This window comes from Stenotrophomonas sp. YJH_SMC_79 (genome assembly GCF_059367995.1).
On sequence record NZ_JCAFRK010000003.1, the window covers coordinates 342,912 to 454,159 of the forward strand.

Consider the following 111,248-nt stretch of genomic DNA (forward strand, 5'->3'; position numbering starts at 1 on the left):
GCGAGATGGTGTAGCCGCTCAGTTCCGAGGCGGCGATCGAACGCGATTCCACCTGCTCGCGCAGGCGGTTGACGCCTTCGCGGATGCCACGTGCATCGAGCATGTCGGCATTGCGCAGGGCCGGCACGAACAGGCCGTCGTCGGTGTCCACGGCGATGCCGATGTCCACCTGCGCATGCAGGGTACGGGTCAGCGCTTCACCGTCGAACCAGGCGTTCATCGCCGGCACCTTCTGTGCGGCGACCACGATCGAACGCACCAGGCGGGCGGTGACGTCGTTGCCGGGCAGCCAGGCATGGATGTCGGCGTCGTCGTTCAGCGTGGTCGGCACCACCTTGCTGTGCGCATCGGCCATCACGCGGGCCATGTTGCGGCGCACGCCCTTGAGCGGTTCCGGCTGGCCCTTGGCGACCACGCCCGGCGGCTGGGTGCGCATCGGCTTGCCGGCAGCAGACAGCGGGGTGCGGGCTTCGCTCTGCACCGGGGCAGACACCTGCGCCGGGGCTGGCGCGGCATACGCGGCGGCAGCGACCGGCGCCGGAGCAGCGCCGAGCTTGGCGGTGCCGTTGGCGGCGGCCTGCTTGACGTCGGCCATGGTCACCGCGCCATCGGTGCCGGTAGCGGCCACGCGGCTCAGGTCCACGCCCAGCTTGCGCGCCATCGCACGCACGGCCGGCACGGCCTTGACGCCACCGACGGCCAGCGCCTGTTCGGCATGCACGGCATTGGAGCTCTGCATGGCGCCGACCACGGTACCGGCGTCATCACGTTCGGCCGCGGCGGGCTTGGCTTCCTCCGCGGCGACCGGTGCAGCCGGCAGCGGCGGCGGGGTCGGTGCGGCGGCCGGTGCGGCCGGTGCTGCGTGGCCATGGCTGTGGCCGGTGTCCTGGCCATCGGCACGCTGCGGCAGGTTCGGGTCCAGTTCGAAGCTGGCCAGCACCGATCCGGTCGGGATGATGTCGCCGGCGCCGCCGGACAGCTTCAGCACCTTGCCGGAGAACGGCGAGGGCACTTCCACCACGGCCTTGGCGGTCTCCATCGAGACCAGCGGCTCGTCCAGCTTGATCACATCGCCCTCCTTGACGAACCACTCGACGATGGTCGCGTCCGGCAGGCCTTCGCCCAGGTCGGGCAGGTTGAAGTTCTTGGTCTGGCTCATTTGCAGTTCTCTTCCAGCAGTTCCAGTTCGCGGGCCGGCAGCCAACCCGTCGCGCCATTGGCGCGCTCGGACCACCACCACCCGCCGTGTTCGTGATGAAGCTTCACCATCTCGCCGCTTTCCACATCCAGCTCGCGGGCGTCGTAGTCGCACAGGGCTTCGGCGCGACCCTCGTCCAGCAGCTGCAACCAGGCGATGGGCGCCCATCCAGCGCGCCCATCGTTGGTGCGTACCCAGGCAAACGCCGGCCATTCCTCGTCACGGACACCTACTTCGACGATCTGGCCGGTGCGGAACCGGAGCGGGTTGGGATACTGGCTGCGGTAAGCCCCCAGAAGGCGGGCCCGCATGTCAGCCGGCCGCCACCGCGCGCTTGGCCGCAGCCACGATCCGCTCAACGCTCGGCAGGTACTTCATTTCCAGGCGGAACAGCGGAATGTGGGTGTCGTAGCCAGTAACGCGCTCGACCGGGGCCAGCAGGTCGTAGATCGATTCCTCGGCCAGGCGCGCGGCGATCTCGGCGCCGAAGCCCGCGGTCTTCGGGGCCTCCTGCACGATCACGCAGCGGCCGGTCTTGGCCACCGATTCGGCGATGGTGGCGAAGTCCAGCGGGCGCAGCGTGGCCACGTCGATGACTTCGGCACTGATGCCTTCACCGGCCAGCTTGTCGGCCGCTTCCAGCGCTTCCTTCACCTGCGCGCCCCAGGTCACCAGGGTCACGTCGGTGCCGTCGCGCAGCACGAAGCACACGTCCAGCGGCAAGGCTTCGCCGTCGTTGACGACCACTTCCTTGTACTGGCGGTAGATGCGCTTGGGCTCCATGTAGATCACCGGATCCGGTTCGCGGATCGCGGCCAGCAGCAGGCCGTAGGCACGCTGCGGCGACGACGGCAGCACCACGCGCAAGCCCGGCACGTTGGTGAAGATCGCCTCGTTGGCTTCGCTGTGGTGTTCCGGCGCGCGGATGCCACCGCCCCACGGCACGCGCAGCACCATCGGGCAGTGCAGGCGGCCACGGGTGCGGTAACGCAGGCGTGCGGCGTGGCAGACGATATGGTCGACCATCGGGTACATGAAGCCGTCGAACTGGGCTTCGGCCACCGGCTTCATGCCCTGTGCGGCCAGGCCGATGGTCAGGCCGGCGATGGTGGTTTCATCCAGCGGGGTGTCGAGGATGCGGTCCGAGCCGAAGCGCTGCTGCAGACCGGCAGTGGCGCGGAACACGCCGCCGTTGACGCCCACGTCTTCGCCCAGCACCAGCACCGACGGGTCGTGTTCCAGCTCCCAGGCCAGCGCCTGGGTGATGGCTTCGATGAGGGTGATCGGGGTGGTGGTCATGCTGTCATCTCCGCGCGCGACAGCAGCGCTGTCGGCGGCGTTGGTGTGCGCGCCGGGCGCGCCGTTCTTGATCTCATCCATGGCGCTTCTCCAGGGCGATCGCCTGGGCACGCTGGGCCAGCAGGTCCGGCGGCGGATCGGCATACAGGAAGTCGAACATCGCCTCGACCGGCTGCACCGGCGTGTTGAGGTACAGGTTCACTTCCTCGTCCACGCGCTTGCCGCACTCGGCAACCCAGGCGGTCTCTTCGTCTTCGCTCCACACACCGGCGTTGATCAGGTACTTGCGCAGGCGCAGCATCGGCTCGCGTTGCCAGGCATCCTTCACTTCGGCGTCGTCGCGGTAACGGCGCGCGTCATCGGCGGTGGTGTGGTCGGACAGGCGGTAGGTCATCAGTTCCAGCACGGTGCCGCCGTCGCCGGCCAGCGCACGTTCGCGCGCCTGCTCCATTGCCGCCAGCACTGCGATCAGGTCGTTGCCGTCCACCTGCAGGCAGTGCAGGCCGCCGGCCAGGCCTTTCTGCGCCAGCGTTTCGGCACCGGTCTGGGCCGAACGCGGGACCGAGATGGCCCAACCGTTGTTGACGATGCACAGGATCAGCGGGAGCTTGTAGGCGCCGGCCGAATTCAGTGCTGCGTAGAAGTCGGTCTTGGAGCTGCCGCCGTCGCCGCACACGGCCACCGCGATCTGCGCTTCCTTGTTGAGCTTGAACTTCAGCGCCGCGCCGGCGGCGTGCAGGCACTGGGTGGAAATCGGCACACAGAACGGGAAGTCCTTGGCCGCGTTGCCGCCGTAATCGTTGCCGCGTTCGTCGCCGCCCCAGTACATCAGCACGTCGTGCGGGCGCACGCCACGCATGAACATCGCGCCATACTCGCGGTACGAAGGTGCGAACACGTCGTCCTTCTGCATCGCAGCGCCGATACCCACGTGCGCGGCTTCGTGGCCCAGGCAGGCGGCATAGGTGCCGAGCTTGCCGGTGCGCTGCAGCGCGATGGATTTGCTGTCGAACGTACGTACGAACAGCATCTGCTTGAACAGCGGTACCAGGACCTTGGGGTCGCGCAGCGACGCGGGCAGGTCATCGCGGACGAGCGTGCCGTCCGTATCCAGGTACTGCAGGTATTCGATCTTGAATTCAGCGGCAACCGTCATTGCGTACTGCACCTTCGACAGAGAAGTTACAAATGATATGAATCGCCATGTTAAGGAACGCGTACGGAATAGCCTTCCTGCGCCGCAACACGGCGATTCCCCGTTTTACCCCTGCCGGCGGGTGGGGGGCCAATAACAACAACGTATTCAGTCGTTGCTGCAAAGCATCAGAATACGCCTCTGGCTGACCGCCAGTACAACGCCCTGGACGGTTCCACGCGCAGGCCCGGGATCGGCCGATGCTCCACGGCCAACCGCACGCCCGGGTATGGACCCGGCGGCTGCCAGCATGGCGGCAACGCGCTACCCTTGCCGCCCCCGATCTGGTCCCGCCCATGTCCGTCGACAACAACCAACGCGATCTCGAAGCCGGCATCCACACCGACCTGCAGGGACGCCTGACCTACGGCGGCTACCTGCGGCTGGACCAGCTGCTCAGCGCGCAGCAGCCGCTGTCCAACCCGCCGCACCATGACGAGATGCTCTTCATCATCCAGCACCAGACCTCGGAGCTGTGGCTGAAGCTGCTGGGTCATGAGCTGCGTGCCGCAATCGGCTTCCTGCAGCGCGATGAAGTCTGGCAGTGCCGCAAGGTGCTGGCGCGCAGCAAGCAGGTGCTGCGCCAGCTGACCGAGCAGTGGTCGGTGCTGGAAACGCTGACGCCGTCCGAGTACATGGGCTTCCGCGACGTGCTGGGCCCGTCGTCGGGCTTCCAGTCGCTGCAGTACCGCTACATCGAGTTCCTGCTGGGCAACAAGAACGCGCAGATGCTGCAGGTGTTCGAGCACGATGCGGCCGGGCAGGCGCAGCTGCGCACCGTGCTGGAGGCGCCCAGCCTGTACGAGGAATTCCTGAAGTACCTGGCCCGCTTCGGCCATGCGGTCCCGGCGGTCTACGAGGCCCATGACTGGACCCAGCCGCATGTGGCCGACGACGCACTGCAGCCGGTCTTCGAACGCATCTACCAGGACACCGACCGCTACTGGCGCGAGTACTCGCTGTGCGAGGACCTGGTGGACCTGGAGACCGCCTTCCAGCTGTGGCGATTCCGACACATGCGCACCGTGATGCGGGTGATCGGCTTCAAGCGCGGAACTGGCGGCTCGTCCGGCGTGGGCTTCCTGGCCAAGGCGCTGGAACTGACCTTCTTCCCCGAACTGTTCCAGGTGCGCACCAGCCTGCAGGCCGCGCCCCCGGCAGAGCAGGGCTGATCCGTATTCAGCTTGGATCCCGGCCGGCGGCTGGATCGTTTCAGATGCAAGTTCAGGGAGCAGGCTGGCACCTGCCTCAAACGGCGTGTATTTGACGTGAACGCCAGAAGTCGGTGATCCTCGCGCGTTGCTCCAACTGCACATCGGACGTGCTCGTCATCCACCGAACCAGGAAATCCGCATGAGCCTAAACGCCACTGCGAACACCCCAGAGCCGGCGCTGCCGGACTTCAAGACCACGCTGGGCCACCCGCGCCCGTTGTGGATGCTGTTCATGACCGAGTTCTGGGAGCGCTTTGCGTTCTATGGCATCCGTTGGGCCTTGGTGCTGTACATCGTCGCCCAGTTCTACAACGGCAGCGCTGCCGGTGAAGGCGACGCCAGCCGCATCTACGGCGCCTACCTGGCCCTGGTGTATGCCGCAGCGATCTTCGGTGGCTACGTGGCCGACCGGGTACTGGGCTATCAGCGATCGATCCTGACCGGCGCGATCATCATGGCCGCCGGCCTGTTCATGATCTCGCTGCCGCAGGAGCACATCTTCAAGCTCGGCCTGGCCACGATCATCGTCGGCAACGGCCTGTTCAAGCCGAACATCTCGACCATGGTCGGCAAGCTGTACGGCCTGAAGGACGAGCGTCGCGATTCGGGCTTCACCATCTTCTACATGGGCATCAACATCGGCGCGATGATCGCCCCGGTGCTGACCGAGTACCTGGCCCGCAAGGTCTTCGGTACCGACGCGATGCCGTCCTACAAGGTCGTGTTCATCGCTTCGGGCGTGGGCATGCTGATCTCGCTGGTGTGGTTCTACATCGGTCGTGCCGGCCTGAAGGGCATTGGTGCACCGCCGGCCGGCGCTGAAGGTTTCGGCCGCATCATCATGGTGCTGGTCGGTGCCCTGGTCGCCATCCCGGTCGCCTACTTCCTGCTGGCCACCGGCGCCACCGCACTGGCCTGGATCCTGGGTGCGATGTTCACCGCGCTGGCCATCCTGCTGCTGGTCGAGGGCATCCGCGAGGGCAAGGTGCAGCGCGACCGCGTGATCGCCATGCTGATCATCTTCGCCTTCAACGTGATGTTCTGGATGTTCTTCGAACAGGCAGGCAGCTCGTTCACCTTCCTGGCCGAGAACATCGTCAACCGCCAGATGGGTGACTGGACCTTCCCGACCGCGTGGTTCCAGTCGGTCAACTCGGTGGCCATCATCACCCTGGCGCCGATCATCGCCTGGATCTGGGTGGCCCTGGGCCGCGCCAATCCGTCCATTCCGCGCAAGTTCGGCCTGGGCCTGCTGTTCAACGGCGCCGCCTTCGCCCTGCTGATGTACGCGCTGTCGCAGATGGTCGTGGACGGCAAGATCCCGTTCTGGACCCTGTTCATGGTCTACGTCATCCAGTCGGTGGGTGAGCTGTGCCTGTCGCCGATCGGCCTGTCGATGGTGACCAAGCTGGCCCCGGTGCGCCTGGTTGGCTTTGGCATGGGTGGCTGGTTCCTGTCCACCGGCATCGGCAACAACCTGTCGGGCATCTTCGCTGGCGTGGTCAGTGGTGAAGGCGGCATGACGGTCGAGTCGGCCCTGAAGGGGTATACCTTCGGGTTCTGGGCCCTGATCGGCTCCGGCGTGGTGCTGTTCCTGGTCGCCCCGCTGATCAACAAGCTGATGCACGGCGTCAAATGATGATGAGAGGGTAGAAGGCATGCGCAGCAAGCTCGGTGGTGCAATGGTGGTGGTCTGTGCGGCGCTGATCGGCGCCTGTTCCCAACCGCAACCGCCTGCAGCCGCCGAGCCCACGCAGCCTCTGGATACCCGACCCACCGAGCCACCGGTCGCTGACCCCAGCGAACCGGTGGCCTCGGGCAACACCCCGGTGGCGGCGGACATCGCCGCCATCGCCGGGCTCGGCGCACAGTTCGACCCGGCCCGCGACCCCGCCGATGATCTGGCCACCGCCAAGGTGGAAGCCCAGCGCGGCAAGAAGCGCATCCTGCTGGAGGTCGGCAATGCCGCCTGCGACCGATGCCATGCGCTGGACGAGATCGTGGAAGGCAACGGCGACCTGCGCCGCTTCCGCGATGCCCACTACGTGTGGGTGAAGGTCAACGCCAGCGACGAGCAGCCCAACACCGCCTTCTTCGCTCAGTTCCCGGTGATGGAGCGGGACTATCCGCGGCTGCTGGTGCTGGATGCTGATGGAAGCCTGCTGGTCTCGCAGGCCACCGGTGAGCTGCGCCGTGGCGAAGCGTTCCAGCCCGCGCGGGTGAGCGCCTTCCTGAAACAATGGGCACCTGACCGGTAGTGCCGGCCGCTGGCCGGCAGGGTTGGTGGGGGCCGGCCGTTGGTCGGCGCTGAGGTCGGGTCGCATCCACGCATGGCGTGGATCTACTGTGGTTGCGGTCACATTCCCGGAATCGGCATCTCAATATCGCACCGCGTTCGCCGTTACCGGCAAGGACCTCAGTCGACGCCCCGTCGACGCAACCTACCGGAACGCCCATGCACAGCGACCACGCCGAACGATTGCCCGAACCTGCCAGCGACCTGGCCGAGGACGGCGCAGGCGAGGGCGTGACGCTGCCACCGCAGGAGGCGCTGCTGGATGACGCGGGCATCGGCGAGGACGCTGTTGAACTGGCACCGCCGCGCCACCGCCTGCCGCAGATCGCGTTGCCCGACAACGTGGTGCTGAAGGGTGCGGTGCAGAAACTGGTCGAGCAGAAATCACGGCTCGATGCATTGGCCGCCGACGGCCAGCTGGCCGGACTGTTGCCGCCGGAATGGCAGGGCCATGGCGTGCGCGCGATCGAACTGTCCACCTTCATCCAGGGCGTGCTGCCGTTCCTGCAGCCAGGCGAGCGTGGCGAGACCGCGCCCGCGCGCCTGCCGGTGCGCCATGTGCTGGGTGACGACAGCCGCTGGGGCCTGGACGATGTCGCCGAACCGAAATCGCTGGCCTGGTACCTGGCCAGCGACGAACGCGCCACCGCCGGCAGCAAGGACGTGGCCGAGGCGTATCTGGTGGGTGCACTGGGGCTGGCGTGGATGCAGGAAGGGCGCAGCCGACCCGGCTTCCTGCGAGCGATGGGCCAGGACAGCCTGGCGGCGCGGGTGACCATGCTCGGCTATCCGCCGGCCAACGAACTGGCGCTGTACAGCGTCACTGCGCATGGCCAGCCGCAGATCTGGTGCGTGCATGGCCGCCGCCGCATGCGCCCGCTGGTGGCGCCCTGGCTGAGTGTTCCGCTGCTGACCGCCTACGGCGTGCCGGCACCGGTGGCGTGGCCGTCCGGTTTCCCACCGGTGGAGGCCGTGGCCGAACTGCTGGCCACCGCCCGCCTGGGACGCGCGCTGCCGGAAGTGGACCTGGCCAAGGCCGTGGCGAAGATTGCCGAGGACGCCGCCTCGGAAGCCTGGCAACCGGTCAGCCTGCTGCAGCTCAACACCTGGTCGCCGCGTTGGCATTTCTTCCTGGGCACCTTCGTCGGCCTGCCGTCGCTGCTGTTGGTGGCTGCGGCGCTGGCGTTGCCGGGGGCGGTCGAAGCAGCCACCGTCGCCGCCTCGCTCGGCTTCGCCGGCGGTGCCATTGCCGCACTGGCCGTGCCGTGGATCCATGCACGGCGCAAGCATCTGAGCTGAAAAAGGGGACGGAGGGGATTAAGCCGCAATCAGCACAGGTGTGCCTGAAACGACTTAATCCCCTCCGTCCCCTTTTTCTTTCAGACCCCTTCGCCCATCCGCTCCAGGCCGTCGCCGGCCAGGCGCAGGATCAGCTTTTCAAGCACCTGCTCCTCCTCCTCGCTCAGCACCGACATCAGCTTGCGGGTGATCTCGATCACCATCGGTGCGATGGTCTCGTACACCTCGAAGCCAGCTGCCGACAGCGCCAGTACCGAGCGGCGGCGGTCATCGCCGTGGGTCTCGCGCTTGATGAAGCCGCGCTCCAGCAGGCGGGCCACGGCGCGGCTGACCGCCACCTTGTCCATCGCCGTGCGGTCGGAGACCTCGCTGGCCGAGGAGCCCGGGTACAGCGCCAGGATGGTGATGACCCGCCATTCGGGAATCGCCAGACCGTAACGATCGCCGTATAGCTTGGCGATGTTGCCGCTGACCCGGTTGGACAGCACGCTCAGCCGGTACGGCAGGAACTGTTCCAGGTCGAGCAGGACGTGCGAGGCACGCAGGCGGGTCGAGGCAGGATCGGCGGGGCTCATGTTGCGGTGCACCTTGCTGGTGGTTTCAAGTGTAACTATAAGGGGTAGGTCCAGACCCTGCATTCTCGCCGGGTCCCTACCTGCCCGCACCTGGTTTGTACCGATGCGGTACCGATTCGGAGCCACGCCATGAATACCGCAGTCCCGACCGCCTCGCACCCCAACCCCGGCATGCAGGTCACCACCTTCGAGAACCCGATGGGCATCGACGGCTTCGAGTTCGTCGAATTCGCCGCCCCGGCCGGCCGTGGCCAGGAGCTGCACGAGTACTTCCGGAAGATGGGCTTCAGCGCGGTGCTCAAGCACAAGCAGCGTCCGATTACCGTCTATCGCCAGGGCGACGTCAACTTCCTGGTCAATGAAGCCCCCGATTCGTTCGCCGCCGACTTCGCCGAAAAGCACGGTCCGTGCGCCTGTGGCTTCGCCATCCGCTTCAAGAAGCCGGGCCAGGAGGTCTACCAGACCGCGCTGGGCAACGGCGCCGAAGCCATCGCCTTCAAGCCGGACAGCAAGGCGGTCAGCGCGCCGGTCATCAAGGGCATCGGCGACTGCATGCTGTACCTGGTCGACCGCTACGGCAGCGCCGGCAGCATCTTCGACGGCGACTACGAGCCGATCGCCGGTGCCGACCTGCATCCGTTCGGCTTCGGCCTGACCTTCATCGACCACCTGACCCACAACCTGTACTTCGGCAACATGCAGCAGTGGTCGGACTACTACGAGCGCCTGTTCAACTTCCGCGAGATCCGCTACTTCGACATCAAGGGCCTGAAGACCGGTCTGGTGTCCAAGGCGATGACCGCGCCGGACGGCATCGTGCGCATCCCGCTGAACGAATCGTCCGACCCGAAGAGCCAGATCAACGAGTACCTGGACGCGTACAAGGGCGAGGGCATCCAGCACATCGCCTGTTTCACCGAGAACATCTACGAGACCGTCGAAGCGATGCGCGCGCAGGGCGTGGACTTCCTCGACACGCCGGAGACCTACTTCGACGTGATCGACCAGCGCGTGCCGAACCACGGTGAAGACGTGGCGCGCCTGGCGAAGAACAAGATCCTGATCGATGCCGATCCGGAAACCCACCAGCGCAAGCTGCTGCAGATCTTCACCCAGAACTGCATTGGCCCGATCTTCTTCGAGATCATCCAGCGCAAGGGCAACGAAGGCTTCGGCGAAGGCAACTTCACCGCACTGTTCGAGAGCATCGAGCGCGACCAGATCCGCCGCGGCGTGCTGTAAGGTCTGCAGGCAATGTCGGCTTCCCGCCGACATTGCCTGTCCGAATGGTCGTGCCGGCCGCTGGCCGGCAATCTCTGGAGTTCCCATGTCCCCCGCCATCACCGCCCGCGGCTACCAGTCCGGCTTCGGCAACGAGTTCGCCACCGAGGCCGTCGCCGGCGCGCTGCCGGTCGGGCAGAACTCGCCGCAGAAGGTGGCCCACGGCCTGTACGCCGAACAGCTGACCGGCACCGCCTTCACCGCGCCGCGTGGCAGCAACCGCCGCAGCTGGCTGTACCGGATCCGCCCGGCGGTGACCCATGGCGAGTTCACCCCGTTCGCGCAGGCGCAGCTGCAGTGTGATTTCGGCGCGCAGCCGGCCTCGCCGAACCAGCTGCGCTGGAGCCCGCTGCCACTGCCGGAGCTGCCGACCGACTTCGTCGAAGGCCTGTACACGATGGGTGGCAACGGCTCGCCCGATGCGCATGCCGGCGTGGGCATCCACCTTTACGCTGCCAACCGCGACATGGTCGGCCGCTATTTCTACAACGCTGACGGCGAACTGCTGATCGTGCCGCAGCTGGGCGCGCTGCGCCTGCTGACCGAGCTGGGCGTGATCGAGATCGAGCCGCAGCAGATCGCGGTGATCCCGCGCGGCGTGCGTTTCCGCGTCGAACTGCCCGACGGCCCGAGCCGCGGCTACATCTGCGAGAACTACGGTGCGCTGCTGAAGCTGCCCGACCTCGGCCCGATCGGTTCCAACGGCCTGGCCAATCCGCGCGACTTCGAAACCCCGCACGCAGCGTTCGAGGATGTGGATGGCGATTTCGAGCTGATCGCCAAGTTCGAGGGCCGCCTGTGGCGTGCACCGATCGACCATTCGCCGCTGGACGTGGTGGCCTGGCACGGCAACTACGCGCCGTACCGCTACGACCTGCGTCGCTTCAACACCATCGGTTCGATCAGCTACGACCACCCGGATCCGTCGATCTTCCTGGTGCTGCATTCGCCCAGTGACACGCCGGGGACCAGCAACATGGACTTCGCGATTTTCCCGCCGCGCTGGCTGGTGGCGCAGAACACGTTCCGCCCGCCGTGGTTCCATCGCAACATCGCCAGCGAGTTCATGGGCCTGGTGCATGGCGCCTACGACGCCAAGGCCGAAGGCTTCGTGCCGGGTGGCGCGTCGCTGCACAACTGCATGAGCGGCCACGGCCCGGATGCGCCGACCTTCGACAAGGCCTCCAATGCGGACCTGTCCAAGGCGGACGTGATCAAGGACACGATGGCCTTCATGTTCGAGACCCGCGCAGTGATCCGCCCCACCGCGCAGGCGCTGGTCGCCGGCCACCGGCAGGGCGACTACCAGCAGTGCTGGAACGGCCTGCGCAACAACTTCCGCTGACACGGAAAAGGGGACGGAGGGGATTAAGTCGCAAACAGCACACGTGTGCTTGAAACGACTTAATCCCCTCCGTCCCCTTTTTCTTTAGGCGGCCTCGGCGAATGCGTCGCAATGCTCCAGTGGCAGCGCCTCCAGCAGGCGTTGGCGCACGCGCTGGCAATAGCCGTCCGAGGTCAGCCCGGGCAGCAGCTGCATTGCCGACTGCAGCCGCTGCAGCACCTCATTTTCCGCACGCGCCTGCTGCAGGTCGCGGAACAGCGCCGCTGCCTGTGGATGCCGCTGCATCTCCAGGATGCCCAGCACATAGATGCGCGCCGCCACCAGCGAACGGCGTCGTTCGACCGGCGGGGCGGTGACGGTCGTTTGCGCCTTCACCGGCGCCGCATCGGCCGGTTCGGCAACGGCGTGAGGAGGCGCCGCCACCGTTGCCGTGCCGGTCGCCAGATAGCCCGCCTGCACCAGTTGGATCACCATCGCCGGGGCCTCCTGGCCGAGCAGGCCGGTCAGGTCGGCAACGGTGCGCTGGCCGTCGCACAGGATCAGCAGCCGTCGCTGGCGCATGTCCAGCGGCGCGCGATGGGCCTGCAGCGCGGTTCGGGCGAGATCGGTCTTGCGCGGTTGCATGGAAGGGACAGCCAAGTCGGTGCACGCCGAGCCTGAACGAGGGCGATGAAACCGAGATGACAATGCAGCGCCTGCACACAGGATGGGCTAGCGTGCAGCCATCTTCGTGCCAGGGAACCGCACCGATGAAGCACCTTCCGCTTGCTGGTCTGTTGCTCCTTTCGCTCACCGCCTGCAACCGCACTGCCGAGGCACCCGCCGTGGTTGATGCGACTCCCGCACCCGCCGCTGCTGCTCCTGCTGTGCCTGCACCGGCAGCAGAACAGGGCCCGGCACGCCTGGACGGCTTCGCCGGCGCAAAGCTGGGCGCTGGCATCGCCGAGGTCCGCGCCGGCTTCGGCACGCCGTTGCAGGGGCTGGGCACCGATGCCAGTGGCAAGCCCCTGCCGGCCGACGACGGCAATGACGGCTGCTACTTCCTGCGCCCGCAGGATGCCGAGGATCCGCGCCTGATGATCGAGGCGCGCAAGCTGGTGCGTTACGACGTGCGCAGCGCTGCCATCACCGCGCCGGGCGGCGGCAAGGTCGGCATGACCCTGGGCGAGCTGCAGGTGCTGTACCCGGAGCGGGCTGACGTCGGCCCCGACAAGTACGACGAGAAGGCCCAGCACCTGCGCGTTCGCCCGGCGCAGGAGGGTGCTGCGGTGATCGACTTCGCGCTCGGTGCCGATGGCCGGGTCGGCGCTTGGCGGGTCGGTCGCACCCCACAGGTCGATTATGCGGAAGGCTGTGGCTGATTCTTGATCGAGGGCCCAGCCATGTACGCGGGCCAAGCGTAGAATCGCGCCACGACCGCTGGGGGAGTGCTCGATGATCGCCATTGCCATTGCCTGGTTCCTGCTCGGCCTGCTGTTGCTGGCGCTGGGTGGGGACTCCATCGTCAAGGCCGTGTCCGGCCTGGCCCAGCGCTTCGGGGCCAGCCCGTTCACCGCCGGCCTGCTGCTGCTTGGGGTGACCACCTCGTTGCCGGAACTGGCGGTCAACGCGCGCGCGCTGGCTGTCGGCCAGCCAGAGTTGGCACTCGGCAATGCGGTGGGCAGCAGCATCGTCAACCTAGGCCTGACCCTGGCCGTGGCGGCCATGGCTGCGCCCCTGCTGCTGCGCGCGCGCCTGCAGACGGTGTTGTGGTGGTCGCTGCTGGCGGCCGGCGTGTTGCTGATCCTGTTCGGTCTTGATGGCGGCCTGGCACGCTGGGAGGGCGGCGTACTGCTGGCCGGCTTCATCGTGGTGCAGGTGCTGCTGCTGCGCCGTGGTCGTAGCGAGAGCACCGAGGTGCAGGCGGCCATCGCCGAGTCCGCACTGAGCCGCACCAGTCTGCCGTTGAACGTGCTGCGGGTGCTGATCGCGGCGCTGGCCCTGTACTGGGGCGCACGCCTGGTGGTGGGGGCCGCGGCGGACTTCGGCGCAGCCCTGGGTTGGACGCCGCTGCTGGTCGGCCTGCTGCCGGTAGCGATCGGCACCGCGTTGCCGGAGGTGGCCACCGCCATTGCGGCCGCGCGCCGTGGCCATGGCGACATGGTGCTGGGTCACGTACTGGGTTCCAGCGTGGTCAACCTGTTGCTGGTGATCGGTGCGATGGCGGTGCTGCAGCCGCTGGCGCTACCGGCCTCGTTCGTGCGCCTGGAACTGCCGGCGCTGCTGGCCTTCGCGCTGGTGCTGTACCCGATGCTGCGTGGCGACCTGAAGATCAGCCGGGGCGAAGGCGTGATCCTGCTGGTCGCGTTTGTTGGCTGGTTCGTGCTGGAGCTGCTGCTGGTCGGCGCACCGGCGTTGTAGATCCACGCCATGCGTGGATGCGCATGATTTCGTGCCGACCAACGGTCGGCACCCACCACCGATCACCCGGTGGGTGCCAACCTTGGTTGGCACTCGGGGAGACAAAGCGCCGACCAAGGTCGGCACCTACCGGGCATTGCGGTCGGTAGATCCACGCCATGCGTGGATGCGGTTGGTTCCGTGCCGACCAACGGTCGGCACCTACCACCGATCACCCGGTGGGTGCCAACCTTGGTTGGCACTCCGGGAAACAAAGCGCCGACCAAGGTCGGCCTCTACCGGAACTATCGGCTCTGCGAGGTTTCTTCATCCCGCACCGGTTCCGGCGGAGGCATCTGTTCTTCGGCAACCGGCTCGTTGCCGGGCAGGCTGGGGCGCTTCTCCATCAGCAGCGACAGCGCGGCCTTGGCCATCATGTGCGCGCTGATCGGTGCGGTGATGAACAGGAACACGGTGATCAGCAGCTCGCGCGGCTGCGGGTCCTGGCCCAGGAAGATGTGGTAGCACACCGAACACACCAGTACGCAGCCCACGCCCAGTGTGCTGGCCTTGGTCGGTGCGTGCAGGCGCTTGAAGAAGGTGGACAGCTTCACCAGGCCCAGTGCGCCGACCAGGATGAAGAAGCAGCCGAACAGCAGCAGGATCGACAGGCCGATCTGGATCGCGGTGATCATTCGACGATGTCCCGGCGCAGCACGAACTTGCTCAGCACCACGGTGCTGCCGAAGCCGAGCATGGCGATGATCAGCGCCGCCTCGAAGTAGATCGGCGAGTTGAGGTACATGCCGAACAGCATCAGCTCGGCGATCGCGGTCACCGACAGGGTGTCCAGCGCGAGGATGCGGTCGGGCACGGTCGGCCCGCGCAGCAGGCGCCAGGTGGCCAGCAGCATGGCCAGGCCGACCACGTGCATGCACACCACCAGGGTGGTCTGGATGACTTCAAAACCGGTCATGGGAAGATCTCCATCAACGGCGCCTCGTAACGGCGCTTGATCGTATCGATCAGGTCCTGTGGGTCCTCCAGGTGCAGCACATGCACCAGCAGGAACTTGCGGTCGTCGCTGAGCGCGGCCGAGACCGTGCCCGGGGTCAGGGTGATCATGCTGGTCAGCGCGGCGATGCCGTGGATGTTGGCGATGTCCAGCGGCAACCAGATGAAACCGGGGTGGATGTTCTTCTCCGGGCCGAGCACCTGGATGGCGACGCGGATGTTGGACATCAGGATGTCCCACAGGGTCACGCACAGCAGTTTCGGCAACGGACGCAGCGTGCCGATGCGCGCGAACTCGCGGTCCAGGCGCGCGGCAAACAGTGGCACCACCACGCCCAGTACCAGCCCCAGCACGATCTGGCCGAGGGTGAAGCTGTCGGACATCAGCAGCCAGAACGCCACCACCATGATGCTGAGCATCGGCGAGGGAATGACGCGGCGGAACAGGGAACGCTGGGCGGTCATGGCTGGCGGATCTCCGGCGTGGTCGCGCGCAACTGCTGCACGTACTCGCTGGGGTGCAGCAGCTGTGCGGCGGTGGCGTCGGTGTAGCGCATCAGCGGTGCAGCGGCCAAGGTCATGCCGATGCCGTAGGCCAGCAGGATGCAGGCCGCGTACAGCTCGACCCGGCGCAGGCGTGCCTTGCGCGGCTTCGGTGCATCGGCCTCGGCAGGCGGCACGCGCCAGAACAGGCGGATACCGCCGCGGGTCAGGCCCATGATCACCAGCAGGCTGCTGACCAGTACCGCAGTCCAGACCGGGGCGGTGTACTGCGCCGGCATGCCGGCCAGCAGCGCGGCCTTGGCCAGGAAGCCGGAGAGCGGCGGCAGGCCGGCCACCGACACCGCGCCGATCAGGAACAGCACCGCCGGCGTTTCCTTGCCCGGCATCGGCGCCACCACTTCCTTGCGGTCGCTGGCACCACCACGGCGGCGGCGGATCAGGTCGGCAATCAGGAACAGCGCGGCGGCGACGAAGCTGCTGTGTGGCAGGTAGTACAGGCCGGCCGACAGCACCTGTGGCGTGCCCACCGAGAAGGCGATGAACAGCGTGGCTGCCGACACGATCACCAGGTAGGAGATCAGCACGCGCAGGCGGGTTGCGGCCAGTGCGCCGAGGCCGCCCAGCACCAGCGTTGCCACGCCCGTCCACAGCAGCCAGTCTCGACCATAGCCGGCCATCGCACCGGCATCGTCGCCGAACCACAGCATCTGGATGCGCAGCACCGAATACAGGCCGACCTTGGTCATGATCGCGAACAGCGCGGCCACGGCGGCCGGCGCGCGCGAATAGGCTTCCGGCAACCACAGGTACAGCGGCATCAGTGCGGCCTTGGCGCAGAACACCAGCAGCAACAGGCCCATCGTCGCCTTCACCAGCGTCAGCTGTGCCGGCGGCACCTCGGCGATGCGCTGCGACAGCTCGGCCATGTTCAGCGAACCCAGCGAGGCGTACAGCAGGCCCAGTGCGATCAGGAACAGGGTCGAGGCGGTGACGTTGAACACCACGTAGTGCAGGCCGATGCGCATGCGCAGGCCACGGCCACCACTGAGCAGCAGGCCGTAGGAGGCGATCAGCATCACCTCGAAGAACACGAACAGGTTGAAGATGTCGCCGGTCAGGAACGCACCGTTGAGGCCGACCAGCTGGAACTGGAACAGCGCGTGGAAGTGCGGTGCGCGGCGGTCCCAGCCCGAGCAAGCGTGCAGCAGGCAGGGAATGGCCAGCAGCAGGGTGGTCAGCAGCATCCACGCCGACAGCCGGTCGGCCACCAGCGCGATACCCAGCCGCGACGGCCAGTCGCCGAGCAGGTAGACGTTGATCTCACCACTGGCGGTGGTGGCAAACAGCAGGCCCACCGCCAGCGCCAGCGCCGACAGCGCGGTCCAGGCCACCGCGCGCTGCACCTTGGGGCCATAGCGACGGTGTTCGACGAACAGCGACAGTGCAGCACCCAGCAGCGGAATCAGGATCGGCAGGATCACCAGGTGGTTCATGCGCGGTCCTCGCCCTGGCGTGGCGGCACGCGCTCATCCTGCAGGTCGTCATCCGGCTCGTGGGCGTCCACATGGTCGCTGTGGTTGTCGCTGCGGCTGCGCATGGCCAGCACGATGCTCACCGCGGTCATCGCGAAGGCGATCACGATCGCGGTCAGTACCAGCGCCTGCGGCAGCGGGTCGGTGTAGTTGCCGAGGTGGCTGTCCACGCCCTCCTGCAGCACCGGCGCCTTGCCCAGCACCACGCGGCCACCGGCGAAGATCAGCAGGTTGGTGGCGTAGGACAGGAAGGTCATGCCGAGGATCACATCGAAGCTGCGCGCGCGCAGCAGCAGGTAGATGCCGATGGCGGTCAGCACGCCGATCGCGGTAGCCAGGGCCAGTTCCATCAGTGCATCTCCCCGGTGCGGGCCGAACGGCGTTGCAGGTCGATCTCACCCTTGCGGGCAGTGCGGGTACGCGACGGCTTGATCGTGCCCATCATCGACAGCATCAGCATGGCGCCGCCGAACACCACCAGATACACGCCGATGTCAAAACCAATCGCGCTGGCCAGCGGCACGTCGCCGATCAGCGGCAGGTGCAGGTCCAGGTGACCACTGGTCAGGAACGGTACGCCGAACAGCATCGAGGCACTGCCGCTGAGCAGGGCGATCAGCAGGCCCATGCCGATGCAGCGGATGTAGTCGAAGCCGAAGCGCGACTCCACCGAGGCGGTGCCCTGGATCACGTACTGGATCAGCAGCGGCACCGCCAGCACCAGGCCGGCGATGAAGCCACCACCGGGCGCGTTGTGGCCGCGCAGGAACAGGAAGATCGACACGGTCAGCGTCAGCGGGAACATGATCTGCGCCAGGTCAGCCGGTACCGGCAGCTTGATCGGCGGGCCGGGCATGATCTGTTCCGGCGCCATCCGCGTGCGCCGCAGCAGCGCATGCACCACCAGCGCGGCGATGCCGAACACGGTGATCTCGCCGAAGGTATCGAAGCCGCGGAAGTCGACCAGGATCACGTTGACCACGTTCTGGCCGTAGGCCTCGGGCAACGCACGGGCGAGCAGTTCGCCGGCCATGGTGTTCGGCGGCAGCGTCATTGCCGAATAGGCCAGCGCGCCGAGGCCTGCGCCGGCGATGATCGCGATCACCGCGTCGCGCCGCTTGCGCCAGCGCGGCCGCTCCGGCCCGGACTGCGCGGGCAGGTAGTTCATGCCCAGCAGCATCAGCACCAGGGTGACCATCTCTACCAGCAGCTGGGTCAGCGCCAGGTCGGGCGCGGACAGGAACACGAAGGTCAGTGCCACCATCAGGCCGACGCCACCGACCAGCAGCACTGCCAGCAGGCGCTGCTTGTAGACGCGCAGGGTGGCGACCGCACAGGCCATCATCACCAGCCACAGCGCCCAGCCCAGCAGCGGGATCGGCTGCGGCGCGGTCCAGTTCGGCGAGGCCGGGTTGGCCACGAACGGCGCGGCGGCAACTGCGATCGCCACCAGCACCAGGCCCAGCAGCATGCGCTGCAGGCTGCCATTGGCGATGCCATTGGTCAGGCGCATGGCCAGCGCGGAAAGGGCATCCAGCTGCGCATGGAACACGTTGCGGCCGGTGGTGCGGGTTTCCACGCCGTGCAGGTTGATCAGCTTGCGCAGGCCGAAGTACAGCGCCACGCCGCCGACCACGCCGATCGCGCTCATCGCCAGCGGCAGATTGAAGCCGTGCCACACCGCCAGGCTGTACTCGGGCATGGCGTTGCCGAGGATCGAGGCGGCAGCGGCATGCAGCACCGGAGCTACCGTCAGTGCCGGTGCCACGCCCACCGCCACGCAGATCACCACCAGCAGTTCCACCGGCACCTTCATCCAGCGCGGCGGCTCGTGCGGCACGCGGTCCAGGTCGTGCGGGCCGGGGCCGAAGAAGGTGTCGTGCACGAAGCGCAGGCTGTAGGCCACGCCCAGTACGCCGGCCAGCAGCGCGGCGACCGACACCGCGGTGCGCATTGCACCCGGGCCGCCACCGGCTGTCAGCGCCTCGGCGAACAGCATTTCCTTGGACAGGAAGCCGTTGAGCAGTGGAATGCCGGCCATCGCCAGCGAGGCGATGATCGCCAGCGCACTGGTGAACGGCATCAGCCTGCGCAGGCCACCCAGCTTGCGCATGTCACGGGTGCCGGTCTCGTGGTCGATGATGCCGGCCGCCATGAACAGCGAGGCCTTGAAGGTGGCGTGGTTGAGGATGTGGAACACGCCCGCCACCACCGCCATCGGCGTGGACAGGCCGAACAGCAGGGTGATCAGGCCCAGGTGCGAGATCGTCGAGTACGCCAGCAGGCCTTTCAGGTCGTGCTGGAAGATCGCATTCCAGGCACCGATCAGCAGGGTCAGCGCGCCGATGCCGCTGACCGTATAGAAGAACAGGTCGCTGCCGGCCAGCGCCGGGTGCAGCCGCGCCAGCAGGAATACGCCGGCCTTCACCATGGTGGCCGAGTGCAGGTAGGCCGAGACCGGGGTCGGCGCTGCCATCGCGTGCGGCAGCCAGAAGTGGAACGGGAACTGCGCGCTCTTGGTGAAGATGCCGGCCAGCACCAGGAACAGTGCGTAGGGGTACAGCGCGCTGGCGCGGATCTGCTCACCGGCGGCCAGCACCACGTCCAGGTCGAAGCTGCCGACGATGCGGCCGATCAGCAGCACGCCACCGAGCAGGGCCAGGCCGCCGCCGCCGGTGATCACCAGCGCCATGCGTGCGCCTTCGCGGGCGTCCTGGCGGTGCGACCAGAAGCCGATCAGCAGGAACGAGCTGATGCTGGTCATTTCCCAGAAGATCATCAGCAACAGCAGGTTGCCCGACAGCACCATGCCCAGCATGGCGCCCATGAACAGCAGCAGGTAGCAGTAGAAGCGGTGCGCGTTGTCCTGCTGGCTCAGGTAGTAGCGCGCATACAGCACCACCAGCGCGCCGATGCCCAGCACCAGCCCGGCGAACATCCACGCCAGCCCGTCCAGGCGCAGGGTGAAGTCCAGCCCGATCTGCGGCAGCCAGGGCACCAGGGTGCGGACCACCTGGCCATCGAGTACGGACGGGGTCAGCCAGCCGAGGATGGCCAGTCCGCCCAACGGCGCCAGCGCCGCCAGCCAGGCAGCAGTCGAGCGCGAACTACGGGGGAAGGCCGCAACAGCCGCTGCCATCAGGAACGGCAGGGCCAGCAGCAGGGGCAGGCTGGGGAGCATGCAGGGAATCCATGATTCACGAGCAGGTCAGGGAGAATAACAGGCCGCGAAATGTCGCCGAAACCCATCGAACAGCGATCAATTGCATGTAACGTTCGCTGATTCATTTTTTCTGCGGTGCAGCATCGCGTTCCTGCAGTCCCTCCCCGGTTGCCCTCGGGGGACACCCTACGCCCACGCAGGGAGACCGCAGGCCCTGTCGCACAGGGGCTGCCGTCGACGGGCGGGAAGTGGGGAGCGAGTCACCGGCGCAGGCTGGCAGGGCCGTCGTGGAGTGCGGGTGACGGAATCTGCCCGTTCAGGAAACGATGGGCGCCGCCGGGCATGGGCAGGTCAGTAGCGCCAGTCGAGCTTTCGGTAGAACTTGGCCATCACCCAGGCCGGGCCGATCAGCAGGTAGGTCAGGTCGGTCAGGAAGCTGGGCTTGCGGCCCTCGAACTTGTGGCCGATGAACTGTGCGATCCAGGCCACCACGAACACGCCCACCGCCACCCAGCGCAGGGCCTGCAGGCCGATCTCGGCCTCCAGCAGCCTGCACAGGCAGCCGAATACGAAGAACTGGATGAGCATGCCGATGCCCAGCGGGCGCGACAGCTTGTTGTAGAAGCACCAGGCGCTGAACATCGCGAACGCCGACCAGATGCCGTACTGGAACCAGGTGATCAGCGGCGGCAGGCACCACAGCAGGGCCACCACCGACCACAGGATCGCCGGCACCGCCACCACGTGGATGCGCTGGTTGATCACATTGCGGTGGTCGTCGGAGTAGCTGGCGAAATAGCGGTCGATCGGCCGCGCAAGCTCGGTGGATGTCTGCATGCTGCGTCGCTTCCTCGGACAACGGTAGTGCCGGCCGCTGGCCGACGATCCAGAGCATAGCCGAGTTCGCGAGGTTGCCGGCCAGCGGCCGGCACTACCCGGGGCAACCGGCAGTAGAGCCAGGCCATGCCTTGGCATGCAGACATGCCGAGATTGCCGGACAGCGGCCGGCACGACCCTTCCAGAACGCCCCCAGCCTTTCCGGCCGGGGGCGCAGGGGATCAGTCGACGCTGATCCCGGCCAGGCGCTGCAGCGCCTCGGCGTACTTGGCGCGGGTGCGCTCAATGATTTCGGCCGGAATGGTCGGGCCCGGGGCGGTCTTGCCCCAGTCCAGCGTCTCCAGGTAGTCACGCACGAACTGCTTGTCATAGCTCGGCGGGCTGGTGTCCACTTCGTACTCGTCGGCCGGCCAGTAACGCGAGGAATCCGGCGTCAGCATCTCGTCCATGATGTACAGGCGGCCATCGGCGTCGGTACCGAACTCGAACTTGGTATCGGCCAGGATGATGCCGCGCTCGCGCGCGTAATCGGCGGCGAACTTGTAGATGCGCAGGGTGGCGTCGCGCACGCGCTCGGCCAGGTCGGCGCCGACCTGCTTCACCATCGCATCGAAATCGATGTTCTCGTCATGGTCGCCCACGGCGGCCTTGGTCGAGGGGGTGAAGATCGGTTCGGGCAGCTGCTCGGCCTGGCGCAGGCCATCGGGCAGGTCGATGCCGCTGACCTTGCCGGTGCGCTGGTAGTCCTTCCACCCGCTGCCGATCAGGTAGCCGCGGGCGATCGCTTCCACCGGCACCGGCTTCAGCTTGCGGGTGACCACCGCGCGCTTGGCGTACAGGGCCGGGTCCACGCCCTCGGGCAGCACGCTGGCCACGTCGATGCCGGTCAGGTGGTTGGGCATCAGGTGCGCGGTCTTGGCGAACCAGAAGTTGGAGACCTGGCAGAGCATCTCGCCCTTGCCCGGAATCGGGTCGGGCAGGACCACGTCGAACGCCGACAGGCGATCGGTGGCCACCATCAGCAGGTAGTCGCCCGGCGGGGTCCCTGCAGGCAGCCGCTCGCGCGGGATATCGAACACATCACGCACCTTGCCGCGGTGGCGCAAGGGCAGGCCGGGGAGATCGGATTGCAACAGCGTGGTTGGCACGGGCACTCCTGGGGCGTTGTCGATACGGCTGCCCAACGGACCCGGCGGGCCCGCTGACCAGCGGGCGGCCTAGTGTAAAGCCGTCCGGGCCCGCTGTGACGTAAAATGAGCGTCCATTTCGTCGGTCGACCCCGGAGCGCCATGCGCTGGTACGGAAAACTGCTCGGATTCATCGCCGGCGCCCTGCTGTTCCGGCCCAATCCGCTGTTTGGCGCGGTGATCGGCCTGCTGATCGGCCATGCCTTCGATTCGGACTGGTTCCGCCTGAACAAGGAGAACCCGTACCGGGAGCTGGGGCTGACCTCCGAGGCCACCGATGCCGAGGTCGAGCGCGCCTACCGCAAGCTGATCTCGCAGTACCACCCCGACAAGCTGGGCGGCGCCGCCCCCGAGCTGCAGCAGCAGGCCGAACAGAAGTCGCGGCGGATCAACGCCGCCTACGACCGCATCAAGACCCTGCGCAAGCGCTGACCCCACCGTCCCGCCTGCGGGCGGGAAACCCCTTTCCCCGTTCCGAAGGCCCCGGCCATGTCCAACTGCCTCATCGCCCCCTCCATCCTGTCCGCCAACTTTGCCCGCCTCGGCGAGGAAGTCGACAACGTCCTCGCTGCCGGTGCGGACTGGGTCCACTTCGACGTGATGGACAACCATTACGTGCCGAACCTGACCATCGGCCCGATGGTCTGCCAGGCGCTGCGCAAGCACGGCGTGACCGCGCCGATCGACGTGCACCTGATGGTCGAGCCGGTGGACCGCATCATCCCGGACTTCGCCGAGGCCGGTGCCACCTACATCAGCTTCCACCCGGAGGCGAGCCGCCACGTGCACCGCACCATCCAGCTGATCCGCTCGCTGGGCTGCAAGCCGGGCATCGTGCTCAATCCGGCCACCCCGGTGGACATCCTCGACTGGGTGCTGGACGACCTGGACCTGGTGCTGCTGATGTCGGTCAACCCGGGCTTCGGCGGCCAGGCCTTCATTCCCTCGGCGCTGGACAAGCTGCGCGTGGTGCGCAAGATGATCGACGCCAGCGGCAAGGACATCCGCCTGGAGATCGATGGCGGCGTGAAGGCCGACAACATCGGTGAGATCGCTGCTGCCGGCGCCGATACATTCGTCGCCGGTTCGGCCATCTTCAATGCCAAGACCAGCTACCAGGACGTGATCGCGCAGATGCGCGCGAACGTCGCTGCGGCGCGGGGCTGAGCCATGAGCACGGTGGCCGTGTTGAACATCCGCCCGGCCACCGTCGCCGATGCGGGACTGATCCTGCATTTCATCCGCGAACTGGCCATCTACGAGAAGGCCGAGCATTCGGTGCAGACCGACGAGATCGGCATTGCCGAAAGCCTGTTCGGCGCCGATGCGACCGCACGCGCGTTGATCTGCGAAGCCGACGGCGAGGCCATCGGCTACGCCGTGTATTTCTACAACTACTCCACGTGGCTGGGCCGCAAGGGCATCTACCTGGAAGATCTGTACGTCAGCCAGGAAAAGCGTGGGGCAGGCGCCGGCAAGGCGCTGCTGAAGTACATCGCCCGCCAGGCCGTGGCCGAGGGCTGCGGTCGCTTCGAATGGTCGGTGCTGGACTGGAACACCCCGGCCATCGAGTTCTACACCGCTGCTGGCGCCAGGCCGCAGGACGAGTGGACCGTGTACCGGCTGCAGGGCCAGGCATTGCACGATTTCGCCAACGGCTGAGGCGAGGTGCATCCACGCATGGCGTGGATCTGCCAACCGGGAGGGTGCGAACCGCAACCTGGTGGGTGCGAACCTTGGTTCGCACTCCCTGCGAACTCCGAAAAAAAAGCCACGCCAATCACTGGCGTGGCCTCGCTGCATGCGTGGGAGGCTGATCCTGCCTCCATCCGTCGTCCCTGCTATGGACTTCCATTCTCCGGGCCGGCAATGACATCTGCATGACATGGCGGTTGCGGCACCGCGTCGGCTCCCCTGCGCCGTCATCCACGCATGGCGTGGATCTCCTGCTTCCAAGCGTTGGCGTTCACTGGCAGCGAACGCGCGATTGCTAGCCTGTGCCACCCTGTCCTGGAAGTACCGCATGGCTACACCGCGCTGGCGCCTGATCCTCAACGGCAAATCCGCAGGCAATGACGAACTGCGCGATGCGGTCGGCCATTGGCGCGGGCAGGGCGTGCAGCTGGAAGTGCGGGTGACCTGGGAAGACGGCGACGCCGAACGCTATGTGGCCGAGGCGATCGAGCATGGCGTGGAGGTGATCGTCGCCGCAGGCGGCGATGGCACGCTCAGCGCGGTCGCGGAAACGCTGGCGCATCGCGAGGAACCGGCCGATGCGCTGCCCTCGCTGGCGCTGATCCCGATGGGGACCGCCAACGATTTCGCCACGTCGGCAGGCATTCCGACTGGACCGAAGGATGCCTTCGCGTTGATCGGGCAGACCGCGCCGCGTGCCATCGATCTGCTGCGCGTGGACGCCGATGGCACGCCGTGGTGGTGCGCCAATCTCGCCAGCGGTGGCTTCGGCACGCAGGTGACGGTGGAGACCGATGCTGGCCTGAAAAAGATGCTGGGCGGGCTGGCCTATGTGATCACCGGCATTGCCAAGCTCGGCCGCATCGAGCCGATCAACGCGCGCCTGTCCGGCCCGGATTTCGCCTGGGAAGGCGACTTCATCGCGCTCGGCATCGGCAACGGTCGCCAGGCCGGTGGCGGCCAGCAACTGTGTCCGCAGGCACTCATCGATGATGGACTGCTGGATGTGACGGTGCTTCCGGAGCTGGAAGGCGAAGTCACCGCCACCCTTGGCCAGATGCTGAAGTCCGGCACCCAGGCTGCGCTGGAACAACTGGCCACGCGTGCACGGCTGCCGTGGTTGCAGATCGAATCGCAGCGACCGCTGACGCTCAACCTGGACGGTGAACCGGTGCAGGCCCAGCTGTTCCGCATCGAGTGCGTGCCGGGCCGGGTACGCATGCACCTGCCGGCCGGTTGCCCGCTGCTGGGCGGGCAGGGGTAGAGCCATCGGTCCCCGCGGCCAGCCCGGCCGTGCCGTGGTTCAGTTTCCCAGGGTTCCCCTCCCGCCGATCCTGCGATACAGTCAAGGGGTGTCCAGCCTGACGACCCCGCATACCCTTTCTTCCGCACGCCGTTGGTGGCGATGGTGGCCCGTTGCCGTCGTCCGCCCCCATAACGCTGTGTCCCGGAAGGAAAGTCGTCTTGAACTCGCACGCTCAGTTTCAGCAGCAGGCCGCTGAAGGCCACACCCATATTCCCGTCGTCCGCGAAGTGCTGTCCGACCTGGACACGCCGCTTTCGGTCTATCTGAAGCTCGCCGACGGCCCCAATACCTACCTGTTTGAATCCGTCGAAGGCGGCGAGCGCTTTGGTCGTTACTCGATCATCGGCCTGCCGGCGCGCCGCGTGTACGCCTTCCACGGCCACACGCTGACCGTGCGCGAAGACGGCCAGGTGGTGGAAACCCGCGAGGTGGCCGACCCGTTCGCCGAGGTCGAGGCGCTGCGCAGCGCCCACTCGGTGCCGAAGCTGGATGGCCTGCCGGGCTTCACCGGTGGCCTGGTCGGTTGGTTCGGCTTCGAGTGCATCGGCTACATCGAACCGCGCCTGGCCCCGCCGGCCGGACGCGATGAGCTGGGCACGCCGGACATCCTGCTGCTGGACTCCAACGAGCTGGCGGTGTTCGACAACCTCAAGGGCCGGCTGTACCTGATCGTGCACGCCGACCCGCGCGTCGAAGGCGCGTTCGAGCAGGCCCAGGCGCGCCTGGATGCACTGACCGCGAAGCTGCGTGCACCGGGCGCCGGCTATCCGGCGCCGCTCAACAGCGACGTGCTGGATGAATCCGATTTCGTCTCCGGTTTCACCCGCGAAGGCTTCGTCGATGCGGTCCAGCGCAGCAAGGAATACATCCGCGCCGGCGACATCTTCCAGGTGGTCCTCAGCCAGCGCCTGAGCGTGCCGTTCAAGGCGCGTCCGGTGGATGTGTACCGTGCGCTGCGTGCATTGAATCCGTCGCCTTACATGTATTTCCTCGATGTCGGCGACCTGCAGGTGGTCGGCTCGTCGCCGGAAATCCTGGTGCGTCTGCAGGATGGCGAAGTCACGGTGCGCCCGATCGCCGGCACCCGCCCACGCGGCGCCACCGTCGAGCAGGACCTGGCGCTGGAAGCCGAGCTGCTGGCAGACCCGAAGGAACGCGCCGAGCACCTGATGCTGATCGACCTTGGCCGCAACGACGCCGGCCGCGTGTCCAGGGCCGGCACCGTGGAAGTGGGCGAGCAGTTCGTGATCGAGCGCTACAGCCACGTCATGCACATCGTCAGCGAAGTGACCGGGCAGCTGCAGCCGGGCCTGAGCTATGCCGACGTGCTGCGTGCCACGTTCCCGGCCGGCACGGTCAGCGGTGCGCCGAAGATCCGCGCGCTGGAAGTGATCCGCGAGCTGGAACCGATCAAGCGCAATGTCTACGCCGGCAGCATCGGTTACATCGGCTGGCATGGCGATGCCGATACCGCGATCGCGATCCGCACCGCGGTGATCAAGGACGGCCGCCTGTACGTGCAGGCCGGCGCCGGCATCGTCTACGACTCGGACCCGGACAAGGAATGGGACGAGACGATGAACAAGGGCCGCGCGCTGTTCCGCGCCGTCGCCCAGGCCGCCAAGGGCCTGTAAGCCTGCCTCGCCACGGCCGCTGCGCCGTGGTCGTTCCGCTGTTCCCGTTCAAGACAAGGAGTACCGCATGAAGCTGCTGAGCGCATTGCTGTGGTCGTCACTGCTGGCCACGATGGCCCCGTCTGCGTGGGCGCAGGCAAATACCATTCCTTCGCAGCCGCACCTGCTGGTGAAGGGCGAGGCGCGCCGCGTGGTGATGCCGGACCGGTTCGGCCTGCAGTTGAACATCGAAGAGACCGACATGGATGCCGACGCTGCGCGCCGCCGCGTGCAGGACAACGTTGCCCGCGTACTGGCACTGTTCAAGCAGCACAAGGCGGTGGAAGGCAGCGTGCGCGCGGACAACCTGCGGATTGGTCCTGCGACGCGCTATGAGCAGAACCGGCAGGTCTTCATCGGCACCCGCGTGTCACGCCAACTGCGCGCCAGCTTCGCCAGCGTCCAGCAGATGCAGGACGTGCTGGGGGCGCTGAAGGCCAATGAGAACGTGCAGGTCAGCAGCGTGGCTCCGACGTACTCGGGTGAAGTGGCACTGCGCCGCGAGCTCAAGGGCGAGGCGGCAGCCCAGACCCGCGACTCCGCGCAGGGCCTGGCCAAGGCCTACGGCACCCAGCTGCGCGGTCTGTACAGCATTTCCGACGTGGCGCCGAACTTCGCCTATGGCATCCAGGCGGGCAGTTGGCCCAGCAGTGGGGACCTGGTGACGCCGCCCTCGCCGCCCGCGCCCGAGGCACCGATGAACAGCATCGAGACCACGGGCTCCCGCCTGCGCGAGTCGGTGGAAGCCGGCCCCATCACCTACACCGAAAACGTATACGCCATTTTCCTGATAAGCGACGGGACCTGACCATGTTGTGGATGATCGACAACTACGACAGCTTCACCTACAACCTCGTGCAGTACCTGCAGACGCTGGGCGCCGAGGTCAAGGTGGTGCGCAACGATGCGATGAGCGTGGACGAGATAGCCGCGCAGAAGCCCGAGCGCATCGTCATCTCGCCCGGCCCGTGCACGCCCAACGAAGCGGGCGTGTCGCTGGAGCTGATCGAGCGCCTGGGCCCGACCACGCCGATCCTCGGCGTGTGCCTGGGCCACCAGGGCATCGGCCAGGTCTACGGCGGCACCGTGATCCGTGCTGGCAACATCATGCACGGCAAGACCTCGCCCATCCGCCATGAAGGCAAGGGCGTGTTCGCCGGCCTGCCGGACCGTTACCAGGCCACCCGCTACCACTCGCTGGTGGTGGACAAGCACAGCCTGCCCGATGTGCTGGAAGTGACCGCCTGGACCGAGAACGAGGACGGCTCGATCGAAGAGATCATGGGCCTGCGCCATCGCCAGTTCCCGGTGGAAGGCGTGCAGTTCCATCCCGAATCCATCCTCACCGAACACGGCCACGCCCTGCTGCGCAATTTCCTGCAGCGTCCGGCGGCCTGATCCAAGGAGCATTCCCATGAGCTTCTCCCCCCAGGAAGCCCTGCAGCGCACCATCGAACACCGCGAAATCTTCTTCGACGAAATGGTCGACCTGATGCGGCAGATCATGCGTGGCGACGTGTCGCCGATGATGACCGCCGCCATCCTCACCGGCCTGCGTGTGAAGAAGGAAACCATCGACGAGATCGCCGCTGCGGCCACGGTCATGCGTGAATTCGCGCTGGCCGTGCCGGTGGCCGATACCACCCACCTGGTCGACATCGTCGGCACCGGGGGCGATGGCTCGCACACTTTCAACATCTCCACCTGTGCGATGTTCGTCGCCGCTGCGGCCGGTGCGCGCGTGGCCAAGCACGGCAACCGCAGCGTGTCGTCCAAGTCCGGCAGCGCCGATGCGGTGGAAGCGCTGGGCGCGGCCATCGAACTGCAGCCGGCCCAGGTGGCCGCCGCGATCGAACAAACCGGTATCGGCTTCATGTTCGCGCCCATCCACCATCCGTCGATGAAGGTGGTCGCGCCGGTCCGCCGCGAGATGGGCGTACGCACCATCTTCAACATCCTTGGCCCGCTGACCAACCCGGCCAGCGCGCCGTCGGTGCTGATGGGCGTGTTCCACCCCGATTTAGTGGGTATCCAGGCACGCGTGCTGCGCGAGCTGGGCACCGAGCGCGCCATGGTGGTCTGGGGCCGCGACAACATGGACGAGATCTCGCTGGGCGCCGGCACCCTGGTCGGCGAACTGCGCGACGGTAAGGTGCGTGAGTACGAGATCCACCCGGAAGACTTCGGCATCGCCATGTCGGCCAGCCGCAACCTGCGCGTGGACGGACCGGAGCAGTCCATCCAGATGCTGCGTGCCGTGCTGGACAACGAGCCCGGCCCGGCGCTGGACATCGTGGCGCTGAATGCCGGCGCCGCGCTGTACGTGGCCGGGGTGGCCAGCGACATCGGCGACGGCCTGGCCCGTGCCCGTGCCGCCATCGCCAACGGCAGTGCCCGCCAGCGCCTGCAGCAGTATGTTGAGACCACCCGCGCGCTGGTTGCCTGAGCGCGCGGTTCAGCCTGATCCCCTTGATGGCCGATAATGGCCGTCCTCACCGCCCCCGCACCGAACCGAAGACGATGAGCGACATCCTGCAGACGATCCTGGCCCGCAAGGCCGAAGAAGTGGCCCAGCGCCGCGCCCAGCGCCCGCTCGAGGAGCTGCAGGCCGCCCTGGCCAGTGCCCCGCCGGTACGTGGCTTCGTGCGCGCGCTGCAGGCGGCGGTGGCCAACGGCGACCCGGCGGTGATTGCCGAGGTGAAGAAGGCCAGCCCCTCCAAGGGTGTGATCCGCCCGGATTTCCGCCCCGCCGACATCGCCGTCAGCTATGAGTTCGGCGGCGCCAGCTGCCTGTCGGTGCTGACCGACGTGGACTTCTTCCAGGGCGCCGACGCCTACCTGCAGCAGGCCCGCGAGGCCTGCACGCTGCCGGTGCTGCGCAAGGACTTCGTGATCGACGCCTACCAGGTGTACGAGGCGCGCGTGCTGGGCGCCGACTGCATCCTGCTGATCGTCGCTGCACTGGACGACACCCAGCTGGCCACGCTGTCCGAACTGGCGCTGTCGCTGGGCATGGACGTGCTGGTGGAGGTGCATGACATCGACGAACTGGAGCGTGCGCTGCAGGTGCCGGCGCCGATGATCGGCATCAACAACCGCAACCTGCGCACCTTCGAGGTGTCGCTGCAGACCACGCTGGACATGCAGAAGGCGGTGCCGCGTGATCGACTGCTGGTGACCGAGAGCGGCATCCTCGGCCCGCAGGACGTGGCGCTGATGCGCGATGCCGGCATCCATGCGTTCCTGGTCGGCGAGGCCTTCATGCGCGTGGAAGAGCCAGGCGAGGGCCTGCGTCAGCTATTCTTCGCGGCATGACAACGCACTATCCGACGCCGCGCGACGATGCGCCGCTGGTGGTCTTCGATTTCGACCACACCCTCTACGACGGCGATTCGGGCACCCATCTGTTCGCCTCGCTGATCAAGCGCAACCCGTTGCGCATGCTGGCCGCGCTGCTGGTCACGCCGATCGCCGGGCCGATGGTGGCGCTGCTGCCGACCCGTCGTGCCGGTATTTCGGTCTATGTGTGGATCGGCAGCTTCGGCCTGCACCGTGCGCGTGATTTCAACAAGGTCATCGACGCCTATGTGCTGCGCAACGAGGCACAGATGCGCGCCAAGCTGCTGCCGCAGGCGCTGGAGGTGTTCGCCGCGCACCGGGCCAAGGGGGACCGCGTGGTGGTGGCCACCGGCGCGCCGCCGGAGCTGGCACGGGCGATCCTGGCCTTCGTGGCCCACCAGGACGTACCGGTGATCGGCACCGAGGTTGGTCCGCGGCTGGGCGGCGTCGGCCCGACCCGCCACTGCCACAACGAAGAGAAGATGCGCATGCTGCGCGAGCGCGGCTACGGCGACATCGACATCGCCTACTCCGACAGCACCGCCGACCTGCCGCTGCTGCTGGCAGCCAAGGCGCCAGTGGTGGTGAACCCGAAGCGCTCCAAGGTGGATTTCTTCCGCAGCGTGCTGCCGCCCGGCACCCGCATCCTCAACTGGGGCTGCGTGGACCGCGGTGGCGACAAGGCCTGATCCCGCCGCACGGTGATGGATCTGCCGGCCAGCGGCCGGCACTACCCCTTCTCCGTCCCGGTAGTGCCGGCCGCTGGCCGGCAAACGCTCAGCGGTACAGGTGCCCGTACACCGCATGGCCGATCTGGAACAGGCTGATCCCCAGTACCAGCACGCCAACGGCCACCAGCACCCAGCGCTCCTTCACCCGCTTGACCAGAATTGCCGCCACCGGCGCGGCCATCATGCCGCCGATCAGCAGGCCGGCGACGATCTGCAGGTGCTGCACGCCCATCGACAGCAGGAACGTGGCCGAGATGGTCAGGGTGACGATGAACTCGGCCGCGTTGACCGTACCGATGGTGGTGCGTGCCTGGCCGCCGCGGGCGAGCAGGGTGGAGGTGGCCACCGGCCCCCAGCCGCCGCCGCCGCTGGCGTCCAGCAGGCCGGCAAAGAAGCCCAGCACCGGTACCCGGCGGATTTCGCCCTTGGGCATCCAGCGCCCCGCAGCGCGGGCCAGGATGATGATCGCCAGTACCAGCAGGTACAGGTAGATCAGTGGCCGGATGATGTCGCCGGGGATCTGGGTGAGCACGTAGGCGCCCACGGCGCCGCCCACCGCACCGGGCAGGGCCAGGCGCAGGAACAGGCGTTTATCGACATTTCCGGCGGCAAGGTGCGACACGCCCGACGCGCCCGTGGTGAACACTTCAGCGGTGTGGATGCTGGCGCTGACCTGCGCCGGGGGCAGCCCCATGCTCAACATCACCGACGAGGACACCAGGCCGAAGGCCATGCCCAAAGCGCCGTCCACCAGCTGTGCGCCCAGGCCGATGAGGATGAACCACCAGAATTCGCTGCTCAGTTCCATGCAACGAGCCTAGCGCGCGAAGGAGTGCGGACCAAGGTCCGCACCCACCGGGTGCTCAACGGTCAACGGGTGCCGTACAGCACCACGGTCTTGCCACGTGCATGCAGCAGGCCGTCGGTCTGCAGCTTCTTCAGCACGCGGCCAGCCATTTCGCGCGAGCAGCCGACCAGGCGGGCCAGTTCCTGGCGCGACACGCGCAGCTGGCTGCCCTGCGGATGGCTCATCGCTTCCGGTTCCTGTGCCAGATCGTGCAGTGTGCGCACGATTCGATCGGTAACGTCCAGGAATGCCAGGCGACTGGCCTTGCGGCTGGTATCGAGCAGGCGCTTGGAGATCTGCTGGCCCAGCGCATACAGCAGGCGCGGGGCGTCGGCCGACAGCGGGCCGAGGAACAGCTGGTGCAGGCGCTCGTAGCTGATTTCAGCCAGTTCGCAGGCTGTACGTGTCCGCAGGATCACCTCGCGGCGGTCCGATTCGACGAACAGGCCCATTTCGCCAACGAACTCGCCGGCACCGAAGTAGCCCAGCACAAGCTCGCGATCGTCATCTTCCTCGGCCATGATCGAAACCGAGCCGCTGACAACGTAATACAGGGTTCCCGCCGGGTCACCGGGTCGGAAGACGTCGGTACGGGTGGGATATCGCCGCCGGTGGCTGTGCGCCAGGAAACGATCGATGGTGGCGATATCCAAGGCCAGTGGACTGCTAGCTAGGCGCACGGTTGACACGATAGGGGCGCTCCCTCTGCGCATGAACGGATTCACGGGGTCGATAGCGGAGCTTAACCAGCGCAATTGTTAAGGGCAAACAGTGTGCCAGAACTCTTGCGTCTTCACGTTCCCCCCGGGGGCAGTTTGCCCCATAATTCCCCCTTTCCCTTCTTACACAGGAATCGACCGCCGTGGTCAAGCCGTTGCCTCGCCTGAGGCTGCAGGGTTTCAACAACCTCACCAAGGCGCTGAGCTTCAACATCTATGACGTGTGTTACGCGCGCACCGAAGAGGAGCGTCAGCGTTACATTGAATACATCGATGAAGAGTACAACGCCGACAGGCTGACTCAAATCTTGACCGATGTCGCCGAGATCATCGGCGCCAACATCCTGAACGTGGCCCGCCAGGACTACGACCCGCAGGGTGCCTCGGTGACCATCCTGATCTCCGAAGAGCCGGTGATCGACAAGAAGCTGGCCGGCAAGGAGCTGATCTCCGACGCCGTGGTCGCGCACATGGACAAGAGCCACATCACTGTCCACACCTACCCGGAAACCCATCCGCAGGAAGGTATCGCGACGTTCCGCGCGGATATCGACGTGGCCACCTGTGGCGTCATTTCCCCGCTGAAGGCCCTGAACTACCTGATCGAGAGCCTTGAGTCGGACATCGTGATCATGGACTACCGCGTCCGTGGCTTCACCCGCGATGTGAAGGGCAAGAAGCACTTCATCGACCACAAGATCAACTCGATCCAGAACTTCCTGGCCAAGAACATCAAGTCGCGTTACGAGATGTTCGACGTCAACGTCTACCAGGAAAACATCTTCCACACGAAGATGCACCTGAAGGACTTCGACCTGGACCAGTACCTGTTCGAGGAAAAGGCCAAGAACCTGTCGTTCAAGGAACGCATGAAGATCGAAGCGCTGCTCAAGCGCGAGATCGAAGAGCTGTTCCACGGCCGGAACCTGTCCGAGTAAGACCCATGTGCGATGCCCGCAGGCATCGCCACCCAGGCGGGACGACCCGCCCCGTGGAACCAGTGCCTGGCACGCGTTACAGTTCCACGGTGATGTACCGACCCACGGCCCGGTGTGAAAACACCGGGCCGTTTCGTTTTTCTCAAAAAAGGTAAGGAGCCCCCACCCATGCCCTGGATCTACCTGCTGCTGGCCGGCCTGTTCGAGATCGGTTTCGCCCTCGGAATGAAGTACTCCGAAGGTTTCAGCAAACCCCTGCCCACCGCTGCTACGGTGGTATCCGCGCTGATCAGCCTGTACCTGATGAGCCAGGCGATGAAGAGCATCCCGGTCGGTACGGCCTACGCGATCTGGACCGGTATCGGCGCCATGGGCGTTGCGGTGCTGGGCATCTACCTGTTCAACGACAGCGCGTCACCGGCCCGCCTGGCCTGCGTGGGCCTGATCGTGGCCGGCGTGATCGGCCTGAAGCTGGTCTCGCCGAACTAAGGTGGCCCGGCCAACGGTCGGGCCCCACCGTCTGATTCGGTAGTGCCGGCCGCTGGCCGGCAACCTCCTGATCTTCAGCAGTACCTGCGTGGTTGCCGGCCAGCGGCCGGCACTACCTAGCGGTCACAGCCGGTAGGCGATGGTCTTCATGACCTTGGAAGCCAGCGCCATCGCCCCCGGGATCGGGAACGGCAGGCGGCGTGCGCCGGCCTGCTCGGCGTGGTCCGCATGGCGGGCTTCGTCTTCCTTCATCACCGCGATGACCGCGCGGCTGCGCAGGTCGCCGGGCGGCAGGTCGACCAGGTGCTCGTCCAGGTGGGCTTCCACCTGACGCTCGGTTTCCACCACGAAGCCCAGGTTCCAGCCGTCGCCGCGCAGCCCGGCCAGGGTGCCGATGGTGTAGCTGCCGGCGTACCACAGCGGGTTGAACAGGCTCGGACGGCTGTCCAGCTCACCCAGCCGGGTGGCACACCAGGCCAGATGGTCGGTTTCTTCCTGCGCCGCTTCCAGCAGGTGTTCGCGCGTGGCGGGGTCGCGGGCCACGGCGGCCTGGCCGAAATACAGGCCCTGCGCGCAGACCTCGCCGACGTGGTTGATCCGCATCAGGCCTGCGGCATGGCGCCGCTCGGCGCTGTCCATGCCCGGTTCGTCGGTGCCCGTGGCGGGGTAGGGGCGGGCCGCCGGCGGATTGCCGAACACTGTGTCCAGGGCGCGCTGCGCCTCGGTCAGCAGGTGGTCCAGCGGAGTGGTCTGGCGGAGCACGGTCATGGCAGTACGCGGTGGGGCGGAAGACCCCCGATTCTCGCCCGGCCCCGCGCCCCTGCCAACCCGGCGCAGGGCGCGGGTTGCGCATCCCGGGCAAGGTGAGTACAATCCCGCCTCTTACGCTTCACCTTTTCACAACGCGTGGCAGAGTTCCGGCGAGCCTTTCGCCGCAATGAGCCCGACCTAACCTAGAGTTCTTCATGAGCACTTTCACTGCCAAGAACGAGACCGTCCAGCGCGACTGGTACCTCGTCGACGCCGAGGGCAAGACCCTGGGCCGTCTCGCCACCGAGCTGGCCCGCCGTCTGCGCGGCAAGCACAAGCCGGTCTACACCCCGCACGTTGATACCGGCGACTACCTGGTCGTCATCAATGCAGAAAAGATTGCCGTCACCGGCAAGAAGCTGCAGGACAAGATGTATCACCGTTTCACCGGCTACATCGGCAACCTGAAGACCGAGTCCCTGGCCCAGGCGCTGGAGCGCCACCCGGAGCGCGTGATCGAGATCGCCGTGAAGGGCATGCTGCCGAAGGGCCCGCTGGGTCGCCAGATGTACCGCAAGCTCAAGGTCTACGCCGGCACTGAGCATCCGCACGCCGCACAGCAGCCGCAGGTTCTGGATATCTAATCATGGCTATCACTCAAAACTACGGCACTGGCCGCCGCAAGTCCTCCACCGCTCGCGTGTTCCTGCGCAAGGGTTCGGGCAACATCACCGTCAATGGCCGTCCGCTGGACGAGTTCTTCGGTCGTGAGACCGCGCGCATGATCGTGCGCCAGCCGCTCGAGCTGACCAAGAACACCGAAAGCTTCGACATCCTGGTCACCGCCGCTGGCGGCGGCACCACCGGCCAGGCCGGTGCGATCCGTCTGGGCATCGCCCGTGCTCTGGTCGAGTACGACGAAACCCTGAAGTCCGAGCTGCGCAAGGCTGGCTTCATGACCCGTGACGCCCGTGAAGTCGAGCGTAAGAAGGTCGGTCTGCACAAGGCCCGCCGCGCCACCCAGTTCTCCAAGCGCTGATTTACCGCGCCTGGTTGGGCTCCTTCGGGAGCCCGCTGGTTGGAAAAGCAAAAGCCCGGCTTCGGCCGGGCTTTTGTCGTTTCGGGGTCGTGCATGTCCTGGTTGCCGGCCAGCGGCCGGCACTCCCCGTCTTTCTGCATGTCCGACCCCGGGGTTCTCTCTGGAGAGGAGCCCCCTTGATGTTCAAGGGCGCGCGCCGACAGGCGCGGGGATAAGGTGGAATGCGTGACCAAATTAAAAGCAAAAGGCCAGATCTTTCGATCTGGCCTTTTGCTTTTAAATTTGGCTGCCCCGGATGGATTCGAACCACCGAATGCCTGAGTCAGAGTCAGGTGCCTTACCGCTTGGCGACGGGGCAAAACGTGCAACGATTTTCTCACTTTTCACACTGAAAGACAACTTGATTTTCAGTGTGGTGGCTATGGGTGGACTCGAACCACCGACCCCAGCATTATGAGTGCTGTGCTCTAACCGGCTGAGCTACATAGCCTTGGTGAGCCCGCTATTCTGCGGATGTGTATCGCCCCTGTCAACACTTTTGTGTCGTGCTTGTGGGCCGACAGAGGGCATGGGATAGTCCCGGCCAGTAGATTTTCTTAGGAGTCCGCATCGTGATCGATCCGGACGGCTATCGACCGAACGTCGGCATCGTGCTGATGCGGCAGGACGGCCAGGTGTTCTGGGCACGACGTGTGCGCCGGGATGGCTGGCAGTTCCCGCAGGGTGGCATGAACACCGACGAGACGCCTGTCGAGGCCATGTATCGTGAACTGCAGGAAGAGACTGGCCTGCTGCCTGAGCATGTGGAAGTGCTCGGGGCGACGCCCGGCTGGCTGCGCTACAAGCTGCCGGCGCGGGCCATCCGCCGCAACGAGCGGCAGGTCTGCATCGGCCAGAAGCAGGTCTGGTTCCTGCTGCGCCTGACCGGCGACGAATCCCACGTGAAGCTGGACCACACCGACTCGCCCGAGTTCGACCACTGGCGCTGGGTGGACTTCTGGTACCCGGTGGAGCACGTGGTGATGTTCAAGCGTGGCGTCTATGCGCGTGCGTTGCGACATCTGGCGCCGCTGGCGCGCGGGGTGGCCGGGCAGGGGGTTACCGCCATGCCCAAGAGCGCCGCCGAGGCCTGGATGCCGGGCCATACCGCCGGGCACGAGCGCCCGCGCAAGCGCCCGCGGACCCGCGGCTACTGGCCGAAGAAGGCCACCGGCGATGGCCCGGCCAGCTGACGGGCTGAACGGTATCGAGAATGGTTCAGGTCTCTGATTGACAACCATTCTCGTTTCCATTGGAATAGCCAACAGGCCGCCTCTGGCCTGTCAGCCCGGTCCACGCCTGTGTACGTCTGCATCTGCAACGGAGTCACCGACCACCAGATCCGCGAAGCCGCCAGCAATGGCGTCAGCACGGTGGCCGAACTGACCATGCGTACCGGCTGTGGTGCCACCTGCGGTTCCTGCCTGGACATGGCAGGCGACCTGCTGGCCAAGGCGCGTGCCACCCACGATCTGCCGCTGCCGGTATTGGGCCTGGCCCAGGTCGCCTGATCGTCTCTTCGCGGCGTATTGACGCCGCGCTTTCGCATCCTTCACATGTGGCCGCACAGGCCAATGCGCACGATTCGCGTTCCTTCACGACCGCACGCAAGGCGTTAAAGTGCCTGCGTTTTCAGCGTGCAGGAGCATCCCCATGAAGGGCGACACCAAGGTCATCGAATTCCTCAACAAGGTCCTCTACAACGAGCTGACCGCGATCAACCAGTACTTCCTGCACGCCAAGATGCTGAAGAACTGGGGCATCAAGGAACTGGCCGAACACGAGTACAAGGAATCGATCGACGAGATGAAGCATGCCGACATGCTCGCCGACCGTATTCTGTTCCTCGAAGGCCTGCCGAACTTCCAGGCGCTGGGCAAGCTGCGCATCGGTGAGAACCCGACCGAGATCCTGCAGTGCGACCTGTCGCTGGAACGCGATGGCGTGGTTACCCTGCGCGAGGCCGTGGCCTATTCCGATTCGGTCGGCGACTACGTCAGCCGCCAGCTGTTCGTGAAGATCCTCGATTCGGAAGAAGAGCACATCGACTGGCTGGAAACCCAGCTGGACCTGATCGAGCGCATCGGCGAACCGAAGTACCTGCTGAGCAAGCTGGAAGAGTGAGTCAGCCGCCCTGGCCGGCGCGATGCTGTGCCAGGTAGCCCGTCAGTGCCACGCGCGCACGGGCGAATTCCGCAACCAGCAGCGCCACCGCCACTGCGGGGCGCTGCAGGCTGCCGCTGCGGGCTTCATGCTCGATGCGCTGCGCGACTGCCGACAGCGACAGTGCGCCCACGTTCGCGCTGGATGACTTGAGGCTGTGCGCGAGGGCCTGCAGGCGGGGCTCGTCGCCGGCCTGCGCGGCCTGCTGCAGCTGCTGCACCATCGCCGGCGCATCCTCCAGGAACACCGAGATGATCTGGAGGGCGGTGTCGCCGATCACCGCGTGCAGCTCGTCCAGCACGTCGCGGTCCAGCACCGGTTGCGTCACCGCTTGGCTTTTCGTGCCTTGTAGAGCCGAGCCATGCTCGGCTGCCGGTGCTCGATCGGGTGCGAGGGCTTCGCCATCGAGCAAGCTCGACGCTCCGACATCGCGTGATCGTTGCCCCCAGCGCTGCAGCAGCGCATGCAGGGTGGTACGTGCAATCGGCTTGGACAGATAGTCGTCCATGCCGGCCTGCAGGCAGCGCTCACGGTCACCGGCCATGGCATTGGCGGTCATTGCGATGATCGGAAGGCGCGGACGCCCGTTCTCCACTTCCTCGGCGCGCCAGCGGTGGGTGGCGGCATAACCGTCCAGCACCGGCATCTGGCAGTCCATCAGCACCACATCTACATCGCCTTCGCGCAGGGCAAGCAACGCCTGCTCGCCATCGGCGGCGTTGCGCACCTCGCACTGGAACACGCGCAGCAGCTGCTCGGCCACCATGCGGTTGACCGTGTTGTCCTCCACCAGCAGCACGCGCAGGTGCAACGGCGGCAGCGGGGGCGCGGGCTGCCCCTGTCCTGCATTGACCAGCAGCGCGGCGGGGCGCGCATGCGCGACCGGTGCCGCCAGCAGTGCATGCAGCGCCGCGTCGTCGAAATGCGAGGGCAGCTGCCGCTGGCGCGGGCGTGCCGGAAGGGCATCGTCCTGCAGCCACAGCACCTGCAGCGCGTCGTCCTCGCCACGTTCGGCCAACGCCTGTTGCAGCGTTGCTTCACCGATGCGGCGCGCACGTGCATCGACCAGCAGCCAGGCCGGTGCCGGTTGCCCCGGCCTCGGCACTGCGCGCAGGCGCTCGACCACGGCATCGAACTGCGCCATGGCGTGCACCAGCAGCCCATGATGGGCCGCGATGCGCTCGATGCGTGCCTGCAGGATGGCATCGCCACTGAACAGCAGCAGCGAGTCTGGCGTGCGCGCCATGGCAGGCAGGTCGCCGGGCACCTTCAACAACGGGATCTCGAACCAGAACGTGGCGCCCTGGCCGGGCGTGGACTGCACGCCGATGCGCCCGTGCATCAGGTCGATGATGCGCTTGCAGATCGCCAGGCCCAGGCCGGTGCCACCGTAGATGCGGGTCGTTGAGGCATCGGCCTGGCTGAAGGACTGGAACAGGCGCGCCTGCAGCGCCTCGTCGATGCCGATGCCGGTGTCGATGACCTCAAAGCGCAGCTGGTGCTGTGCCGCACCTTCGCCCAGGCGCTGCACGCGCAGCTGCACCTGGCCGCGTGCGGTGAACTTGATCGCGTTGGCCAGCAGGTTGCTCAACACCTGGCGCAGTCGTACCGGGTCGCCACGCACCGGCAGGCGCACCGACGGGTCCAGCAGCAGCCCCAGCGACAGGCCCTTGGCGTCGGCGGCGCGCTGCATCAGCTGCACCACGCCATCAAGCAGGTCGCGCAGGTTGAAACTGGTGATCTCCAGTTCCAGTGCCTGCGCTTCCAGCCGCGAGTAGTCGAGAATGTCATCGACGATGCGCAGCAACTGCTGCGAGCTGGCCGAGGCGGTGGCCAGCATCTGCCGCTGGTCCTCGCCCAGCGGGCCGCGCGCGATCAGCTCCAGCATCGGCAGGATGCCGTTGAGCGGCGTACGGATCTCGTGGCTCATCGTGGCCAGGAACTCGCCCTTGGCCAGCACCGCCGCCTCGGCGGCCTGCTTGGCCTGCAGCAGCTGCTGCTCCAGCTGCCCCTGGCGTTCGGTGGTGCGGCGCAGCTGGTCACGTTCGCTGGCCAACGCGCTGCGCTCACGCTGCAGGAGGGCCAGTGCATGGCTGCGCGCGCGCAGCCGCAGGCCCAACAGCAGCGCCGTGATGGAGGCCGCGGCAAGGGCAACCAGCAGCGCGACCCACATCGGCACGTCAGAGCACCGCGTTGTGGAAGTCGAAGTTCAGATCGCTGCCGGCAGACTGCACCATGTTGCCCTGGATGTAGTCGACACCGCCCACCCACATCGCGGCGGCGGCCTGCGGATCTTCGATCTGCTGGCCGATGATCTGCTGCCCGGCGGCGTGCGCCCGTTCGATTGCCCGGCGCAGCTCTTCGCGCGTGGCCGGATTGGCGTGGCTGCTGGAGAAGCGCGCGGCCATGCGCACGAACGACAACGGCAGCTGGGTCAGCAGTGCATCGGCTTCGCCACCGGGTTCGAACTGGCTCAGGCAGAAACGCACGCCGGCCCCTGCCATGCGTTCGCAGAACTGCTGCAGCGGCACGGCGTGGATCAGCGCGTCCGGCAGGCGCACGTCGATCACCAGTGCGCTGCCGGGCAGGCCGCGTTGCTGCAGTGATTCCAGCAGCCAGTCGGCGAAGGCATCGCGCTGCAGCGTGCGCAGTGACTGCGAGACGAACAGGTTCAGCGGCTGCGTCGCGTGCCGGTACAGGTCGAGAAGGCCCAGTGCATGGTCCATCACCTGCTGGTCGAGATCGGCGATGCGCCCGGCAGCCTCTGCGGCCGGAATCACCTGGCCTGCCGCCAGCAGCGTACCGTCGGCCTGGCGAAGGCGCAGCAGCAGCTGGTACTGCGCGGTATTGCCGCCGGCGACGGCGACGATCGGCTGGTAGGCCAGTTCAAGCTGGCCTTCCAGCAGTGCCAGGTGTTCCTGCTCGCTGATCACGTCGCGGTGCACGTGGCCAGCCACGCCGGCGCTGAGCAGGCGTGCCTGCAGGGTGGTGCGCTCGACCGCTTCGAGCGCGCTGCTGGCATCGTCGAAGCCCGGCGACAGCGGTGCATAGCCGACCACGCCGCGCAGGTGCACGGATTCGTCGTCGCGGATCACGAAGGCCCGCGCCGACAACTGCTCGCGCAGTGCAGCGGCAATGCCTTCCAGGCTGTCCTCGCTGACATTGCGCGCAAGCAGCAGGAAGCTGTTGTCGTTCAGGCGCGCCAGCAGGTGCGGGTGGCCGGCTTCTGCCAGGCGTTGCCCGGCCTGCACCATCAGGCGCTCGAAGGCCGCATAGCCATAGCGCTCGCGCAGGCCCAGTGCACTGGATATCTCGACGAACAGCACGCCGCCCTGGTCGCGGTGGGCAAGCGCGGCGTTGAGCTGCTGCAGTACGTGATGCCGCGTCGGCAGCCCGGTTTCCGGGTTGCTGGTGGCCGGGGTGCCGGATACGCCGGGGAGGGTTGCGGCCTGCGCCCGCGCGCGTCGGATGCGGTTGGCCACGGCGGCGATCAGGTGGCGCGGGCGGATCGGCTTGCTCAGGTAGTCGTCGGCGCCACTGTCGAGTACCTCGAACTGGCGTTCCGGGTCCGGGTCGCCGCTGAGGAACACGATGGGCAGCAGCTGCAGGCCGGGCTGCTGGCGGATCAGCGCGGTCAGGCGCATTCCGTCCAGGCCGGGCAGGTGCAGGTCCATCAGGATCAGGTCGGGGCGATGTTCCTTGATCGCCTGCAGTGCGTCATCGGCATCGCTGTGCACGATCGCCTGCATGCCGGCGCCGTGCAGCACGCTCTGTGCGAACAGCGCCTGGGCGCGATCATCCTCGACGATCAGCACGCGGTAGGGCGAATCGGAGGGCGGCGGCGCCTGATCGTTGTTGCCAGCCTCGGCCAGCATGGCCGGGCCCGGTAACGGCGGCGGTGCGCTGCCGATCGATGCGGGCGCATCGGAGGCGGCCAGCGGCGGAACCGCTGCCGGTGCTGCGGCGACGGCGCCCGCCGGTTCAGCGGTCCAGCGTTGCCAATGATCGGCCGGAGGGGTTTCAGCGCGTCCCGGGCGGGCGCCCGCGGGGGATTCGTTTGCGGCCATCGGTGCTCCTGGTGTTCGCGTCCATTATGCGACAAGCCCGGCGATCAACCGGTACCGGTCTGGCGTGGACTGTCGGGCGCTGCGGTGCGTGCCAGCCAGCGCACGCCCTTCCAGAGGGCGCGCCAGACCAGCCACACCAGCAGTGCGCCGGCCAGGCTGCAGGCCAGCACCACGATCAGCGCGATCCACGGGTGTGCCAGAGCCAGGGCCAGGCCGCCGATCACCACGGTGTCCTCGGCGGCGGAGGCGACCCAGTTGCTGGCCGGCTCCGGCGAAGTGTTGAGCAGGGCACGGGTGCCGGCTTTCAAGCCATGGCTGGCCAGCGCAACACCTGCACCGGCAGCGAGTGCTCCGGTGCCCAGCTGCCCGTCCGGCGACAGTGTGGCCGCGGCGAGGAAGGCACCCGCAGGCACGCGTGCCAGGGTCTGCACCAGATCCCACGCCGAGTCGACGCCGGGAATCTTGTCGGCGAAGAATTCGGTCACCGCCAGCGCCGCCGAGGTGCCCAGTACCCACCACGACTCAGTGGCCTGCAGGGCCGGTGGCAGGTCGACCCAGCCGAGCAGGCCGGCCAGGCCGACGCCGAACACCGTGAGGTAGACGCGGATGCCGGCCAGCCAGGCCAGCAGGATGCCGATCACGAACAGGTGGGCTTCGGTCATGGCGATGCTCCGGCGACGGAACTGTGCAGGGGCCACACTATCGACGATGGCGTGCCTGAACGCCACAGACCGCGGTCGGTCACTGCGCAGGAAACCCACCCGTCCTGTCATACACTAGCCCGTCGTTTGCCACAGGGGCCGTACCGGTGTCGCCCTCGCGATGCCCCGGAAACCACCCATGACCAACCGTCCTCCCATGCGTGTGCAGGTCCGCCTGCCCGGTGCGCCGCAACCGCCGGCCGACCGTCGCCGCCTGCTGGTGATCGGCGGCATCTGGCTGCTCAGCCTGGTGCTGGCCGTGCTGGGTGGCTGCTGGATGGCCACGCCGCGCGATGCACAGGGCCAGCGCCTGCAGGCCGCCGAGAAGCGCGCCGAGACGCTGCAGGTGCAGCTGACCGAACTGCGCCAGAAGCAGGCCACGCTGGAAGCCTCCGACCGCATCAGCCGCGCCGCCAACACCGAGGTGCAGTCCTCGCTGGCCGAGCGCGATGAGGAAATCGCCGGCCTGCGTGCCGACGTTGCCTTCTATGAGCGCCTGGTGGGTTCGACCAGCCAGCGCAAGGGCCTGAACACCCATTCGATCGAGTTCAGCCCGGAAGCGGCCGGCACCTGGCAGTACACCGCCGTGCTGACCCAGAACCTCAACCGCGGCGCCATCAGCCAGGGGCAGATGCGTTTCACCGTGGAAGGCGTGAAGAACGGCAAGCTGGCCACGATCAGCTGGGATGATCTGCACCAGCGCAGCAAGGTACCGGGACAGGATTACTCGTTCCGGTACTTCCAGCAGATCACCGGCAGCGTGATGCTGCCGGCTGACTTCACCCCGCAACGCGTGCGGGTGACATTGGGGAGTGGTACGGGGGGTACCACCCAGGTATTCGACTGGAAACAGGCCGGTGCGCCGGCCAGCAAAGGGGAGTAGGCAGATGTTCGGAAGCAGCAAATCCAACCGTGAAGGCCAGCTGGTGGTGGATGCCCTGATCGGCAACCAGGTGGTGATCCGCGGCGATGTGGAATTCAGTGGTGGCCTGTATGTGGAAGGCCGCATCCACGGCAAGGTGATCGCCGCCGAAGGCGCCAGCGGCGCGACCCTGACGGTCGCCGAGCATGGCGTGATCGAGGGCGAGATCCGCGCCCAGGTGGTGGTCATCAGCGGTCGCCTCGATGGCGACGTGCATGCCACCGAAAAGGTCGAGCTGACCCCGAGCGCGCGGGTCAACGGTAACGTCCATTACCAGGTGGTGGAGATGAATGCGGGTGCCCAGCTGAACGGCCGCCTGATCCATGCCAGCGCGCCGATGGCTGCCCTGCCGGCCCCGGAAGGCGACGACGCCAATGGTGGCAAGGGTGATACTGCTGCACGCCGCAAGCTGGCCGAGGCGATGGCTTGAAAGCCGTCGTCGGCGCCCCCATGCTGACGGCATGAGCACGCTAGTCTCCCTGCCCGGCGCCACCCCGGCCGCCGCGCCCGATTACCAGTCGCTGGAGCGCCCGCTGAACTTCACCGAGTCGGCGGCCGCCAAGGTCAAATCCCTGATCCAGGAAGAGGGCAACCCCGACCTGGCCCTGCGTGTGTACATCGAAGGTGGTGGCTGTTCGGGCTTCCAGTACGGGTTCGAGTTCGACGAGAACCGTGCCGAGGACGACCTGGCGGTACAGACCAGCGGGGTGACCCTGCTGGTCGACCCGCTGAGCCTGCAGTACCTGATGGGCGCCGAGGTGGACTACACCGAGAGCCTGACCGGTGCGCAGTTCGTGATCCGCAACCCGAACGCCAAGACCACCTGCGGCTGCGGCAGCAGCTTCAGCATGTAGGCGGGGCGCGGGGCCTGCGTCCCGCGCGACAAGGTGTGTGGAGCAAGCTCCACACCCACTGACGGCTTCGGCAAAGCCCGCAGCTTGCCACCTGCATCGATTGGCGGCACGCTTGCCGGATGCCCAATACTCCTTCGCCGCTTTCCGGTTTCGCCTTCGTGGGCGAACCGCTGGAGCGCGCCGATGCCCTGCGCGAAGATGCCGATGCACTGGCGCGCCTGTGGCCAGGCGCGCGCATTCTGGTGCTCGACAAGGACGGCAGCGCCTTCACCAGTGATGACGACCAGCCGCTGGCGCTGACCGGCGCCGACATCGGCGGCGGGCCCGGCTCCGCGATCTTCCTCGGCCTGCGCGGGGAACAAGCGTGGTTCTCGGTTGAAGCCGCCAGCGTCACCGTCACCGCACCACGTCGCCTCGATCTGCGTCAGGCCGCCCTGCTGTGGTCGGTGGCTGATGCGACCGCTTTCAGCTACGCACGTGGCATGTCCTACTGGCACTCACGTACCCGTTTCTGCGGTGTATGTGGTGGTGCCGTGGCGTTCGCCCGCGGCGGCTTCGTGGGGCGTTGCGCGCAGTGTTCCACCGAGCACTACCCGCGTGTCGACCCCGCTGTGATCGTGGCGGTTGAAAACCAGGGCCGCCTGTTGCTCGGCCGCCAGTCGAACTGGGCGCCACGTCGCTACTCGGTGCTGGCCGGCTTTGTCGAGCCGGGCGAGACCTTCGAGCAGACCGTGGTGCGCGAAGTCCACGAGGAGAGCAAGGTGCGGGTGACCGCCTGCCAGTACCTCGGTTCGCAGCCCTGGCCATTCCCGGGTGCGCTGATGGTTGGCTTCCGCGCACAGGCGCACGCCGATCTGCCGGCCGTGGATGGTGAACTGGAGGACGCACGCTGGTTCAGTGCCGAGGAGGTCGGTGCCGCGCTGGCACGTGATGACGAAGACGATGGCAAGGGTATCCGCCTGTCACCGCCGATCTCGATTTCGCGAGGGCTGATCGAGCACTGGTACCGGCAGCAGAAGGGCTGAGCCAGGCCGGCGGGGGCGCCTGTATTGCCGCCACCTGAACACGGCACGGGTTACAGTCCGGTTCACCGCTGAGGGCGCCGCTGCGACAGGTAAGGTAGCGACGCCGAGCGATCTGTTTCGTAGGGAGACCCGCCATGTTCACCACTCTGGCCGCCGTGCTGGTCGCATTGGCCCTGGGCCATGTCGCTCCGGCCGCTGCTGCTTCGCTGCGCCGTTTCGACGGCTTCCGGCGCTGGTTGGGCTGGCTGGATGCGCGTGGTGGAAAGGCCTGGCAGGGGCCGGCGGGTGTTGCCCTGGCACTGCTGCCGCCGCTGCTGCTGATGGGCCTTCTGGCCTGGCTGCTGCGCGGGGTACTGTTCGGTCTGCCATCGTTGTTGCTGGGCGTCGCGGTGCTGGCCTGGTGTTGGGGCCCGCGTGACCTGGACCGCGATATCGAGGCCATCATCGATGCCGACGATGCAGCGACGCGGCAGGCCGCAGTGCGCAACCTGCAGTCGGCCGGCGGCAGCCTGCGCGAGGACATCCCGTCGCTGGTCGAGGCGACGGTGCTCAACGCACTGCGACGCTGGTTCGCGGTGTTGTTCTGGTTCCTGTTGCTGGGCCCGGCCGGCGCGCTGGGTTACCGGCTGCTGGCGCTGATGGCGGAGAGCCCGATGCGCGCACGCGTGCCGGTGGAGCCGCTGGCGCTGGCGCAGCGCCTGCTGGGCTGGATCGAGTGGCCGGTGGCACAGTTGATGGCGTTCTCGATGGCGCTGGTCGGCAATTTCGATACGGCGTGGAAGGCCTGGCGCCAGGCGCACGGTGAGCGCCTGGCAGGCAACATCGGGTTCCTGGGCGCGGTGGCGCGGGCCAGCGTCAATGCCGAACTGCGCGAGGATGCACACGACTACACCGAAGCGGGGCTGTTGCCGGTGTGGCAGCGGTTGCCGGACCTGCGGGATGCGATGAGCCTGGTGTGGCGGATGCTGCTGCTGTGGTTGGCGATCCTCGCCCTGCTGGTGATTGCAGGCTGGGTGACGTAGTTGCTTTGCAGGGCTTGCAGCCCTGCACCTGCAGAGGCAACAGCAACAGCAACAGCGGCTCTGGGTTGCTGAGGGTTGGGCGGGGCGGTGTGGGGCTGCAGGACACGCCGTAAACCCCCAGGCCGGCCCAGCCGCTAGCGGCTGGGCGTTCGGGCGCTTACGAAGCAGTGCTTCGCAAGCAAAGCGCCCTCACCCCTGGGGGCTCGATGGCGCCTTGCTCGTGTGCGCTGTCCTGCGCACACGGCAAGGCCGGGGTTGGGCGTCCTGCCCAACCCGCCCGAGGCGTGCCTCGGGCCCATGGCGCCAACGGTCCTGCAGCCCCACACCGCCCCACCCCCGACAGATTCCGGCGGCTGTTGGTAGGTGTCGACCTTGGTCGACACGGTAGATCCACGCCATGCGTGGATGCAGAGCGAAGCGATCCGCTTCCGCTTTTGATCTTCTCTTTCTTTTCCGTGGTGGACGCACACGGAAACTGTCCGTGGCCGGGTGGGTGGGCTGCGCAGGGGCGTGAGCCGCATGGATGCGGCGACCGAGCTTACATGGACGTACTTGCAGCGGCCCCTGCGCAGCCTACCCGCCCGGCCAACCCCATGATCGACGAACGCCGCCCACCACGAGGGGCTGCGCCGTTGGCTGGAAACCTAGATCGGTGCCAGTGCAGTGAACGGTGCCCACGGCAGATTGCGCAGCAGTGCATACCCGGGCAGCACCCAGAGCCAGAACGTGGGATTGGCCAGTACCCGCATCAGCGGGTCGAGCACACGCGGCCGGATGCCGGCGATGTTCAGCAGCATCAGCAGCAGGAACGGCAGGCTGATGACCAGCAACGGGTTCATCGCCATCGCGCCGGGCAGGTCGAAGTGGACCAGGGAATACAGGCAGCGCGTGCTGCCACAGCCCGGGCAGTACAGGCCGGTCAGGGCGTACAGCGGGCAGCTCGGCAGGGGATTGCCGGCGACATACGGATTGACGTTGCGCAGCACCACCGTGGCACCTGCGGCCAGGCCGGCGGAAACCAGCAGCGGCGCCCAGCGGGCGAGTCGGGAACGGATGGGAAGCGCAGACATGCAACAACGGATCCGGCGCAGGCGCCGGATCCGTCCAGGCGTATCAGTAGCCGCTGTTGCTCATCGCGCCCATGCCGCCGAGCACAACGAAGAACAGCACGTACAGCACGACCAGCACGGCCCAGGCGATGGCCGACCAGATGGCCCACTTCTTGGCCTTGGCAGCCGAATCCTGGGCGCCGGCGATGTCGCCAGCGGCCAGCTTGCCGTTGACCTGTGCAGCGTAGACGATCGACACGATGCCGGCCGGCAGGCAGCAGAACAGGGTGGTCAGGATGGCCCAGACCAGATTGTTCGGGACCTGCGGAGTAGCGGTATTCATGGGTTCAAGCTCCTTGATGGGTGGTGGTGGTGAATCATTGGTCGGAAAGAGCGCCCAGTACGGCCAAGCCGCCGAACAGCCCGAGCCACAACAGCAACAGGACCGGCAGGGCCACGGCCGAAGCCACTGCCCACCAGCCCGCCTTGCGCGACGCGCTGTAAGCCCCCGGCAGGTCGCCGGCCGCGCGACGGCCATCGACCTGGGAGGCATAGACGATCGACACCACGCCCAACGGCAGGCAGCAGAACAGCGTCGTCAGGATCGCCCAGACCAGATGGTTGGGGATGTAGACCGGACGGCTGAGCGGTGGTGGTTGATTCAAAGCGAGACTCCATTCCTTGGTGGCCGGCCTTGGTGAATCGGCCGGACCTCCCCCCTGTGGGTGCGTAATCTACCGCAACCGGCGTTGCATGTATGCGTTTACAGTCACGACATGTCGCGTACGCCACTGGACGGTGACGTATGCGGGGGAGGTTGCCGGGCCCGCCTGGCGGGCCGGTTGCGTCAGGCGTGATCGCCGCGCAGGGCCCGCACCTGGGCTTCCAACGCCTGGGCGTTGGCGGTGTGGCCATCCACGGCCGGTGCCGCCACCACTTCGACGGTGGCGCGGAAACGGCGCGGCACGCGCATGCGGCCGAGGCGGCTGTCGCGCCGGCTCCACATGCTCGACCACATGCCGCGCAGGGCCATCGGCACCACCGGCACCGGACGCCGCTCGAGGATCTTCTCGACGCCGGATTTGAACGGTGCCATCGCACCATCCTTGGTCAGTGCACCTTCCGGGAAGATGCAGACCAGCTCGCCCTCGGCCAGTGCTGCGTCGATGTCATCGAACGCGCGCTGCATCAACGCCGGGTCTTCGCGCGCACCGGCGATCGGGATCGCCTTGGCGGTACGGAAGATCCAGCGCATCACCGGGATGTTGAAGATCCTGTAGTACATGACGAAGCGCACCGGGCGCGGAATCGTCGCCGACAGGATCAGTGCGTCCATGTAGCTGACATGGTTGCAGACCAGCAGCGCGGCGCCCTCGTCGGGAACGTTCGCTTCGATGCCGTGCGGACGCAGGCGGTACAGGGTGCGCACCATCAGCCAGCTGAGGAAGCGCATCAGGAATTCGGGGACGATGGTGAAGATGTAGATCGCCACCAGTGCGTTGGCGATGGCCAGCGCCAGGAACTGCTGCGGAATGGTCCAGTGCAGCAGCTTGTGCGCGGCCAGCGACAGCAGGGCCGCGCCCACGATGAAGCCGGAATTCTGGATGTTCAGCGCGGCGAACACGCGCGACATCTGCGCCTTCGGCGTGCGGCTCTGGATCAGCGCGAACAGCGGCACCACGAAGATGCCGGTGAACAGGCCGATCCCGATCAGGTCGATGACGATGCGGATGCTGCCGGGTTGCTGCAGGAACGTGCCGACGGTCAGTCCGTGCGCGGTCGCCTCGCCGCTGCGGGCGAAGTACAGGTCAAGCAGGAAGGCGGTCATGCCGAACGCACCCAGCGGCACCAGGCCGATTTCCACCGTGCGTGCCGACAGCTTCTCGCACAGCAGCGAGCCGACGCCGGTGCCGACCGAGAACAGGGCCAGCGCGAAGATGTACAGGGTCGGCTCGCCCCCCAGGTTGGTGACGGCGTAGGCCGGCAGCTGCGAGGTCAGCACCGTACCGACGAACCAGAACCAGGACACGCCGAGGATCGAGTTGCGCACGGCTTTCTGCTGGCGCGCCATGCGCAGCACCGCCAACGATTCCGGCAGCGGGTTCCAGTTGATCTTCAGGTTGGGATCACCGGCATCGACCTTGGGAATCAGCCGTGCGGCGATGTTGCCGCAGACCGCCAGCGCGATGATCGCGCACGCGGCCACCACCGTGCCATGACTGCCGGCCACGGTGAACACCAGGCCGCCGACGATCATGCCGGACAGGATCGACATCGAGGTGCCCATCTCGACCAGGCCGTTGCCGCCGGTCAGTTCCTCGGGCTTGAGCACCGACGGCAGCACCGAATACTTCACCGGGCCGAACAGGGTCGATTGCATGCCGGTGCAGAACAACGCCACCAGCAACACCGGCAGGCTCTGGGTGAGGAAGCCGGTGGCGGCCAGCGACATGATCACGATCTCCATGGTGGTGGTGATCACGATCAGCCGCGATTTTTCCAGCTTGTCGGCAATCTGCCCGGCCAGTGCCGAGAACAGGAAGTACGGCAGGATGAAGATGGCCGGCGCCAGCGTGGCATACAACCCCAGTTCTTCCTCCGGCACGGCCATGAACAGCAACATGCTGATGATCGCCTGCCGGTACACGTTGTCGTTGAACGCTCCGAGCGCCTGGACGACGAAGAACGGCAGGAAACGGCGCTGGCGCAGCAGGGCGAACTGGTTGTGACCGGACATGGAACCTCCTTGACCGGCGCAGCCTAGCATTCCTGCCCGTGTGTCGGGACTGCGGTGGGGCGCATCCACGCATGGCGTGGATCTGCCCAGACCCCATGGCGGTGGGTGCGGACCGTTGGTCCGCACTCGGCCTGAAGGTCTCAGACGATATCGTCGACCACGCCGCCATCCACGCGCAGTGCCGCACCGGACGTGGCCGAAGCCTGCGGCGAGGCCAGGTACACCACCATGTTGGCCACTTCCTCGACCGTGGCAGTGCGCTGGATCACCGAAGACGGCCGGTGTGCCATCACAAACTCGCGGCCGATCTGCTCCAGCGGCTTGCCACTGCGCTGGCGTTCATCTTCGAACATCGCCGCGAAGCCGTCGGACAGGGTCGGGCCGGGCAGCACCGCGTTGACGGTGACGCCACTGCCGGCCACGCGCTTGGCCAGGCCGCGCGACAGCGACAGCTGCGCGGTCTTGCTGACGCCGTAATGGATCATGTCGGCAGGAATGTTGCGTGCCGATTCGGAGGAAATGAACAGCACGCGGCCCCAACCAGCTGCCACCATCGCCGGCAGCAGCGCACGCGACAGGCGCACGCCGGACATCACGTTGGTCTGCCAGTAACGCTCCCAGGTGGCGTCTTCAGTCTCGAAGAAGTCCTCGGGGCCGAAGATGCCGGCGTTGTTGACCAGGATGTCGACCGTGGGCAGGCCGGCCAGCAGCGTGTCGACGCCGGCCGCATCGGAGAGGTCGGCGGCGACGCCGGTCACCTCGGCACCCGGAACGGAGGCGAGCAGGCGCAGGCGGGCACGTTCGACGCTGTCGGTGCTGCGGCCATTGAGAATGACCCGCGCGCCCGCTGCGGCAAGGCCCTGCGCGATCGCCAGGCCGATGCCGGCGGTGGAAGCGGTGACCAGCGCGGTGCGGCCGGCGAGTTCGATCTTCATGGGGGAGTCCAGGAGCAGGGGATCACCCAGTATCCGCGCGGAAACGTGATCGGGATGCAGCGCCAGGCGCAACGCGCTGTTGCGCACGGCACAGTAGATCCACGCCATGCGTGGATGCAGCACCGGTAGCGCCGGACCATGCCCAGCGGCACGTTGTCAGGTGAGCGTACGCACCGCCTCATTCGCCGCCGCCCGCACCTTCGGCAGCATCCGCAGCACCAGCGCCATCTGCGTGCGGATCAGCTGCAGCTTCGGTGGCATCGCCTCATCGATCTGTTCCAGCTCAGCGGCCACTGCGCGGTCGGCGTCGTTGTCATCTTCCGCGACCTGCTGTCGTGCGGTCAGCGCCGCCGCCAGCTGCTGCAGTGCCTTTCGCACGCGATCACCGGCGGCCAAGGCCAGTGGATCGCCGGCGTAGCTGTCCACCTGGTCGCGGTGCGCACCCAGCGCCGACAAGTGCCCAAGCAGCGTGTTGGAGAGGGCCAGGAAGTGGAAGCCGGCATCCAGGTTGCGGCGCACGTGGCCGGGTTCGCGCAGCATGTTCGACAGTGCGGTGGACAGCGCGGCGTCGGCGTTGTGCATGTCGCGGCGGGCGATGCGATAGGCCAGGTCATCGCGCATGCCGCTGCGGTACTGGCCCAGCACCGAATCGAGGTAGCGCGCGGCGGTATCCAGCACCCGCGCCAGCACCAAGTGCAGCTGTCGGCCCTGCCAATCGGGCAGGATCAGGAACGCAGCAGCGGCGGCGATCGCGCAGCCCAGCAGCGTATCGACCATGCGCGGCACGATCAGCACGAAGCCATCGCCGATCAGGTTGAAGCAGGTCAGGGCCATCACCGTGATCGCCGCCGATGCCACCAGGTAGCGATCGGTACGGGTGAAGAAGAACAGCAGCGCCGACAGCAGCGCGATCAGCAGCTGCACGTGCAGTTGCGGGAACAGCTGCAGCAGCGCCCAGGTGAGCACGAGGCCGGCCACGGTACCGGCGATGCGCTGCGCCAGGCGCTGGCGGGTGGCGCCGAAGTTGGGGCGGCACACGAATACGATGGTCAGCAGCACCCAGGAGCCGTTCTGTGCGTTGAACAGCCGGATGGCCGCGAAACCGGCGATCAGCGCCAGCGCCATGCGCAGGCCATGGCGGAACAGCACCGAACCGGGCGTGAGCTGCTGGCGCAGGCGCACGCCCATCTCGCGCAGGGTGTGCGGATTGCTGTCGCGCAGGCGCGTATCGACATTGTCGAGGCTGGCCTCGGAGCGTTCGGCGTCCAGCAGCCGGCGCTCGATGCTGCGCAGGTTGTGCACCAGCAGGTCCAGCGAACCAAGCAGGCGCTGCCACTGCGGGCGCCGCTGGTCGCGCAGGTAGGCCAGCGCATCGGCCAGGTCGCGCCCGGCCTGCTGGTTGTTTTCGCCATACACGAACGGGCGGCGCAGGCGGATTGCCTCGCCCAGCCGCGCGCACGCCTGGCCCTGCAGATCGAGCAGGCGCTGGCAGCGGTACAGCACGTCGCTGTGGAAGAAGGCATCGACCAGGGCGCCGTACGGGTAGTGCGAGGAACTGGCGCGCTCGTGGAAGTCCTGTGCCATGTAGTACAGGCGCAGGTACAGGCCGGAGTTCACGCCGGGCCGGCCGGAGCGGCCGAAGCGGGCCAGGATCGCCGTCTTGGCCTCGTTCAACGCGCCGACCACGCGCCGGTTCTGCTCGGCCAGATCGAGCTGGCGGCGTTGCAGGTCGGCCTCACGTACCGGCTCGAACAGGGCGGCCTTCAGCTGCAGGTAGCGGCCCAGTTCGATGTAGAGCCGCGCCACGCGTTCGCGCACCGGGCGGTTGGCGAACAGTGCGGTCCACAGGATCGACAGCAGTCCGTACCAGACCGCACCCGCCAGCAGGTGGCTGACGGCGTCCAGCGCGCTGTGCAGATCGCTGGCGCCATGCTGCTCCAGGCCGATCATGGTGTAGATGGCCAGCGTTACCGTGGCCTGGGCGATGGATGCGTAGCGCTCGCCGAGCGCGCCGAGCAGGGTCAGGCAGAAGGTGGACAGTGCCAGCGCGCCGATGAAGATCCACGGCCAGGGGAACAGCCAGATCACCGACGCCGCGGCGATGCAGAAGCACAGCAGTGACAGCGCCACGGCCTTGGTCCGGCCCCACCAGTTGTCGTCGGTCTCGGCGATGGCGCTGGCGATGATGCCGAGGAAAACGCCGGGCAGGGCGCTCAGCGCATCCAGCTGCCAGCACACGGCAAGCGCTGCGGTCAGTGCGATGAACACGCGCAGGCCATAACTGGCCTTCTCATGGGCCCACAGGCGGCTGAGGCGGGATTGGCGGGCGGGCATGCAGGCTCGGTGGAAGGGTCTTCCACCATTATTGCGGGGGTCGGGGTGAAGGGGACAGCCCGCGAAGGAATACCCGGTAGTGCCGGCCGCTGGCCGGCTCCCATGCGGCCGGACGAAGGTGCGGGGAGCCGGCCGGCGGCCGGCACTGCCGGATTGCCGGGCCTTACATGTCGAACCGCACGCTCAGTGCGATCGTGCGCGGCAGGCCGGCGCCGGCGTTGGACCAGTATTTCCGGTTGGCCAGGTTCTCGACGCTGGCACGCAGGGTCACCGGGTGGCCCGAGGCAAGCAGCCGGTAGCCGACGCCGGCATTCACCAGCGTGTAGCCGGGTAGCTTCAGCGTATTGTCGGCGTCGTACCAGACATCGCCGTAGTAGCGCACGGCCGCATACGTTTCCAGGCCGTCCACCCACGGCAGCTGGTAGGTGGCGTGCAGGACCCCGCTCCAGCGCGCAGCACCGGCGGTACGGTTGCCTTCCTGTGCGGCGCTGGCCGGCGACAACCTGTCATAGGTCGGGTCCAGCCAGGTGACGCCACCGCCGACCGTCAGGGCATCGTTGAGGTGCAGGTCGGCACTGGCTTCGATGCCTTCGTACACCGTGATGCCGTCCTGCACCAGGCGCTTGCCGGCGGGCGTGAGCTCATCGATGTTGGCGCCACGCTCCAGCCGGAACGCCGCCAGGTTCGCGTTCCAGCGCGCCGCCTCGACCTTCGCGCCGATCTCGTACTGCTTGCTGATGGTCGGGTCGAGCACGTCGCCCGCGTTGATGTAGCTGTTGCCTACGCGGCTGCCGGCTTCCAGCGATTCGATGTAGCTGGCATACAGCGTGACCGCCTCGCTGGGCTTGAACATCACGGCGTAGGTCGGCGTGACCGGGTAGGTGCGGTAACGCCCCTTGGTTTCGAAGTCGTTGTAGCGCCAGCCCGCCAGCACAGACCAGCCACCGCCGAGGTTCACCGTATCGCTTGCGAACACCGCCTGCTGCACGGTCTCGTCGCCGCGGGTCATCACCCGTGAACCGACGGCATCGTGGCGGATGGCGTGGCGCTGGTACAGGTTGGCGCGGCCGATCAGGCTCCATTCGTAGGGACGGTCCCAGCCCAGCCCGGTCTGATGGCTGATGCCCGCCACCACCTCATGCTGCAGGGGGCCGGTGCGGAAGCTGCCCTGCAGCATCGCCTGCGCCAGCTTCCACTCGCTCTTGCCGCCCAGTTCGTAGACGTTGACGTCGTAATCGCCGTTGGGATCGTCGATGTAGGCGAAGATCTTGTTGACGTCGTTCCACGAGGTGGTGACGCCGTAACTCAGGCTGGCTTTCCAGTCGCTGTTGATCTGCCAGTTCAAGCCGGTCGACAGCAGGCTCGATCGGGTGTCGTAGTAGGTGCCGGGCACGCCATTGTCGACGTCGCCGGCAATCGGGTGCGGCGACGAGGTCAGGCCGCGGAAGTAGTACTGCGGCGCTTCGCCGCTGAGATCGCGCGACTGGAAGACGCCATCCAGGGTCCATGTCAGGCGATCAGTCAGCCGTGCGTCCAAGGCGAGTGCACCGACCTTGCGATCCACGCGGCCCCCGTTGAAGGTCTCGCCCTTTTCCCGGTAGGCGTTGAAACGGTAGCCGAACATCTGTTCGTTGCCGAAGCGGCCGCCGGCATCGATGCCGCCACTGACGATGCCCTGCTCGCGCCAGCCCAGCTGGGCGGAGAAGGTGGGCGTGTCGGTCGGCTTCTTGGTGATGTAGTTGACGATGCCGCCGGGCGCACCGAACCCGTACAGGAATCCGCCCGGGCCTTTCAGCAGATCGACCTGTTCCATCACTTCCAGCGGCCATTCGGTGCCCCAGGAAGAGACCTGCAGGCCATTGACCCGATAGCTGTCGAAATTCAGTTCGATACCGCGATTGCGGATGGGCGAGCTCCAGCCACTGGCATAGGCGCTGACCTGGGTGGTGACCGAAGGGTCGAGCAGGAAGGCTTCGCCCAGTGAGACCACCTGGCGCTGCTCGATCTGCTCGCGGCCCACGGCGGTGATCGCAAACGGGGTATCGCGCAGGGCGCGGTCGCCCAGGGCGCCAGTGTCGGCGTGGGTGCGTTCGGCGGTGACCTTGACCGCATCCAGTTCGGTGGCACTGCGGTTACCGCGGTCCGGTGCGGATTGAGCATGCGCGGCACATGCCACGGACAGGGAAATGGCAAGCAGGGCCGGGCGGCACAGCAGGTGCGATGGCATGGTTCGGTGATCCTCGGCGGGCGGCCACGGGCCATCCGCCCACGGGTGGGGGGAGGGGCAGTGGCTGGGATCACGCAGGCTGGCCGGAGATGGCAGCGGGGCGCCGCGGAGGGGCGCAGGACCATGGCTGGATGAGAATTGTTCTCTTTTCGTTACGGCGCGTCAAATCCGGCGACATGCGGACCAACGGTCCGCATCCACCATCCGCGCCCACGGTCCGTACCCACCATTCGCACCCACGGTAGTGCCGGCCGCTGGCCGGCAGATTCGCCGTACGGAGAAAGCCGGCCAGCGACCGGCACCACCCGTAGATCCACGCCATGCGTGGATGGGCCCTTCTAGGCCCGCTGCGCGCGCTTGAGCAGCTTCGCTTCGCGCTTGCGTGCGCGCCGTGCCCGCCAGCGTTCGGCCAGGCAGGAGAAGATCACGTACAGCGCCGGCGTGCTGAGCAGGGTCAGGCTCTGCGAGAACAGCAGGCCGCCGATCATCGCGATGCCCAGCGGGCGCCGCAGCTCGGACCCTTCGCCCAGGCCGATCGCCAGTGGCACCGCCGCCAGGATCGCCACCATCGTGGTCATCATGATCGGGCGGAAGCGCACGATGCTGGCCTCGCGCGCAGCATCGCGCGGTGCCAGGCCATGCTCGCGCTGCGCGACCAGCGCGAAGTCGATCATCATGATCGCGTTCTTCTTGACGATGCCGATCAGCAGCACCAGCGCGATCATCGAGATCACCGACAGCTCGGTGTTGGTACCGAACAGCGCCAGCAGCGCACCCACGCCTGCCGCCGGCAGCGTGGACAGGATGGTGACCGGATGGATCAGGCTCTCGTAGAGCATGCCCAGCACCAGGTACACGGTCAGGATCGCAGCAAACACCAGGATCAGCATGTCGCTGGGGTCGGAGTTGAAGCCGAAGCCGGCGTCATCGGCCAGGCGGATGTCGCCCGGCATGCGCATGCCGGCCACGGTGGCATCGATGATCGCCTTGGCCTCTCCCATGCTCACGTCCGGCGCCAGGTTGTAGCTCAGGTCCATCGTGGTGTACTGGTTTTCATGGGTGATCTGCGATGGCGCCAGGCCCGGCACCTGGGTCGCCACCGCGGTGATCGGCACCATGTCGCCGTTGCGCGCACGCACGTACACCTCGTCCAGCGCCGCTGGCGTGGCCGTCTGCGAGGGCAGGGCGTTGACCACCACGCTGTACTGGTTGATGTCGGAGTAGATGGTGGAGATCTGGCGCTGGCCGAACGCACCGTACAGCGCGCCATCGATGGCGCCGACGGTGATGCCAAGGCGCGCGGCCTTGGCGCGGTCGATCTCGATGTTCTGGCGCAGGCCGGCGTTGTCCACGTCGGTGCCGACGTCGCGCAGCTTCGGGTTCTTCTTCAATTCCGCCTGCAGCTTTGGCAGCCATTCCTGGAGCGATGCCAGGTCGTTGCCCTGCAGCGAGATGCGGTACTGGGCGCCCTGGCTGGAACCGCCGCCATCGTTGCTGGGAAGATCCTGGATCGCACGCAGGCGCAGCTGCAGGTCGGGGTAGCGGTCGGCCTTGGCACTCAACCGTGCCAGTGCGTGCGCGGTGGTTTCGCGACGGCCGTCGCTGCGCGACTTCAGCTCGATGTTGAACTGTGCGCTGGAGCCCTGGCGGCCACTGCCCAGGCGCACGCCCACGGTCTTCACCGCGGGGTCGGCCATCAGCATGTCGGTGATGCGGCGCTGGCGGGCCACCATGTCCTCGAAGGACACGGTGGCGCTGGAGTTGGCGCGACCCCAGATCAGGCCGGTGTCCTGCGGCGGGAACGCGCCCTTCTTCACCGCGCCGAACAGGAAGACGGTGACGCCGATCAGGATCAGCGGAGTCAGTGACATCAGCAGCGCGTGGCGCAGCGAGAAGTCGAGGAACACCGTGTAGACGCGCAGCATGCGTTCATGGCCGGTATCGAGCCAGCGGCCGAAGCGCGACGGCGGCGCAGCGTGATCGTGGGCACTGAGGAAGCGGCTGCACAGCGCCGGGGTCAGCGTCAGCGAGACGATCATCGACACCACGATCGCCGCCACCAGGGTGACGGTGAACTCGCGGAAGAACGCGCCCATCATGCCGCTGGCGAACAGCAGCGGGATGAACACCGCCACCAGCGAGGCGGTGATCGAGACGATGGTGAAGCCGATCTCGCGCGCGCCGGTCAGTGCCGCCTGCATGCGCGGCATGCCCTCGTCGAGGTGGCGCATGATGTTCTCGATCACCACGATCGCATCGTCGACCACGAAGCCGATCGCGATCACCAGCGCCAGCAGGCTCAGGTTGTTCAGGGTGAAGCCCATCACGTACATCACCAGCGCGGCACCGGCCAGCGACAGCGGAACGGTCACCGCAGCGATCAGCGTCGGTGCCAGCCGGCGCAGGAACAGCGCCATGGTCAGCACCACCATGGCCAGGCTGATCAGCAGGGTGATCTGCACTTCATGCAGCGAGGAACGGATGGTCGGCGTACGGTCGAAGTACGGCGTCATCGTGGTGCCCGGCTGCAGGTAGTCGCGCAGGGTCGGGATCTGTGCCTTGACCCGGTCCACGGTCTCCACGATGTTGGCGCCGGCACGAGTGAACACGTACATCACCACCGCCGGCTTGTGGTCGAACCACGCGGCCTGGTAGGCGTCCTGCTGGCCGTCGTAGACGTTGGCGATGTCCTTCAGGCGGATCACCCGGCCATCGCCCTGGGTCTTGACCACCAGGTCGGCGAAGTCGGCGGCGCGTGCCACCGAATCGTTGGCGATGATCGCGGTGGTGGTGTTGCCATCGCTGAGGAAGCCGGTGGGCGAGGTCACGTTGGCCGCGCGCACTGCGTTGCGCAGGTCATCGGCGGTCAGGCCGAGCGCGTTCATCAGGCGCAGGTTGACGTCCACGCGTACCGCCGGCGTCGAGGCACCGGCGATGTCGACCGAGGCGACGCCGCTGATCTGGCGGATGCGCTGCGCCAGCAGCGAGTCGGCGACGTTGTACAGCTCATCGGCCGACTGCGTCTGCGAGGTGAGCGCGATGGCGATCACCGGGTCGTCGTTCGGGTTCGCCTTCTGGTACATCGGCGAGCCCATGCCCGAAGGCAGGTCGGCCTGCGCCGAATTGATCGCGGTCTGCACGTCCAGCGCGGCCGAATCGATGTTGTGGCCGCTCTGGAAGATCATGAACACCAGCGAGCTGCCTTCCGAACTCGACGAGCGCATGCGGTCGATGCCCGGCAGCTGGCCGAGGTGGCGTTCCAGCGGCGCGGTGACCGTGGACGCCATGGTCGCCGCATCGGCGCCGGACTGGCTGGCATGCACGAAGATCACCGGGATCTCGATGTTCGGCAGCGCCGATACGCCCAGGCGCAGGTAGCAGATCAGGCCGACCATGAACAGGCCGATGGCCAGCAGGGCGGTGCCGATCGGGCGGCGGATGAAGGGGCCGGACAGGTTCATCGTGCGGTCCCCCGCAGCAGCGGGGCGTGGATCATGCCTGCGGCTCCTGCAGCGTGCCGTCGCGCAGGGCGCGCTGCTCGCGGCGGCGTGCCATCCACTCCGAGAAGCGCTCCATGTACAGGTAGATCACCGGCGTGGTGTACAGCGTGACCAGCTGCGAGAGCAGCAGGCCGCCGACGATGGCTATGCCCAGCGGACGGCGCAGTTCCGAGCCGATGCCGGTGCCCAGCGCCAGCGGCAGCGCGCCGAGCATGGCCGCGGCGGTGGTCATCATGATCGGGCGGAAGCGGAGCAGGCAGGCGCGGCGGATCGCTTCGTGCGCGTTGGCGCCGGCGCGGCGGGCCTCGATCGCGAAGTCCACCATCATGATGCCGTTCTTCTTGACGATGCCGATCAGCAGCACGATGCCGACGATGCCATCCACCGACAGGCTCAGGCCGCACAGCATCAGCGCCAGCAGCGCGCCGACACCGGCCGGTGGCAGCGTGGAGATGATCGTGATCGGGTGGATGTAGCTCTCGTAGAGCACGCCCAGCACGATGTAGATCACCACCAGCGAGGCCAGCAGCAACCACACCACATCGGTCTGGCTGCCGGTGAACTCGGCGGCCTTGCCGATGAACTCGGCATGCAGGTGGGTCGGCATGTCCAGGCTGTCCTTGGTCTCCTGGATCGCACGCACGGCTTCGGACAGCGAATAGCCCGGCGCCACGTTGAACGAGACCGTTACCGCCGGCAGCTGCTGTTGGTGACTGACCACCAGCGGCGCGCTGCTGACCTTGCCTTCGGCCAGCGCCGACAGCGGAATGATGTTGCCGGCGCCGACGGTGATGCCGGTGTTCTGCGCGCCGATGCCGGTGGCGGTCGACGAGTTGGACGAGGTGACCTGGCCGAAGCTGGTGGCGTTGGTGCCGGTCAGTGCGCCGGCACCGTTGGAGGCGACCGCGAGCTGTTCCATCAGCGCCGTGCTGGTGCGGAACTCCGGCGCCACTTCCAGCACCACGCGGTACTGGTTGAGCTCGGTGAAGATGGTCGAGATCTGGCGCTGGCCGAACGCATCGTAGAGCGTGTCGTCGATGGTCTGCATCGGCACGCCCAGCACGCTGGCCTTGTCGCGGTCGATGTTCAGTTCAAGCGCGCGGCCCTGGTTGGACAGGTTGTTGTCGACGTCGGCCAGTTCCGGGCGCTTGCGCAGCGCTTCGGTCAGGCGCGTGGCCTGGGTCGCCACCGTCGCCGAATCCACGTCCGACAGCGAGTACTGGTACTCGGTGGCCGCCACGCGGGTGTCCAGGGTCACGTCCTGTACCGGCTTCAGGTACAGCGCCACGCCCGGAATACCGGCCACCGCCTTCTGCAGGCGCGGCAGGATCTCATCCAGGCCATCGCGCTCGCCGCGTTCCTTCAGCACGATCGACAGCTGGCCCTGGTTGAGCGTGGGGTTCATGCTGCCGGCACCGATGAATGCCGACACGCCGGTCACATCCGGATCGTGGCGCAGCGCTTCGGCGACCTGCTTGGTGCGCTGCTCCATCTGCGGAAAGGCGATGTTCTGGTCGGCCTGCACCACGCCGGTGATCAGACCGGTGTCCTGCTCGGGCAGCAGGCCCTTGGGAATCAATACATACAGCAGCACGGTCAGCACCAGTGCCGCGCCGGCCACGGCCAGGGTCAGGCGCTGGTGGCCCAGCACCCAGTCCAGGCTGTGCTCGTACAGGCCCACGGTGCGTGTCCACAGGTTCTGCTTGCCGGCCGCCGCCGCACGCTCATGCGCGTCCTCACCCTCGGGCAGGGCGTCGGGCTTGAGCAGGTAGGCGCACATCATCGGGGTCAGCGTCAGCGAGATCAGCATCGACAGCACGACAGCGATGCTCAGCACCCACGCGAACTCGTGGAACAGGCGGCCGGTGACACCGGGCATCAGCAGCAGCGGCAGGAACACCGCCACCAGCGAGACGGTCAGCGACAGCACGGTAAAGCCGATCTGGCGTGCGCCGATCTCGGCCGCTTCCTTGCCACTCTTGCCCTGCTCGATGTAACGCACGATGTTCTCGATCATCACGATCGCATCGTCGACCACGAAGCCGGTGGCCACCACCAGCGCCATCAGTGACAGGTTGTCCAGCGACATGCCGGCAAAGGCCATCACCGCGAAGGTGCCGGCCAGCGACAGCGGTACTGCCACCGACGGGATGATGGTGGCCCACAGCCGGCGCAGGAACACGAAGATCACCGCCACCACCAGGCCGATGGTGAGGATCAGGGTGAACTGCACTTCATGCACCGAGGCGCGGATGGTCTCGGTGCGATCGTTGAAGATCTCCAGGTGCACGTCGGCCGGCAGCACGCCCTGCAGCTGCGGCAGGATCGCGCGGATGCGCTCGACAGTCTGCACGATGTTGGCACCGGGCTGGCGACGCACTTCCAGCAGCACCGCCGGCTTGCCATCGGCCCAGGCCGCCAGCTGGTCGTTCTCCACGCCATCGACCACCTCGGCCACGTCGGACAACCGCACCGGGCGGCCGTTCTTGTAGCTGATGATGGTGTCGCGGTACTCGGCAGCGCTGGCCAGCTGGTCGTTGGTACCGATGCTGTAGGACTGGGTCTTGCCGTTCAACGAACCCTTCGGCGCATTGACGTTGGCCTGCGTGAGCGCGCTGCGCAGCTGTTCGAGGGTCAGGCCCATGTTCGACAGCTGCGCCGGGTTGACCTGGATGCGCACGGCCGGGCGCACGTTGCCGGCAATCGAGACCAGGCCCACGCCCTGCACCTGCGACAGGCGCTGGGCCAGGATCGAGTCGGCGTAGTTGTTGACGTCGCGTAGCGGCCGCGTGTCAGAGGTCAGCTTCAGGGTGACGATGGCCGCGTCGGCCGGATTCACCCGGTTGTAGACCGGCTGGTAGGGCAGCGACGAGGGCAGGGTGGCCTGGCGGATCGCCGCCTGCACGTCCTGTGCGGCGATGTCGATGTCGCGGTCCATCGAGAACTGCAGGATGATCGTCGACAACCCGGCCGACGAGTCCGACGTCATCAGCTCCAGCCCGGAAATCTGCCCGAACTGGCGCTCCAGTGGCGTGGTGACCAGCGAGGCCATGGTGGTGGCGTTGGCGCCGGGGTACTGGGTGGTGACCACCAGGCTGGGCGCATCGATTTCCGGCAGCGCCGATACCGGCAGCTTGCGGTAACCGAGGATGCCCAGCAGCAACAGGCCCGCCATCAACAGCGAGGTGGCGATCGGGCGGCGGATGAAGATCGTCGAAAAGCCCACGGACTGATCCTTGCTGGCACTTCAATGTCGGCGCCGGCAGGTCCGCCAGCGCGAGGGAGAATCGTGGCCTGCGCTCAGCGCGGGCCACCACCGCGACGGCCACCGCCGCCGTTCTTCTGTTCGGCGGCCTTCAGTTCGGCTTCGGTCGGTGCGGCCGGGGTCTCGCCCGGCTTCAGCGCGGTGACCTTGCTGCCCGGCTTCAGGCGGAACTGGCCTTCGCTGACCACGCGCTCGCCGCCCTTCAGGCCTTCTGCGATCTGCACCTGGCTGTCGCCCACTTCCACGCCGCTGCGCACGGTCTGCATCTTCACCGTGTTGTCGCCCTGCACGACATAGACGTACTCGCCATCCGGCCCGCGCAGCACGGCCTGGGTCGGAATGACCACACCACCGCCGATGGTGCGCAGCTGCATGCGCACGTTGACGAACTGACCCGGCCACAGGCCGTTGTCGGTGTTGTCGAACAGCGCGCGCGCCTTGAACGTGCCGCTGTCGGCACTGATCAGGTTGTCGACCACATCCAGCTTGCCGTCACCGGACAGCACGTGCGAATCGGCGCGGTCCAGCGCGGCCACCGGCACCGCACCGGCGGCCTGCGCCTGGCGCACGTCGCCGAGCTGGCGTTCGGGCAGGTTGAACAGCACGTGGATCGGATGGACCTGGGTCAGCGTGACCAGCGCGGTGCCGGCGTTGACCACGTTGCCGGCATCGACCGCACGGATGCCGGCGATGCCGGTGATGGGTGCGGTGACCTTGGTGTACTGCAGCTGCACCTGCGCCGAGCGCATGCTGGCATCGTTCGCCGCGACTGCGCTTTCGTACTGTGCCACTTGGTTTCGTTGTGTATCCAGATCGGTCTTGGCGACGAACTGGCGATACTCCGGCGCGTTCGAGCGCTGGTAGTTGGAGCGGGCGGTAGCCAGCAGCGCTTCGTTCTGGCGCTTGGCCGCCGCTGCCTGGTCGAAGCTGGCCTGGGCGGTGCGAGGATCGATCACTGCCAGCACGTCGCCCTTCTTCACTTCCTGGCCTTCGCGGAAGTTCAGGCTCATCAGCTGGCCACCGACCTGCGGGCTGACGGTGACGGTGTTCATTGCCGTCACCGTACCCAGTGCGCTGGCATACACCGGTACGTCCTGGCGCGTGGCCTCGACCACGGTCACCGGCACCGGGCCGGCATCCGGGTCTTCACCGCCCTGGCGCGCTCCCGCCGCCGGCTTTCCAGCCTTGTCCTTGCCCCCGCCGATGACGCGCAGGCCGACCACGGCCAGCACCAGAACCGCCACGACCAGCAGCACGATCTTCCAAACACGTGACATTACGAGGACTCCAAGAGGGCTGGACGGGGCGCGGCCCCGGTTGGCAATGCGCAAAGCATACCTGTGCCACATCACGTTTCCTGCATGACGGATGGGACGGGCGCTAAGACCGGATCCCGCGCGGGAGGTTCCCGTGGCGGCGGTGTTGCCCTACATTCAGCTGGAACCCTCTTGCTGTGGAGATTGCGATGCGCCGTTCGCTGCTGCTGTCCGCCCTGCTGCTGGCCCTGCCGGCCCTTGCCCACGCCCAGGACGGGCAGCGCCCGGAAGTGACCGCCGCCGCACAGCGATTGCAGGCCCGGGTGGTCGAATGGCGCCGTGACTTCCACCAGCACCCGGAACTGTCCAACCGCGAGGTGCGTACCTCGGCCGAGGTCGCCAAGCGCCTGCGTGCGATGGGCCTGAAGCCGAAGACCGGTATCGCCCACCACGGCGTGGTGGCGATCATCGAAGGCGGCAAGCCCGGCCCCAAGATCGCGCTGCGCGCGGACATGGACGCGCTGCCGGTGACCGAGCAGACCGGCCTGCCGTTCGCCTCCAAGGCCACCGACCAGTACCGCGGCCAGACCGTGGGCGTGATGCATGCCTGTGGCCATGACGCGCATACCGCCACCCTGCTGGGCGTGGCTGAAGCGCTGGTGTCGATGAAGAAGGACCTGCCGGGCCAGGTGATGCTGATCTTCCAGCCGGCCGAGGAAGGCGCACCGCCGCCGGAAGAGGGTGGCGCCGCGCTGATGCTGAAGGAAGGCCTGTTCGCCGACTTCAAGCCGGAAGCCGTGTTCGGCCTGCATGTGTTCTCCAGTGTGCAGGCCGGGCAGATCGCGGTGCGCGGTGGCCCGTTGATGGCTGCCTCGGACCGCTTCGGGATCAAGGTGATCGGTCGCCAGACGCACGGTTCGGCGCCGTGGAACGGCGTTGACCCGATCGTGGCCACCGCCGATCTGGTCGGCACCGCGCAGACCATCGTCAGCCGCCGCGCCAACCTGTCCAAGCAACCGGCGGTGCTGACCTTCGGCGCGATCAACGGCGGCATCCGTTACAACATCATTCCCGATGAAGTGGAGATGGTCGGCACCATCCGCACCTTCGACGAGGGCATGCGCCAGCAGATCTTCGCCGACCTGCGCAACGTGGCCGAACACACCGCTGCCGCGCACGGTGCGAAGGCGGTGACCGACATCTACGAATCGGAAGGCAACCCCGCCACGGTGAACGACCCGGCGCTGACCGCGAAGATGCTGCCGAGCCTGCAGGCGGTGGTGGGCAAGGACAACGTGTACGAGCCGCCGCTGCAGATGGGCGCGGAGGACTTCTCGCTGTACGCGAAGGAAGTGCCGGGCATGTTCTTCTTCGTCGGTTCGACCAGCGTGGGCATCGACCCGGCGATGGCGCCGGCGAATCATTCGCCGAAGTTCCTGCTGGATGAGAAGGCGCTGGATGTGGGACTGCGCGCGCTGCTGCAGGTGAGCCTGGATTACCTGCACGGTGCCGGCACTCCGGCGGGATGAGGGTTTCCGGCAGGGCTGCGCCCTGCACCCGCTGAGGCCAAAGCCACGTCAACGTCCAAAGCTGGTTTCCTGAGGGATGGCGGGGTGGGTCCGGTGGCAGGGGACGCTGCAAGTACGTCCATGTAAGCTCGGTCGCCGCATCCATGCGGCTCACGCCCCTGCCACCGGACCCACCCCGCCTTCGACGGTTTCCCGCGAGCTGTCGGAACGACATTCTGCTTCTGGTGGGTGTCGACCTTGGTCGACACGGCAGGCGTCAGGAACGTCTGAAGGATCGGTTTTTGATTTTGATTTTTCTGATCTTTCCCGTGGTGGCGGCCGCGTGCAGGGAACTGTCAGGGGCCGGGTGGGTAGGCGGGGCGGGGGTGTCCGCGGCATGGATGCCGCGGCCAAGCCCCCAAGGACGGGTTTACGGCGTCCCCCGACCCGCCTACCCACCCGGCCAAGCCGATAGACCGCCTTTCACGACCAACCAACAAAACCACCACGGAGGGGCTCCGCCGTTGGCCGGCCCGGCCGAAGGCCCGCTTCTGGCGCGATACAATGACGCCCATGAACACCCCACAGGATTCCAGCCTCGGTCGCGAGGTCAGTTACCCGTCGCAGTACGATCCCGGCCTGCTGTTTCCCATTCCGCGCAGCGGCGCCCGCGCCGAGATCGGCCTCGATGACGCCGCGCTGCCGTTCGTCGGCCACGACCGCTGGCATGCCTTCGAGCTGAGCTGGCTCGACCCGCGTGGCAAGCCGCAGGTCGCCGTCGCCACCGTGCAGGTGCCGTGCACCTCGCCGCGGTTGATCGAATCGAAGTCGTTCAAGCTGTACCTCAACTCCCTCAACAGCACCCGCGTCGACAGCGCCGAGGCGCTGCGCGAGCGCCTGGTGGCTGATCTGTCGGCCTGCGCCGGTGCGCCGGTCCAGGTCGAATTCGGCCTGCCGGGCCTGCGTGAGACGCCGCTCGGCGAATCCATCGATGGGCTGGACGTGGCGATCGACTGCTACGGCCCGCCGCAGGCGGACTTCCTCTCGGCCAATGCTGGTGAGGTGGTGGAGGAGACCCTGGTCTCGGCACTGCTGAAGTCCAACTGCCCGGTCACCGGCCAGCCGGACTGGGCGACGGTCAGCCTGCGCTACCGCGGGCCTAAGATGGATCGTGCCGGCCTGCTGCGCTATCTGGTCAGCTACCGCGAACACGCCGAGTTCCACGAGCAGTGCGTTGAGCGGATCTTCAGCGAGGTGTCTGCGCGCTGCCAGCCGCAATGGCTGGAAGTGGAAGCCCGCTACACCCGCCGTGGTGGCCTGGACATCAACCCGTGGCGCGCCAGCCCCGGCATCGCGGCTCCGGCTGCGACCTACCGCGAACTGCGGCAGTAACCGCCGGCCAGCGGCCGGCACTACCAGGCACCTTATCTCCCGATTGTTCAGCCGCCCCCCGGGGCGGCTTCACATCTGCACCATCCCCATTTAACAACCGCCATGGCACCGTGCGAGCCATGTAGTCATGCAGACGGGAGTTGTGGATGAGTACCGAGAAGAAAGCCGATTTCTCCGGCGTCAGTGCCAGCGTCGACAGTACCGCCGAGCAGGTGCCGAAGGCGGACTTCTCCGGCGTCAGCGCTTCGGTGGACAGCACCGCCGAGATCGTCAGCGGCGGCACCTACACCGTGCAGAAGGGTGACTCGCTGTCGAAGATCGCCAAGCAGCATCTGGGCGACGCCAACGCTTGGAAGAAGATCTTCGAAGCCAACCGCGATGTGCTTGACGACCCGGACAAGATTTTCCCGGGCCAGACCCTGAAGCTGCCGCCGAAGTAAGCCGGCGATCGAACGCCGTCCGACAATCCCTGGGAGGAACCCCGAATGATCAAGACCACCCCGCTCCAGACCGCCCTGATCGCCGCCCTGCTGGGCAGCGTCGCCCTGGTCGGTTGCAAGAAGAAAGAGGATTCGACCGACACCAACGCCGCTCCGGCGGCCACGGCTCCGGCCGAGCCGGCAGCGCCGGCGCCGATGACCGGTGCACCGCCGCCGATGGCGGAAGCTGCTGCGGTCAGTGTTTCCACTGTCACCGTGGGCAAGACCGCTGCCGCCGACAAGTCGGTCGCCCCGGCTGCACTGTTCTCGCCGAAGGATGACGTCATCGTCTCGGTCAAGACCGATGGCGCTGCCAACAACGTCAATGTCGGCGCCAAGCTGACCTTCCAGGACGGCCAGGTGGCCGGCGAACAGACCGCGACCCTGAATGCCAGCGGCGCGGAGACCACCAACGTCACATTCAAGAATGCAAAGGGCTGGCCGGCCGGCAAGTACCGCGCCGAGGTCATGGTCGATGGCAAGGCGGCCGGAACGCCGCAGGAGTTCGAGGTCAAGTAAGTCCTGCCGACTCTCTCCCGGCAGGACTCACGATGGACGCAGCCGCGAGGCTGCGTCCTTTTTTATTGGGCGATGGTTGGCTTCATCCACGCACGGCGTGGATCTACTGGCGGCGGCGTTTGCGTGGATCCACGCCATGCGTGGATGGATCACAGCGTTGCCACCGTGCAGTACCGCCGCGTATGGCGCGGCTTTGCCCCGCGCGGCTGAAAACGCGACAATGCAGGGGTTTCCCCGCCGCGCGCCCACCCTGACGGCGACGGGGGAAAGCGACACGGTTGCACGTGGCCCGGCGCTGGCGCCGGCCTTCCCCTGAGCATTGCTACAGAGTCCAAGTCCCCCATGTCCAAGATCCTCTACACGCTGACCGACGAAGCACCGTTCCTGGCGACCCAGTCGCTGCTGCCGATCGTCGACGCCTACACCGCCACTGCCGGCATCGTGGTGGAAACCCGTGACATCTCGCTGTCCGGCCGCATCCTGTCGCAGTTCCCGGAACTGCTCAGCGACGCGCAGAAGGTCAGCGACGACCTGGCCGAGCTGGGCCAGCTGGCGACCACCCCGGACGCCAACATCATCAAGCTGCCGAACATCTCCGCTTCGGTGCCGCAGCTGAAGGCGGCCATCAAGGAACTGCAGGACCAGGGTTACCCGCTGCCGGATTACCCGGAAACCCCGGCTGACGACCAGCAGCGCGACTACAAGGCGCGCTACGACAAGGTCAAGGGCAGTGCGGTGAACCCGGTGCTGCGCGAGGGCAACTCCGACCGCCGCGCACCGCTGTCGGTGAAGAACTACGCGCGCAAGCACCCGCATCGCATGGGTGCCTGGGCGTCGGATTCGAAGTCGCACGTCGCGCACATGGCCGCCGGCGATTTCTACGGCAGCGAGAAGTCGGCCACCCTGGCCAACGCCGGTGCGCTGAAGATCACCTTCCACGGCAAGGACGGCAGCGCCGTCGTGCTGAAGGAAAAGACCGCGGTCAAGGCTGGCGAGATCGTCGATGCCGCCGTCATGAGCCGCAAGGCACTGGCCGCGTTCATCGGTGAGCAGATCGCCGATGCCAAGGCCCAGGGCGTGCTGTTCTCGCTGCACCTGAAGGCGACCATGATGAAGGTCTCCGACCCGATCATGTTCGGCGTGGCGGTCAACGAGTTCTACAAGGACGTGCTGGCCAAGCACGCCGACGTGCTCAAGCAGGCCGGTTTCGATGCCAACAACGGCATCGGTGACCTGGCCGCGCGCCTGCCGTCGCTGCCCGAACCCACCCGCGCGGCGATCGAAGCCGACCTGGCCGCCGAGTACGCGCAGCGTCCGGGCGTGGCCATGGTCAATTCGGACAAGGGCATCACCAACCTGCACGTGCCGAGCGACGTGATCGTCGACGCCTCGATGCCGGCGATGATCCGCGACTCCGGCAAGATGTGGAACGCCGAAGGCAAGCTGCAGGACACCAAGGCGGTCATTCCGGACCGCTGCTACGCCGGCGTGTACCAGGCCGTCATCGACGATTGCAAGACGCACGGCGCCTTCGACCCGGCCACCATGGGCTCGGTGCCGAACGTCGGCCTGATGGCGCAGAAGGCCGAAGAGTACGGCTCGCACGACAAGACCTTCCAGATCGCCGCCGACGGCGTGGTCAAGGTCACCGACGATGCCGGCACCGTGGTGTTCGAGCACGCCGTGGAAGCCGGTGACATCTGGCGCATGTGCCAGACCAAGGACGCGCCGATCCAGGACTGGGTCAAGCTGGCCGTCGAGCGCGCCCGCCTGAGCAGCACCCCGGCGGTGTTCTGGCTGGATGCCGCCCGCGCCCACGACGCGCAGGTCATCGCCAAGGTCGAGACCTACCTGAAGAACCACGACACCACCGGCCTGGACATCCGCATCCTGCCGCCGGTGGAAGCCACCGCGTTCTCGCTGGACCGCATCCGCAAGGGCGAGGACACCATCTCGGTGACCGGCAACGTGCTGCGCGACTACCTCACCGACCTGTTCCCGATCATGGAGCTGGGCACCAGCGCCAAGATGCTGTCGATCGTGCCGCTGATGGCCGGTGGCGGCCTGTTCGAGACCGGTGCCGGTGGTTCGGCCCCGAAGCACGTTCAGCAGTTCGTGGAAGAGGACTACCTGCGCTGGGATTCGCTGGGTGAGTTCCTGGCCCTGGCTGCGTCGCTGGAGCACCTGGGCAACCGCTACGACAATGCCGCCGCCCGCGTGCTGGCCAAGGCGCTGGACGAAGCCAACGGCCAGTTCCTGGACAACGACAAGTCGCCGTCGCGCAAGCTGGGTGGCATCGACAACCGTGGCAGCCACTTCTACATCGCGCTGTATTGGGCCCAGGCCCTGGCCGCGCAGGACGAAGATGCTGCACTGAAGGCACGCTTCGCACCGCTGGCCAAGGCGCTGACCGACAACGAGCAGAGGATTGTCGAAGAGCTGATCGCGGTGCAGGGCAAGGCCGTGGACATCGGCGGCTACTACCGCCCGGACGTGGCCAAGGCGAGCAAGGCCATGCGCCCGAGCGCGACCTTCAACGCCGCGCTGGAGCAGCTGCGCGGCTGATCCATCGCCGCTCGGTCGTGACACCGGAACCCGCGCTTCGGCGCGGGTTTCTTTTTGGCTCTGGGGTCAGATCCCTGTTGCCATGCAAAAGGGATCTGACCCCATCCGACCCGCGTCCAGAACCGTGACTTCCGTCGGCTGTCGGAATGCCGTCAAAGGGGCATGAAACTTGCCCGCGATGGCCGTCGCAGAACGGATATGAGTGGATCTGCAGCGGCCCTCGATCTGAGCAGTCGATCACGACGGCTGCCGTTGGCGATGCCCTAGCCTTGGCGACGCGAGGCCACCGGGGAGGTGGCCGCACGGGGAACACGGATGGCACGCGTGCTGGTAGTGGGAACCGACATCCAGGGCGAGCAGGCCCTGCTGCAACGGCTGCGCGTGGCATCGGCCCTGCCGGACGGCCAGATCCGCCGCAGCCAGGACCTGGATGATTGCGACCTGCTGGTCATCCGCGATACGCCGGCGCTGCGCAACGCGGCCCAGCGCATGCGCCAGCAACGCCCGCGACTGCAGTGCTGGATCGAGGATCTGGGGGGCCAGCTGCGCGACGGCGATGGCCACCAGGACATACTTGATGACGGTGCCATCGGCCGTGCATTGCGCGGCATGCAGTTGGCAGCAGAACCCCTGGCAATGCATGCACCCGCACCGATCCGCCTGGCCGATGGGGCGCATGCCATCACCCGCCTGTTGCGCGAGCGGCTGCCGTTGCGACAGGGCCAGGCACTGTTGAGTGATGCGGGCGAGCCTCTGCTGCTGATGGATCTGGAGCACGACCAGGCCGTGCTGCTGCAGGAACCGGCTGCGGCGCTGGTGGAGCGTTTGGCCGATGCCTTCGAACGCCTGCAACTGGATGCGCTGACGCCGGCACGCCTGCAGGCGCTGGCCGGCGAGCGGCCACGCCAACCACTGCGGCCGCTGCTGTGGCAGTGGGCACAGCGCAGCCGCCATTGGCAGGCATTGGACGAACGCCTGCGTGGCGCCTCAGTGAAGCTGCTGCGCTGGCCCGACTTCCGCGTACTGGGCCATGACCACGATGGCTTCCGGCTATGCTCGCTGCTGCTCAAGCGCGCGTGCACGGTTGACGAGTGCGCGGTGCTGCTTGAGTTGCCGGCTGCGGCGGTGCGCGATTTCATCCATGCCGCCTACCTGTGCGGCTACGCGCAATTGCAGAGCGCCCCGGTGGCACCGATGCCGACAGTACGTGGCAGCGGCACTGGCACCGACAACGGCCTGCTTGCCCGCCTGTGGCGGCACCTGCGCGGGAGCGAGCGCAATGCGTGAGCACAAGGTGGTCGTGCTGGGCGGCATGGGCAGTGGCAAGTCGACCCTGGTGCGCAGCATCGCGGCCGGGGCGGTGATCGATACCGATGTGGCCAACAGTGACCGCATCGGTGCCGACAAGGCGTCCACCACCGTCGCGCTGGACTATGCCGATATCGATCTGCCCAATGGCGAGCGCCTGCGGCTGTACGGCACGCCGGGCCAGCAGCGTTTCGATTTCCTCTGGCCGATCCTGCTGCAGGGCGCCCGCGGCGCCGTGCTGCTGCTGGATGCGCGGCGCGCGGGCGTGGTTGCCGAACTGGAGGATTACCTGCAGGTACTGCGACCGTTCGCATCGTCATTGGCGCTGGTGGTGGCCGTCACCCATCTGGACCAGGCACCGCACGCCGCGCTGGACGACTGGGCCGCACGCGCCAGTCTCGATGATCAACCGCTGCCATTGCTGGCAGTGGATGCCCGCGACCGCGAACAGGGACTGCTGCTGATGGATGTACTGATGAGCGAAATGGAAGCGCATGCACTGGTGGCCGCGCATGGTTGATGGGCAGGTGGCGGTACTGCCCGATGCCTGCCAGCGTGAGCGCCTGCAGCCGCTGCTGCAGGACCTGCGGCAGCGGGTGGAAGGCGTGCGCACGGTGGTGCTGGCCAGTGTCGATGGCTTCGCCCTGGTCAGTGCCGGTGCCGAAGGGCGCGGTGAACGCCTGGCAGCGATGACCAGCGCGATGCTGGCGCTGGCCGCAGCAGTGGGGCGCGAACTGGTGCTGGGTGATCTGCAGACGCTGATGCTGGAGGCCGCGGGTGGCAAGGTGCTGATGCTGGCCATCCAGGCCGAAGGGCGCGCACCGCTGCTGCTGATGGCAGCCTGCGACCAGCGCAGCGTGATCGGCCAGGTGCTGTGGCAGAGCAGGGAATGTGGCCAGGCGATCCTGGCCGAACTCGGCGGATCGTGAGCCCGGCCGCAGGGGAACGAGGGGCTCGAACCAACATCGACAAGGGGTGCGACGTGGCTGGATTGAATGAATCGTTGAACGCACTGATGGGCATCGACGGCGCGCAGGCAGTGGCGCTGGTCGACTACGAAAGCGGCATGCTGCTGGGTGAGGCCGGTGCCGGCATGGACATGGAAGTGGCCGCCGCAGGCAACACCGAAGTGATCCGCGCCAAGATGAAGACCGCCGCATCGCTGAATCTCAACGACAGCATCGAGGACATCCTGATCTCGCTGGGCAAGGCGTACCACATCATGCGCCCGGTGGCGAAGAAGAAGGGGCTGTTCTTCTACATCGTGCTCGACCGTACCAAGTCCAACCTGGCCCTGGCCCGGCGCAAGGTACAGGACGTGGAGGCCGATCTGGCGATCTGAACCGCCGGCTCCTGTGGAGCCGAGCATGGGCTCGGCTCCACAGGAGAACGAAACGTCATGCTCGTCTGTTTCCAGCCGCAGTCACGGTACCGGAAGCAGCAGCGCGGTCACGAACGAAAGCGCCTTGGTGTCCCGCGCTGCAAAGTATGCCGGTGCTTTCTCGGGGAGCCATACTTCATTGAAGTGGCGGCGGAAGTCCTCGTAGAACTCGTTGGGGTACAGCTTGGCCGGCACCGTGCGTCCATCCGGATAGGTGTGCTCATACATGGGCAGTGCATCGGTGTCGACACTCCGGTGGTCCCTCAGCCACTTGCAGAACAGGCGCCCTTCGGAAATATCCGGCACCAGCGCCTGCGGCAGGGTGTAACCGGCGTCTTCAAGCGGCGCGATCAGGTTCAACGTCAGCTCGTTGAGCATCGAGAAATGGGTGTACGGTACCTTGGCCCGGTTCTGCAGGTAGCGCTCGATATGCGCGGGCATTACCGCGTTGGCGTGGCCCTGCTGCCATTCCACCACCCACTGCGCGACCTTCACCGCGAACTTGCGCGACAGCCACTGGCCCAGGTTGATGGCCAGATAGGGATGGATCCAGGTGCCCTGCATGGTCGGGATGCCGCCGGAGACCACGTGGATGAGTTCGTGCTCGGCCAGCCCGGTCTGGAGGGTGAGCTCCTGCAGGAACTCCTCCGTCGATTTCAGTGCCCGGTAGTCGGACCAGCGCTTGTTCACGGACTGGCACAGCGCGGTGGCGCTGATGTAGCCGTCCCGCGCCCGCTGCGGGATTACATTGCCTTCCTCCATGCGCGGGATCAGGGTCATTTGCTGCATGCGTCACCTCGTGCCGTTGTGAGCCTGGAAGGGTAGGCAACACGGTGGACCGGGGTCTGTAGGAATCGTTGCGTTTTCGTGGGACGCAATGGACCTGCCCCTGCAGAGCCGGACCGGCGCTCGGCTGTGCTTCGGGCAGATTGCGGTGAACCAAGCCGGGCATCGGCCCGGCTCTACACAAGCCGCCCCACGCCAGCGTATGGTGAAGCCGGTCCTACCGGGTAAGCCCTGAATGTCCGAGCCTCACATTGCTGCCGAGCTGGCACCGCGCATCGCGGTGGCCATCCGCGATGGCTTCGAGGATTACCATGCTCGATTCGCGGGCGTGACCGCCCGTGCGCGGCAGCGCTTCGAGCAGCGCGACTGGGCCGGTGCCCGGCAGGATGCGGTCGAGCGCATTGTGCTGTACGACCTGTGCATCGCCGAGCAGATGGATGCACTGCGCCGCCTTGCCGGCGAGGCGATCGGCCAACGTGCGCTCTGGCTGCAGGTGCATGCGCAGTACAGCGCGCTGCTGCTGGGGCTGATCGACGCCGAGCTGTACAAGACCTTCTACAACACGTTGTCGCGGCGCATGTTCGCCACCCGCGGCGTGGATCCGGCGCTGGAGTTCATCGCCTTCGATGTCGAACCCTCCGATGCCATCACCCATCCGGTCGCACGGCATACCTACGCGGTTTCGCCGACGCGGCCGGTGGAGGCGCTGCAGCGGGTGCTCGCCGACTACCGCTTCGGCATTCCCTACGTGCATCAGCTGCGCTGTGCGGCAGCCATTGCGGTGCGACTTCAGGATGACCTCGCCCATTGGGGGGACACGCCGGTGCGCAGCATCGAGCTGCTCGACACCGTGTTCTACCGGGAGCGCCGCGCCTATCTGGTGGGCCGCGTGTTCGGCGAGCATCGGTTCTCGCCGTGCGTGATTGCGCTGGTCAACGACGAGCGTGGCCTGCGCGCCGATGCAGTGCTGACCCGGCGCCGGGACGTGGCCCACCTGTTCGGCGTGTCACGCAGCTATTTCCAGGCCAACCTGGCCACGGTCGGTGATGCAGTGGTGTTCCTGCGCAGTCTGCTGCCGGGCAAGCCCATCGATGAGATCTACACCGTGCTGGGCCGCGCCAAGCAGGGCAAGACCGAGCGCTACCGCACCTTCTTCCGCCACTTCAACGAGCATCCGCAGGAGCGGCTGGTGCATGCCGAAGGCACGCCGGGCATGGTCATGGCGGTGTTCACCCTGCCCAGCTATCCGCTGGTGTTCAAACTGATCCGCGACCGTTTCGCGTGGCCCAAGGCGATGTCGCGGCAGCAGGTGGAAGAGAAGTACGCACTGGTGTTCAACCTCGATCGTGTCGGCCGCCTGCTCGACGCACAGCCCTATCGCCACCTGCGCTTTCCGCGCGACCGCTTCGCTCCGGCACTGCTGGAGGAACTGCTGCAGCAATGTGCACAGAGCGTGCGCGTCGATGGCGACGAGGTGGAGATCGCACTGTGCTACGTGCAGCGTCGTTTCCGTCCATTGAACCTGTACCTGCGCGAGCAGGGCGGGGAGGCGGTACGTGCAGCGGTGCTCGACTACGCGCAGGCGATCACCGACATGGCGCGCAACAACATCTTCCCCGGTGACATGCTGCCGAAGAACTTCGGCGTGTCGCGGCACGGCCGGGCCGTGTTCTACGACTATGACGAACTGTGCCTGGTCAGCGACTGCGAGTTCCGCGCCTGGCCGCAGCCGCGCACGCCGGAAGAAGCGCTGGCTGACGAACCCTGGTTCCATGTGGGGCCGCGCGATGTGTTTCCCGAGCGCTTCGGCCCATTCATGGGCCTGCCGGCGCGCGAACTGGCCGCGGTACGCGAGCACTACCGGCATCTGTTCGATCCGGCGTGGTGGCAGGGCCTGCAGGAGCGCTTCGCCCGCGGTGACTATCCGGATACACCGCCCTATGCTGGCGCGCATCGGTTGGCGTAGCCCGGCCGAACTGTCCCGGAGGTGAAGACTGCGCTACGCTCGGCATTCATCACCAAGGATCCGGCAATGATGCGTCCCCCCCTGTTCCTCGCTCTCGCGTTGGCCGTCGGCGCCGGCGCTCCCCTGCTTGCCGGCGATGCCAGCGCACAGACCACGCGTGCGGTGCGTGCCACCGCGGAGATGAGCATGGTGCTCACTGGCCATATCGAGGTCACGCCCGAGGGCGCGGTCAGTTCGCTGGTGCTGGACCAGAAGTCGATGCTGTCTCCGAGCATCGCGTCTTTCGTGGAGGGCACCATCGGTGGCTGGCGCTTCGAACCCACCCTGCGCGATGGCGAGGCGGTGGCCGCACGTGCGCCATTGCGGGTGCGCCTGCGGGGCAAGGCCATGGCCGATGGTGGCTACGAAGTCAGCATGACCAGCGTCAATTTCAGCGAGTACGATGAGAAGGCCACCGATTCGGTGACCCGAGGGCGCATGGCACCCCCGCGTTATCCGGAGGAAGTCTATCGGAGCGGTGGGCAGGGTGAAGTGCTGCTGGTGGTCCGGATCGCGCGTGACGGCACGGTGGCCGATGTCGTTGCCGAGCAGGTGAACATGACCGTGGTCGGACGCGAGCGCACCCTTGCCAAGATGCGCGAGATCCTGGCCAAGGCCGCCGTCAGCAGTGCCCGCAAGTGGACGTTCAAGCCACCGACCACCGGCGAGGCCAGCACCCGCGACAGCTGGACGGTACGCATACCGGTGAATTTCGGCCTGAACGATGATCCCAATGGAGCGGAGCGCTATGGCCGCTGGCGTGCCTTCATTCCCGGCCCGCGGCAGGCCGTGCCGTGGCGGAAGGCAGATGCGATCGAGCAGGCCGGCGGCGACCTGCTGCCCGAGGGCGGCATCTACATGGTGGACGGCGCCAAGCGCGGCCTGCGCCTGCTGACGCCGCTGGAGCAGGGCTGACGATCACTGCGGAGCCGGCCAGCCCGGCTTCGCGTCAATCGGCGTAGGGGTAGACCACCACCCGGTTGCGGCCCTGTTCCTTGGCCAGGTACAGCGCCTTGTCGGCCAGCCGCAGTGCCTGCTCGGCATCGACATGGAAGCTGGGGAAGTGGGCCACGCCCAGCGAGACGGTGATGGTGCCGACCGGTTCAAACGGATGGCCGGCAATGTGCTGGCGCAGGCGCTCGCCGGCCTGGCGTGCCGACTCGGTGCTGATGCCCGGCAACAGCAGCAGGAACTCCTCGCCACCGGCGCGGCAGAGGATGTCGCTGTCGCGTGAGTAGCGGCGCATCTGGTCGGCGATATGGACGATGGCGGCGTCGCCGACGTCATGGCCGTGGCTGTCATTGATCGATTTGAAGCGATCGATGTCCAGCGCCAGGATCGCGAACGGAATGCCCTGTACCTGCAGGGCATCCAGTGCCTGCTGCAGGCCGCGGCGGTTGAGCAGGCCGGTCAGCGGATCGGTGCGGCTGGCGCGGTTGAGCGTGCCGATGCGGTCCTGCAGCGCATTGAAGCTGTGTAGTACCGCCTGCTTCAGCTGGGCGACCTCGAAGTACCACGCGCGGATGCCGCTGACGTGGTTGATCGCGTTGCCGGTGTCTTCGCCGCCCTGCACGTTGCGTGCGAGCTGCCACAGCGGCATCGAGATGCGACGGGCGAACCACCAGGTGATCAGCAGCGACAGCAGGCCCAGCGGGATCGCGTTCCAGATTACCGCGGTCATCAACCGCGACAGCGGCTGCAGCGTGGCCTCGGTCGGGCGCTGGGCGATGATGCCCCAGCCGGTGGCCGCCACCGGCGCGTAGCCGGCCAGCATCGACACGCCCAGATTGTTACGCACCTGCTGCGCGCCGCGCTCGCCACGTACCACGGCCTTCACTGCGGGGTTGCCGACCACGTAGTCGCCCACCCGCTTGCCATCGGCGTGGTACAGCAGGCGGCCATGACGGTCGACCACGTACAGGTAGGAACCATCACGGTAGTAGTGCTTGCCCAGCAGCGTGTGCAGTGCGCTGCGCTGGCGCAGGTACAGGGTGCCGCTGACGTAACCACGGTAGTGGCCCTGGCGATCGAAGATCGGGTGCGACAGCGAGACCAGCAGCTTGCCGGTGGCCGACTGGTACGGGTCGCTGATCATCGGCTGGCGCGCGGCCAGCGCGGCGTTGTTGCCGACGCTGTGCAGCACTTCGCCCTGCAGCTGCAGGGTCTGCGGTGAGGTGGCGATCACCAGGCCGTCGGCGTCCACCACCAGCGAAGAGTTGAAGCTGTTGGTCTGCAGCTGCAGGCGGCTGGCTTCGTCCTGGGCCTGAGCCGGATCGAGGTTGCCCTGGCCGAGCCGGGTGGCGGCGTAGGCCAGTTCCTGCTGGGCAGCCAGCAGGAAGTTCTGGGTCGTCTCGGCCAGCTTGGTGGCGTAGACGCGGTTGGCTTCCAGGGTGTTGCCGACCAGCTGGTCGCGCTGCACCCGGTAGCTGGCCAGCAGGGTGTTGGCCAGCGCGATGATGGCACTGAGCAGGGCCAGGGCGAGGATCAGCTTGCCCAGGTTGAGGCGGGGAGACAGCGTTCGCATGCGTCGACGGATCCGGCAGGAGGCTGGACCCGACCGGTTCTCCGGAAGGGGCGACAGCGGGAATCGGTGGCCACGCCCTCGGGGCCGGGCAGGGCATCGGGCGGATTATCGCCAAAACCGGACGGCGGTGAAGTGAAGTGGGTCGCCCTGCAGGCAAAAAAAAACCTGCCGCAGGCGGCGGCAGGTTTCTTCAAGCGCAGCGTTGGGCTCAGCGCTTCATCGAACCGAAGAACTCGTCGTTGGACTTGGTGTTCTTCATCTTGTCCAGCAGGAACTCCATCGCGGCCATTTCATCCATCGGATGCAGCAGCTTGCGCAGGATCCAGATCTTCTGCAGCAGTTCCGGTTCGATCAGCAGGTCTTCGCGGCGGGTGCCCGAACGGTTGATGTCGATGGCCGGGAACACGCGCTTTTCAGCGATACGGCGGCTCAGGTGCACTTCGCTGTTGCCGGTGCCCTTGAACTCTTCGTAGATCACCTCGTCCATCTTCGAGCCGGTGTCGACCAGCGCGGTGGCGATGATGGTCAGGCTGCCGCCTTCTTCCACGTTGCGCGCGGCACCGAAGAAGCGCTTCGGGCGGTGCAGGGCGTTGGCGTCCACGCCACCGGTCAGCACCTTGCCCGAGCTCGGCACCACGTTGTTGTAGGCGCGGGCCAGGCGGGTGATCGAATCGAGCAGGATCACCACGTCCTTCTTGTGCTCGACCAGGCGCTTGGCGCGCTCGATGACCATTTCGGCCACCTGCACGTGGCGCGCGGCCGGCTCGTCGAAGGTCGAGCTGATGACCTCGCCGCGCACGGTGCGCTGCATTTCGGTCACTTCTTCCGGGCGCTCGTCGATCAGCAGCACGATCAGGTGCACGTCCGGGTGGTTGGTGGTGATGGCCGTGGCGACCTGCTGCATCATCATGGTCTTGCCGGCCTTCGGCTGCGACACGATGAGCGAGCGCTGGCCCTTGCCCTGCGGGGCCATCAGGTCGAGGATGCGGCCGGTGATGTCTTCCGACGAACCGTTGCCACGCTCCAGGGTGAAGCGGCGGCGCGGGAACAGGGCGGTGAGGTTCTCGAACAGCACCTTGTTCTTCGACGCTTCGATCGGCTCACCGTTGATGGTGTCGACGATGTTCAGCGCGAAGTAGCGCTCGCCGTCCTTCGGGAAGCGGATGCGGCCGGAGATGTGGTCGCCGGTGCGCAGGTTGAAGCGGCGGATCTGGCTGGGCGAGATGTAGGTGTCGTCCGGGCCGGCCAGGTAGCTGGCTTCGGCCGCGCGCAGGAAGCCGAAGCCGTCCGGCAGGATTTCCAGCACACCGTCGGCGGCGACGCCGTCACCGTGGCGGGTCAGCACCTTCAGCAGGGCGAAGATCACATCCTGCTTGCGGGCGCGGGCCACGCCTTCGGAGATCTGCAGCTGCTCGGCGATCTCCAGCAGCTTCTGCGCCGGCATGCGCTTGAGGTCGCTCAGCGAATAGACCGGGAAGCCTTCCGGAACGTTGGCATGCGGGCGCGGCACGAAGGGCTGCTGCTCGCCGCCGTCGTTGGGCATGCCGTCGTCGCGGAAGCGGTTGTTGTTGTTGCGGTCGCGGTCGCGGTCGCGGCGGTTGCGGAAGCGGTCACGGCGGTTGCCCTGGCCTTGCCCCTGGCCCTGCTGGCCGTTCTGGTTGTACGGGTTCTGGCCCTGGTTCTGGCCACCCCCCTGGTGGTTCTGCTGCCGCGGCTGGCCGGATTCGCGACCCTCACCACCTTCGCCACCGCCACTGCTGGCAGGGGCCTCGGCGGCGGGCGCGCTCGGTGCGGGGGCGGGGGCCGGGGCCTCGGGCGCGGCGGCCAGCGGCAGGGTCGGCTGCGCCGGAGCGGCGCTGGTTTCGGCGGCTGCCGGGGCGGCCGCCTTGCTCACGCGGGGCTTGCGCACGCGCTTTTCGGCGGGCGCATCGGCGCTGCCGGTTTCGGAAGTGTTATCGGACAAGAGCGTTATTCCTCGCTTGAAGGTGCGAGCGCCCGGCTGGGGCGGCGAACGTTGGGAATGGGTCTGGAAGAAACTGCGTCCAGAGGGTGCGGCACGCGAACGCGGCCGGATGTGCCGACACTATCATCGGCCTGCGGCGCCGTGCAAGGGCCGCCGGGAACAGCATTCATCATGGACGCGGGGCGCCCGCCGGCAGCCGCGGGCGGCGGCTGCCGGAAAACAGCAGGATCAGGCCAGGGCCTTGTCCAGCAGGCCGGCCAGCTGGGCCTTGCCCACCGCACCGATCTGCTCGCCGACCTTCTCGCCGTCCTTGAACACGACCAGGTACGGGATCGAACGCACGTGGTACTTGGCGGCCAGCGCACGGTTGTGGTCGACGTTGACCTTGGCGATCTTGGCGCGGCCCTGGTAGGCGTCGGCCAGTTCGTCCAGCGCCGGGGCGATCATCTTGCACGGGCCACACCATTCGGCCCAGAAATCGACCAGCACCGGTTCCTTGGAATTCAGCACTGCGCTATCAAAGTCGGCGTCGCCGACATGTACAACCTTGTCGCTCATCTTGGTTTCTCGTCTTGGATTGCACCCGGCCATGCCGGAGGTGGGTGAACTGGGCCATGCCCGGTGGCGCGACCCTCGTCGTTGCCTCGCGGCGCACTGCCGCGGTGCGTTCGGCGGGATGCCTGGACGCTCACGGCCGGCAGTGTACCCCTATCGCAGGGCGGGGACAGGCGCCGGCTGGAACCCAGCGTATCGTGATCGCTTCGAAGCTCGGTATGTGTCGGATTTCACTGTCTTCCCGAAGATGGGGGTGGCAGCGGGCGACACCAGCGGGCCCGGCCGGGTCGTTCAAGTCCCGTGTGGCTGGATGAAGATCGAGCGTCTCTTAGGTTCCTGAGACAGGGCATTCCGGTTTGCTGGCCCGAGTGCGTTAAACTGGGCCATTGTGCGGCGCGCGGACCGGGTGGTCCCAGCCGGCCAACCCGCCGCAGGGGCCGCAGTTTGCGACGGTGCCCCTAGACGATGAAGTGCCAGCCGCCCCACGGGCCGGCGGCCATACCAAGACGGACTCATGAGCGACAAACCGCTGACCGATTTGACCTTCTCCTCCTTCGAGCTGCATCCGGCCCTGCAGGCCGGCCTTGAAGGAGCCGGATTCACCCGCTGCACCCCGATCCAGGCGCTGACCCTGCCGGTCGCGCTGCCCGGCGGTGATGTTGCCGGCCAGGCCCAGACCGGTACCGGCAAGACCCTGGCCTTCCTGGTTGCTGTCGTGAACCGCCTGCTGACGCGTCCGGCGCTGGCCGACCGCAAGCCGGAAGATCCGCGCGCCCTGATCCTCGCCCCGACCCGCGAACTGGCCATCCAGATCCACAAGGATGCGGTGAAGTTCGGTTCCGACCTGGGCCTGCGCTTCGCCCTGGTCTACGGCGGCGTGGATTACGACAAGCAGCGCGAACTGCTGCAGCAGGGCGTGGACGTGATCATCGCCACCCCGGGCCGCCTGATCGATTACGTCAAGCAGCACAAGGTGGTCTCGCTGCACGCCTGCGAGATCTGCGTGCTGGACGAAGCCGACCGCATGTTCGACCTGGGCTTCATCAAGGACATCCGCTTCCTGCTGCGCCGCATGCCGGAGCGCACCACCCGCCAGACCCTGCTGTTCAGTGCCACCCTCAGCCATCGCGTGCTGGAGCTGGCCTACGAGCACATGAACGAGCCGCAGAAGCTGGTGGTCGAAGCCGAGACCATCACCGCTGCCCGCGTGCGCCAGCGCATCTACTTCCCGGCCGACGACGAGAAGATCCCGCTGCTGCTGGGCCTGCTGTCGCGCAGCGAAGGCGCGCGCACCATGGTCTTCGTCAATACCAAGGTGTTCGTCGAGCGCGTCGCCCGTTCGCTGGAGAAGGCCGGCTACCGTGTCGGCGTGCTGTCCGGCGATGTGCCGCAGAAGAAGCGCGAGAGCCTGCTCAACCGCTTCCAGAAGGGCCAGCTGGAAATCCTGGTGGCCACCGACGTGGCTGCGCGCGGCCTGCACATCGACGGCATCAAGTACGTCTACAACTACGACCTGCCGTTCGATGCCGAAGACTACGTGCACCGCATCGGTCGCACCGCGCGCCTGGGTGAAGAGGGCGACGCGATCAGCTTCGCCTGCGAGCGCTACGCCATGGGCCTGCCGGACATCGAGGCCTACATCGAGCAGAAGATTCCGTCCGAGCCGGTCACCAAGGAACTGCTGACGCCGCTGCCGCGCCCGGAACGCCCGGCACCGGCTGCAGGCGAGGAAGGCGAGGACAACGAAAGCGTCGGCCAGATCTTCCGCGAAGCGCGCGAAGCCCGTGCCGCCGAGGAAGAGCGTCGGGGCGGTGGCCGTAGTGGCGGCCGTTCCGGCGGTGGTGGTGGCCGTGGTGGCCGTGACGGTGAGCGCAGCGGCGAACGCCGTTCGCGTGGCCCGCGCAAGCCGCGCGTGGAAGGCGAGCAGGGCGCTGCCGCCCCGGCCGCCGGCGCCGAAGGCGCCACCGCCCAGGCTCCGCGCCCGCCGCGCCCGCCGCGTGCCGAAGGCGCACCGGAAGGTGCGGTGGACGGCGAGCACAAGCCGCGCAAGCGCCGTCGTCGTCGCCACGGCCGTCCGGTCGAGGGTGCCGAGGGCGTGCAGGCCAATGCCGGCAATGGCGCCAGCCCGGTCACCCCGGTGCAGGTGGTGGCCAAGCCGGTGCGTACCGCCGCAGATACCGGCGATTCGTTCCTGACCCGCATCGGCCGCAAGATCCGCCGGATGCTGTCGGGCAACTAAGCCGGCGGCACCCGACCGTTGGTCGGGTGGCCTTGAGGTGTGCCGACCAACGGTCGGCACCCACCAGGCCGGACGGTTTTCGCCGGGCATGGCCCGGCGCTACCGATCCGTCGCGCCGGTCCTGCATAATCAGGGCATGAGTGTCCTGCGCTTCGACAATGTCAGCAAACAGTACGCCGGTGGCCACGAGGCGCTGACCGATGTCAGCTTCGAGGTCGCGCCGGGCGAAATGCTGTTCGTCACCGGCCATTCCGGTGCGGGCAAAAGCACCCTGCTCAAGTTGATCCACCTGGACGAGCGGCCCAGCCGTGGCGCGGTGGTGTTCGACGAGCGCAACCTGCTGAAGGTGCGTGGGGGCGACATTCCCCGCCACCGCCGCGCGGTCGGTGCGGTCTACCAGGACCACCGACTGCTGATGGACCGCTCGATCGCCGAGAACGTGGCGCTGCCGCTGATCCTGCGCGGCACCCGCCGTGGCGACATCGGCAAGCGCGTGCGCTCGGTGCTGGAACGGATGGGCCTGGGCCATCGCGAGAAGGCACTGCCCTCGCAGCTGTCCGCCGGCGAGCAGCAGCGCGTCGGCATCGCCCGCGCCATCGTCGGCGAACCCAAGCTGCTGGTGGCCGACGAGCCGACCGGCAACCTCGACCCGACCCTGGCGGCGGAGATCATGGCCCTGTTTGCCGAGCTGCCCTCGCGCGGCACCAGCGTGCTGGTGGTCAGCCACGACCTGCCGCTGCTGCGCCGCATGCGCAAGCGCGTGCTGATCCTCGACCACGGCCGGCTGGTGGATGACATCTCGCCGCAGGACCTGGCGGAGTAACGCATGGCGAAGAACGAAAACAGCGAAGCCGCCGCCCCCTCGCGCGTGGGCGTCTGGTTCCAGCACCACGCGCACAGCGTGGTGTTCAGCCTCGGCCGTGCCTTCCGCAAGCCGTGGGCGACCCTGCTGACGGTGATGGTCATGGCGCTGGCGCTGGCCCTGCCGCTGGGCCTGTCGATCGCGCTGGACAACCTCAAGCAGTTCGCCGGCAGCGTGCAGCAGTCGCGCGACATCAACGTGTTCCTGAAGGGCAATGTCGATGGCCCCGGCGCGCTGCGCCTGGCCGGCCAGCTGCGCGACCGCGATGACGTGGCCGAAGTGAACGTGCGCACGCCCGAACAGGGCCTGCAGGAACTGCGCGATGCCGGCCTTGGTGAGGCGATCGACGCACTCAATGACAACCCGCTGCCCTCGCTGCTGGTGATCACCCCCGGCCAGGGCAAGGACGATGCACGCCTGGCACGCGCGCTGGAGAGCCTGCCCGAGGCCGACCTGGTGCAGCACGATGCACTGTGGCGCCAGCGCCTGGATGCCTGGCTGGCGTTCGGTGCACGGCTGGTGCAGGTGCTGTCGGTGCTGCTCGGCGTCGGTGCCGCGCTGGTGGTCGGCAACACCGTGCGCCTGGACATCCAGGCCCGCCGCGAAGAGATCGGCGTGCTGCAGCTGCTCGGCGCCAGTGATGGCTTCATCCGCCGCCCGTTCCTGTACCTGGGCGCGTGGTACGGCCTGGGGGCCGGTGCGGTGGCGCTGGCCCTGATCGGTGCCGCCGGTGCCGCGCTGCGCGTGCCGCTGGCCGAACTCTCCCGCAGCTATGGCAGCCCGTTCGTGCTGCACGGTCTGGACCTGCTGCATGGCGGACTGGTCCTGCTCGGCACGCTGCTGCTCGGCTGGCTGGGCGCGTGGCTGGTGACCGGCCACTTCCTGCGCCAGACCCGCCCGACCGACACCTGAGACCGGCATGCAACCGCAAGCGCTGAAGCACCTTGATGGGCCCGCCACGCGGGTGATGGTGGTCGATGGCTCGAAGCTGGTGCGCAAGCTGATCGCCGATGTCCTGAAGCGCGACCTGCCGGGCGTGGAGGTGATCGGCTGCGACAGCATCGAGGATGCGCAGCAGGCGCTGGCGCAGGGCCCGGTGGATCTGGTGACCACCTCGCTGACCCTGCGCGATGGCGACGGCCTGGCACTGGCACGGATGGTGCGCGAAGCGGCCGGACAGGCCTACGTGCCGGTCATCGTGGTATCCGGCGATGCCCAGCAGCATCTGGAACAGCGCCGCTTCACCGAGTGCGTCACCGACTATTTCGACAAGGCGCTGGGCCACGAGGCGCTTGCGACCTTCATTCGCGGCTACGTGCAGCCACAGACCATTCCCGGCGCGACCATCCTCTACATCGAGGACAGCCGCGTGGTGGCCGAGGCCACCAAGCGCATGCTGGAACGCCAGCAGTTGAATGTGCTGCACGTGGTCAGCGCCGAAGAGGCGTTCACCCTGCTCACCGCCGAGTCGCTGGGCCGCAGCCGCCACCGCATCGACCTGGTGCTGACCGACGTCACCCTGAAGGGCGAGCTGAGCGGCCGCGACGTGGTGCAGCGCGTGCGCGTGGACTTCGGCTACGGCAAGCGCCGCCTGCCGGTGCTGGTGATGACCGGCGATGGCAACCCGCACAACCAGACCGGGCTGCTGCAGTCCGGTGCCAACGACCTGGTGCTGAAGCCGATCGAAGAACGGCTGCTGGTCACCAAGGTGCTGTTCCAGCTGCGTCTGGCCCGGTTGAACGATGGACCCCTGATTCGATGAAGTGGCGCAATGATTGATGAAGTAGCGGACACCCCGACGATCCAGCTGGAACCGAGCTGGAAGCAGCATGTCGGCGATTACCTGTTGCAGCCGCAGATGCGCGAGCTGTCCAGCTTCCTGCGCCAGCGCAAGGCCGGTGGCGCGGCGGTGTTCCCGCCGGGCCCGCAGATCTTCTCCGCGTTCGATGCCACGCCGTTCGAGCAGGTGAAGGTGGTGATCCTCGGCCAGGACCCGTACCACGGCCGCGGCCAGGCGCATGGCCTGAGTTTCTCGGTGGCGCCGGGCGTACCTGTGCCACCGTCGCTGCTGAACATCTACAAGGAGATCGAGAGCGATCTCGGTCTCCCGCGCCCGGACCACGGCTGCCTGATTCCGTGGGCACAACGTGGCGTGCTGCTGCTCAATGCCGTGCTGACCGTGGAAGAGGGCAAGGCCGGTGCGCACCAGGGCCGTGGCTGGGAGGGCTTCACCGACCACGTGGTGGACGTGCTCAACCGCGAACGCGAAGGCCTGGTGTTCATGCTCTGGGGGGCCTATGCGCAGCAGAAGGGCAAGGTCATCGATACCCGTCGCCATCGCGTGCTGAAGTCGCCGCACCCGTCACCGTTGTCGGCCCACCGTGGTTTCCTTGGGTGCCGCCATTTCTCGATGGCCAACGAGTACCTGCAGCGTCGCGGCCAGGCCCCGATCGACTGGTCGCTGCCACCGCGTTCGGCGCTCTGAGCGGGCCGGGCAGGGGCCCGACGCCGCCAGTGATGGATCAGTGGCCCGCTGCTGGCGCGAGATCCGCGCGCCGGTAGTAGGCACGCGCGCCTTCGGCGATCACGCTCAACGCCTGCACGGTGCCATCGCCGCCGCGATGGAACAGCAGTTCCGCCCCCGCACTGCCTGCCAGGAAGCGGACGGGCGTCAGCGCCTGCAGCGCGACCGGTGCATCACGCCCGGGCAGGCGCAACTGCAGTCCAGCATCGACCGCCTGCACGTCCAGGGTAGTGACGTCGAACCAATCGGCCAGGCCACTGCGCAGGTCCATGGGCAGGGTGTCATCGAGTACGAAGCGGCCGCTGAAGCGCGGATAGCCATCCACCAGCAATGCGGGATCCAGCGTGCGGATGACCGGCTTGGCGTTGTGGCCGAGTGCATCGGACAGGGCATTGCGGATCTCCCCACGCAGTGCGGGGCCGTTGTCGCCATTGGTCAGGATGACGAATCCATCGCCGCTCTCCGGGTAGCCTTCGATGCCGGCGTGATAGCTGTCATTGCTGCCATTGTGGAAGAAGCGGCGACCGGCACCGGTGCCGGCCAGCTCCGGTCCCAGGCCACGACCGGCCGGCGCCACTTCGCTGACCATCTGCAGGGCCAATGGCTGCGGCAGCCATCCATCCTCCGTGCGGATGCTGCGCAGCAGGGCCGCGACGAACAGGCCCATGTCGTTGGCGCTGGTCCACAGCCCGGATGCCGCCTGTTCCGGAAAGCTCTGCCAGCCGCGTGGCAGGGCCTCCGGCAGGCCCTTGTTGTCGTGCGCATGGGCAACGTTGCCGTAGCTGGAAGGCAAGGGGTTCTGGTACGTGCTGCGGGACATGCCCAGTGGCGCGAACACCTCGCGACGTGCGACGTCGGCGAATGCTCTGCCGGTCAGGTCTTCGATCGCCAGCTGCACCACCGTGTAGCCGCCACCGGAATAGTCGACCTGCTGGCCGGGTGCGTGGATCAGGCGTATCGGTTCATTCTTTGCAGGCGCCAGTCCATCCAGTGTCTGCAGCAAGGTCGGCAAGCGTTCGGCGGGCTGGTAGTCCTGGAAGCCATGCACATTGAAGCCGGCGGTGTGCGAGAGCAGCATGCGCAGGGTGATCGGCGGGTGCAGTCCCTGCGCATCGGCAGGTACATGCCAGCGGCGCAGGCGGGGATCGATGTTCTCCTCCAGCGAGACCTTGCCGGCAGCAACCAGCTTCAGGGTGGTCGCCGCAGCGCCCATCTTGCTGACCGAGCCCACCGAGAACACGGTGTCGGCATCCACCGCGTCGCGCGTGCCCGCCTGGCGCAGGCCGTATCCGGCGGCGTACACCACCCGTCCATCGCGGATCACCGCAACGGCGGCACCCGGCACCTTGTAATGGGCAAGGCGTTCCTCGATCGACCATCGCGGCAGCGCCGCGCCCAGCGGGGCCGCGCCGGGGCGCAGGCCATGGGCCATTGCCTGGGCAAAACGCGCAGCGTCTCCAGCGCCGGCGTCGGTGGCCATCACACGGAACGGGGTCAGGCAGACCAGCAGCGAACACAGCAACAGGCGGTTCATCATCGACATCCTTGCAGGAGTGGAAGAGGGTTGGAATCGGCGCAGGCGTTGCCGCGCACGCCTGCCGCGTCCGGTCGTTGCGGGTGGAACGGGTCAGCGCCGCAGTGCAGGAGGCGATGCGGCGGCGACGTCAGCGTCGTTCGCGGCGGGCGCCCTGCGCCAGCAGGTAGTCGCGCACGGCGGTAGTGCCGGCCTGGTTCAGCGGTGTCCGCCAACGCCCCAGCCAGCCATCGGCTTCCACGCCCAGGTTGATGTCGGCGCCGTGCGCAAGCAGGTACTGCACGGTGACCAGGTGGCCTTCGCGCGAGGCATTGATCAGCGGTGTCTCGTCATAGGTGACGACCCGGTTGACGTCGGCACCGGCCTGCACCAGCTGCTCGACGATGGGTTGCAGGCCCAGGGCGGAGGCAACGATCAACGGATTGCCTTCGCCCAGTGCGGCGCGATCAGGGTCGGCCCCCAGCTGCAGCAGGGCGTTGACCATCGCCGGATCGCGTGCGCGGATGGCCTGGATCAGCGCCGTGCCATCGCCGAGCACGCGCGCATCGAGATCGACGCCCGCTGTCGCCAACGCGCGGACCTGCACGAGGTCATGCGTGCTGGCAGCGCGCAGAAGATCGTGGATGCGCGTTTCGGAGGACGCGGGCGCCGACGGTGGCGCCAGCCGTGGTGAGACGGCCACCGCGGTGGCCGTGCAGCCCAGCAGAAGCGTCAGCCCCAGCATCAGCAGGCTGCGGCGCCGCGGTGCCGGTGGTGCAGTCTCGACGAGCTGGTCGATGCGCTGTGCCAACTGGCTGCGCGCGCCGAACATGCCCAGCGCCAGCGTCGGCGCCTCCTCGCGCAGGGCCTGCAGCTGCTCGACACTGGCCAGCAGCGAACCTGCATAGTCCAGGGGTTCGCGTGCCTGCAGCGCGGCACGTGCATCGCAGGCCATTTCGCGCAGTACCGCCAGGCGTACCTGGGCAACGTGCAGGAGCGGATTCCACCAGAACAGTGCTGTTCCCGCCCGCAGCAGCGTGCTTGTCCACAGGTCGCGTCGCTGCAGGTGTGCAACCTCGTGGCGGACGATGTCGCGCAGCACGCTGTTGTCCAGGCGGGTCAGCAGCGGGCGCGGCAGCAGGATCGTGGGGCGCCACAGGCCGACGACCATCGGCCCGTCGACGGCGCAGGTGGCGATCGTCACGTGGGCGGGCACGATGTCGGCCAGGACCGCGCGCAGTCCGTCGGTTGCCGGTTGCGCCAACCGCCGCAGCCGGCGTGCGTGCAGCATCGCGTCCAGCAGGCGCATGCCCAGCCACAGGGTGCCAAGCAGCCACAGCATTGCAAGCAGTGTCGGCAGGGTCTTCGGCAGCTCAACATAGTAGATGCCGGGCTGTCGTCCGGCTTCGAAGATGGCTTCTTCCGCCGTTGCCCCTTCGCCGGGCATGGGGTGGAACGCGGCTGCGGGCGGTGCCGGTGCGGGCAGGGTGGTCGACCATCCCGGCAGGAAGGCGCTGAGCGGTAGCAGCAGGGCAACTGCCATCGCGGCGGTCAGCAGCCAGGAACGTTGTTCGGCACTGAGGGCCCGCCGCCGTGCGAGCCACAGCGCGGGCAGCAGCACAACTGCAGACAACAGCAACTGTCGAACGCCCAGTGCCATCGCCAGGTCGATGAGGTTCATTCCTTCCTCCCGGCCCTGGCATCGCTGATGCGCTGCTGCAGTGCCTGCAGTTCGTTGCGGTCGATTTCGCGTTCGTCCACCAGGTGCTGCGCAAGCACGTTCGGCGAGCCCTCGAAGAACTGATGCAGCAGATGGTCGAGCGCTTGCCGGCGGGCCTGCTCGCGGCTGAGCGTGGCGTGATAGATGTAGGCGCGACCTTCCTGGCGATGACTGACAAAGCCCTTCCTCGCCAGCACGTTGAACATGGTCAGCACTGTGGTGTACGCGACCGGTTTGTGTTCGCCGAGTACATCGGCCACTTCGCGCACGGACGCTTCGCCCTTGTCCCAGAGGATGTCCAGGATGGCCTGCTCGGCCGGGGTGGGAGTCTGGGAGACGGGGCGGGCCATGCGCATCTACGTATGAATTAGTTGATGCATCGGAGCATGCGGTTGCAGGGCTGTCAACGGGTTTTTTAGTAGTAAAGCATCGGGCCTGCGGCGCTCGGGCCTGAACACTTGGCAACATCCCTTGCCCTGAATGGGGCTCCGGGCCTACCCGTTCAGCTCCGCTTGACCGGAATCGGCCGGATTTCAGTGCGTAATTGATTGAATTCCAAGGGATTGTGAATCCCGAAAAGCGTGCTCGCCACTGTCATCAAATCGCGCTACGGTAGGGCTCTGTTTGGGACCAGTGTTGCATCAATAGGATGCTGGAACTTTTTCCTCCTTTAGCAGTCCAAATCCCGGACTGCTAAGATGGGTGCCTATGAGCCAGAACACCTCTACTGCCCTTGTGGCAAACAATCTCCCGATTCCCAGTGCGCTCGGTTCGCTGGACGCCTACATCGGTGCCGTGCACCAGATCCCGGTGCTGTCGGTCGATGACGAACAGGACCTGGCCCGTCGCTTCCGCGACGGCAACGATCTGGACGCCGCCCGCGAGCTGGTGCATTCGCACCTGCGCTTCGTGGTGCACGTGGCCCGCGGTTACAACGGCTACGGCCTTGCGCTGGGTGACCTGATCCAGGAAGGCAACATCGGCCTGATGAAGGCGGTCAAGCGCTTCGACCCCGAAATGGGCGTGCGCCTGGTGTCCTTCGCCGTGCACTGGATCCGTGCCGAGATGCACGAGTTCATCCTGAAGAACTGGCGCATCGTGAAGGTCGCCACCACCAAGGCGCAGCGCAAGCTGTTCTTCAACCTGCGCAAGTCGAAGACGCGCCTGGGCTGGATGAACGCGGCCGAAGTCAGCGCGGTGGCCAAGGACCTGAACGTGTCCGAGCGCGAGGTCATGGAAATGGAGTCGCGCCTGTCCGGTCGCGATATCGGTTTCGATGCGCCGACCGACGAGGACAACGAGCATGCGCCGCCGTCGCCGGCTGCGTTCCTGGTCGCCAACGACGAAGATCCGTCGATGGCCTACGAACGTGCCGACAGCGAAGACAACCAGATGCAGCTGCTGCGCGAAGGCCTGGCCGAGCTGGATGCCCGTTCGCGCGACATCATCCGTCGCCGCTGGCTGGATGCCGACAGCAAGGTGACGCTGCAGGAGCTGGCTGACGAGTACGGCGTGTCGGCCGAACGCATCCGCCAGGTGGAAGCGAACGCGCTGAAGAAGATGAAGGCGCTGTTCACCGCGTAAGGCGGGGTGGCGTCGCAATTGTGAAAGGCCCGGCAGCAGTGCCGGGCCTTCTTCGTTTGCGGGGCTTAGCCACGCATGGCGTGGTTCTACTCTGACGCCAGAGCGGTGATTGTGCCGACCGGGTCATGTGCTGGATGCTGGTGTTCACGCCGTACCACGCAGTGGCACGGTATGATCATGCCACGCATCTTCCGCACACGAAGTTTCAATCGCAGTATGCGTAGGACCACCCTGTCCGACGCTGCGCTGTACCGGTCGGTACGTGAAATGGAAGCGGGTCTGGTGGATGCTGATCTTGGCGGCGGAATCTTCAAGAAGCGCGTTGCGCTGCCGGGGCGAGGAAAGCGTGGGAGCGTTCGAATCATCGTCGCCACACAGCGAGGCGGGCATTGGTTCTTCCTTTTCGGCTACGAGAAGAATGAACGTGCTGCGATCACGAATGCGGAACGGGACGCGCTGCAGTTGTACGCATCGGAGTTCCTGAGAATGAGTACGGCGCAGCTGAATCGTGCCGTGGAGTACGGGGATCTACAGGAGATCGGCCATGACGAAGACCCCTGAGCGACGGCGCGCGAAAAGTGCGCTTCTTGAAGCGGTGCATGATGCTGCTGTGAGTCTGCACGCGCATGGCTTCATCGATAAACGTCGGTTGAGCAGCTACGAAGCGCTTTGCCTTGAGCCGGTCCCTGAGTACAGCAGTGCCCAGATCCGTGCCCTGCGTACGTCATTGCAGCTCAGTCAGCCGGTCTTTGCGGGGGTTCTCAATACCAGCGTTTCCACCGTACGCAGCTGGGAGCAGGGCGAAAAGAAACCCAGTGGACCGTCACTGAAGTTGCTTAACCTGATTGATCGGAAGGGTCTCGAAGCAGTCCTGTAAAGCAAAGGCCCGGGCATTGCCGGGCCTTTCTGTTTTTCGCGGCGCTCTCATCCACGCATGGCGTGGATCTACCTCACCCCTCGCGTGCGATCGCGCGCCAGCCGATGTCGGTACGGTGGAACTCGTTGGCCCAGCTCACCTTGGCCACGCCCGCGTAGGCATTGGCCTGCGCATCGCGCACGCTGTCGCCGAGCGCGGCCACGCACAGCACGCGGCCGCCGGCACTGACCACCTGGCCCTGTGCATCCAGTGCCGTACCGGCATGGAACACCTTGGCGCTGGCCGGCACATCACCCAGGCCGGAAATCACGTCACCGGTGATCGGCGCTTCCGGGTAGGGCTTGGCGGCCAGCACCACGCCCAGCGACGGGCGCGCGTCCCACTGCGCCTGAACCTGGTCCAGGCGGCCGTCGATGGCCGCTTCCACCAGCTCGATCAGGTCCGACTGCAGGCGCAGCATTACCGGCTGGGTTTCCGGATCGCCGAAGCGCACGTTGAACTCGATCACCTTCGGCGCGCCACTGGCATCGATCATCAGGCCGGCATAGAGGAAGCCGGTGAAGGGGATCCCATCGGCGATCATGCCCTGCACGGTCGGGTTCACCACCTCGCGCATCACGCGGGCGTGCACTTCCGGCGTCACCACCGGCGCCGGCGAGTACGCGCCCATGCCGCCGGTGTTCGGACCGGTGTCGCCGTCGCCGACGCGCTTGTGGTCCTGCGAGGTGGCCATCGGCAGCGCATGCACGCCGTCCACCATCGAAATGAAGCTGGCTTCCTCGCCGTCGAGGAATTCCTCGATCACCACGCGCGCACCGGCATCGCCGAAGGCGTTGCCCGAGAGCATGTCACGCACGGCGTCTTCGGCTTCGGCCTGGGTCATCGCCACGATCACGCCCTTGCCGGCGGCCAGGCCATCGGCCTTGACCACGATCGGTGCACCCTTCTCGCGGATGTAGGCCAGGGCGGCGTCCACGTCGGTGTGCACGGCGTAGAACGCGGTAGGGATGTTGTGGCGGGCCAGGAAGTCCTTGGCGTAAGCCTTGCTGCCTTCCAGCTGCGCGGCGGCGGCGGTCGGCCCGAAGATGCGCAGGCCGGCGGCGCGGAAGCGGTCGACCACGCCGGCCACCAGCGGTACTTCCGGGCCGACCACGGTCAGCGCCACGCCTTCGGCCTGGGCCAGCGCCAGCAGGCCGTCGATGTCGGTGACCTTCACCGCTACGTTGCGGCACTTGTCTTCGCTGGCGGTGCCGGCGTTGCCGGGCGCCACGATCACTTCGGTGACACGGGAGGACTGGGCCAGCTTCCATGCCAGGGCGTGTTCGCGGCCGCCAGAGCCGATGACAAGTACGTTCATCACGAGATTCCAGATTGCGTGGGAAGGGAAGGTCGATGTCCCCGGCGGCGCAGGTGCTTCATTCGCAGCCTTCGCGTCGCAGCGATTCGGGGAAGGAATAGGCCCAGGTCTTCGGGTCCAGGGTAAAGCGGTGTTCCTGCTGGACCTGCTTGCTGCCACAGGTGGTGCCGGATTCCTCGATCAGCAGCGGCCAGATGCGCGCGCTGCGGTCGCTGTCGTCGAAACGCAGGGCGAAATCGATGCTGAAGCGGCGGGTGCGGCAGTCCTCGGCGGTGTCCGGGTCGGTGCCGGCGTCCAGGTTGTCGCACTCGTACTGGGCGTCATTGTCGATATGGCTGCGCACGCTGCCACTGGCCACCAGGCCGTTCGGGCCCGGCAGGATCAGCGACTGCGAGAGCAGCGAGAAGCCCTGCCCGAACCAGCCGTCCTCGACACGGAAGCCATAGAAGTCGCTGCCGGCGCGGATGACGTTGACGGTGCCGGGCTGGCCGCCGCTGCCGAGGCGCTCGCCGCTCAGTTCGCTGGTTACATCGAAGCCATCGCCCTTGGGGCGCAGCACGAAGAAGTCGATCGTGCCCGGGTCGATGTGCGCCCCTTCGGACAGTGCGCCGCAGACCGCCAGCAACTGCTGCCAGCTGTCGCCGCTCACCACCGGTTGCTCGGCGCAGACGTGCCAGTCCATCGGGCGGGTTTCGCCGTCGTCGTTCCAGCTGCCGCGCCATTCACCGGACAGTCTGGCGTTGCTGCCGTAGCGCTGGACCAGGAAGGCCTGCAGTCGCGCGGTACGGCTCACGTGCGCCGTCGGCTCGGCAGGGGCCGGCGTGGCGGCCTCCGACGCCGGCGCAGGCGCCGCTGCAGGCTTGCAGCCGGCCAGCGCGGCCGCGCCCGCGAGGGCAAGCACGGCCAGCGATTTCATCGAAACTGTGGACATCCGTGTCGCTCCAGGATCAGTGGCGGAAGTGGCGCACGCCGGTGAACACCATGGCCAGGCCATGTTCGTCAGCGGCGGCGATCACTTCGGCATCGCGCATCGAACCGCCCGGCTGGATCACCGCCTTGATGCCGGCGGCAGCGGCGGCATCGATGCCATCGCGGAACGGGAAGAACGCATCGGAGGCCATCACCGAGCCCTGGACCACCAGGTTCGCATCGGCGGCCTTGATGCCGGCGATACGGGCTGAGTAGACACGGCTCATCTGGCCGGCGCCGACACCGATGGTGCGGTTGTCCTTGGCATAGACGATCGCATTGGACTTCACGAACTTGGCCACCTTCCAGGCGAACAGCAGGTCGGTGAACTGCTTGTCGGTCGGCGCCAGCTTGCTGACCACCTTCAGTTCGTCGCGGGTCATGCCGCGGTTGTCCGAGGACTGCAGCAACAGGCCCGAGCCGACGCGCTTGCTGTCGAAATTGTTCAGGCCATCACCATGCGGAATGCGCAGCACGCGCACGTTGGCCTTCTTCTGCGCGTACTCCAGCGCGGCCGGCTCGTAGTCCGGGGCGATCAGCACTTCCACGAACTGGCGGTCCAGGATCACCTTGGCAGTGGCAGCGTCGAGCGGCTTGTTGAAGGCGATGATGCCGCCGAAGGCGCTGGTCGGGTCGGTGGCGTAGGCCAGCTCGTAGGCATCGCCGTTGCCGGCACCCACCGCCACGCCGCACGGATTGGCGTGCTTGACGATCACGCAGGCCGGCGCGTCGAACTGGCGCACGCATTCCCACGCCGCATCGGCGTCGGCCAGGTTGTTGTAGCTCAGTTCCTTGCCCTGCAGCTGCTGGAACGTGGCCAGCGTGCCCGGCACCGGGTACAGGTCGCGGTAGAAGGCGCCGCTCTGGTGCGGGTTCTCGCCGTAGCGCAGGTCCATCACCTTCACGAAGGTGGAGTTCATCTGCGCCGGGTACTCGGCGCGGGCCGGCACGGCGGCGTCGGTGGCGGTGACCGCCGACAGGTAGTTGCTGATCGCGGCGTCGTACTGGGCAACGCGGTTGAACGCGGCCACCGAGAACGCGAAGCGGGTGGCGGCCGACAGCTGGCCGTCGTTGGCGTCCAGCGAGGCCAGCAGTTCGGCGTACTGCGACGGGTCGGTGGCCACCGCCACGCGGGCGAAGTTCTTGGCTGCCGAACGCAGCATGGCCGGGCCGCCGATGTCGATGTTCTCGACCGCGTCGGCCAGGGTGCAGTCGGCCTTGGCGGTGACCGATTCGAACGGGTACAGGTTCAGCACCAGCAGGTCGATGGCACCGATGCCGTGCTCAGCCATCACCGCATCATCCAGGCCCGAACGGCCCAGCAGGCCGCCGTGCACCATCGGGTGCAGGGTCTTGACCCGGCCGTCCATCATTTCCGGGAAACCGGTGACGTCGGCCACGTCCTTCACGGCCAGGCCCGCATCGCGGATCGCCTTGGCGGTGCCGCCGGTGGACAGCAGCTCCACGCCGCGTGCCGCCAGCGCAGTGGCCAGCTCGACCAGACCGGTCTTGTCGGAAACGGAGAGGAGGGCCCGGCGGACGGGCAACAGATCAGCAGTCATGGGACAGAATCGGCAGCGGAGCGGGGCCGATATTGTAGGCGGTGGGGGCCGGTGGCGGGCGCTGGAAGGGGTAATTTGCCGTGGCAATCGGCGTAAGGCCGGGTCGGGCACACCGGTCCGGCCCGATCCGGGGGCTGGGCTGCGGACCAGAGCCGGGTTGTCGGAATCTGCCAGCGATGGGGTAGGCTGTGCCCGCACTGCCAAGGATCAGCGGGTACGGATCATGTCGATCTATGCATTGAAAGGACGTTTCCAGGACCTGTTGCGTCCAGTCGTACGCGGTCTGTTCCGCATGGGGATCACTGCCAATTCGGTGACCGTGGCCGCTGCCGTGGTCTCGCTGCTGGTGGCTGTCGCGGTCTGGTGCTGCGCGCCGGCCAAGCCCCTTCTGTACCTGCTGCTGCCACTGTGGATGCTGCTGCGCATGGCGCTCAACGCCGTGGACGGCATGCTGGCCCGCGAGTTCGGCCAGCAGTCGCGGCTGGGCGCCTATCTGAACGAGGTGTGCGATGTGATCGCCGACGCGGCGCTGTACCTGAGCCTGCTCAGTGTGCCGGGCGTGCGCCCGGAAGCGCTGTGGCTGCTGGCCTGGACCGCGGCGCTGAGCGAGTACGCCGGCGTGCTGGGGCTGATGGTCGGGGCCAGCCGTCGCTATGACGGCCCGATGGGCAAGAGCGATCGCGCGTTCGTGATCGGCGTGCTGGGCCTGCTGCTGGCGTTCGGCTGGGGCGGTGCGATGACGGTCAGCGGTGTGGCCGCTGCGATGGCAGTGCTGTGCGGGGTGACGATGGTCAACCGCGTACGTCGGGGATTGCAGGAAGCGGCGGTTTCGCCGAATTAATCAAGCAGATACAAAAAGACAATCAGGAGATTGCATGCGTCAGGCGCAGGAACGGGAATTCCACAGCTTCGACCAGGTACCGCTGTTCTACCGGTACTGGGCGAGCACCACGGCAACCCCGGCCACCAAGGCCATCGTGCTGCTGCACCGTGGCCACGAGCACTCCGGCCGGGTCACTCACCTGGTTGACGAGCTGGACCTGCCCGACACCGCCTTCTTCGCCTGGGATGCGCGCGGCAATGGCCGTTCGCCGGGCGCACGTGGCGATGCACCGGGCTTCCCGGCGCTGGTGCGTGACCTGGACAGCTTCATCGCCCACATCGGTGCCGCGCATGGCATCGCGGTGGAAGACATCGTGGTGATCGCGCAGAGCGTGGGCGCGGTGGTTGCTGCCACGTGGGTGCACGATTACGCACCGCGCCTGCGTGCACTGGTGATGGCCTCGCCCGCGTTCAAGGTGAAGCTGTACGTGCCGTTCGCACGCCCGGGCCTGGCATTGATGCAGAAGCTGCGCGGCAACTTCTTCGTCAACAGCTACGTCAAGCCGCAGTGGCTGACCCATGACCCGGCGCGCGTGGAGAGCTACCGCACCGATCCTCTGATCACCCGGCCGATCTCGGTGCGCGTGCTGCTGGGCCTGTACGAGGCCGCCGACCGCATCGTTGCCGATGCGCAGGCGATCAGCGTGCCGGTGCAGCTGCTGGTGTCCGGTTCGGATTTCGTCGTGCATCGTGGCCCTCAGGACCGCTTCTACGAGCGCCTGTCCAGCCCGATCAAGGAGCGCGTGCACCTCCCGGGCTTCTTCCACGACACGCTGGGCGAGCGTGATCGCGCGCCGGCACTGGCGCGTATCCGCAGCTTCATCCAGGCACGTTTCGCCGAGCCGCTGCGTGAGCTGTCCCGTCGCGATGCGCACCGCCACGGGCCGACCTTCGAAGAATCGGAGATCCTGGCGTGGCCACCGGAACGCAACAGCCTGGCCGACCTGCGCTGGCGCGTGGTGCGTGGCGGCCTGCGTTTCGGCGGGACCTTGTCCGAGGGCATCGCGCTGGGCCTGCAGACCGGTTTCGATTCCGGCAGCACGCTCGACTACATCTATCGCGACCAAGCGCGTGGCAAGGGCCCGCTGGGCCGCATGGTCGACCGCAACTATCTGGATGCAATCGGCTGGCGCGGCATCCGCGTGCGCGGCCAGCACCTGCAGGAACTGCTGCGCGATGCCGCCCAGCGCCTGCGCAGGCAGGGCACGCCGGTGCGCGTGCTGGACGTGGCCGCTGGCCATGGCCGGTATGTGCTGGAAGCGCTGGGCCAGGGCGAACAGCGCGCCGACCGCATCGTGCTGCGTGATTTCAGCGATCTGAACGTGACCCAGGGCCAGGCATTGATCGAGCACCTCGGTGCGGCCGACATCGCGCGCTTCGAGCAGGGCGATGCGTTCGATCCGGCGCAACTGGCCAAGGTCGATCCAGCACCGACACTGGCGGTGGTGTCGGGCCTGTACGAACTGTTCCCCGACAACGATGCGGTGCTGCGCTCGCTGCAGGGCATCGCCGCAACGGTGCCGGTGGGCGGCTACCTGGCCTACACCGGCCAGCCCTGGCACCCGCAGCTGGAATTCATCGCCCGTGCGCTGACCAGCCACCGCGGTGGCGCGGCCTGGGTGATGCGGCGCCGGACCCAGCAGGAAATGGATGAGCTGGTGCGCCTGGCCGGGTTCGAGAAGGTGGCGCAGCGCATCGACGAATTCGGCATCTTCACCGTGTCGCTGGCGCGCCGGACCGCGTGATGGCGACGCTGGCCGCACCCCCCCTGGCCGTGGAAGGGCGCCCCTGGCGGCGCGCCCTGCTGTGGCTGGCCCTGCTGGGACCGTTCTTCTTCGCCAGCTATGGCTTCGCCAATTGGATGGCCGGCCGCCACGCCGCGCTGCCGGTGATGGCGTTCGCCTGGGAAACCCGCATTCCGTTCGTGCCGTGGACGATCGTGCCGTACTGGTCGATCGATCTGTTCTATGCCATCTCGTTCTTCCTGTGCCGGCAGCGCCTCGAACTGGACCGGCATGCATTGCGGCTGTTCAGTGCACAGCTGATCGCGGTGACCTGCTTCCTGCTGTGGCCGCTGCGCTTCAGCTTCGAGCGGCCGGAGATCGGCGGCGTGTTCGGTTGGTTGTTCGATGTGCTGCTGGGCTTCGACAAGCCGTTCAACCAGGCACCATCGCTGCACATCGTGCTGCTGATCGTGCTGTGGGTGAAGTTCGCGCAGTACCTGCACGGCGTGTGGCGCTGGGTGCTGCATGCATGGGCATTGCTGATAGGCGTCTCGGTGCTGACCACGTTCCAGCATCATTTCATCGATATCCCGACCGGCCTGCTGGCGGGGTGGCTGTGCGTCTGGCTGTGGCCGGAGCAGGGCACGCCGCCGCTGCGCGCCTGGCGCACCGCGCGTGATGCCAAGCGCTGGCGATTGGCGGCGTTTTACCTGCTGGGGGCGGTGCTGCTGCTGGCGCCGGCGGTGATGCTGCGCGGTGCGGCGTTGTGGCTGCTGTGGCCGGTGGTGTCGTTGCTGCTGGTGGCGCTGGCGTATGCCGGGCTGTGTACGGCGGTGTTCCAGAAGCGCGCCGATGGTCGCCTGACCATGGCGGCACGCTGGCTGCTGGCGCCGTACCTGGGCGCAGCCTGGATCAATTCGCGGCTGTGGACGCGGCGTGCGCCGCAGCCGGTTCCCGTGATGGATGGCGTGTGGCTGGGGCGCATTCCCTGCGCGGCGTTGCCGCCACCCTTGGTGGGCGTGGTCGATGCCTGTGCCGAGCTGTCCTGCCGCGCGCCGGGCGCCGCGTATGCCAGCGTGCCGATGCTGGACCTGGTGGTCCCTGCACCGGAACAGCTGCGCGAGGCGGCCGAGGCCATCGAGCGGCTGCATGCGCAGGGGCCGTTGCTGGTGTGCTGTGCGCTGGGCTATTCGCGCAGCGCCGCCAGCGTCGCCACCTGGCTGCTGCGCAGTGGTCGTGCGGCCGATGCGAACGCGGCAGTGGCGATCGTGCGGGCTGCACGCCCCGGCATCGTGCTGGGCGCGGCGCATCTGCATGCCATGACTGCTGCGGCCGGAGCGCGCGCATGAGCACGGTTCCCGATCTGGTAACCATGCAGGTGCTGCTGCGCCAGGGGCGTTGGCCGGCGCTGCTGTCGCTGGGCCTGTTGCTGGTGGCACTGCTGCTGCTCGGCATCGAGCCGGGGCTGGCGATGATCGCTGCCGGCCTGTTGCTGCTCAGTGTTGCCGCGGGCATCGCACAGGCCTATCTCGCGTGGAGGGTGGCGCTGGACGCCAGCCTGCTGCAGCTGCTGCGCGATGAGGGCCTGGACGGCGATGCTGCCGCGCGCCGCACCGATCAGCTGCTGCAGGACAGTGGCCTGCGCCGCGCGTCGCCCGATGCGCAACTGCGGGGCTGGGACGCGCGCTGGGCCGGCATGCGCCGCCTGCTGCTGCGCCAGTACCTGCTGACCGCGGTGCAGTTCGCACTGCTGGTGCTGGCCGTGTTGTGGCCGCAGACGTGAACGGGAGGGGCCAATGTTCGCCGAACTGATTGCCCGCGCCTGCAGTGGCGCGATCCATGTGGTGACAGGCGCACGCGCGCTGTGGATCGGTTGCGCGCCGTCCAGCGAGCGCCGCGTGTACTACGGCAACCACGCCAGCCATGGTGACTTCGTGCTGATCTGGTCGTCGATGCCGCCTGCGTTGCGGCGCCAGGTGCGGCCGGTTGCCGCCGCCGAGTACTGGCAGCGCGACGGCCTGCGTCGCTACCTGATCGATGCAGTGTTCAACGGCGTACTGGTCGAGCGCGAGGCCGGCCATCGCCAGCAGGATCCTCTACAGGTGCTGCGTGACGCGGTGGACGAAGACTGCTCGCTGATCCTGTTCCCGGAAGGCACCCGCAACGTGGGCGATGAGCCGTTGCTGCCGTTCAAGAGCGGCATCTATCACCTGGCACGGCAACGCCCGGAGCTGGAATTCGTGCCGGTGTGGATCGACAACCTGAAGCGGGTGATGCCCAAGGGCCGCTTCCTGCCGCTGCCCTTGCTGTGCACGGCCACCTTCGGCACGCCGCTGCGGTTGCAGGCCGACGAGGACAAGGCCGCATTCCTGGCCCGCAGCCGGCAGGCGTTGCTGGACCTGGCGCCGAACGGAGGGCGCGCATGAGTTTCCTGATCGATGTGTCCGGCGACCTGGCAACGCAGAGCGTGGGCCAGCAGACCGGCCTGCTGTTCGCTGGCGTCGGCGCGGTGCTGGTACTGGCCACGCTGGTGGCCGAAACGCTGCGATGGCGCCAGCGCGGCCGGCCCAGCGCGGTGATCGCCAACCTGGTGTCGCGCATCCGCGCGTGGTGGGTGATGGCGATCGTGGTCGGGCTGGCGCTGTTCTTCGGCCGTGCCGGGGTGATCGTGCTGTTCGCGATCATCTCGCTGTTCGCACTGCGCGAGTTCATCACGCTCGCACCGACCCGCTCGGGTGACTACTACGCGCTGCTGGCCGCGTTCTACATCGTGCTGCCGTGGCAGTACTACCTGGTGTGGATCGACTGGTACGGCATGTACACGCTGCTGATTCCGGTCTATGCGTTCCTGTTCCTGCCGATCCTGTCGACCATCGGCGGCGATACCACGCACTACCTGGAGCGCACGGCGAAGGTGCAGTGGGGACTGATGATCTGCGTGTTCTGCATCTCGCACGTACCGCTGCTGCTGAACCTGCACGTGCCGGGCCATGACCCGTCGCGCAACGTGCTGCTGTTTGCTTTCCTGGTGATCGTGGTGCAGTCCTCGGACGTGCTGCAGTACATCTGGGGCAAACTGCTGGGCAAGCATCTGATCGCACCAAAGCTGTCGCCGTCGAAGACGGTGGAAGGCTTCGTCGGCGGCGTGCTGAGTGCCAGCGCGCTGGGCGCGGCGCTGTGGTGGATCACCCCGTTCACGCCGCTGCAGGCGTTTGGCCTGTCGTTGCTGATCAACCTGATGGGGTTCTGGGGCGGCCTGGTGATGTCGGCGATCAAGCGTGACCGAGGCATCAAGGACTGGGGCCACATGATCGAGGGCCATGGCGGCATGCTCGACCGGCTGGATTCGGTGTGCTTCGCCGCGCCGGTGTTCTTCCACGTGGTGCGGTATTACTGGAAGGCGGGCGGGGGCGGCTGATCCCGCCGGGCGTCCATCCACGCATGGCGTGGATCTACTGGCGGGCGGGGGCGGTTGATTCTGCCGGGCTTCCATCCACGCATGGCGTGGATCTACGGGTAGTGCCGGCCGCTGGCCGGCAACTGCAACATCCTGCCATCGTTCATGGGGTTGCCGGCCAGCGGCCGGCACTACCCACGCGGGCTCACGCGCTGATGCCGTATTCCTTCAGCTTCTTGCGCAGGGTGGCGCGGTGGATGCCGAGCATCGCCGCAGCGCGGCTCTGGTTGCCTTCGCAGTGGTTGAGCACTTCCACGAACAGCGGGATCTCCATCTCGCGCAGCACGATCTCGTAGACATCGTCCGCATCGCAGCCATCAAGGTCACGCAGGTAGCGGCGCACGGACTGGGCGACGTGTTCACGCAGCGGTGGCCGGGGAGCGCCACGACTGTTGTCAGGACGAGAAAGGACAGCGTTCAAGGGGGTTCCCGATTCGGTTGGCCCGTGCGCGCGGAGCGCGCGGCCGGACGAGGTGGTGGCGGCCAGTCTAGCGCGAGCGTGCCCGGCCTGCCACGGCCGGTCGCCTTTTCACGGTCAGAGGAAGTCGAAGGTGAATGCGACGGTGGATGCGGCGGGCTCCTGCACACGGAAGGCGACGCGCGCGCTCTGGCCCGGTTCCAGCAGGGCCGCGCCGGGGTTCTCTCCCAGGTACTGCGCAGGCGTGAACACACCACTGCCGATCACCCGGCCATCGGCATCGGACAGTGACAGGCGGAGGTCCGGCCACGCCTGTGCCCAGCGTGCGTCGTTGCGGATGCTGGCCTGGACCTGCAGCACACCGGCCTGCCCGGGCAGCGGCCGGATCTCGCGGCTGGTCATGGTGAAGGCGGTGGGTTCGTGCCAGGCCGGCAGGCTGCAGTGCAGGACGCCGCAGAGCGTGCCCAGCCATGCACGATTGCCGGCGTCGGCGGCCAGCCGCGCACGGTCGGCAAGCACGCTCTGCAGCAGCAGCAGCAGCGCCAGCCCCGCAACCAGCAGCCAGTGCCAGCGGGGTGCCGGCAGGTTGCGGGGGCGCGCGCTGCCAAGGAAACTCGGCGCATCAGCGGCAGCCACCGTTGCCGGCACTGCAACCGGTGCCGGCGCGATGGCCGCAGTTTCATCAACGATGACAGGCGCATCGTCGTGCTGCATCCCTGCCGCCGCCACATGCGCCGCTTCGGCAGGCCCGGTTGGCACCTGCATGGCAGGCAGCGCGTGTTCGTCCGGGTCCTGCGTGCGCGCATCGGTCGCAGGCACGGGCCCACCTTCCGGCGCGGTGTGCAGGAAGGTCGCCAGGGGGCGTCGCGGTGGGTTCGGCTCGGACATGCTCAGGGTGCGGGCTCGGATCCAGCAGTCATTCAACCACGATCAGGCGCGGCGCATGCCGGTGATGCGCATCCAGTCGCCATCCTGGGTGGCCTGCAGGTCATCGAACCATGCGGCATAGCGCTGCAGCAGTTCACCTTCCTGGCCGTGAAGGATGCCGGACAGGGCAATGCGGCCACCGGCAGCGACGCGCGCAGCCAGCAGCTCGGCCAACGCGTCCAGTGCCGAGGCAAGGATGTTGGCGACCACGATCGGGTAGGTGGCGACGGGTTCGTCCTGCGGCAGGTAGACGAGCATGCGCGCCTGCTCGCCGTTGCGCTCGGCATTGTCGGCGGTGGCGACCAGCGCCTGCGGATCGTTGTCCACGCCGATGGCCTCAGCGGCGCCCAGCTTCAGCGCGGCAAGCGCGAGGATGCCGGAGCCGCAGCCGAAGTCGAGCACGCGCTGGCCCTGCAGCAGGCCGTCCACGGCCAGCTGGTCCAGCCAGCGCAGGCAGAGCGCGGTGGTCGGATGGGTGCCCGAGCCGAACGCCAGGCCCGGGTCCAGCCGCACCACGGCGGCGTCGGCAGCCTGTGCCGCCTCCGGCAGTTCATGGTTCCACGGCACGATCCAGGTACGGCTGCCGAAATCCATCGGCTGGAACTGGTCCAGCCAGGCGCGTTCCCAGTCTTCGTCTTCGACCGCGCGGAAGCTGCCGCTGCTCCAGTCCAGCTCCGGGTCGAAGGACTCCAGTGCGGCCAACAGCAGCAGCGCATTGCTGTCGGCCGGGAACAGCGCGCTCAGCACCAGGGTGTCCCACAGCGGGGTCTCACCCACGCCCGGCTCGAGGATGGCCTGTTCGTTGCTGGTATCGGCCTCGGCATCAAGCAGCGTGACGGCCAGTGCGCCGACGTCCTCCAGCGCATTCTCATAGCGGGGCTGGGTAGCTTCGGTGCAACGCAGGGTCAGTTCCAGGAACGGCATGGCGGTGGGGGCAATCGCGGGAAAGGGGGCCATGCTAGACCATCGGAGCGTCTCCGTATTGCCTGAGATGCGGCTCGGAGATGAACGGAACCGATTCAGACAGGGGTGTCGGGCCTTGTTAAACTTGGTGCTTTCCTGTGCGCCGTGAACGCTCACTGCCGCCAATGGCCTTTGCTCCGCCCCTGAAAACCTGGTTGCTCGTGCTGCCGGCGGTGGCCGTGCTGGGCGTGGCCGGGTATCGGGCCAGCGGCCATGCCGGATCGGTACCGGTGGCCGCAGGCGAGCTGCCGACGGCGCAGGTTGCGGCGGACGATGCCGCGCCCCTGCCGGTCGTGCCGGAAGCGCTGGCGCGTCGCCTGGCGGCGTTCGAGCGCGGCAACGCGCTGCCTTCGGGCCTGCCGCTGGACCTGCGCGCGGACATCGAGGATGCGACCGATCTGTACGCCTATGCGCAGCGCCTGCGCGTGCAGGCCGACGAAGGCAACCACGAAGCCCGCTGGATGCTCAGCCGGGTCTACGACTACTGCGCGCAGTACGCCATCGATCCGGGCGGTTATCGGTTGGACAACAATGTGCTGGCCGGGCTGGGCCTGACCGCTGCACCGGCGATGGTGCAGGCACGCGAGCGTGTGGCGCAGCGCTGTGGCGGCTTCGTGCCGGGCGACAGGCTGGGGTCTGCGCTGGTGCTGGCGGAGCGTCGCAAGGCGGCCACGCAGGGCAACCTCGCAGCGGAAGCATCGCTGTTTGCCGAAGGCGAACCGCTGCATGACAGCCCCGAGTACCGCCGTGACCTGGTCGAGCGGGTGCGCACATCGCGCGATCCGGAGGCCTTCATGGCCATTGCACCCGGCATGGGCGTGCGCGCGGCGGGGGACCAGGCGCTCACTGGCCTGGTGGCGGGAGAACAGCTCAGTGAACTGGCATGGCGGGTTGCGGCCTGCGAGCTCGGTCTACCGTGTGGTGCCGACAGTGTGCTGGTCAACAGTTTTTGTGCGAATGGAGGGATCTGTTCGCAGGATGGGACGCAGGATTTCCGGGATTTCGTGTATGACGCTGCGGTTTCGCGGCAAGGTGCGGGGAAAATGAAGCAGTGGATCAAGCGATTGGTTGGAAAGAGGGGCGGGCAATGAACTACCGTCGATTCCTGCATGGAGCCAAGTTCTGGTTCTGGGTGGCGCTGTTCGTGGCCTATTCGGCCGGCGCGGTCGGGCTGTTGATGATCGACACCTATGAAGATCGTTACCGGCATCTGTCAAAAGTGGAACTGACCACGGTGAAGGCGCAGGAAGATGTGCGCCGCGTGGGTGCCAGCCAGGTCGCTGCGGTCTATCGCGCGCAGAGCGGCATGCCGTTTGCTTCGTTGCCGGCAGGCAGTACCTTCCAGGTGGTGTGGCCCGATGGGTCCACCGAGACGATGGTGATCGTCGACCCGAGCTCGCCCAATGGTGTTCGCCCGCTGGCGAACTCGCAGATCCCGGCCGAAGTGGCCGGCAAGCGCTGATGCCACACCGGTAGCGCCGGGCCATGCCCGGCGGGTGGATGGTGGCAATGGAAAGCCGCCTGGCATGGCCCGGCGCTACCGCAAGAACGCGAAAAGGGCGGGGATATCCCCGCCCTTTTCATGTCCAGCACCTGCTGCCGATCAGGTCAGTGCGATCGGCTTGTTCTTGCGCTCGGCAAGACGCTTTTCCAGGTAATGGATGTTCTGGCCACCGGCCTGGAAGCCCTTGTCGCGCATGATCCGCTGCTGCAGGGCGATGTTGGTCTTGATGCCGTCGACCACCATCTCGCTCAGCGCCACCCGCATGCGGGCGATGGCGGTTTCGCGGTCCGGGCCGTGCACGATCAGCTTGCCGATCATCGAGTCGTAGTTCGACGGCACGCGGTAGCCACTGTAGATGTGGGTATCCACGCGCACGCCGGGGCCGCCCGGCGGATGGAAGCCGGTGATGGTGCCCGGGCTCGGCACGAAGGTCTCGGCGTCTTCGGCGTTGATGCGGCACTCGATCGCGTGGCCGGTCAGCACCACGTCGCTCTGCTTGATCGACAGCTTCTGGCCGGCGGCGATCTTCAGCTGCTCGGCCACCAGGTCGATGCCGGTGACCATTTCGGTGACCGGATGCTCCACCTGGATGCGGGTGTTCATCTCGATGAAGTAGAAGCGGCCGTCCTCGTACAGGAACTCGAAGGTGCCAGCGCCGCGGTAGCCGATGCGCACGCAGGCTTCGGTGCAGACCTTGCCGATCTGTTCGCGCTGTTCGGCGGTGATGCCCGGTGCCGGGGCTTCTTCCACCACCTTCTGGTGGCGGCGCTGCATCGAGCAGTCACGTTCGCCGAGGTGGATGGCGTTGCCCTGGCCGTCGGCCAGCACCTGGATTTCCACGTGGCGCGGGTTCTCCAGGAACTTCTCCATGTAGACCTCGCCATTGCCGAACGCTGCCTTGGCCTCGCTCTTGGTGGTTTCGATCGAGGTCTTCAACGAGGCTTCGGCATGCACCACGCGCATGCCGCGACCGCCACCGCCACCGGCCGCCTTGATGATGACCGGGTAGCCGATCTCACGGGCGATCTTGGTGTTGGCGACGATGTCATCGCCCAGCGGGCCGCCTGAACCGGGCACGCACGGCACGCCGGCCGACTTCATCGCGCGGATGGCTTCGACCTTGTCGCCCATCATGCGGATGGTGTCGGCCTTGGGGCCGATGAAGATGAAGCCGGACTCTTCCACGCGTTCGGCGAAGTCGGCGTTCTCCGACAGGAAGCCGTAACCCGGATGGATCGCCTGCGCGTCGGTGACTTCAGCCGCGGCGATCAGCGCCGGAATGTTGAGGTAGCTCTGCGGCGACGGCGCCGGGCCGATGCAGACCGACTCGTCGGCCATGGCCACGTGCTTGAGGTTGCGGTCGACCGTGGAGTGCACGGCCACCGTGCGGATGCCGAGGGTGTGGCACGCGCGCAGGATGCGCAGCGCGATTTCCCCTCGGTTGGCGATGACGACTTTGTCGAGCATGGCGTGCCCCTCAGCCGATCACGAACAGCGGCTGGTCGAATTCCACCGGCTGGCCGTTCTCGCCGAGGATGGCGACGATGGTGCCGGACTTGTCGGCCTCGATCGGGTTGAACATCTTCATTGCTTCGATGATGGCCAGGGTCTCGCCTTCCTTGACCTGCTGGCCGACGGTGACGAAGGCCGGCTTGTCCGGGGCGGACGACGCGTAGAAGGTGCCGACCATCGGCGAGCGCAGCACGTGGCCTTCCGGCAGCGCCGGGCCCGGCTTGGCGGTGCCGCCGGTCGAAGCTTCGGTCGGCGACTGCATCGGCATCGCCTGCGGCGCCGGAGCGGCCGGAGCGGCGTACACCGGGGCGGCGACCGGGGCGGCATAGCCGGCCACCGGGGCGCGCGACAGGCGCACCGACTCTTCGCCTTCCTTGATTTCGATTTCAGCCAGGTTCGACTCTTCCAGCAGGTCGATCAGCTTCTTGATTTTGCGGAGATCCATGGTGGCCTCTTTGCTCTTGATGTCAGTGTGGTGGGGAGCGCAGCGCGCTCGGGTCAAAGCAGTTCGTAGAATTCGCGCAGCTGGCGCGTACGATCGCGCGCGAGGGTGGTCAGGCAGCGCATCTGTGCGCCGTTGCGTGCCGTGCCATCGGAATTGAGGGCATAGACCGCGTTGCAGTCGTGGTCGCGCAGCTGCACCCAGGCGCGCTGCGCCAGCACCAGCTGCTGCTCGGCATCGCCGCAGTAGCTGCAGCTGCCGCCTTTGGCCGGCGTGCGCAGTTGCTTGCGCGCCAGGGCGTACACGGTATTGAGTTCGGCGTCAGCGGCCGCGGCCATGTCCGAGGCGCACAGGTCGCTCTCCATGGTGGTGGTCGGATGCGCGCAGTCGATGCCTTCGTCTTTGCGGTCGAATGCCGCGGCGGTACCGCACAGGCCGGCCCACAGCAGGATGCTGGCAAGCACGTGCGGCAGCACCTTCACGCGACGGCCGCCTGTACGCGCACCAGCGCCGCATCCATCGCATAGCGATAGCTGTCGGCACCGAAACCACACACCACGCCCACCGCCTTGTCACTGAAGTAGCTGTGCTGGCGGAACGGTTCGCGGGTATGCGGGTTGGACAGGTGGATCTCGATGAACGGCAGCGCCACCGCCGCCAGCGCGTCACGCAGGGCGACCGAGGTGTGGGTGAAGGCGGCGGGGTTGATCAGGATGAAAGCGGTTCCGTCGTTGCGTGCAGCCTGCACGCGATCCACCAGCACATGCTCGGCATTGGACTGCAGGCTCTCCACGGCGTGCCCGGCGGCGGCTGCCTGCGCGGCCAGCGCCTGGTCGATGTCGGCCAGCGTGGTGTGGCCGTAGACCTCCGGCTCGCGGGTGCCGAGCAGGTTGAGGTTGGGGCCGTGCAGGACCAGCAGCTTCGCCATGGGATCCGGAAGACGGGAAAGGGCGGCAGTCTGGCGGAACCGGCGGATGCTGTCCAGTTCGGCGAAGTTTGCTGCGTTTCAATCGTATGTTTGAAATCTGCCGAAGCGCTTGCGGCCCTATGCGGGGCGGCGGATCAAGGCGCGCTGAACGCCGTGCGGGCGGGGGATGCGTGCACGTAGGCCGACGATGGCGGCAAGAGCCTTGTGGGAGTACCCGCACAAGGCGTGCATGGAGGCCACTGGCAGATCCATGCCATGCGTGGATGGCGGGCCGCCGGTCGGTAGACCCAGGCCATGCGTGGGTGAAGGGCGTTCGGTGCGCGCAGCAAGCTGCGCACCCACGAAGGGCAGCCCGAAGTGCGCAGCACGCCACGCACCATCCCCGCCACCCACCCACTCACGTCTCCAGCGGCACCGTCGGCACCACGTTCGGGAAGACCTCTTCCAATGCCTCCCGCTCGCCCGGCTTGGGTACCGGCCAGTTGTAGGCGTTCACCGGCTGTGCGCGGTTTACCCACAGGGCGTAGTACAGATGGTCGGCGCGGCCATCGCCGGTGTTGGGGTGGATCAGGATGGTCAGCCCCAGGCTGTTGAGCTGCAGCCAGGGCACCAGCACCGGCAGCAGGTCGTTATTGAAGCCGAAGTAGAACGACGGCGTTACATGCGGGCCGCGCGGCTCCAGGTTCCAGTTGCCCAGTTCCACCGGGAAGCGTTCGGCTGCCCAGCGCCGCAGCAGGGCGGCCTTCTCGAAGCTGTCTTCATCGAAGTAGATATGTGCGTGATAGCTCTTGATGTCGGTATAGGCGCGCGGGCTGGTGGGCAGCGTGGCCTCGCCGGGACGGACGCTGGCTGGCCGCGGGGTGGGTTCGCTGGCCGTGGCCTGGCCCCAGGGACTGCGCCCCTTGGGCGCCGGCGGCACGATGGCACGGAAGCCGGGACGGCCAGGCTCGGTGGTGTTCGCCACAACGTCGCCATGGGGCGATGCCGAGGCTGTCGAGGCGCTGGCCAGGCCTCCGGCGGCCAGCCCGGCCGAGGCGATCAGGCGCCGCCGTGCCGGCGAGAGCAGGTCGGCCCAGTGGGCGTCATCGTCGCCGTCAGCGATGAAGATATGCGGGTCAGGTTGCATGAAGGGCTCCGTGGCGGCATTGGCGTGGGCAAGCAGGCACGCTCGGGTAGTGCGGCTGGTGGCGTCCAATAAGCAGGCAGCATCACCTCATGCATGGCCGGCTTCGACGCCATTGAGTGCGACCGCACAGCGGGCTACGGTGCAGGTCCACCGCCCCGGAGCCCCGCCATGACCTCGCCCGATGCCGACACACAGCACAAGCGTGCGTCTTTCCGCCAGCTGCACGCGCAGGGATGCTTCGTGCTGCCCAATCCGTGGGACGTGGGCAGTGCGCGCTACCTGCAGCGGCAGGGCTTCCTGGCATTGGCCACCACCAGTGCCGGCTGCGCCTGGAGCGAAGGGCGACCGGATGGCGCGGTGTCGCTGCAGGCCACCCTGGAGCACCTGCGGCTGATGGCGGCGGCGACAGCACTTCCACTGAATGCCGATTTCGGTGATGGCTTCGGCGCCACGCCGCAGGCGGTGGGGGAGGCGGTGGCCGCAGCGATCGATACCGGCATCGCGGCGCTGTCGATCGAGGACGCCAGTGGCGTGGCCGATGCACCGCTGCGCCCGATCGACCAGGCGGTCGAACGCCTGCGTGCGGCGCGTGCGGCCATCGACCGTGCAGGCGGCGAGGTGCTTCTGGTCGGGCGTGCCGAGAACTTCTTCGTGGGCGTGCCCGACCTGCAGGACACGCTGCAGCGCCTGCACGCCTATGCCGAGGCCGGTGCCGATGTGCTGTACGCACCCGGCATCACGACCCCCGAGCAGATCCGTGCGGTGGTTGCCGCAGCAGGAACGAAGCCGGTGAACCTGCTGGTCGGTGGGCCGACGCCGCTGAGCCTGCAGGACATCGCCGCACTCGGCGTGCGCCGGGTCAGCCTGGGGGGGGCGCTGGCGCGCGCCGCGTGGGGAGGTTTGATGCAGGCGACACAGCCGATCGTGCAGGACGGTCGTTTCGATGGCCTGCAGCAGGCGGCCTCGGGCACGGCGTTGAACGCGTTGTTCCGGTGACGGAAACCCCGGCACTGGCCCTGGCCAGCAGACGGCAGTAGATCCACGCCATGCGTGGATGGATGCGCCTGCGATTACAGCGCTTCCATCCCACCCTTGGGCAGCGTCACGCCAGGCTCCAGCGCCGGCAGCAGTTGACGCAGCAGCGCGGGGTTGTCCAGCAGTGCAGCGCCGTCAATGAAACTCCATTGGGTTGTGCCGACGCGGCGCACGGCGAGCATGAACGAGGTGCTGCGC

General features: G+C 67.1%; 107 protein-coding genes and 2 tRNA genes (2 of these 109 cut by a window edge). 58 read left to right on the plus strand and 51 right to left on the minus strand.

Going from position 1 to position 111,248, the window contains the following annotated elements:
• The 4 genes in view from AC5P57_RS12605 to pdhA are tightly spaced (at most 1 nt apart) and all read right to left on the minus strand, a layout consistent with a single transcriptional unit that may run on beyond the window.
• Positions 1-1,159, minus strand: partial view of a dihydrolipoamide acetyltransferase family protein gene (locus AC5P57_RS12605; protein ID WP_005411350.1) — the 5' portion only. 233 nt of this gene lie to the left of the window's left edge; only the first 1,159 of its 1,392 coding nucleotides appear in the window; its start codon is at positions 1,157-1,159; its stop codon lies beyond the left edge, outside the window.
• Positions 1,156-1,509 carry an SH3 domain-containing protein gene (locus AC5P57_RS12610; protein ID WP_012512332.1) on the minus strand — a complete coding sequence of 118 codons (354 nt, stop codon included), beginning with the start codon at positions 1,507-1,509 and terminating at the stop codon, positions 1,156-1,158. The genes AC5P57_RS12605 and AC5P57_RS12610 overlap by 4 nt, the downstream gene beginning before the upstream one ends.
• Position 1,510: 1 nt before the next feature.
• On the minus strand, positions 1,511-2,578 hold the full coding sequence (locus tag AC5P57_RS12615; RefSeq protein WP_005419896.1) for an alpha-ketoacid dehydrogenase subunit beta: 1,068 nt from the start codon (positions 2,576-2,578) through the stop codon (positions 1,511-1,513).
• Complete coding sequence (pdhA, locus tag AC5P57_RS12620) at positions 2,571-3,653, minus strand: pyruvate dehydrogenase (acetyl-transferring) E1 component subunit alpha (protein ID WP_099554048.1); 1,083 nt, start codon at positions 3,651-3,653, stop codon at positions 2,571-2,573. Before pdhA ends, AC5P57_RS12615 begins: the two co-directional genes overlap by 8 nt.
• Positions 3,654-3,988: 335 nt before the next feature.
• On the opposite strand from pdhA, the gene AC5P57_RS12625 reads away from it, so the two are divergent.
• From AC5P57_RS12625 to AC5P57_RS12640, 4 genes are all read left to right on the plus strand, one after another.
• Positions 3,989-4,864 carry a tryptophan 2,3-dioxygenase gene (locus tag AC5P57_RS12625; protein ID WP_049417474.1) on the plus strand — a complete coding sequence of 292 codons (876 nt, stop codon included), beginning with the start codon at positions 3,989-3,991 and terminating at the stop codon, positions 4,862-4,864.
• 181 nt (positions 4,865-5,045) lie between these two features.
• Entirely contained in the window at positions 5,046-6,545 is a 1,500-nt protein-coding gene (locus AC5P57_RS12630) for a peptide MFS transporter (RefSeq protein WP_099554051.1), read from the plus strand.
• Between the two features lie 19 nt (positions 6,546-6,564).
• Positions 6,565-7,164 carry a thioredoxin family protein gene (locus tag AC5P57_RS12635; protein ID WP_142806893.1) on the plus strand — a complete coding sequence of 200 codons (600 nt, stop codon included), beginning with the start codon at positions 6,565-6,567 and terminating at the stop codon, positions 7,162-7,164.
• 197 nt (positions 7,165-7,361) lie between these two features.
• A complete protein-coding gene (locus tag AC5P57_RS12640) occupies positions 7,362-8,501 on the plus strand; it encodes a hypothetical protein (protein WP_262235437.1) in 1,140 nt (379 codons plus the stop codon).
• 80 nt (positions 8,502-8,581) lie between these two features.
• Here the strand turns inward: AC5P57_RS12640 and AC5P57_RS12645 are convergent, their stop codons facing one another.
• Complete coding sequence (locus AC5P57_RS12645) at positions 8,582-9,076, minus strand: MarR family winged helix-turn-helix transcriptional regulator (protein ID WP_050815698.1); 495 nt, start codon at positions 9,074-9,076, stop codon at positions 8,582-8,584.
• A 129-nt stretch (positions 9,077-9,205) separates the two neighbouring features.
• On the opposite strand from AC5P57_RS12645, the gene hppD reads away from it, so the two are divergent.
• Both hppD and hmgA read left to right on the plus strand, forming a co-directional pair.
• A complete protein-coding gene (gene hppD, locus AC5P57_RS12650; protein ID WP_262235436.1) occupies positions 9,206-10,318 on the plus strand; it encodes a 4-hydroxyphenylpyruvate dioxygenase in 1,113 nt (370 codons plus the stop codon).
• Between the two features lie 85 nt (positions 10,319-10,403).
• Positions 10,404-11,702 (plus strand): homogentisate 1,2-dioxygenase, encoded by a 1,299-nt coding sequence (gene hmgA / locus AC5P57_RS12655; RefSeq protein ID WP_099554057.1) that lies wholly within the window; start codon positions 10,404-10,406, stop codon positions 11,700-11,702.
• Positions 11,703-11,786: 84 nt separating this feature from the next.
• Here hmgA and AC5P57_RS12660 read toward each other — a convergent pair whose 3' ends face one another.
• On the minus strand, positions 11,787-12,326 hold the full coding sequence (locus AC5P57_RS12660) for a hypothetical protein (protein ID WP_262235435.1): 540 nt from the start codon (positions 12,324-12,326) through the stop codon (positions 11,787-11,789).
• A gap of 125 nt (positions 12,327-12,451) precedes the next feature.
• On the opposite strand from AC5P57_RS12660, the gene AC5P57_RS12665 reads away from it, so the two are divergent.
• Together AC5P57_RS12665 and AC5P57_RS12670 are read left to right on the plus strand one after the other, a co-directional pair.
• On the plus strand, positions 12,452-13,063 hold the full coding sequence (locus tag AC5P57_RS12665; protein WP_262235434.1) for a hypothetical protein: 612 nt from the start codon (positions 12,452-12,454) through the stop codon (positions 13,061-13,063).
• A gap of 73 nt (positions 13,064-13,136) precedes the next feature.
• The gene (locus tag AC5P57_RS12670; RefSeq protein ID WP_447385489.1) at positions 13,137-14,102 is read left to right on the plus strand and encodes a sodium:calcium antiporter; all 966 of its coding nucleotides are present in this window, start codon (positions 13,137-13,139) and stop codon (positions 14,100-14,102) included.
• Positions 14,103-14,386: 284 nt separating this feature from the next.
• On the opposite strand, the gene AC5P57_RS12675 is transcribed toward AC5P57_RS12670, so the two are convergent.
• The 8 genes from AC5P57_RS12675 to AC5P57_RS12710 form a co-directional block, all read right to left on the minus strand.
• A complete protein-coding gene (locus AC5P57_RS12675; protein WP_262235432.1) occupies positions 14,387-14,776 on the minus strand; it encodes a Na+/H+ antiporter subunit G in 390 nt (129 codons plus the stop codon).
• Entirely contained in the window at positions 14,773-15,057 is a 285-nt protein-coding gene (locus AC5P57_RS12680) for a K+/H+ antiporter subunit F (protein WP_005411334.1), read from the minus strand. The genes AC5P57_RS12675 and AC5P57_RS12680 overlap by 4 nt, the downstream gene beginning before the upstream one ends.
• On the minus strand, positions 15,054-15,560 hold the full coding sequence (locus AC5P57_RS12685) for a Na+/H+ antiporter subunit E (RefSeq protein ID WP_019338585.1): 507 nt from the start codon (positions 15,558-15,560) through the stop codon (positions 15,054-15,056). The genes AC5P57_RS12680 and AC5P57_RS12685 overlap by 4 nt, the downstream gene beginning before the upstream one ends.
• Entirely contained in the window at positions 15,557-17,092 is a 1,536-nt protein-coding gene (locus tag AC5P57_RS12690; protein ID WP_262235431.1) for a monovalent cation/H+ antiporter subunit D, read from the minus strand. The genes AC5P57_RS12685 and AC5P57_RS12690 overlap by 4 nt, the downstream gene beginning before the upstream one ends.
• The gene (locus tag AC5P57_RS12695; protein ID WP_005419863.1) at positions 17,089-17,481 is read right to left on the minus strand and encodes a Na+/H+ antiporter subunit C; all 393 of its coding nucleotides are present in this window, start codon (positions 17,479-17,481) and stop codon (positions 17,089-17,091) included. The genes AC5P57_RS12690 and AC5P57_RS12695 overlap by 4 nt, the downstream gene beginning before the upstream one ends.
• Positions 17,481-20,312 (minus strand): monovalent cation/H+ antiporter subunit A, encoded by a 2,832-nt coding sequence (locus AC5P57_RS12700; RefSeq protein ID WP_262235430.1) that lies wholly within the window; start codon positions 20,310-20,312, stop codon positions 17,481-17,483. Before AC5P57_RS12700 ends, AC5P57_RS12695 begins: the two co-directional genes overlap by 1 nt.
• 333 nt (positions 20,313-20,645) lie before the next feature.
• Positions 20,646-21,131, minus strand: a complete 486-nt coding sequence (locus AC5P57_RS12705) for an Mpo1 family 2-hydroxy fatty acid dioxygenase (RefSeq protein WP_134528084.1) — start codon at positions 21,129-21,131, stop codon at positions 20,646-20,648.
• A gap of 221 nt (positions 21,132-21,352) precedes the next feature.
• Complete coding sequence (locus AC5P57_RS12710; RefSeq protein WP_262235428.1) at positions 21,353-22,279, minus strand: phosphoribosylaminoimidazolesuccinocarboxamide synthase; 927 nt, start codon at positions 22,277-22,279, stop codon at positions 21,353-21,355.
• A gap of 141 nt (positions 22,280-22,420) precedes the next feature.
• Here AC5P57_RS12710 and AC5P57_RS12715 point away from each other — a divergent pair, with 141 nt between their 5' ends.
• The 10 genes from AC5P57_RS12715 to AC5P57_RS12760 all read left to right on the plus strand — a co-directional run bounded on the left by AC5P57_RS12715 (position 22,421) and on the right by AC5P57_RS12760 (position 31,020).
• The gene (locus AC5P57_RS12715; protein WP_006399039.1) at positions 22,421-22,750 is read left to right on the plus strand and encodes a J domain-containing protein; all 330 of its coding nucleotides are present in this window, start codon (positions 22,421-22,423) and stop codon (positions 22,748-22,750) included.
• 57 nt (positions 22,751-22,807) lie between these two features.
• The gene (rpe, locus tag AC5P57_RS12720; protein ID WP_010482664.1) at positions 22,808-23,485 is read left to right on the plus strand and encodes a ribulose-phosphate 3-epimerase; all 678 of its coding nucleotides are present in this window, start codon (positions 22,808-22,810) and stop codon (positions 23,483-23,485) included.
• A gap of 12 nt (positions 23,486-23,497) precedes the next feature.
• Entirely contained in the window at positions 23,498-23,980 is a 483-nt protein-coding gene (locus tag AC5P57_RS12725) for a GNAT family N-acetyltransferase (protein WP_049404524.1), read from the plus strand.
• Positions 23,981-24,341: 361 nt separating this feature from the next.
• Complete coding sequence (gene yegS / locus AC5P57_RS12730; protein WP_099554073.1) at positions 24,342-25,277, plus strand: lipid kinase YegS; 936 nt, start codon at positions 24,342-24,344, stop codon at positions 25,275-25,277.
• A gap of 200 nt (positions 25,278-25,477) precedes the next feature.
• A complete protein-coding gene (gene trpE, locus AC5P57_RS12735; protein ID WP_099554075.1) occupies positions 25,478-26,953 on the plus strand; it encodes an anthranilate synthase component I in 1,476 nt (491 codons plus the stop codon).
• 67 nt (positions 26,954-27,020) lie between these two features.
• Positions 27,021-27,800, plus strand: coding sequence for an SIMPL domain-containing protein (locus tag AC5P57_RS12740; RefSeq protein WP_099554077.1), 780 nt, complete (start codon positions 27,021-27,023; stop codon positions 27,798-27,800).
• Positions 27,801-27,802: 2 nt separating this feature from the next.
• Positions 27,803-28,390: an anthranilate synthase component II gene (locus AC5P57_RS12745; protein ID WP_010482655.1), complete on the plus strand. Its 588-nt coding sequence runs from the start codon at positions 27,803-27,805 to the stop codon at positions 28,388-28,390.
• Between the two features lie 16 nt (positions 28,391-28,406).
• A complete protein-coding gene (gene trpD / locus AC5P57_RS12750) occupies positions 28,407-29,438 on the plus strand; it encodes an anthranilate phosphoribosyltransferase (RefSeq protein WP_099554079.1) in 1,032 nt (343 codons plus the stop codon).
• A gap of 74 nt (positions 29,439-29,512) precedes the next feature.
• Positions 29,513-30,307 (plus strand): indole-3-glycerol phosphate synthase TrpC, encoded by a 795-nt coding sequence (gene trpC, locus AC5P57_RS12755; protein ID WP_049426871.1) that lies wholly within the window; start codon positions 29,513-29,515, stop codon positions 30,305-30,307.
• On the plus strand, positions 30,304-31,020 hold the full coding sequence (locus AC5P57_RS12760; RefSeq protein WP_099554082.1) for a haloacid dehalogenase-like hydrolase: 717 nt from the start codon (positions 30,304-30,306) through the stop codon (positions 31,018-31,020). The genes trpC and AC5P57_RS12760 overlap by 4 nt, the downstream gene beginning before the upstream one ends.
• An 88-nt stretch (positions 31,021-31,108) precedes the next feature.
• Here AC5P57_RS12760 and AC5P57_RS12765 read toward each other — a convergent pair whose 3' ends face one another.
• Complete coding sequence (locus AC5P57_RS12765; RefSeq protein WP_054172646.1) at positions 31,109-31,870, minus strand: sulfite exporter TauE/SafE family protein; 762 nt, start codon at positions 31,868-31,870, stop codon at positions 31,109-31,111.
• A gap of 62 nt (positions 31,871-31,932) precedes the next feature.
• Positions 31,933-32,622 (minus strand): cAMP-activated global transcriptional regulator CRP, encoded by a 690-nt coding sequence (gene crp, locus AC5P57_RS12770; RefSeq protein WP_012481435.1) that lies wholly within the window; start codon positions 32,620-32,622, stop codon positions 31,933-31,935.
• A 149-nt stretch (positions 32,623-32,771) separates the two neighbouring features.
• On the opposite strand from crp, the gene speD reads away from it, so the two are divergent.
• Both speD and AC5P57_RS12780 read left to right on the plus strand, forming a co-directional pair.
• Positions 32,772-33,566 carry an adenosylmethionine decarboxylase gene (gene speD / locus AC5P57_RS12775; RefSeq protein ID WP_005411315.1) on the plus strand — a complete coding sequence of 265 codons (795 nt, stop codon included), beginning with the start codon at positions 32,772-32,774 and terminating at the stop codon, positions 33,564-33,566.
• 168 nt (positions 33,567-33,734) lie between these two features.
• Positions 33,735-34,055 carry a DMT family transporter gene (locus AC5P57_RS12780; protein ID WP_005411314.1) on the plus strand — a complete coding sequence of 107 codons (321 nt, stop codon included), beginning with the start codon at positions 33,735-33,737 and terminating at the stop codon, positions 34,053-34,055.
• Between the two features lie 123 nt (positions 34,056-34,178).
• Here AC5P57_RS12780 and coq7 read toward each other — a convergent pair whose 3' ends face one another.
• A complete protein-coding gene (coq7, locus tag AC5P57_RS12785) occupies positions 34,179-34,823 on the minus strand; it encodes a 2-polyprenyl-3-methyl-6-methoxy-1,4-benzoquinone monooxygenase (protein WP_099554085.1) in 645 nt (214 codons plus the stop codon).
• A 197-nt stretch (positions 34,824-35,020) separates the two neighbouring features.
• Here coq7 and rplM point away from each other — a divergent pair, with 197 nt between their 5' ends.
• Positions 35,021-35,449, plus strand: a complete 429-nt coding sequence (gene rplM, locus AC5P57_RS12790; RefSeq protein WP_005414692.1) for a 50S ribosomal protein L13 — start codon at positions 35,021-35,023, stop codon at positions 35,447-35,449.
• A 2-nt stretch (positions 35,450-35,451) separates the two neighbouring features.
• Complete coding sequence (rpsI, locus tag AC5P57_RS12795; RefSeq protein WP_005411311.1) at positions 35,452-35,844, plus strand: 30S ribosomal protein S9; 393 nt, start codon at positions 35,452-35,454, stop codon at positions 35,842-35,844.
• A 283-nt stretch (positions 35,845-36,127) separates the two neighbouring features.
• Here rpsI and AC5P57_RS12800 read toward each other — a convergent pair.
• Positions 36,128-36,202, minus strand: a tRNA-Gln gene (locus AC5P57_RS12800).
• Positions 36,203-36,257: 55 nt separating this feature from the next.
• Positions 36,258-36,334: transfer RNA gene (locus tag AC5P57_RS12805), tRNA-Met, on the minus strand.
• A 121-nt stretch (positions 36,335-36,455) separates the two neighbouring features.
• On the opposite strand from AC5P57_RS12805, the gene AC5P57_RS12810 reads away from it, so the two are divergent.
• The 3 genes from AC5P57_RS12810 (at position 36,456) to bfr (ending at position 38,007) form a co-directional block, all read left to right on the plus strand.
• Positions 36,456-37,076, plus strand: coding sequence for an RNA pyrophosphohydrolase (locus tag AC5P57_RS12810; protein ID WP_099554087.1), 621 nt, complete (start codon positions 36,456-36,458; stop codon positions 37,074-37,076).
• A gap of 108 nt (positions 37,077-37,184) precedes the next feature.
• A complete protein-coding gene (locus AC5P57_RS12815) occupies positions 37,185-37,394 on the plus strand; it encodes a (2Fe-2S)-binding protein (protein WP_019336609.1) in 210 nt (69 codons plus the stop codon).
• 142 nt (positions 37,395-37,536) lie between these two features.
• Positions 37,537-38,007, plus strand: a complete 471-nt coding sequence (bfr, locus tag AC5P57_RS12820) for a bacterioferritin (protein WP_005419804.1) — start codon at positions 37,537-37,539, stop codon at positions 38,005-38,007.
• A 1-nt stretch (position 38,008) separates the two neighbouring features.
• Here bfr and AC5P57_RS12825 read toward each other — a convergent pair whose 3' ends face one another.
• The 3 genes from AC5P57_RS12825 to AC5P57_RS12835 are packed head-to-tail and all read right to left on the minus strand — an operon-like array spanning position 38,009 to position 42,775.
• Entirely contained in the window at positions 38,009-40,225 is a 2,217-nt protein-coding gene (locus tag AC5P57_RS12825) for an ATP-binding protein (RefSeq protein ID WP_099554089.1), read from the minus strand.
• Between the two features lies 1 nt (position 40,226).
• On the minus strand, positions 40,227-42,113 hold the full coding sequence (locus tag AC5P57_RS12830) for an EAL domain-containing protein (protein WP_099554091.1): 1,887 nt from the start codon (positions 42,111-42,113) through the stop codon (positions 40,227-40,229).
• 44 nt (positions 42,114-42,157) lie between these two features.
• Entirely contained in the window at positions 42,158-42,775 is a 618-nt protein-coding gene (locus AC5P57_RS12835; RefSeq protein ID WP_099554092.1) for a DUF4126 domain-containing protein, read from the minus strand.
• A gap of 178 nt (positions 42,776-42,953) precedes the next feature.
• Here AC5P57_RS12835 and AC5P57_RS12840 point away from each other — a divergent pair, with 178 nt between their 5' ends.
• The 5 genes from AC5P57_RS12840 (at position 42,954) to ampE (ending at position 46,637) form a co-directional block, all read left to right on the plus strand.
• Positions 42,954-43,697 (plus strand): DUF6776 family protein, encoded by a 744-nt coding sequence (locus AC5P57_RS12840; RefSeq protein WP_099554094.1) that lies wholly within the window; start codon positions 42,954-42,956, stop codon positions 43,695-43,697.
• Between the two features lie 4 nt (positions 43,698-43,701).
• Positions 43,702-44,166 carry a bactofilin family protein gene (locus tag AC5P57_RS12845; protein WP_099554096.1) on the plus strand — a complete coding sequence of 155 codons (465 nt, stop codon included), beginning with the start codon at positions 43,702-43,704 and terminating at the stop codon, positions 44,164-44,166.
• A 31-nt stretch (positions 44,167-44,197) separates the two neighbouring features.
• Entirely contained in the window at positions 44,198-44,590 is a 393-nt protein-coding gene (gene erpA, locus AC5P57_RS12850; RefSeq protein WP_005411302.1) for an iron-sulfur cluster insertion protein ErpA, read from the plus strand.
• Between the two features lie 119 nt (positions 44,591-44,709).
• Positions 44,710-45,615 carry an NAD(+) diphosphatase gene (gene nudC, locus AC5P57_RS12855; protein ID WP_099554098.1) on the plus strand — a complete coding sequence of 302 codons (906 nt, stop codon included), beginning with the start codon at positions 44,710-44,712 and terminating at the stop codon, positions 45,613-45,615.
• A gap of 134 nt (positions 45,616-45,749) precedes the next feature.
• Positions 45,750-46,637, plus strand: a complete 888-nt coding sequence (gene ampE, locus AC5P57_RS12860) for a regulatory signaling modulator protein AmpE (RefSeq protein ID WP_099554100.1) — start codon at positions 45,750-45,752, stop codon at positions 46,635-46,637.
• Positions 46,638-47,281: 644 nt separating this feature from the next.
• Here ampE and AC5P57_RS12865 read toward each other — a convergent pair.
• From AC5P57_RS12865 to AC5P57_RS12910, 10 genes are all read right to left on the minus strand, one after another.
• The gene (locus tag AC5P57_RS12865; RefSeq protein ID WP_049427336.1) at positions 47,282-47,707 is read right to left on the minus strand and encodes a DUF2752 domain-containing protein; all 426 of its coding nucleotides are present in this window, start codon (positions 47,705-47,707) and stop codon (positions 47,282-47,284) included.
• A 43-nt stretch (positions 47,708-47,750) separates the two neighbouring features.
• Positions 47,751-48,029, minus strand: coding sequence for a CD225/dispanin family protein (locus AC5P57_RS12870; RefSeq protein ID WP_005411298.1), 279 nt, complete (start codon positions 48,027-48,029; stop codon positions 47,751-47,753).
• 34 nt (positions 48,030-48,063) lie between these two features.
• Positions 48,064-48,351: a CD225/dispanin family protein gene (locus AC5P57_RS12875; protein WP_005411297.1), complete on the minus strand. Its 288-nt coding sequence runs from the start codon at positions 48,349-48,351 to the stop codon at positions 48,064-48,066.
• 182 nt (positions 48,352-48,533) lie between these two features.
• Complete coding sequence (locus AC5P57_RS12880) at positions 48,534-50,423, minus strand: MFS transporter (RefSeq protein ID WP_099554787.1); 1,890 nt, start codon at positions 50,421-50,423, stop codon at positions 48,534-48,536.
• Positions 50,424-50,563: 140 nt separating this feature from the next.
• On the minus strand, positions 50,564-51,358 hold the full coding sequence (locus AC5P57_RS12885; RefSeq protein ID WP_099554791.1) for an SDR family NAD(P)-dependent oxidoreductase: 795 nt from the start codon (positions 51,356-51,358) through the stop codon (positions 50,564-50,566).
• 156 nt (positions 51,359-51,514) lie between these two features.
• A complete protein-coding gene (yccS, locus tag AC5P57_RS12890) occupies positions 51,515-53,692 on the minus strand; it encodes a YccS family putative transporter (RefSeq protein ID WP_099554785.1) in 2,178 nt (725 codons plus the stop codon).
• 163 nt (positions 53,693-53,855) lie between these two features.
• A complete protein-coding gene (locus AC5P57_RS12895) occupies positions 53,856-55,919 on the minus strand; it encodes a TonB-dependent siderophore receptor (RefSeq protein WP_099554783.1) in 2,064 nt (687 codons plus the stop codon).
• Positions 55,920-56,257: 338 nt separating this feature from the next.
• Entirely contained in the window at positions 56,258-59,380 is a 3,123-nt protein-coding gene (locus AC5P57_RS12900) for an efflux RND transporter permease subunit (RefSeq protein ID WP_262235427.1), read from the minus strand.
• Positions 59,381-59,411: 31 nt separating this feature from the next.
• Complete coding sequence (locus AC5P57_RS12905; protein WP_495219601.1) at positions 59,412-62,645, minus strand: efflux RND transporter permease subunit; 3,234 nt, start codon at positions 62,643-62,645, stop codon at positions 59,412-59,414.
• Between the two features lie 74 nt (positions 62,646-62,719).
• Positions 62,720-63,961, minus strand: a complete 1,242-nt coding sequence (locus tag AC5P57_RS12910; RefSeq protein ID WP_099554777.1) for an efflux RND transporter periplasmic adaptor subunit — start codon at positions 63,959-63,961, stop codon at positions 62,720-62,722.
• A 188-nt stretch (positions 63,962-64,149) separates the two neighbouring features.
• Between AC5P57_RS12910 and AC5P57_RS12915 the strand changes: the two genes are divergently transcribed.
• The 9 genes from AC5P57_RS12915 to AC5P57_RS12955 all read left to right on the plus strand — a co-directional run bounded on the left by AC5P57_RS12915 (position 64,150) and on the right by AC5P57_RS12955 (position 73,053).
• Positions 64,150-65,469 (plus strand): M20 family metallopeptidase, encoded by a 1,320-nt coding sequence (locus AC5P57_RS12915; RefSeq protein WP_262235424.1) that lies wholly within the window; start codon positions 64,150-64,152, stop codon positions 65,467-65,469.
• 552 nt (positions 65,470-66,021) lie between these two features.
• Positions 66,022-66,840 carry an NADPH-dependent 7-cyano-7-deazaguanine reductase QueF gene (queF, locus tag AC5P57_RS12920; protein ID WP_099555123.1) on the plus strand — a complete coding sequence of 273 codons (819 nt, stop codon included), beginning with the start codon at positions 66,022-66,024 and terminating at the stop codon, positions 66,838-66,840.
• 146 nt (positions 66,841-66,986) lie between these two features.
• Positions 66,987-67,280, plus strand: coding sequence for a LysM peptidoglycan-binding domain-containing protein (locus AC5P57_RS12925; protein ID WP_005411287.1), 294 nt, complete (start codon positions 66,987-66,989; stop codon positions 67,278-67,280).
• A 45-nt stretch (positions 67,281-67,325) separates the two neighbouring features.
• Positions 67,326-67,838 carry a hypothetical protein gene (locus AC5P57_RS12930; protein WP_262235423.1) on the plus strand — a complete coding sequence of 171 codons (513 nt, stop codon included), beginning with the start codon at positions 67,326-67,328 and terminating at the stop codon, positions 67,836-67,838.
• A 342-nt stretch (positions 67,839-68,180) separates the two neighbouring features.
• The gene (locus AC5P57_RS12935) at positions 68,181-70,403 is read left to right on the plus strand and encodes an NADP-dependent isocitrate dehydrogenase (RefSeq protein ID WP_262235422.1); all 2,223 of its coding nucleotides are present in this window, start codon (positions 68,181-68,183) and stop codon (positions 70,401-70,403) included.
• A 315-nt stretch (positions 70,404-70,718) separates the two neighbouring features.
• Positions 70,719-71,690 carry a hypothetical protein gene (locus AC5P57_RS12940; RefSeq protein ID WP_262235420.1) on the plus strand — a complete coding sequence of 324 codons (972 nt, stop codon included), beginning with the start codon at positions 70,719-70,721 and terminating at the stop codon, positions 71,688-71,690.
• Positions 71,683-72,231, plus strand: a complete 549-nt coding sequence (locus AC5P57_RS12945; RefSeq protein ID WP_262235419.1) for a GTP-binding protein — start codon at positions 71,683-71,685, stop codon at positions 72,229-72,231. The genes AC5P57_RS12940 and AC5P57_RS12945 overlap by 8 nt, the downstream gene beginning before the upstream one ends.
• Positions 72,224-72,640: a roadblock/LC7 domain-containing protein gene (locus AC5P57_RS12950; RefSeq protein WP_262235567.1), complete on the plus strand. Its 417-nt coding sequence runs from the start codon at positions 72,224-72,226 to the stop codon at positions 72,638-72,640. Before AC5P57_RS12945 ends, AC5P57_RS12950 begins: the two co-directional genes overlap by 8 nt.
• A 53-nt stretch (positions 72,641-72,693) precedes the next feature.
• Positions 72,694-73,053, plus strand: a complete 360-nt coding sequence (locus tag AC5P57_RS12955) for a hypothetical protein (protein WP_049424080.1) — start codon at positions 72,694-72,696, stop codon at positions 73,051-73,053.
• An 81-nt stretch (positions 73,054-73,134) separates the two neighbouring features.
• Here AC5P57_RS12955 and AC5P57_RS12960 read toward each other — a convergent pair whose 3' ends face one another.
• Positions 73,135-73,872, minus strand: a complete 738-nt coding sequence (locus tag AC5P57_RS12960) for a KilA-N domain-containing protein (RefSeq protein WP_495219602.1) — start codon at positions 73,870-73,872, stop codon at positions 73,135-73,137.
• A 241-nt stretch (positions 73,873-74,113) separates the two neighbouring features.
• On the opposite strand from AC5P57_RS12960, the gene aceK reads away from it, so the two are divergent.
• Positions 74,114-75,844: a bifunctional isocitrate dehydrogenase kinase/phosphatase gene (aceK, locus tag AC5P57_RS12965; RefSeq protein WP_099555111.1), complete on the plus strand. Its 1,731-nt coding sequence runs from the start codon at positions 74,114-74,116 to the stop codon at positions 75,842-75,844.
• A 66-nt stretch (positions 75,845-75,910) separates the two neighbouring features.
• Complete coding sequence (locus AC5P57_RS12970; RefSeq protein ID WP_262235417.1) at positions 75,911-76,798, plus strand: energy transducer TonB; 888 nt, start codon at positions 75,911-75,913, stop codon at positions 76,796-76,798.
• 34 nt (positions 76,799-76,832) lie between these two features.
• Here the strand turns inward: AC5P57_RS12970 and AC5P57_RS12975 are convergent, their stop codons facing one another.
• The 3 genes from AC5P57_RS12975 to trxA form a co-directional block, all read right to left on the minus strand.
• Positions 76,833-78,407 carry a sensor domain-containing diguanylate cyclase gene (locus AC5P57_RS12975; RefSeq protein WP_262235416.1) on the minus strand — a complete coding sequence of 525 codons (1,575 nt, stop codon included), beginning with the start codon at positions 78,405-78,407 and terminating at the stop codon, positions 76,833-76,835.
• 208 nt (positions 78,408-78,615) lie between these two features.
• On the minus strand, positions 78,616-80,370 hold the full coding sequence (gene rho / locus AC5P57_RS12980) for a transcription termination factor Rho (protein WP_262235415.1): 1,755 nt from the start codon (positions 80,368-80,370) through the stop codon (positions 78,616-78,618).
• A 228-nt stretch (positions 80,371-80,598) separates the two neighbouring features.
• On the minus strand, positions 80,599-80,928 hold the full coding sequence (gene trxA, locus AC5P57_RS12985) for a thioredoxin (RefSeq protein WP_005411275.1): 330 nt from the start codon (positions 80,926-80,928) through the stop codon (positions 80,599-80,601).
• Positions 80,929-81,439: 511 nt separating this feature from the next.
• Here trxA and rhlB point away from each other — a divergent pair.
• From rhlB to ung, 5 genes are all read left to right on the plus strand, one after another.
• A complete protein-coding gene (rhlB, locus tag AC5P57_RS12990) occupies positions 81,440-83,164 on the plus strand; it encodes an ATP-dependent RNA helicase RhlB (protein WP_099555244.1) in 1,725 nt (574 codons plus the stop codon).
• 136 nt (positions 83,165-83,300) lie between these two features.
• Positions 83,301-83,987, plus strand: coding sequence for a cell division ATP-binding protein FtsE (ftsE, locus tag AC5P57_RS12995; protein WP_111112972.1), 687 nt, complete (start codon positions 83,301-83,303; stop codon positions 83,985-83,987).
• A gap of 3 nt (positions 83,988-83,990) precedes the next feature.
• Entirely contained in the window at positions 83,991-84,938 is a 948-nt protein-coding gene (gene ftsX / locus AC5P57_RS13000) for a permease-like cell division protein FtsX (protein WP_099555248.1), read from the plus strand.
• Positions 84,939-84,945: 7 nt separating this feature from the next.
• Entirely contained in the window at positions 84,946-85,788 is an 843-nt protein-coding gene (locus AC5P57_RS13005; RefSeq protein ID WP_262235414.1) for a response regulator, read from the plus strand.
• A gap of 9 nt (positions 85,789-85,797) precedes the next feature.
• Positions 85,798-86,511, plus strand: coding sequence for a uracil-DNA glycosylase (gene ung / locus AC5P57_RS13010; RefSeq protein WP_262235413.1), 714 nt, complete (start codon positions 85,798-85,800; stop codon positions 86,509-86,511).
• Positions 86,512-86,548: 37 nt separating this feature from the next.
• On the opposite strand, the gene AC5P57_RS13015 is transcribed toward ung, so the two are convergent.
• The 3 genes from AC5P57_RS13015 to AC5P57_RS13025 all read right to left on the minus strand — a co-directional run bounded on the left by AC5P57_RS13015 (position 86,549) and on the right by AC5P57_RS13025 (position 90,133).
• The gene (locus AC5P57_RS13015; protein ID WP_262235412.1) at positions 86,549-88,084 is read right to left on the minus strand and encodes a serine hydrolase domain-containing protein; all 1,536 of its coding nucleotides are present in this window, start codon (positions 88,082-88,084) and stop codon (positions 86,549-86,551) included.
• A 130-nt stretch (positions 88,085-88,214) separates the two neighbouring features.
• Positions 88,215-89,744, minus strand: a complete 1,530-nt coding sequence (locus AC5P57_RS13020) for a M56 family metallopeptidase (RefSeq protein ID WP_262235411.1) — start codon at positions 89,742-89,744, stop codon at positions 88,215-88,217.
• Entirely contained in the window at positions 89,741-90,133 is a 393-nt protein-coding gene (locus tag AC5P57_RS13025; protein WP_099604047.1) for a BlaI/MecI/CopY family transcriptional regulator, read from the minus strand. Before AC5P57_RS13025 ends, AC5P57_RS13020 begins: the two co-directional genes overlap by 4 nt.
• A gap of 358 nt (positions 90,134-90,491) precedes the next feature.
• On the opposite strand from AC5P57_RS13025, the gene rpoH reads away from it, so the two are divergent.
• The 3 genes from rpoH (at position 90,492) to AC5P57_RS13040 (ending at position 92,244) form a co-directional block, all read left to right on the plus strand.
• On the plus strand, positions 90,492-91,367 hold the full coding sequence (gene rpoH / locus AC5P57_RS13030; protein ID WP_049428989.1) for an RNA polymerase sigma factor RpoH: 876 nt from the start codon (positions 90,492-90,494) through the stop codon (positions 91,365-91,367).
• Between the two features lie 177 nt (positions 91,368-91,544).
• Positions 91,545-91,928 (plus strand): type II toxin-antitoxin system RelE/ParE family toxin, encoded by a 384-nt coding sequence (locus tag AC5P57_RS13035; RefSeq protein WP_185959227.1) that lies wholly within the window; start codon positions 91,545-91,547, stop codon positions 91,926-91,928.
• The gene (locus tag AC5P57_RS13040) at positions 91,912-92,244 is read left to right on the plus strand and encodes a helix-turn-helix domain-containing protein (RefSeq protein ID WP_019338970.1); all 333 of its coding nucleotides are present in this window, start codon (positions 91,912-91,914) and stop codon (positions 92,242-92,244) included. The genes AC5P57_RS13035 and AC5P57_RS13040 overlap by 17 nt, the downstream gene beginning before the upstream one ends.
• Positions 92,245-92,317: 73 nt before the next feature.
• Here the strand turns inward: AC5P57_RS13040 and purD are convergent, their stop codons facing one another.
• The 3 genes from purD to purH are packed head-to-tail and all read right to left on the minus strand — an operon-like array spanning position 92,318 to position 96,132.
• Positions 92,318-93,601 (minus strand): phosphoribosylamine--glycine ligase, encoded by a 1,284-nt coding sequence (gene purD / locus AC5P57_RS13045; RefSeq protein ID WP_099554406.1) that lies wholly within the window; start codon positions 93,599-93,601, stop codon positions 92,318-92,320.
• Between the two features lie 58 nt (positions 93,602-93,659).
• Positions 93,660-94,532 (minus strand): hypothetical protein, encoded by an 873-nt coding sequence (locus tag AC5P57_RS13050; RefSeq protein WP_430542868.1) that lies wholly within the window; start codon positions 94,530-94,532, stop codon positions 93,660-93,662.
• Positions 94,533-94,548: 16 nt separating this feature from the next.
• Entirely contained in the window at positions 94,549-96,132 is a 1,584-nt protein-coding gene (gene purH / locus AC5P57_RS13055) for a bifunctional phosphoribosylaminoimidazolecarboxamide formyltransferase/IMP cyclohydrolase (protein ID WP_099554410.1), read from the minus strand.
• 223 nt (positions 96,133-96,355) lie between these two features.
• On the opposite strand from purH, the gene AC5P57_RS13060 reads away from it, so the two are divergent.
• Genes AC5P57_RS13060 through AC5P57_RS13085 form a run of 6 tightly spaced genes read left to right on the plus strand, consistent with a single transcriptional unit; the run spans position 96,356 to position 102,156 of the window.
• Positions 96,356-96,973, plus strand: a complete 618-nt coding sequence (locus AC5P57_RS13060; RefSeq protein WP_099554412.1) for a CDP-alcohol phosphatidyltransferase family protein — start codon at positions 96,356-96,358, stop codon at positions 96,971-96,973.
• 34 nt (positions 96,974-97,007) lie between these two features.
• Positions 97,008-98,759, plus strand: coding sequence for a bifunctional alpha/beta hydrolase/class I SAM-dependent methyltransferase (locus AC5P57_RS13065; RefSeq protein WP_099554414.1), 1,752 nt, complete (start codon positions 97,008-97,010; stop codon positions 98,757-98,759).
• Between the two features lie 23 nt (positions 98,760-98,782).
• On the plus strand, positions 98,783-100,087 hold the full coding sequence (locus tag AC5P57_RS13070; RefSeq protein WP_197577864.1) for a phosphatase PAP2/dual specificity phosphatase family protein: 1,305 nt from the start codon (positions 98,783-98,785) through the stop codon (positions 100,085-100,087).
• Positions 100,084-100,521: a hypothetical protein gene (locus AC5P57_RS13075; RefSeq protein ID WP_099554419.1), complete on the plus strand. Its 438-nt coding sequence runs from the start codon at positions 100,084-100,086 to the stop codon at positions 100,519-100,521. Before AC5P57_RS13070 ends, AC5P57_RS13075 begins: the two co-directional genes overlap by 4 nt.
• Before the next feature lie 13 nt (positions 100,522-100,534).
• Positions 100,535-101,164 carry a lysophospholipid acyltransferase family protein gene (locus AC5P57_RS13080; protein WP_014038692.1) on the plus strand — a complete coding sequence of 210 codons (630 nt, stop codon included), beginning with the start codon at positions 100,535-100,537 and terminating at the stop codon, positions 101,162-101,164.
• Positions 101,161-102,156 (plus strand): phosphatidate cytidylyltransferase, encoded by a 996-nt coding sequence (locus tag AC5P57_RS13085; RefSeq protein WP_099474013.1) that lies wholly within the window; start codon positions 101,161-101,163, stop codon positions 102,154-102,156. Before AC5P57_RS13080 ends, AC5P57_RS13085 begins: the two co-directional genes overlap by 4 nt.
• A gap of 184 nt (positions 102,157-102,340) precedes the next feature.
• Here AC5P57_RS13085 and fis read toward each other — a convergent pair whose 3' ends face one another.
• The 3 genes from fis to prmA form a co-directional block, all read right to left on the minus strand.
• The gene (fis, locus tag AC5P57_RS13090; RefSeq protein ID WP_005419706.1) at positions 102,341-102,616 is read right to left on the minus strand and encodes a DNA-binding transcriptional regulator Fis; all 276 of its coding nucleotides are present in this window, start codon (positions 102,614-102,616) and stop codon (positions 102,341-102,343) included.
• A 114-nt stretch (positions 102,617-102,730) separates the two neighbouring features.
• Positions 102,731-103,501, minus strand: a complete 771-nt coding sequence (locus tag AC5P57_RS13095) for a DUF3426 domain-containing protein (RefSeq protein ID WP_099554420.1) — start codon at positions 103,499-103,501, stop codon at positions 102,731-102,733.
• A 42-nt stretch (positions 103,502-103,543) separates the two neighbouring features.
• Positions 103,544-104,464 carry a 50S ribosomal protein L11 methyltransferase gene (prmA, locus tag AC5P57_RS13100; protein WP_099554422.1) on the minus strand — a complete coding sequence of 307 codons (921 nt, stop codon included), beginning with the start codon at positions 104,462-104,464 and terminating at the stop codon, positions 103,544-103,546.
• A gap of 164 nt (positions 104,465-104,628) precedes the next feature.
• Here prmA and AC5P57_RS13105 point away from each other — a divergent pair, with 164 nt between their 5' ends.
• A complete protein-coding gene (locus tag AC5P57_RS13105) occupies positions 104,629-105,594 on the plus strand; it encodes a hypothetical protein (protein ID WP_099554424.1) in 966 nt (321 codons plus the stop codon).
• Positions 105,591-105,965, plus strand: coding sequence for a hypothetical protein (locus AC5P57_RS13110; RefSeq protein ID WP_099554426.1), 375 nt, complete (start codon positions 105,591-105,593; stop codon positions 105,963-105,965). Before AC5P57_RS13105 ends, AC5P57_RS13110 begins: the two co-directional genes overlap by 4 nt.
• Positions 105,966-106,106: 141 nt before the next feature.
• Here AC5P57_RS13110 and accC read toward each other — a convergent pair whose 3' ends face one another.
• From accC to AC5P57_RS13135, 5 genes are all read right to left on the minus strand, one after another.
• Positions 106,107-107,474, minus strand: coding sequence for an acetyl-CoA carboxylase biotin carboxylase subunit (gene accC / locus AC5P57_RS13115; RefSeq protein WP_005411253.1), 1,368 nt, complete (start codon positions 107,472-107,474; stop codon positions 106,107-106,109).
• Positions 107,475-107,484: 10 nt separating this feature from the next.
• Entirely contained in the window at positions 107,485-107,964 is a 480-nt protein-coding gene (gene accB, locus AC5P57_RS13120) for an acetyl-CoA carboxylase biotin carboxyl carrier protein (RefSeq protein ID WP_010481080.1), read from the minus strand.
• Between the two features lie 53 nt (positions 107,965-108,017).
• The gene (locus AC5P57_RS13125; protein ID WP_099554429.1) at positions 108,018-108,443 is read right to left on the minus strand and encodes a lysozyme inhibitor LprI family protein; all 426 of its coding nucleotides are present in this window, start codon (positions 108,441-108,443) and stop codon (positions 108,018-108,020) included.
• Entirely contained in the window at positions 108,440-108,889 is a 450-nt protein-coding gene (gene aroQ, locus AC5P57_RS13130) for a type II 3-dehydroquinate dehydratase (RefSeq protein ID WP_099554431.1), read from the minus strand. The genes AC5P57_RS13125 and aroQ overlap by 4 nt, the downstream gene beginning before the upstream one ends.
• A 397-nt stretch (positions 108,890-109,286) precedes the next feature.
• Positions 109,287-110,015, minus strand: coding sequence for a DOPA 4,5-dioxygenase family protein (locus AC5P57_RS13135; RefSeq protein WP_099554432.1), 729 nt, complete (start codon positions 110,013-110,015; stop codon positions 109,287-109,289).
• 168 nt (positions 110,016-110,183) lie between these two features.
• Here AC5P57_RS13135 and AC5P57_RS13140 point away from each other — a divergent pair, with 168 nt between their 5' ends.
• Positions 110,184-111,011, plus strand: a complete 828-nt coding sequence (locus AC5P57_RS13140; protein ID WP_262235408.1) for an isocitrate lyase/PEP mutase family protein — start codon at positions 110,184-110,186, stop codon at positions 111,009-111,011.
• A 74-nt stretch (positions 111,012-111,085) separates the two neighbouring features.
• On the opposite strand, the gene AC5P57_RS13145 is transcribed toward AC5P57_RS13140, so the two are convergent.
• Positions 111,086-111,248, minus strand: the 3' portion of a protein-coding gene (locus AC5P57_RS13145; RefSeq protein ID WP_262235407.1) for a hypothetical protein. 371 nt of this gene lie beyond the right edge of the window; only the last 163 of its 534 coding nucleotides appear in the window; its start codon lies off the right edge, out of view; its stop codon occupies positions 111,086-111,088.

Excerpts from the sequence above, each read along its gene's own strand:
- ftsE (WP_111112972.1), top strand. The coding sequence starts at position 83,301 with ATGAGTGTCCTGCGCTTCGACAATGTCAGCAAACAGTACGCCGGTGGC.
- AC5P57_RS12745 (WP_010482655.1), top strand. The coding sequence starts at position 27,803 with ATGTTGTGGATGATCGACAACTACGACAGCTTCACCTACAACCTCGTG.
- AC5P57_RS12760 (WP_099554082.1), top strand. The coding sequence starts at position 30,304 with ATGACAACGCACTATCCGACGCCGCGCGACGATGCGCCGCTGGTGGTC.
- AC5P57_RS12880 (WP_099554787.1), bottom strand. The coding sequence starts at position 50,423 with ATGTCCGGTCACAACCAGTTCGCCCTGCTGCGCCAGCGCCGTTTCCTG.
- AC5P57_RS12940 (WP_262235420.1), top strand. The coding sequence starts at position 70,719 with ATGGCACGCGTGCTGGTAGTGGGAACCGACATCCAGGGCGAGCAGGCC.
- AC5P57_RS13135 (WP_099554432.1), bottom strand. The coding sequence starts at position 110,015 with ATGCAACCTGACCCGCATATCTTCATCGCTGACGGCGACGATGACGCC.
- purD (WP_099554406.1), bottom strand. The coding sequence starts at position 93,601 with ATGAACGTACTTGTCATCGGCTCTGGCGGCCGCGAACACGCCCTGGCA.
- AC5P57_RS13110 (WP_099554426.1), top strand. The coding sequence starts at position 105,591 with ATGAACTACCGTCGATTCCTGCATGGAGCCAAGTTCTGGTTCTGGGTG.
- AC5P57_RS13050 (WP_430542868.1), bottom strand. The coding sequence starts at position 94,532 with ATGTCCACAGTTTCGATGAAATCGCTGGCCGTGCTTGCCCTCGCGGGC.
- ung (WP_262235413.1), top strand. The coding sequence starts at position 85,798 with ATGATTGATGAAGTAGCGGACACCCCGACGATCCAGCTGGAACCGAGC.
- AC5P57_RS12665 (WP_262235434.1), top strand. The coding sequence starts at position 12,452 with ATGAAGCACCTTCCGCTTGCTGGTCTGTTGCTCCTTTCGCTCACCGCC.
- AC5P57_RS12635 (WP_142806893.1), top strand. The coding sequence starts at position 6,565 with ATGCGCAGCAAGCTCGGTGGTGCAATGGTGGTGGTCTGTGCGGCGCTG.
- AC5P57_RS12835 (WP_099554092.1), bottom strand. The coding sequence starts at position 42,775 with ATGACCGAAGCCCACCTGTTCGTGATCGGCATCCTGCTGGCCTGGCTG.
- AC5P57_RS12630 (WP_099554051.1), top strand. The coding sequence starts at position 5,046 with ATGAGCCTAAACGCCACTGCGAACACCCCAGAGCCGGCGCTGCCGGAC.
- AC5P57_RS12845 (WP_099554096.1), top strand. The coding sequence starts at position 43,702 with ATGTTCGGAAGCAGCAAATCCAACCGTGAAGGCCAGCTGGTGGTGGAT.
- queF (WP_099555123.1), top strand. The coding sequence starts at position 66,022 with ATGAACACCCCACAGGATTCCAGCCTCGGTCGCGAGGTCAGTTACCCG.
- AC5P57_RS13085 (WP_099474013.1), top strand. The coding sequence starts at position 101,161 with ATGAGTTTCCTGATCGATGTGTCCGGCGACCTGGCAACGCAGAGCGTG.
- AC5P57_RS12675 (WP_262235432.1), bottom strand. The coding sequence starts at position 14,776 with ATGATCACCGCGATCCAGATCGGCCTGTCGATCCTGCTGCTGTTCGGC.
- AC5P57_RS12670 (WP_447385489.1), top strand. The coding sequence starts at position 13,137 with ATGATCGCCATTGCCATTGCCTGGTTCCTGCTCGGCCTGCTGTTGCTG.
- AC5P57_RS12945 (WP_262235419.1), top strand. The coding sequence starts at position 71,683 with ATGCGTGAGCACAAGGTGGTCGTGCTGGGCGGCATGGGCAGTGGCAAG.
- accB (WP_010481080.1), bottom strand. The coding sequence starts at position 107,964 with ATGGATCTCCGCAAAATCAAGAAGCTGATCGACCTGCTGGAAGAGTCG.
- AC5P57_RS12950 (WP_262235567.1), top strand. The coding sequence starts at position 72,224 with ATGGTTGATGGGCAGGTGGCGGTACTGCCCGATGCCTGCCAGCGTGAG.
- AC5P57_RS12935 (WP_262235422.1), top strand. The coding sequence starts at position 68,181 with ATGTCCAAGATCCTCTACACGCTGACCGACGAAGCACCGTTCCTGGCG.
- AC5P57_RS13035 (WP_185959227.1), top strand. The coding sequence starts at position 91,545 with ATGCCACGCATCTTCCGCACACGAAGTTTCAATCGCAGTATGCGTAGG.
- AC5P57_RS12840 (WP_099554094.1), top strand. The coding sequence starts at position 42,954 with ATGACCAACCGTCCTCCCATGCGTGTGCAGGTCCGCCTGCCCGGTGCG.
- AC5P57_RS12915 (WP_262235424.1), top strand. The coding sequence starts at position 64,150 with ATGCGCCGTTCGCTGCTGCTGTCCGCCCTGCTGCTGGCCCTGCCGGCC.
- AC5P57_RS12765 (WP_054172646.1), bottom strand. The coding sequence starts at position 31,870 with ATGGAACTGAGCAGCGAATTCTGGTGGTTCATCCTCATCGGCCTGGGC.
- AC5P57_RS13060 (WP_099554412.1), top strand. The coding sequence starts at position 96,356 with ATGTCGATCTATGCATTGAAAGGACGTTTCCAGGACCTGTTGCGTCCA.
- AC5P57_RS12615 (WP_005419896.1), bottom strand. The coding sequence starts at position 2,578 with ATGGATGAGATCAAGAACGGCGCGCCCGGCGCGCACACCAACGCCGCC.
- trpD (WP_099554079.1), top strand. The coding sequence starts at position 28,407 with ATGAGCTTCTCCCCCCAGGAAGCCCTGCAGCGCACCATCGAACACCGC.
- AC5P57_RS12975 (WP_262235416.1), bottom strand. The coding sequence starts at position 78,407 with ATGCGAACGCTGTCTCCCCGCCTCAACCTGGGCAAGCTGATCCTCGCC.
- rplM (WP_005414692.1), top strand. The coding sequence starts at position 35,021 with ATGAGCACTTTCACTGCCAAGAACGAGACCGTCCAGCGCGACTGGTAC.
- AC5P57_RS12910 (WP_099554777.1), bottom strand. The coding sequence starts at position 63,961 with ATGTCACGTGTTTGGAAGATCGTGCTGCTGGTCGTGGCGGTTCTGGTG.
- AC5P57_RS12700 (WP_262235430.1), bottom strand. The coding sequence starts at position 20,312 with ATGCTCCCCAGCCTGCCCCTGCTGCTGGCCCTGCCGTTCCTGATGGCA.
- AC5P57_RS13080 (WP_014038692.1), top strand. The coding sequence starts at position 100,535 with ATGTTCGCCGAACTGATTGCCCGCGCCTGCAGTGGCGCGATCCATGTG.
- yccS (WP_099554785.1), bottom strand. The coding sequence starts at position 53,692 with ATGCCCGCCCGCCAATCCCGCCTCAGCCGCCTGTGGGCCCATGAGAAG.
- rpe (WP_010482664.1), top strand. The coding sequence starts at position 22,808 with ATGTCCAACTGCCTCATCGCCCCCTCCATCCTGTCCGCCAACTTTGCC.
- hmgA (WP_099554057.1), top strand. The coding sequence starts at position 10,404 with ATGTCCCCCGCCATCACCGCCCGCGGCTACCAGTCCGGCTTCGGCAAC.
- AC5P57_RS12715 (WP_006399039.1), top strand. The coding sequence starts at position 22,421 with ATGCGCTGGTACGGAAAACTGCTCGGATTCATCGCCGGCGCCCTGCTG.
- erpA (WP_005411302.1), top strand. The coding sequence starts at position 44,198 with ATGAGCACGCTAGTCTCCCTGCCCGGCGCCACCCCGGCCGCCGCGCCC.
- AC5P57_RS12885 (WP_099554791.1), bottom strand. The coding sequence starts at position 51,358 with ATGAAGATCGAACTCGCCGGCCGCACCGCGCTGGTCACCGCTTCCACC.
- AC5P57_RS12740 (WP_099554077.1), top strand. The coding sequence starts at position 27,021 with ATGAAGCTGCTGAGCGCATTGCTGTGGTCGTCACTGCTGGCCACGATG.
- AC5P57_RS13065 (WP_099554414.1), top strand. The coding sequence starts at position 97,008 with ATGCGTCAGGCGCAGGAACGGGAATTCCACAGCTTCGACCAGGTACCG.
- pdhA (WP_099554048.1), bottom strand. The coding sequence starts at position 3,653 with ATGACGGTTGCCGCTGAATTCAAGATCGAATACCTGCAGTACCTGGAT.
- accC (WP_005411253.1), bottom strand. The coding sequence starts at position 107,474 with ATGCTCGACAAAGTCGTCATCGCCAACCGAGGGGAAATCGCGCTGCGC.
- AC5P57_RS12830 (WP_099554091.1), bottom strand. The coding sequence starts at position 42,113 with ATGGCCGCAAACGAATCCCCCGCGGGCGCCCGCCCGGGACGCGCTGAA.
- trpC (WP_049426871.1), top strand. The coding sequence starts at position 29,513 with ATGAGCGACATCCTGCAGACGATCCTGGCCCGCAAGGCCGAAGAAGTG.
- AC5P57_RS12930 (WP_262235423.1), top strand. The coding sequence starts at position 67,326 with ATGATCAAGACCACCCCGCTCCAGACCGCCCTGATCGCCGCCCTGCTG.
- AC5P57_RS12895 (WP_099554783.1), bottom strand. The coding sequence starts at position 55,919 with ATGCCATCGCACCTGCTGTGCCGCCCGGCCCTGCTTGCCATTTCCCTG.
- AC5P57_RS12900 (WP_262235427.1), bottom strand. The coding sequence starts at position 59,380 with ATGAACCTGTCCGGCCCCTTCATCCGCCGCCCGATCGGCACCGCCCTG.
- AC5P57_RS12865 (WP_049427336.1), bottom strand. The coding sequence starts at position 47,707 with ATGTCTGCGCTTCCCATCCGTTCCCGACTCGCCCGCTGGGCGCCGCTG.
- aroQ (WP_099554431.1), bottom strand. The coding sequence starts at position 108,889 with ATGGCGAAGCTGCTGGTCCTGCACGGCCCCAACCTCAACCTGCTCGGC.
- AC5P57_RS13105 (WP_099554424.1), top strand. The coding sequence starts at position 104,629 with ATGGCCTTTGCTCCGCCCCTGAAAACCTGGTTGCTCGTGCTGCCGGCG.
- AC5P57_RS12780 (WP_005411314.1), top strand. The coding sequence starts at position 33,735 with ATGCCCTGGATCTACCTGCTGCTGGCCGGCCTGTTCGAGATCGGTTTC.
- crp (WP_012481435.1), bottom strand. The coding sequence starts at position 32,622 with ATGCGCAGAGGGAGCGCCCCTATCGTGTCAACCGTGCGCCTAGCTAGC.
- rpoH (WP_049428989.1), top strand. The coding sequence starts at position 90,492 with ATGAGCCAGAACACCTCTACTGCCCTTGTGGCAAACAATCTCCCGATT.
- AC5P57_RS13020 (WP_262235411.1), bottom strand. The coding sequence starts at position 89,744 with ATGAACCTCATCGACCTGGCGATGGCACTGGGCGTTCGACAGTTGCTG.
- AC5P57_RS12645 (WP_050815698.1), bottom strand. The coding sequence starts at position 9,076 with ATGAGCCCCGCCGATCCTGCCTCGACCCGCCTGCGTGCCTCGCACGTC.
- yegS (WP_099554073.1), top strand. The coding sequence starts at position 24,342 with ATGGCTACACCGCGCTGGCGCCTGATCCTCAACGGCAAATCCGCAGGC.
- prmA (WP_099554422.1), bottom strand. The coding sequence starts at position 104,464 with ATGCCGTTCCTGGAACTGACCCTGCGTTGCACCGAAGCTACCCAGCCC.
- trxA (WP_005411275.1), bottom strand. The coding sequence starts at position 80,928 with ATGAGCGACAAGGTTGTACATGTCGGCGACGCCGACTTTGATAGCGCA.
- AC5P57_RS13140 (WP_262235408.1), top strand. The coding sequence starts at position 110,184 with ATGACCTCGCCCGATGCCGACACACAGCACAAGCGTGCGTCTTTCCGC.
- rhlB (WP_099555244.1), top strand. The coding sequence starts at position 81,440 with ATGAGCGACAAACCGCTGACCGATTTGACCTTCTCCTCCTTCGAGCTG.
- AC5P57_RS12610 (WP_012512332.1), bottom strand. The coding sequence starts at position 1,509 with ATGCGGGCCCGCCTTCTGGGGGCTTACCGCAGCCAGTATCCCAACCCG.
- AC5P57_RS13025 (WP_099604047.1), bottom strand. The coding sequence starts at position 90,133 with ATGGCCCGCCCCGTCTCCCAGACTCCCACCCCGGCCGAGCAGGCCATC.
- AC5P57_RS13075 (WP_099554419.1), top strand. The coding sequence starts at position 100,084 with ATGAGCACGGTTCCCGATCTGGTAACCATGCAGGTGCTGCTGCGCCAG.
- hppD (WP_262235436.1), top strand. The coding sequence starts at position 9,206 with ATGAATACCGCAGTCCCGACCGCCTCGCACCCCAACCCCGGCATGCAG.
- purH (WP_099554410.1), bottom strand. The coding sequence starts at position 96,132 with ATGACTGCTGATCTGTTGCCCGTCCGCCGGGCCCTCCTCTCCGTTTCC.
- AC5P57_RS12695 (WP_005419863.1), bottom strand. The coding sequence starts at position 17,481 with ATGGAACTGGCCCTGGCTACCGCGATCGGCGTGCTGACCGCCATCGGC.
- AC5P57_RS12625 (WP_049417474.1), top strand. The coding sequence starts at position 3,989 with ATGTCCGTCGACAACAACCAACGCGATCTCGAAGCCGGCATCCACACC.
- AC5P57_RS12705 (WP_134528084.1), bottom strand. The coding sequence starts at position 21,131 with ATGCAGACATCCACCGAGCTTGCGCGGCCGATCGACCGCTATTTCGCC.
- AC5P57_RS12925 (WP_005411287.1), top strand. The coding sequence starts at position 66,987 with ATGAGTACCGAGAAGAAAGCCGATTTCTCCGGCGTCAGTGCCAGCGTC.
- rpsI (WP_005411311.1), top strand. The coding sequence starts at position 35,452 with ATGGCTATCACTCAAAACTACGGCACTGGCCGCCGCAAGTCCTCCACC.
- AC5P57_RS12660 (WP_262235435.1), bottom strand. The coding sequence starts at position 12,326 with ATGCAACCGCGCAAGACCGATCTCGCCCGAACCGCGCTGCAGGCCCAT.
- AC5P57_RS12640 (WP_262235437.1), top strand. The coding sequence starts at position 7,362 with ATGCACAGCGACCACGCCGAACGATTGCCCGAACCTGCCAGCGACCTG.
- AC5P57_RS13015 (WP_262235412.1), bottom strand. The coding sequence starts at position 88,084 with ATGAACCGCCTGTTGCTGTGTTCGCTGCTGGTCTGCCTGACCCCGTTC.
- AC5P57_RS13005 (WP_262235414.1), top strand. The coding sequence starts at position 84,946 with ATGCAACCGCAAGCGCTGAAGCACCTTGATGGGCCCGCCACGCGGGTG.
- bfr (WP_005419804.1), top strand. The coding sequence starts at position 37,537 with ATGAAGGGCGACACCAAGGTCATCGAATTCCTCAACAAGGTCCTCTAC.
- AC5P57_RS12870 (WP_005411298.1), bottom strand. The coding sequence starts at position 48,029 with ATGAATACCGCTACTCCGCAGGTCCCGAACAATCTGGTCTGGGCCATC.
- AC5P57_RS12970 (WP_262235417.1), top strand. The coding sequence starts at position 75,911 with ATGATGCGTCCCCCCCTGTTCCTCGCTCTCGCGTTGGCCGTCGGCGCC.
- ftsX (WP_099555248.1), top strand. The coding sequence starts at position 83,991 with ATGGCGAAGAACGAAAACAGCGAAGCCGCCGCCCCCTCGCGCGTGGGC.
- AC5P57_RS12690 (WP_262235431.1), bottom strand. The coding sequence starts at position 17,092 with ATGAACCACCTGGTGATCCTGCCGATCCTGATTCCGCTGCTGGGTGCT.
- AC5P57_RS12960 (WP_495219602.1), bottom strand. The coding sequence starts at position 73,872 with ATGACCCTGATCCCGCGCATGGAGGAAGGCAATGTAATCCCGCAGCGG.
- AC5P57_RS13095 (WP_099554420.1), bottom strand. The coding sequence starts at position 103,501 with ATGTCCGAGCCGAACCCACCGCGACGCCCCCTGGCGACCTTCCTGCAC.
- coq7 (WP_099554085.1), bottom strand. The coding sequence starts at position 34,823 with ATGACCGTGCTCCGCCAGACCACTCCGCTGGACCACCTGCTGACCGAG.
- ampE (WP_099554100.1), top strand. The coding sequence starts at position 45,750 with ATGTTCACCACTCTGGCCGCCGTGCTGGTCGCATTGGCCCTGGGCCAT.
- aceK (WP_099555111.1), top strand. The coding sequence starts at position 74,114 with ATGTCCGAGCCTCACATTGCTGCCGAGCTGGCACCGCGCATCGCGGTG.
- AC5P57_RS12685 (WP_019338585.1), bottom strand. The coding sequence starts at position 15,560 with ATGACCGCCCAGCGTTCCCTGTTCCGCCGCGTCATTCCCTCGCCGATG.
- nudC (WP_099554098.1), top strand. The coding sequence starts at position 44,710 with ATGCCCAATACTCCTTCGCCGCTTTCCGGTTTCGCCTTCGTGGGCGAA.
- AC5P57_RS12680 (WP_005411334.1), bottom strand. The coding sequence starts at position 15,057 with ATGACCGGTTTTGAAGTCATCCAGACCACCCTGGTGGTGTGCATGCAC.
- AC5P57_RS13040 (WP_019338970.1), top strand. The coding sequence starts at position 91,912 with ATGACGAAGACCCCTGAGCGACGGCGCGCGAAAAGTGCGCTTCTTGAA.